The sequence below is a fragment of the Mycobacterium sp. Soil_C_30 genome (assembly GCF_057656995.1).
In genome coordinates, this window is sequence record NZ_JBDGJH010000017.1 from 1 (window position 1) to 113843 (window position 113843).

The 113843-nt window shown below is 67.4% G+C and carries 107 protein-coding genes and 1 pseudogene (1 of these 108 running past the window's edge); 57 read left to right on the forward strand and 51 right to left on the reverse strand.

Features of this window, described 5'->3' with window-relative positions; genetic code table 11:
• Positions 1–105 precede the first annotated feature (105 nt).
• Positions 106–1119, reverse strand: coding sequence for an oxygenase MpaB family protein (locus AC3A6P_RS25545; RefSeq protein ID WP_487694780.1), 1014 nt, complete (start codon positions 1117–1119; stop codon positions 106–108).
• Between the two features lie 61 nt (positions 1120–1180).
• Between AC3A6P_RS25545 and AC3A6P_RS25550 the strand changes: the two genes are divergently transcribed.
• Together AC3A6P_RS25550 and AC3A6P_RS25555 are read left to right on the forward strand one after the other, a co-directional pair.
• The gene (locus AC3A6P_RS25550; protein ID WP_487694781.1) at positions 1181–1792 is read left to right on the forward strand and encodes a TetR/AcrR family transcriptional regulator; all 612 of its coding nucleotides are present in this window, start codon (positions 1181–1183) and stop codon (positions 1790–1792) included.
• Positions 1793–1847: 55 nt separating this feature from the next.
• On the forward strand, positions 1848–3155 hold the full coding sequence (locus AC3A6P_RS25555; protein WP_487694975.1) for an adenylate/guanylate cyclase domain-containing protein: 1308 nt from the start codon (positions 1848–1850) through the stop codon (positions 3153–3155).
• Here AC3A6P_RS25555 and AC3A6P_RS25560 read toward each other — a convergent pair.
• The 5 genes from AC3A6P_RS25560 to macS form a co-directional block, all read right to left on the reverse strand.
• Positions 3102–3899 (reverse strand): nitrilase-related carbon-nitrogen hydrolase, encoded by a 798-nt coding sequence (locus AC3A6P_RS25560; RefSeq protein WP_487694783.1) that lies wholly within the window; start codon positions 3897–3899, stop codon positions 3102–3104. The genes AC3A6P_RS25555 and AC3A6P_RS25560 overlap by 54 nt on opposite strands.
• A 94-nt stretch (positions 3900–3993) precedes the next feature.
• On the reverse strand, positions 3994–4497 hold the full coding sequence (locus AC3A6P_RS25565) for a Dps family protein (protein WP_487694784.1): 504 nt from the start codon (positions 4495–4497) through the stop codon (positions 3994–3996).
• A 169-nt stretch (positions 4498–4666) separates the two neighbouring features.
• Positions 4667–6448, reverse strand: a complete 1782-nt coding sequence (locus AC3A6P_RS25570) for a DUF2339 domain-containing protein (protein WP_487694786.1) — start codon at positions 6446–6448, stop codon at positions 4667–4669.
• Between the two features lie 44 nt (positions 6449–6492).
• A complete protein-coding gene (locus AC3A6P_RS25575; protein WP_487694977.1) occupies positions 6493–7125 on the reverse strand; it encodes a response regulator in 633 nt (210 codons plus the stop codon).
• 34 nt (positions 7126–7159) lie between these two features.
• Positions 7160–8275, reverse strand: a complete 1116-nt coding sequence (gene macS / locus AC3A6P_RS25580; RefSeq protein WP_487694787.1) for a MacS family sensor histidine kinase — start codon at positions 8273–8275, stop codon at positions 7160–7162.
• Between the two features lie 42 nt (positions 8276–8317).
• On the opposite strand from macS, the gene AC3A6P_RS25585 reads away from it, so the two are divergent.
• Positions 8318–9574 (forward strand): alpha/beta hydrolase fold domain-containing protein, encoded by a 1257-nt coding sequence (locus AC3A6P_RS25585; protein ID WP_487694788.1) that lies wholly within the window; start codon positions 8318–8320, stop codon positions 9572–9574.
• Here AC3A6P_RS25585 and stpK7 read toward each other — a convergent pair.
• From stpK7 to AC3A6P_RS25605, 4 genes are all read right to left on the reverse strand, one after another.
• Positions 9555–11279 (reverse strand): serine/threonine protein kinase StpK7, encoded by a 1725-nt coding sequence (stpK7, locus tag AC3A6P_RS25590; protein ID WP_487694979.1) that lies wholly within the window; start codon positions 11277–11279, stop codon positions 9555–9557. The two genes, AC3A6P_RS25585 and stpK7, sit on opposite strands and share 20 nt — an antisense overlap.
• A gap of 139 nt (positions 11280–11418) precedes the next feature.
• Entirely contained in the window at positions 11419–12171 is a 753-nt protein-coding gene (locus AC3A6P_RS25595; RefSeq protein WP_487694981.1) for an amino acid ABC transporter ATP-binding protein, read from the reverse strand.
• A 38-nt stretch (positions 12172–12209) separates the two neighbouring features.
• Positions 12210–13154: an amino acid ABC transporter permease gene (locus AC3A6P_RS25600; protein ID WP_487694789.1), complete on the reverse strand. Its 945-nt coding sequence runs from the start codon at positions 13152–13154 to the stop codon at positions 12210–12212.
• A 3-nt stretch (positions 13155–13157) separates the two neighbouring features.
• Positions 13158–14033, reverse strand: coding sequence for an ABC transporter substrate-binding protein (locus AC3A6P_RS25605; RefSeq protein ID WP_487694791.1), 876 nt, complete (start codon positions 14031–14033; stop codon positions 13158–13160).
• Positions 14034–14296: 263 nt separating this feature from the next.
• On the opposite strand from AC3A6P_RS25605, the gene AC3A6P_RS25610 reads away from it, so the two are divergent.
• The 12 genes from AC3A6P_RS25610 to AC3A6P_RS25665 all read left to right on the forward strand — a co-directional run bounded on the left by AC3A6P_RS25610 (position 14297) and on the right by AC3A6P_RS25665 (position 27801).
• Positions 14297–14875 (forward strand): HdeD family acid-resistance protein, encoded by a 579-nt coding sequence (locus tag AC3A6P_RS25610; protein WP_487694792.1) that lies wholly within the window; start codon positions 14297–14299, stop codon positions 14873–14875.
• A gap of 121 nt (positions 14876–14996) precedes the next feature.
• Positions 14997–16469, forward strand: coding sequence for a cytochrome ubiquinol oxidase subunit I (locus AC3A6P_RS25615; RefSeq protein ID WP_487694794.1), 1473 nt, complete (start codon positions 14997–14999; stop codon positions 16467–16469).
• Between the two features lie 14 nt (positions 16470–16483).
• On the forward strand, positions 16484–17539 hold the full coding sequence (gene cydB, locus AC3A6P_RS25620; protein ID WP_487694795.1) for a cytochrome d ubiquinol oxidase subunit II: 1056 nt from the start codon (positions 16484–16486) through the stop codon (positions 17537–17539).
• 47 nt (positions 17540–17586) lie between these two features.
• Positions 17587–19206: a thiol reductant ABC exporter subunit CydD gene (gene cydD, locus AC3A6P_RS25625; protein WP_487694983.1), complete on the forward strand. Its 1620-nt coding sequence runs from the start codon at positions 17587–17589 to the stop codon at positions 19204–19206.
• A gap of 45 nt (positions 19207–19251) precedes the next feature.
• Positions 19252–20907 (forward strand): thiol reductant ABC exporter subunit CydC, encoded by a 1656-nt coding sequence (cydC, locus tag AC3A6P_RS25630; RefSeq protein ID WP_487694796.1) that lies wholly within the window; start codon positions 19252–19254, stop codon positions 20905–20907.
• Between the two features lie 51 nt (positions 20908–20958).
• Complete coding sequence (locus AC3A6P_RS25635) at positions 20959–21564, forward strand: DUF4190 domain-containing protein (RefSeq protein ID WP_487694797.1); 606 nt, start codon at positions 20959–20961, stop codon at positions 21562–21564.
• A gap of 267 nt (positions 21565–21831) precedes the next feature.
• A complete protein-coding gene (locus AC3A6P_RS25640; RefSeq protein ID WP_487694984.1) occupies positions 21832–22956 on the forward strand; it encodes an ABC transporter ATP-binding protein in 1125 nt (374 codons plus the stop codon).
• A 65-nt stretch (positions 22957–23021) separates the two neighbouring features.
• Positions 23022–24224, forward strand: a complete 1203-nt coding sequence (locus AC3A6P_RS25645) for a polyamine ABC transporter substrate-binding protein (RefSeq protein ID WP_487694798.1) — start codon at positions 23022–23024, stop codon at positions 24222–24224.
• 2 nt (positions 24225–24226) lie between these two features.
• Positions 24227–25102, forward strand: a complete 876-nt coding sequence (locus tag AC3A6P_RS25650; RefSeq protein WP_487694800.1) for an ABC transporter permease — start codon at positions 24227–24229, stop codon at positions 25100–25102.
• 13 nt (positions 25103–25115) lie between these two features.
• On the forward strand, positions 25116–25982 hold the full coding sequence (locus tag AC3A6P_RS25655) for an ABC transporter permease (RefSeq protein WP_487694802.1): 867 nt from the start codon (positions 25116–25118) through the stop codon (positions 25980–25982).
• Positions 25983–26003: 21 nt separating this feature from the next.
• A complete protein-coding gene (locus AC3A6P_RS25660) occupies positions 26004–26870 on the forward strand; it encodes a DMT family transporter (RefSeq protein WP_487694804.1) in 867 nt (288 codons plus the stop codon).
• A gap of 100 nt (positions 26871–26970) precedes the next feature.
• Positions 26971–27801 (forward strand): DUF1206 domain-containing protein, encoded by an 831-nt coding sequence (locus AC3A6P_RS25665; protein WP_487694805.1) that lies wholly within the window; start codon positions 26971–26973, stop codon positions 27799–27801.
• Positions 27802–27817: 16 nt separating this feature from the next.
• Here the strand turns inward: AC3A6P_RS25665 and AC3A6P_RS25670 are convergent, their stop codons facing one another.
• Both AC3A6P_RS25670 and AC3A6P_RS25675 read right to left on the reverse strand, forming a co-directional pair.
• On the reverse strand, positions 27818–28597 hold the full coding sequence (locus tag AC3A6P_RS25670) for a nuclear transport factor 2 family protein (RefSeq protein ID WP_487694806.1): 780 nt from the start codon (positions 28595–28597) through the stop codon (positions 27818–27820).
• Positions 28594–29157 carry an isochorismatase family protein gene (locus AC3A6P_RS25675; protein ID WP_487694808.1) on the reverse strand — a complete coding sequence of 188 codons (564 nt, stop codon included), beginning with the start codon at positions 29155–29157 and terminating at the stop codon, positions 28594–28596. Before AC3A6P_RS25675 ends, AC3A6P_RS25670 begins: the two co-directional genes overlap by 4 nt.
• A 55-nt stretch (positions 29158–29212) precedes the next feature.
• On the opposite strand from AC3A6P_RS25675, the gene AC3A6P_RS25680 reads away from it, so the two are divergent.
• The 4 genes from AC3A6P_RS25680 (at position 29213) to mmpH (ending at position 35324) form a co-directional block, all read left to right on the forward strand.
• Positions 29213–32116 (forward strand): aminotransferase, encoded by a 2904-nt coding sequence (locus tag AC3A6P_RS25680; RefSeq protein ID WP_487694810.1) that lies wholly within the window; start codon positions 29213–29215, stop codon positions 32114–32116.
• 155 nt (positions 32117–32271) lie between these two features.
• A complete protein-coding gene (gene manT / locus AC3A6P_RS25685; protein ID WP_487694812.1) occupies positions 32272–33510 on the forward strand; it encodes an MMP alpha-(1->4)-mannosyltransferase in 1239 nt (412 codons plus the stop codon).
• Entirely contained in the window at positions 33504–34247 is a 744-nt protein-coding gene (locus AC3A6P_RS25690) for a class I SAM-dependent methyltransferase (RefSeq protein ID WP_487694813.1), read from the forward strand. The genes manT and AC3A6P_RS25690 overlap by 7 nt, the downstream gene beginning before the upstream one ends.
• Before the next feature lie 30 nt (positions 34248–34277).
• Positions 34278–35324: an MMP endo-(1,4)-3-O-methyl-alpha-D-mannosidase gene (gene mmpH, locus AC3A6P_RS25695; protein WP_487694814.1), complete on the forward strand. Its 1047-nt coding sequence runs from the start codon at positions 34278–34280 to the stop codon at positions 35322–35324.
• On the opposite strand, the gene AC3A6P_RS25700 is transcribed toward mmpH, so the two are convergent.
• On the reverse strand, positions 35311–36003 hold the full coding sequence (locus AC3A6P_RS25700; protein WP_487694816.1) for a class I SAM-dependent methyltransferase: 693 nt from the start codon (positions 36001–36003) through the stop codon (positions 35311–35313). The genes mmpH and AC3A6P_RS25700 overlap by 14 nt on opposite strands.
• Positions 36004–36086: 83 nt before the next feature.
• On the opposite strand from AC3A6P_RS25700, the gene AC3A6P_RS25705 reads away from it, so the two are divergent.
• The 4 genes from AC3A6P_RS25705 (at position 36087) to AC3A6P_RS25720 (ending at position 38969) form a co-directional block, all read left to right on the forward strand.
• Positions 36087–36659 (forward strand): TetR/AcrR family transcriptional regulator, encoded by a 573-nt coding sequence (locus AC3A6P_RS25705; protein ID WP_487694818.1) that lies wholly within the window; start codon positions 36087–36089, stop codon positions 36657–36659.
• Between the two features lie 42 nt (positions 36660–36701).
• Positions 36702–37211, forward strand: a complete 510-nt coding sequence (locus AC3A6P_RS25710; RefSeq protein ID WP_487694820.1) for a DUF6328 family protein — start codon at positions 36702–36704, stop codon at positions 37209–37211.
• A 43-nt stretch (positions 37212–37254) separates the two neighbouring features.
• On the forward strand, positions 37255–38211 hold the full coding sequence (locus AC3A6P_RS25715) for a DoxX family protein (protein WP_487694821.1): 957 nt from the start codon (positions 37255–37257) through the stop codon (positions 38209–38211).
• 107 nt (positions 38212–38318) lie between these two features.
• Complete coding sequence (locus tag AC3A6P_RS25720) at positions 38319–38969, forward strand: RDD family protein (RefSeq protein WP_487694822.1); 651 nt, start codon at positions 38319–38321, stop codon at positions 38967–38969.
• Between the two features lie 57 nt (positions 38970–39026).
• On the opposite strand, the gene AC3A6P_RS25725 is transcribed toward AC3A6P_RS25720, so the two are convergent.
• Both AC3A6P_RS25725 and AC3A6P_RS25730 read right to left on the reverse strand, forming a co-directional pair.
• Positions 39027–40424 carry a GntP family permease gene (locus AC3A6P_RS25725; RefSeq protein WP_487694823.1) on the reverse strand — a complete coding sequence of 466 codons (1398 nt, stop codon included), beginning with the start codon at positions 40422–40424 and terminating at the stop codon, positions 39027–39029.
• The gene (locus tag AC3A6P_RS25730; RefSeq protein ID WP_487694825.1) at positions 40425–40922 is read right to left on the reverse strand and encodes a gluconokinase; all 498 of its coding nucleotides are present in this window, start codon (positions 40920–40922) and stop codon (positions 40425–40427) included.
• A 127-nt stretch (positions 40923–41049) separates the two neighbouring features.
• Here AC3A6P_RS25730 and AC3A6P_RS25735 point away from each other — a divergent pair, with 127 nt between their 5' ends.
• The gene (locus AC3A6P_RS25735) at positions 41050–41751 is read left to right on the forward strand and encodes a FadR/GntR family transcriptional regulator (RefSeq protein ID WP_487694826.1); all 702 of its coding nucleotides are present in this window, start codon (positions 41050–41052) and stop codon (positions 41749–41751) included.
• Here AC3A6P_RS25735 and AC3A6P_RS25740 read toward each other — a convergent pair.
• Positions 41738–42247, reverse strand: coding sequence for a DUF4333 domain-containing protein (locus AC3A6P_RS25740; protein WP_487694827.1), 510 nt, complete (start codon positions 42245–42247; stop codon positions 41738–41740). The genes AC3A6P_RS25735 and AC3A6P_RS25740 overlap by 14 nt on opposite strands.
• Positions 42248–42339: 92 nt before the next feature.
• Here AC3A6P_RS25740 and AC3A6P_RS25745 point away from each other — a divergent pair, with 92 nt between their 5' ends.
• Both AC3A6P_RS25745 and AC3A6P_RS25750 read left to right on the forward strand, forming a co-directional pair.
• Entirely contained in the window at positions 42340–43236 is an 897-nt protein-coding gene (locus AC3A6P_RS25745; protein WP_487694829.1) for an SCO6745 family protein, read from the forward strand.
• Between the two features lie 55 nt (positions 43237–43291).
• Positions 43292–44116, forward strand: a complete 825-nt coding sequence (locus tag AC3A6P_RS25750; RefSeq protein ID WP_487694830.1) for an alpha/beta fold hydrolase — start codon at positions 43292–43294, stop codon at positions 44114–44116.
• Here the strand turns inward: AC3A6P_RS25750 and AC3A6P_RS25755 are convergent.
• The 3 genes and pseudogenes from AC3A6P_RS25755 to AC3A6P_RS25765 all read right to left on the reverse strand — a co-directional run bounded on the left by AC3A6P_RS25755 (position 44117) and on the right by AC3A6P_RS25765 (position 49676).
• A pseudogene (locus AC3A6P_RS25755) lies at positions 44117–46092 on the reverse strand (DUF7064 domain-containing protein).
• A gap of 63 nt (positions 46093–46155) precedes the next feature.
• Positions 46156–48108, reverse strand: a complete 1953-nt coding sequence (locus AC3A6P_RS25760) for a primary-amine oxidase (protein WP_487694831.1) — start codon at positions 48106–48108, stop codon at positions 46156–46158.
• Positions 48109–48170: 62 nt separating this feature from the next.
• Positions 48171–49676, reverse strand: coding sequence for a carboxylesterase/lipase family protein (locus AC3A6P_RS25765; RefSeq protein WP_487694832.1), 1506 nt, complete (start codon positions 49674–49676; stop codon positions 48171–48173).
• A gap of 78 nt (positions 49677–49754) precedes the next feature.
• On the opposite strand from AC3A6P_RS25765, the gene AC3A6P_RS25770 reads away from it, so the two are divergent.
• Complete coding sequence (locus tag AC3A6P_RS25770; RefSeq protein ID WP_487694834.1) at positions 49755–50450, forward strand: hypothetical protein; 696 nt, start codon at positions 49755–49757, stop codon at positions 50448–50450.
• A gap of 3 nt (positions 50451–50453) precedes the next feature.
• On the opposite strand, the gene AC3A6P_RS25775 is transcribed toward AC3A6P_RS25770, so the two are convergent.
• The 3 genes from AC3A6P_RS25775 to AC3A6P_RS25785 all read right to left on the reverse strand — a co-directional run bounded on the left by AC3A6P_RS25775 (position 50454) and on the right by AC3A6P_RS25785 (position 53621).
• Entirely contained in the window at positions 50454–51548 is a 1095-nt protein-coding gene (locus AC3A6P_RS25775; RefSeq protein WP_487694836.1) for an LLM class flavin-dependent oxidoreductase, read from the reverse strand.
• Positions 51549–51624: 76 nt separating this feature from the next.
• Positions 51625–52326 (reverse strand): hypothetical protein, encoded by a 702-nt coding sequence (locus AC3A6P_RS25780; RefSeq protein ID WP_487694837.1) that lies wholly within the window; start codon positions 52324–52326, stop codon positions 51625–51627.
• Positions 52327–52397: 71 nt separating this feature from the next.
• A complete protein-coding gene (locus tag AC3A6P_RS25785; RefSeq protein ID WP_487694838.1) occupies positions 52398–53621 on the reverse strand; it encodes an alpha/beta hydrolase in 1224 nt (407 codons plus the stop codon).
• A 72-nt stretch (positions 53622–53693) separates the two neighbouring features.
• Here AC3A6P_RS25785 and AC3A6P_RS25790 point away from each other — a divergent pair, with 72 nt between their 5' ends.
• Positions 53694–55052: an 8-oxoguanine deaminase gene (locus tag AC3A6P_RS25790; protein WP_487694839.1), complete on the forward strand. Its 1359-nt coding sequence runs from the start codon at positions 53694–53696 to the stop codon at positions 55050–55052.
• Positions 55053–55058: 6 nt separating this feature from the next.
• Here AC3A6P_RS25790 and AC3A6P_RS25795 read toward each other — a convergent pair whose 3' ends face one another.
• Positions 55059–55394, reverse strand: a complete 336-nt coding sequence (locus tag AC3A6P_RS25795; protein ID WP_487694841.1) for a hypothetical protein — start codon at positions 55392–55394, stop codon at positions 55059–55061.
• Between the two features lie 140 nt (positions 55395–55534).
• On the opposite strand from AC3A6P_RS25795, the gene AC3A6P_RS25800 reads away from it, so the two are divergent.
• Positions 55535–55870 carry an RNA polymerase-binding protein RbpA gene (locus AC3A6P_RS25800; RefSeq protein WP_487694842.1) on the forward strand — a complete coding sequence of 112 codons (336 nt, stop codon included), beginning with the start codon at positions 55535–55537 and terminating at the stop codon, positions 55868–55870.
• Between the two features lie 7 nt (positions 55871–55877).
• On the opposite strand, the gene AC3A6P_RS25805 is transcribed toward AC3A6P_RS25800, so the two are convergent.
• From AC3A6P_RS25805 to AC3A6P_RS25830, 6 genes are all read right to left on the reverse strand, one after another.
• Positions 55878–56639, reverse strand: a complete 762-nt coding sequence (locus AC3A6P_RS25805; RefSeq protein WP_487694844.1) for a polyprenol monophosphomannose synthase — start codon at positions 56637–56639, stop codon at positions 55878–55880.
• Positions 56636–58276 carry an apolipoprotein N-acyltransferase gene (gene lnt, locus AC3A6P_RS25810; protein ID WP_487694846.1) on the reverse strand — a complete coding sequence of 547 codons (1641 nt, stop codon included), beginning with the start codon at positions 58274–58276 and terminating at the stop codon, positions 56636–56638. Before lnt ends, AC3A6P_RS25805 begins: the two co-directional genes overlap by 4 nt.
• The gene (locus AC3A6P_RS25815) at positions 58269–59810 is read right to left on the reverse strand and encodes an amidohydrolase (protein ID WP_487694986.1); all 1542 of its coding nucleotides are present in this window, start codon (positions 59808–59810) and stop codon (positions 58269–58271) included. The genes lnt and AC3A6P_RS25815 overlap by 8 nt, the downstream gene beginning before the upstream one ends.
• 73 nt (positions 59811–59883) lie before the next feature.
• The gene (locus tag AC3A6P_RS25820; RefSeq protein ID WP_487694848.1) at positions 59884–60363 is read right to left on the reverse strand and encodes an FxsA family protein; all 480 of its coding nucleotides are present in this window, start codon (positions 60361–60363) and stop codon (positions 59884–59886) included.
• A 37-nt stretch (positions 60364–60400) separates the two neighbouring features.
• A complete protein-coding gene (locus AC3A6P_RS25825) occupies positions 60401–60787 on the reverse strand; it encodes a PPOX class F420-dependent oxidoreductase (RefSeq protein WP_487694850.1) in 387 nt (128 codons plus the stop codon).
• On the reverse strand, positions 60780–61169 hold the full coding sequence (locus AC3A6P_RS25830) for a PPOX class F420-dependent oxidoreductase (protein WP_487694852.1): 390 nt from the start codon (positions 61167–61169) through the stop codon (positions 60780–60782). The genes AC3A6P_RS25825 and AC3A6P_RS25830 overlap by 8 nt, the downstream gene beginning before the upstream one ends.
• Before the next feature lie 48 nt (positions 61170–61217).
• On the opposite strand from AC3A6P_RS25830, the gene AC3A6P_RS25835 reads away from it, so the two are divergent.
• The 3 genes from AC3A6P_RS25835 to AC3A6P_RS25845 all read left to right on the forward strand — a co-directional run bounded on the left by AC3A6P_RS25835 (position 61218) and on the right by AC3A6P_RS25845 (position 65001).
• The gene (locus AC3A6P_RS25835; RefSeq protein WP_487694854.1) at positions 61218–62036 is read left to right on the forward strand and encodes a helix-turn-helix domain-containing protein; all 819 of its coding nucleotides are present in this window, start codon (positions 61218–61220) and stop codon (positions 62034–62036) included.
• A gap of 10 nt (positions 62037–62046) precedes the next feature.
• Positions 62047–62439 carry a VOC family protein gene (locus AC3A6P_RS25840; RefSeq protein WP_487694856.1) on the forward strand — a complete coding sequence of 131 codons (393 nt, stop codon included), beginning with the start codon at positions 62047–62049 and terminating at the stop codon, positions 62437–62439.
• A gap of 420 nt (positions 62440–62859) precedes the next feature.
• Complete coding sequence (locus AC3A6P_RS25845) at positions 62860–65001, forward strand: HNH endonuclease signature motif containing protein (RefSeq protein WP_487694858.1); 2142 nt, start codon at positions 62860–62862, stop codon at positions 64999–65001.
• 92 nt (positions 65002–65093) lie between these two features.
• Here the strand turns inward: AC3A6P_RS25845 and AC3A6P_RS25850 are convergent, their stop codons facing one another.
• On the reverse strand, positions 65094–65936 hold the full coding sequence (locus AC3A6P_RS25850; protein ID WP_487694860.1) for an IclR family transcriptional regulator: 843 nt from the start codon (positions 65934–65936) through the stop codon (positions 65094–65096).
• A gap of 170 nt (positions 65937–66106) precedes the next feature.
• Between AC3A6P_RS25850 and AC3A6P_RS25855 the strand changes: the two genes are divergently transcribed.
• From AC3A6P_RS25855 to cobG, 13 genes are all read left to right on the forward strand, one after another.
• Complete coding sequence (locus AC3A6P_RS25855) at positions 66107–67327, forward strand: CaiB/BaiF CoA transferase family protein (protein WP_487694862.1); 1221 nt, start codon at positions 66107–66109, stop codon at positions 67325–67327.
• Positions 67324–68106, forward strand: coding sequence for an enoyl-CoA hydratase-related protein (locus AC3A6P_RS25860; protein ID WP_487694864.1), 783 nt, complete (start codon positions 67324–67326; stop codon positions 68104–68106). Before AC3A6P_RS25855 ends, AC3A6P_RS25860 begins: the two co-directional genes overlap by 4 nt.
• Positions 68103–68555 carry a PaaI family thioesterase gene (locus AC3A6P_RS25865; RefSeq protein ID WP_487694866.1) on the forward strand — a complete coding sequence of 151 codons (453 nt, stop codon included), beginning with the start codon at positions 68103–68105 and terminating at the stop codon, positions 68553–68555. Before AC3A6P_RS25860 ends, AC3A6P_RS25865 begins: the two co-directional genes overlap by 4 nt.
• A gap of 39 nt (positions 68556–68594) precedes the next feature.
• Positions 68595–69575 (forward strand): Bug family tripartite tricarboxylate transporter substrate binding protein, encoded by a 981-nt coding sequence (locus AC3A6P_RS25870; protein WP_487694867.1) that lies wholly within the window; start codon positions 68595–68597, stop codon positions 69573–69575.
• Positions 69572–70144 (forward strand): tripartite tricarboxylate transporter TctB family protein, encoded by a 573-nt coding sequence (locus AC3A6P_RS25875; RefSeq protein ID WP_487694868.1) that lies wholly within the window; start codon positions 69572–69574, stop codon positions 70142–70144. The genes AC3A6P_RS25870 and AC3A6P_RS25875 overlap by 4 nt, the downstream gene beginning before the upstream one ends.
• Before the next feature lie 9 nt (positions 70145–70153).
• Positions 70154–71716, forward strand: a complete 1563-nt coding sequence (locus AC3A6P_RS25880; protein ID WP_487694869.1) for a tripartite tricarboxylate transporter permease — start codon at positions 70154–70156, stop codon at positions 71714–71716.
• Positions 71716–72873 (forward strand): CaiB/BaiF CoA transferase family protein, encoded by a 1158-nt coding sequence (locus tag AC3A6P_RS25885; protein WP_487694870.1) that lies wholly within the window; start codon positions 71716–71718, stop codon positions 72871–72873. Before AC3A6P_RS25880 ends, AC3A6P_RS25885 begins: the two co-directional genes overlap by 1 nt.
• Positions 72873–74087, forward strand: coding sequence for an L-2-hydroxyglutarate oxidase (gene lhgO / locus AC3A6P_RS25890; protein ID WP_487694871.1), 1215 nt, complete (start codon positions 72873–72875; stop codon positions 74085–74087). Before AC3A6P_RS25885 ends, lhgO begins: the two co-directional genes overlap by 1 nt.
• 3 nt (positions 74088–74090) lie before the next feature.
• A complete protein-coding gene (locus AC3A6P_RS25895; RefSeq protein ID WP_487694873.1) occupies positions 74091–74981 on the forward strand; it encodes a dihydrodipicolinate synthase family protein in 891 nt (296 codons plus the stop codon).
• A gap of 17 nt (positions 74982–74998) precedes the next feature.
• Positions 74999–75787: an SDR family oxidoreductase gene (locus tag AC3A6P_RS25900; protein WP_487694874.1), complete on the forward strand. Its 789-nt coding sequence runs from the start codon at positions 74999–75001 to the stop codon at positions 75785–75787.
• 24 nt (positions 75788–75811) lie between these two features.
• Entirely contained in the window at positions 75812–76657 is an 846-nt protein-coding gene (locus tag AC3A6P_RS25905) for a fumarylacetoacetate hydrolase family protein (protein WP_487694875.1), read from the forward strand.
• Between the two features lie 82 nt (positions 76658–76739).
• Entirely contained in the window at positions 76740–77654 is a 915-nt protein-coding gene (locus AC3A6P_RS25910) for a TauD/TfdA dioxygenase family protein (RefSeq protein WP_487694876.1), read from the forward strand.
• Between the two features lie 16 nt (positions 77655–77670).
• Positions 77671–78783 (forward strand): precorrin-3B synthase, encoded by a 1113-nt coding sequence (gene cobG, locus AC3A6P_RS25915; RefSeq protein ID WP_487694877.1) that lies wholly within the window; start codon positions 77671–77673, stop codon positions 78781–78783.
• Here cobG and AC3A6P_RS25920 read toward each other — a convergent pair.
• Both AC3A6P_RS25920 and AC3A6P_RS25925 read right to left on the reverse strand, forming a co-directional pair.
• Positions 78768–79715, reverse strand: coding sequence for a ketopantoate reductase family protein (locus tag AC3A6P_RS25920; RefSeq protein ID WP_487694879.1), 948 nt, complete (start codon positions 79713–79715; stop codon positions 78768–78770). The two genes, cobG and AC3A6P_RS25920, sit on opposite strands and share 16 nt — an antisense overlap.
• On the reverse strand, positions 79712–80248 hold the full coding sequence (locus AC3A6P_RS25925) for a DUF302 domain-containing protein (protein ID WP_487694881.1): 537 nt from the start codon (positions 80246–80248) through the stop codon (positions 79712–79714). Before AC3A6P_RS25925 ends, AC3A6P_RS25920 begins: the two co-directional genes overlap by 4 nt.
• Positions 80249–80341: 93 nt before the next feature.
• Between AC3A6P_RS25925 and AC3A6P_RS25930 the strand changes: the two genes are divergently transcribed.
• On the forward strand, positions 80342–80857 hold the full coding sequence (locus AC3A6P_RS25930; protein WP_487694882.1) for a winged helix-turn-helix transcriptional regulator: 516 nt from the start codon (positions 80342–80344) through the stop codon (positions 80855–80857).
• On the opposite strand, the gene cbiE is transcribed toward AC3A6P_RS25930, so the two are convergent.
• Both cbiE and dprE2 read right to left on the reverse strand, forming a co-directional pair.
• Complete coding sequence (gene cbiE, locus AC3A6P_RS25935; RefSeq protein WP_487694884.1) at positions 80829–82037, reverse strand: precorrin-6y C5,15-methyltransferase (decarboxylating) subunit CbiE; 1209 nt, start codon at positions 82035–82037, stop codon at positions 80829–80831. The genes AC3A6P_RS25930 and cbiE overlap by 29 nt on opposite strands.
• Positions 82034–82777: a decaprenylphospho-beta-D-erythro-pentofuranosid-2-ulose 2-reductase gene (gene dprE2 / locus AC3A6P_RS25940; RefSeq protein ID WP_487694886.1), complete on the reverse strand. Its 744-nt coding sequence runs from the start codon at positions 82775–82777 to the stop codon at positions 82034–82036. The genes cbiE and dprE2 overlap by 4 nt, the downstream gene beginning before the upstream one ends.
• A gap of 29 nt (positions 82778–82806) precedes the next feature.
• Between dprE2 and AC3A6P_RS25945 the strand changes: the two genes are divergently transcribed.
• The 3 genes from AC3A6P_RS25945 to AC3A6P_RS25955 all read left to right on the forward strand — a co-directional run bounded on the left by AC3A6P_RS25945 (position 82807) and on the right by AC3A6P_RS25955 (position 84893).
• Complete coding sequence (locus tag AC3A6P_RS25945; RefSeq protein ID WP_487694887.1) at positions 82807–83229, forward strand: F420-dependent biliverdin reductase; 423 nt, start codon at positions 82807–82809, stop codon at positions 83227–83229.
• A 109-nt stretch (positions 83230–83338) separates the two neighbouring features.
• The gene (locus tag AC3A6P_RS25950) at positions 83339–83899 is read left to right on the forward strand and encodes a hypothetical protein (RefSeq protein ID WP_487694888.1); all 561 of its coding nucleotides are present in this window, start codon (positions 83339–83341) and stop codon (positions 83897–83899) included.
• 10 nt (positions 83900–83909) lie between these two features.
• Positions 83910–84893, forward strand: coding sequence for an NAD(P)H-quinone oxidoreductase (locus AC3A6P_RS25955; RefSeq protein WP_487694889.1), 984 nt, complete (start codon positions 83910–83912; stop codon positions 84891–84893).
• Here the strand turns inward: AC3A6P_RS25955 and AC3A6P_RS25960 are convergent.
• Genes AC3A6P_RS25960 through AC3A6P_RS25970 form a run of 3 tightly spaced genes read right to left on the reverse strand, consistent with a single transcriptional unit; the run spans position 84890 to position 89282 of the window.
• A complete protein-coding gene (locus AC3A6P_RS25960; RefSeq protein WP_487694890.1) occupies positions 84890–86020 on the reverse strand; it encodes a M24 family metallopeptidase in 1131 nt (376 codons plus the stop codon). The genes AC3A6P_RS25955 and AC3A6P_RS25960 overlap by 4 nt on opposite strands.
• Complete coding sequence (locus AC3A6P_RS25965) at positions 86017–88860, reverse strand: MMPL/RND family transporter (protein ID WP_487694891.1); 2844 nt, start codon at positions 88858–88860, stop codon at positions 86017–86019. Before AC3A6P_RS25965 ends, AC3A6P_RS25960 begins: the two co-directional genes overlap by 4 nt.
• Positions 88860–89282, reverse strand: coding sequence for an MmpS family transport accessory protein (locus AC3A6P_RS25970; RefSeq protein ID WP_487694892.1), 423 nt, complete (start codon positions 89280–89282; stop codon positions 88860–88862). Before AC3A6P_RS25970 ends, AC3A6P_RS25965 begins: the two co-directional genes overlap by 1 nt.
• 148 nt (positions 89283–89430) lie before the next feature.
• Between AC3A6P_RS25970 and AC3A6P_RS25975 the strand changes: the two genes are divergently transcribed.
• The gene (locus tag AC3A6P_RS25975) at positions 89431–90393 is read left to right on the forward strand and encodes a 5'-3' exonuclease (protein ID WP_487694894.1); all 963 of its coding nucleotides are present in this window, start codon (positions 89431–89433) and stop codon (positions 90391–90393) included.
• A 5-nt stretch (positions 90394–90398) separates the two neighbouring features.
• On the opposite strand, the gene AC3A6P_RS25980 is transcribed toward AC3A6P_RS25975, so the two are convergent.
• The 7 genes from AC3A6P_RS25980 to pafA form a co-directional block, all read right to left on the reverse strand.
• Entirely contained in the window at positions 90399–91262 is an 864-nt protein-coding gene (locus AC3A6P_RS25980; RefSeq protein ID WP_487694895.1) for a DUF4333 domain-containing protein, read from the reverse strand.
• Between the two features lie 90 nt (positions 91263–91352).
• The gene (locus AC3A6P_RS25985; protein ID WP_487694897.1) at positions 91353–94133 is read right to left on the reverse strand and encodes a DEAD/DEAH box helicase; all 2781 of its coding nucleotides are present in this window, start codon (positions 94131–94133) and stop codon (positions 91353–91355) included.
• The gene (gene tatC, locus AC3A6P_RS25990) at positions 94120–95052 is read right to left on the reverse strand and encodes a twin-arginine translocase subunit TatC (RefSeq protein ID WP_487694899.1); all 933 of its coding nucleotides are present in this window, start codon (positions 95050–95052) and stop codon (positions 94120–94122) included. The genes AC3A6P_RS25985 and tatC overlap by 14 nt, the downstream gene beginning before the upstream one ends.
• A gap of 77 nt (positions 95053–95129) precedes the next feature.
• Positions 95130–95399, reverse strand: a complete 270-nt coding sequence (gene tatA, locus AC3A6P_RS25995; protein WP_487694900.1) for a Sec-independent protein translocase subunit TatA — start codon at positions 95397–95399, stop codon at positions 95130–95132.
• Between the two features lie 41 nt (positions 95400–95440).
• A complete protein-coding gene (locus AC3A6P_RS26000) occupies positions 95441–96418 on the reverse strand; it encodes a helix-turn-helix transcriptional regulator (protein ID WP_487694901.1) in 978 nt (325 codons plus the stop codon).
• Positions 96415–97395 (reverse strand): helix-turn-helix transcriptional regulator, encoded by a 981-nt coding sequence (locus AC3A6P_RS26005; RefSeq protein WP_487694987.1) that lies wholly within the window; start codon positions 97393–97395, stop codon positions 96415–96417. Before AC3A6P_RS26005 ends, AC3A6P_RS26000 begins: the two co-directional genes overlap by 4 nt.
• Positions 97396–97456: 61 nt before the next feature.
• Complete coding sequence (pafA, locus tag AC3A6P_RS26010) at positions 97457–98815, reverse strand: Pup--protein ligase (RefSeq protein WP_487694902.1); 1359 nt, start codon at positions 98813–98815, stop codon at positions 97457–97459.
• 119 nt (positions 98816–98934) lie between these two features.
• Between pafA and AC3A6P_RS26015 the strand changes: the two genes are divergently transcribed.
• The 3 genes from AC3A6P_RS26015 (at position 98935) to AC3A6P_RS26025 (ending at position 102864) form a co-directional block, all read left to right on the forward strand.
• Positions 98935–100695 (forward strand): alpha/beta hydrolase, encoded by a 1761-nt coding sequence (locus AC3A6P_RS26015; RefSeq protein WP_487694903.1) that lies wholly within the window; start codon positions 98935–98937, stop codon positions 100693–100695.
• A gap of 33 nt (positions 100696–100728) precedes the next feature.
• Positions 100729–101724, forward strand: coding sequence for an AraC family transcriptional regulator (locus tag AC3A6P_RS26020; RefSeq protein ID WP_487694904.1), 996 nt, complete (start codon positions 100729–100731; stop codon positions 101722–101724).
• A gap of 126 nt (positions 101725–101850) precedes the next feature.
• A complete protein-coding gene (locus AC3A6P_RS26025; protein ID WP_487694906.1) occupies positions 101851–102864 on the forward strand; it encodes a PE-PPE domain-containing protein in 1014 nt (337 codons plus the stop codon).
• A gap of 4 nt (positions 102865–102868) precedes the next feature.
• Here AC3A6P_RS26025 and prcA read toward each other — a convergent pair whose 3' ends face one another.
• The 4 genes from prcA to dop form a co-directional block, all read right to left on the reverse strand.
• Positions 102869–103585 (reverse strand): proteasome subunit alpha, encoded by a 717-nt coding sequence (prcA, locus tag AC3A6P_RS26030; RefSeq protein ID WP_487694907.1) that lies wholly within the window; start codon positions 103583–103585, stop codon positions 102869–102871.
• Positions 103582–104445: a proteasome subunit beta gene (prcB, locus tag AC3A6P_RS26035; protein WP_487694908.1), complete on the reverse strand. Its 864-nt coding sequence runs from the start codon at positions 104443–104445 to the stop codon at positions 103582–103584. Before prcB ends, prcA begins: the two co-directional genes overlap by 4 nt.
• Complete coding sequence (locus tag AC3A6P_RS26040) at positions 104442–104636, reverse strand: ubiquitin-like protein Pup (RefSeq protein WP_487694910.1); 195 nt, start codon at positions 104634–104636, stop codon at positions 104442–104444. Before AC3A6P_RS26040 ends, prcB begins: the two co-directional genes overlap by 4 nt.
• A gap of 77 nt (positions 104637–104713) precedes the next feature.
• A complete protein-coding gene (dop, locus tag AC3A6P_RS26045; RefSeq protein ID WP_487694912.1) occupies positions 104714–106210 on the reverse strand; it encodes a depupylase/deamidase Dop in 1497 nt (498 codons plus the stop codon).
• A 115-nt stretch (positions 106211–106325) separates the two neighbouring features.
• On the opposite strand from dop, the gene AC3A6P_RS26050 reads away from it, so the two are divergent.
• The 4 genes from AC3A6P_RS26050 to AC3A6P_RS26065 are packed head-to-tail and all read left to right on the forward strand — an operon-like array spanning position 106326 to position 111281.
• On the forward strand, positions 106326–107558 hold the full coding sequence (locus AC3A6P_RS26050; RefSeq protein ID WP_487694914.1) for a metal-dependent hydrolase family protein: 1233 nt from the start codon (positions 106326–106328) through the stop codon (positions 107556–107558).
• Entirely contained in the window at positions 107558–108697 is a 1140-nt protein-coding gene (locus AC3A6P_RS26055; RefSeq protein ID WP_487694915.1) for a hypothetical protein, read from the forward strand. The genes AC3A6P_RS26050 and AC3A6P_RS26055 overlap by 1 nt, the downstream gene beginning before the upstream one ends.
• 6 nt (positions 108698–108703) lie before the next feature.
• Positions 108704–109852 (forward strand): hypothetical protein, encoded by a 1149-nt coding sequence (locus tag AC3A6P_RS26060; protein ID WP_487694916.1) that lies wholly within the window; start codon positions 108704–108706, stop codon positions 109850–109852.
• A gap of 34 nt (positions 109853–109886) precedes the next feature.
• Positions 109887–111281, forward strand: a complete 1395-nt coding sequence (locus tag AC3A6P_RS26065; RefSeq protein ID WP_487694917.1) for an HNH endonuclease signature motif containing protein — start codon at positions 109887–109889, stop codon at positions 111279–111281.
• A 10-nt stretch (positions 111282–111291) separates the two neighbouring features.
• Here AC3A6P_RS26065 and arr read toward each other — a convergent pair whose 3' ends face one another.
• From arr to arc, 3 genes are all read right to left on the reverse strand, one after another.
• On the reverse strand, positions 111292–111711 hold the full coding sequence (arr, locus tag AC3A6P_RS26070) for an NAD(+)--rifampin ADP-ribosyltransferase (protein WP_487694919.1): 420 nt from the start codon (positions 111709–111711) through the stop codon (positions 111292–111294).
• 69 nt (positions 111712–111780) lie between these two features.
• Positions 111781–111987: a zinc-ribbon domain-containing protein gene (locus tag AC3A6P_RS26075; RefSeq protein WP_487694920.1), complete on the reverse strand. Its 207-nt coding sequence runs from the start codon at positions 111985–111987 to the stop codon at positions 111781–111783.
• Between the two features lie 146 nt (positions 111988–112133).
• On the reverse strand, positions 112134–113843 hold the 3' portion of the coding sequence (arc, locus tag AC3A6P_RS26080) for a proteasome ATPase (RefSeq protein ID WP_487694921.1). Its footprint extends 117 nt past the window's final position; the window shows 1710 of its 1827 coding nt (coding positions 118–1827); its start codon lies off the right edge, out of view; the stop codon is at positions 112134–112136.

A 113843-nucleotide genomic window follows, 5' to 3' on the forward strand; every position in this document is an offset into this window, starting at 1 on the left:
CACATCAAAACCGAACGCGCCTACAACGCCACCCAACGCGCCCTCGAACAAGAACACGGACGAAGCAGACCACCGCCACGTGATCCGTTCTAGATCCCTTGCGGGTCAAGCCATCTGTTCAGCTGTGGCCCGCGAGCGTTCCGGATCGCTGCCGAGTACATAGGTCGGCGAGGTCGGATCAGTGCGCGCGCCCTTGACGCGCTTCTTGGCCGCCCGGAACTCCGGCAGCGGCCCCATGGTTGCGTGGATGCCGTTGATCACCGACCAGACGGCGGCCTGACGGGCCAGTCGCTCAACGGGATTGGGGGCGCGGTGCATCACCATGGCCGCCGCCCAGCTGGGCAGGGTGTCGCGGATGGCCCAGTCGATGAGTTCACTGCCGGGTGGGCCGAAGTCGGCGCCGTCGATATTGGGCCCGGTGGACATCGCCATGCCATAGGTGATGGCCAACTTCGGCAGATAGGAGTGCAGGCATTCCAGAGTCTGCGCCTTCGTCTCCGGCAGGTCGGTACCCCCCAGGGCGTGGCCCACCTTGACGAACTCACGGTAGTACCGGTCTATCTTCTTGCCGCGCAGGGGGTTCGGATGGTAGTACTCGTGCGCGGTGGCTATCCCCCACACCACCGTCGCATAGTTCCACCGCAACCACTCGGGATCGTCGGCGTCGTAAGCAAGCCCATCGGGACGGGTGCCCTTGACGGTGTGATGCATGGCGCGGACAGTCTTCGCCAATCTTTCGGCGGTCGCGGTGGATCCGTATGCGGTGCCGATGAAGAACGACAGGGAGTGGCCGAGCCTGACCGCGGCCCCCTCGGGATCGATGCGGCCCGTGGCCACCCCGTCGGCGTCACGCTCAGGAATACGGGAATGGTCGACACCCATCCAGAAGATCGACGGGTCGAACCGCTCGATGTAGGCGGCGCACTGCAACCCGAACACCAGCGCAGGCATATGCGAATGGACATGCCAGACCGCGCTGCCGGGACCGAACCATCCGGGGTCGCCGGCCGGCTCGGCGAAGTCGAGACCGCGGAAGTAGCGTCCGCGGATCTCATCGTCGTAGAACCGGAGGAAGCGCTGCTGGATTAGCTGGTGCGGCAACGGTGGCAGGAGCTGCATACGGCCGAGATTACCTTCTGGATACACCTGTGGCCAGACTTTCTGTAGCTAGGATGTACCGGTGTCAAGCCCCACCAGGTGGGCGGGAGTTCCGCTGACCGACCGCCGCATCGAGCGCCGAGGTCTACTCGTCGCCGCGGCCTTTGCCTTGTTCGGCGACGAAGGCGAGAGCGCAGTCTCGGTTCGCTCGGTGTGCCGGGAGTGCTCACTGAACACCCGGTATTTCTACGAGAGCTTCGCCGATACCGATGAGCTGCTCGGCGCCGTCTATGACGGGGTTGCGGCGGCTCTGGCCGGTGAGGTGGAGTCGGCGACCAGATCGGTCACCGAGGCCGGCGGCACGGATGTGGACCGGCTACGTGCCGGGGTCCGCGCGGTGTTGGGCTTCAGCTCCGCCGACCCCCGCCGCGGCCGCGTGCTGTTCACCGAGGCGCGCGCCAATCCAGTGCTGGCCGCCCGACGCTCGGTCGCTCAGGAGAATCTGCGCCAGCTGGTCCTCAGCGAACGTAAACACAGCCATCCGGGTGATGACAACACCGCGACTTTGGTGGCCGCGGCGCTCTACACCGGCGCCATGAGCGAACTCGCGCAACAGTGGCTGTCAGGCAACCTCGGCGATGACCTCGACGCCGTCGTCGAACACACCGTCCGAATGGTCACCGCAAGCGCCTGACCTTCGGTCCAAGTCGCTGCTCACCGGCACCCCAGCGGGATACGCTGCAGCCGTGGTGACAGCGCGCGATGCTGCGGCCTCGGCCCTGGCCGACGGCCGGTTCCGACAGGACAATCCTTGCGTGCCGGTGCGCGGCGCCCATTACGCCGACAGCGCTGCACGGCGGTTCCGCGTCCTGAAGATCACCACCTGGATCGCTGCTGTGGTCAGCGCCGGCTTCGGTGTCTGGCAGATGGTGAGCGGCTACGGCATGTGGCAGATCGGTCTGATCAACATCGTGACGGGATTCGCCTTCGTCATGATCCCGCTGTTGCGTCCGCTGGGCGATCTGGTGGCACCGCTGACGTTCATCGTCGTCGCCTACGGCTCCATCTTCTTCATCACGTGGAACATCGGCACCGGCTCAGGCCTGCAGTTCTACTACCTGGTGGCGGCGTCGGTGCTGGTGTTGGTCCTCGGTGTCGAACGAATCGGGTTGGCCGGTGCGCTGGCCGGACTCGGCGCACTGCTGGCGGTGCTGCTGGAGATCCTGGTGCCCGACAACGTCGACAATCAACCGCTGTGGCCGTTGACGGTCGGCTTCGTGACATCGGTGGTGTCCTCGTGTGTGATGGCGTTCGCCACCGTGTGGTACGCATTGCGGGAGATCGCCCGCGCCGAAGCCGCCATGGAGATGGAATACGAACGCTCCGAACGCCTGCTGGCCAACATGCTGCCGGCCAGTATCGCCGAGCGCCTCAAAGATCCCGATCGGTCGGCTATCGCTGACCGCTACGACGACGCGTCGATCCTGTTCGCCGACATCGCCGGCTTCACCGAACGCGCCAGTGACATTCCCCCGTGCGACCTCGTCGCCTTCCTCGACCGCATCTACACCGAATTCGACGTGCTGGTCGATCAGCACGGCCTGGAGAAGATCAAGACCACCGGTGACTCGTACATGGTCGTGGCCGGCGTCCCGGAGCCTCGCGCCGATCACGTGCACGCGCTGGCCGATCTCGCGCTCGACATGGCCTCGGCCGCAGCGGGTCTCACCGATCCACTCGGCCGCGCGGTGCCGATGCGCATGGGTTTGGCGATGGGCCCGGTGGTGGCCGGCGTGGTGGGCTCACGCCGGTTCTTCTACGACGTGTGGGGCGACGCCGTGAACGTCGCCTCACGGATGGAGACCACCGACCAGGCAGGCCGGATCCAGGTGCCCCAGAACGTATATGAACGGCTGAAGAACGATTTCGTACTCGAGGAGCGCGGCAACGTCACCGTGAAAGGCAAGGGCACCATGCACACGTGGTACCTGGTGAGCCGACGCTCAGTACAGGTCGAGTCGCCGGTCGGCAAGGAGATCCACGTATTCGGTCAGTGACTTGTCGTGCGTGACCGAAAGATCGATGTCCGCCAGCGCCATACCGGCCTCGGGTCCGGCGGCCGCCACCACCCAGCCGTGTGGGTCGACGATCGCGGTGCCTGCAGTCCACGGTTGCCCCCGCTCCACCCCGCACCGATCGCAGGCGGCGACGGCGACCTTGTTGGTGCGGGCTGTCGACATCGCGGTGATCACCTCGCCGGGACGTTCACCGTCCGGCCGCGGGAACAGCGGCCAGTTGACCGGCGCGACAATGAGTTCCGCGCCATCGGTGACGGCGCGACGGGTGAGTTCGGGGAACTCCAGGTCGTAGCAGACCATGACGGCGATCAGGCCGTGACGGGTCTTGACGACCGGGGGCAGCGCTGCGCCGGGCGTGAAGATCAGTTTCTCGCGGTCCCACAGATGGGTCTTGCGGTAGCAGGCGAGCACCCCACTGCCGTCGACGACGAGGGCGCTGTTGTAGAGCACACCGCCCTCTCCCGCCTCGCAGAAACCGACCACGGCCACTGAATCACCGGCGGCGGCAAACCAGCCCGCGAATTGCGGAGACGACGACGGCAGCGCCAGCGAGCGGGCCTCGTCGGCGTCGGCGAACATGTAACCCGAGGTCGCGAGCTCGGGTGCCACCACGACGTCCGCACCGGCCGCCACGGCCTCACCGATTTTCGCTTCGATCGCCGCGATGTTGCCTTCGAGGTCACCGAAGGCGGGTGAGAACTGACAGCAGGCGATAATCGTCATGCGGCCAACTTAGGCCAGACATGCCCGTACGGCCCGCCTGGCGAGAGAAGTTTCCAGGCGAGCCGTACGGCCCCTCTCGAACAAGTTCCTGCGGTTAGACCTTGCGGTTCTCCGACTTGATCAGCCACGCCAGCTTCTCGAGCCCGTCGATGAGCTGATGCAGGATGTCCGCCGTGCTGGGGTCCTGCGCGTCCACGGCGTCGTGTACCTCGCGCATCGTGGCGACCGCGGCGTAGATCCGGGTGGTGATGAGGTCCACCACTTCGGTGGTGTTGTGCTCGAAAGCCGGGAACTCCGGCAGCGACGTCGTGGCGGCCACGGTGTCCGACCGGCCATCGGCCACGCCGTCGAGCGTGCGAATGCGCTCGGCGATGGTGTCACTGCCTTCGCGGGCGAAATCCACCAGTTCGTCGAGCTGCAGGTGCAGATCGCGGAAGTTGGTGCCGACGACGTTCCAGTGCGCCTGCTTACCTTGCAGGTGCAGCTCGATCAGGTCGACGAGCACCTTCTGCAGATTTCCGTAGAACTCTTCGGTGGGCACGAAGCCTTGGATGTCATTGGCTTCGCGACGGTTGGTCTTGGTTGCTGCGGCGGTCATGATTCACGCCCTTTCTTCTCGGTCCGGACAACGGCGTCCGCAAGTGGTCAACAGTTGGCGGTAAACCCCGCTCGAGGGCTGTCGGGCCGTTTACCTGCCGTGCCGTGGTATTTCCGCTTGCCTGATTAACTTAACGCCGCCCGCCGCAAAATCATGCCCAACATCTTGTCTACTCCGTCACGATTGGTGAGGCATGCCTTTGCTGTGAATCAGCTGAGCCGGTGGCTGCGAGGCTGCGGGCATAGCCGGCCCCCATGGCCAGCAGCACCAGTCCCACCACGATGAACACCACCACCCGGAACATGCCGTCCAGGGTGCCGAGGTCGAACAACAGCAGCTTGACAGTGGCCGCCGCGGTCAATGCCAACCCGGCGGTGATCGGCGCGGTGCGGGCGTCCCGGTCCGCGACCCGTTGTGCGTAGACGAACAGAGCAGCCGCCATTCCGATCCAGCAGATGGTGGCGGCCATGTGCCCAGCCAGGAACCCGCCGGCAGCGCCGCCGACGAGCACACCCACGGTGACGGTGAACGCGGTGACCGCGTAGACCCCCACGGCCAGCGCGGAGGCTCCCGCCACGGGCGCCCACTGCGCGGTCGCACTCCGGGCCAGAGCCACGGCGCAGGCGATCAGCAGCACACTGGCTGCCAGCACGGACACCGCTTCCGACGCCGGCAGGGTGAACGCGCTCGCCAGGTGTTCCGGAGGTACGTAGCTGACGAAGACCAGACCGCCGATTGCGGTGAAACAGACTGCGACACAACGGGACACAGTGCTGTGGCGGCCTGCGACAGCCACCACCAGCGCCACGGCCAGGAAGACCGGGGCTTGCACATGGCCGTCGAAGGCCACGGTGACCGCCACCACCAGTGCCACCGCCGACAACGCGGAGAAGATCGCCGCCACCGAAGGAGTCACCCCGGGCAGGCGGTGGCGCATCAGCACCATGGCGAGCATGGCCGCCGAGATCGCCGCGGCCAGCAGGACTGCGAACACCTGATCCACCGCGACGGCTGCCGACAACGCCGGGAGCACACCTGCTGCGGTGATGAGCGCCATGGCAACCGGACGTGAACTGCCGGGAAGCAGAACCACCGCACCGAGGACGGCCAGCAATGCGGCGACACCGCACGCGCCGCCGAGCAGCCACGGATTCTGGTCGGAGCCGAAGCTTGCCACCAGTAGCGCCAGCAGCGGCGGCACCGTGACGGCCGCGGTACGTGCGGCGTGCATCAACGTCCAGTCCTTGCCCAGCTGCACCGGCAGCGAGGCAGCCGACAGCGCCAGCATGAACCCGATGAGCAACACCGTCACACCGTCGCTGACGATGGGCGCCAGCACCGCAAGAGGCACCAGCACCAGCACCGCCAGATGCTCGGCATCCCAGCGTCGGGCCAGGGTCAGGCCGCCGCCACCGATCAGCGAGGCGATCACCAGGCCCGCCACCGGCGCCACCCAGTGATAGATCGTCGTCACGGCGATGACGTCCATGTAGCCGGCCGCAATACCCGTGGCCGCCAACGCCGTGGCACCGACCCGGCCGCCGGCTTTCCGGTTGAACCAAACGGCGGCGGTCACCAGTGCCGCCGCGAGTGACGCGCCCGCGGCCACCCGTACCGGGGGCGCCAGCAGCCCGGCCTGGGCGGCCAGCACCAGCAGCAGCACCACGCCGATCAATGTGACCGCGACGCCGGCCACCGCGAGGACCTTGCCGATCCAGCCTTCACGGTTGCCGCTGCGCTCGACCGGTAACGGCACCCGAGCCACCGGTGGAGGCCCGGGCAGCGGTGGCGGGGGAACCGGGTAGGGGTAGGGCGGGTAGTGCGGCACCGGCGGCGGTGAAGGGGCCGCCACCGGCAGCGTGCGCTCCAACTCGCTGAGTTGGGCGGCAACGCGGGACAGTTGCTGCGACAGCGCGGCGAATTCTTCCGACAACCGGGCGGGCTGGCTCATGTCCTCTACAGTGACGGCGCCGGACGCTCCCGGCATGAGTAGGACTACTCGTCGAGTCCGTGTTCGATGGCGTAACGGGCCAATTCGACCCGATTGGCCAGATGCAACTTTCGGAACGTGGCCTGGATGTGGTTCTCCACGGTGCGGTGGCTGACCGAGAGCTTGGCGGCGATCTGTTTGGCGGTCAGGCCTTTGGCCACGTGCCGCAGGATCTCGGTCTCGCGCTCGGTGAGCGTGGGTCCGCCGCCGGAGTCCGCGTTCGGGCGGCGGGCGATACGCCGGTACTCCCCCAGGACCAGTCCGGCGAGGCCGGGGGTGAACACGGCCCGCCCGGCCGCGGTGGCCCGGACCGCTTCGGCCAGTTCGGTTCTCGACGCGCTCTTGACGAGATAGCCGCTGGCGCCGGCTTTCACGGCCTGCAGCACATCATCCTGCTCGGCCGACGCCGACAGCACCAGCACCCGCGACCCGGGTGACACCTCGAGCACGCCGGCGGTGGCCGCGGCGCCGTCACCGTCGGCCAGGCTCATGTCCATCAACACCACATCGGGGCGCACCACGGCCGCCCGGCGCCGCGCCGCGGCCACACCGTCGGCGGTCGCCACCACCTCGAAACCGTCCTCGGCGAGGTCGCGGGCCACCGCGTCGCGCCAGATGGGATGGTCGTCGACCACCATGACGGACGGGTTCACGGCACCGGCCGGCTTGTCCTCACCCACGGCGCACCGTCAGCTCCCATTCCGTACCGCCGGCATCCGAGGTCAGTTTGGCGGTGCCCGACAAGGCTTGCAGGCGTCCGACGATGGATTTCGAGATGCCCACCCGACCCTCGGCCACGGCCTGCTCGAGCCGGCCCGCAGCGATGCCCACACCGTCGTCACGAACGCTCACCGTCACCTCATCCCCCAGATCCTCGACGAGAACGTAGGCGCACGCCTGTGGGCCCGCATGAGCGGTCACGTTGTCCAGCGCGTTACCCACCGCGGCCGTGAGCTCGTCGGCGACCGCGGCCTCGAGCAGCACCGGGGTGGCCGGCACGCTGACCACCACCCGGTCGCCGGCCCGACGCCGCAGCGCCACCCGCAGGTCCACGGAACCGGGCTCGGGATCAGCATTCTCGGCGCTCACCAGACGCCGTAGGGCGCGTTCCTGCTCGCCGGCAAGGTCCGCCAATTCCGCAGCAGCGCCGCCGATTTCGCGGCCACGCTTGGCCACCAGCGCGAGCACCTGGATGACACCGTCGTGCACCTGGCGGGCCAGCCGTTCGCGTTCGGCGACGGCCGCGGAGATCCGGGTGGCCCGCTCCAGCTCGGCGTGGGCGCGCTGCGCCGTCTGCGCGGCCATGCCCACCGCCAACCCGACGGCAAGCTCGATCACCATGGTGGCGTTGCGCGCGAGGTCGATGCTGACAACCCCTTTGAGGAACGCGTACACCGCCATCATCGTGATACCGGCGAGCATTCCACGGACGGGGCCGAACAGGATGGCCGCCGAGATGGTGGCATTCGTGGCCCACAACGTCGTCGGCCACGACTGGTTGTCGGCGATCCACTGCGCCGACGCCACCATTTCGGTGGACAGGATCAGCGCGCACACCACCGCCAGTTCGCTGAGCACCCACACCGGTCGCCTGCCGAAGCCTTGCAGATAGGCCACCGCACACGCCGACGTCCAGACCGTCAAGACGCCGAACAACACCCAGCCCAACGCGGGACGCTCGAACTCGGCATTGCTGACCACCTGGAAGCCGGCGGCATAGATGTAGCTCAGCAGCCGGAACACCTGGGCGGCGCGCCACAGGGGGCCGCAGGGATCCCGGTCCGGCATGTGCTCAGCATAGGGCGCACCGCGCCGGGGTATGAATAGCCGGTGACGTTGGTGAAGCGATTCGTGGCGCTGCTGTTGTCCCTGTTCATCGCGGTCGTCACCGCCAACGGGTATCGGCCGCTGACCAAGCGCGGGTACCTGTCGCTGTACGCGTTCGGCTTCGGCGTGGTCACTTCCGAGTTGCCGCTGCAGATCCTGGCCGGGCACGCCGCGGCGTTCCTCCCGGTGTCGCGCGGTCTGGGCCGGCGCACCGGGGCGGTGGCCTGGATCCTTGCTGTGGCGTCCTGGCTCGGTTTGGCCAACCTGTACCGGGTCGGCCGCGCCGCCGACGCGCCGCTCACGGCGGCATTGGATGCCGGCCTGGGGGCAGACCGCCGGCGAGACTCCACGGGATTGTGGGAGGAACCGGTGCGGGGTGGGGCCACCGCCAAGAAACCCGGGGTGGTGCGCATGCTGCGGATCTACCAGGACTACGCCCATGACAGCGATATCCCCTACGGCGAGTACGGCCGCCGCAACACCCTGGACATCTGGCGTCGCCCCGACCTGCCACGCCACGGCCGCGCACCGGTGCTTCTGCAGGTGCACGGCGGCGCGTGGATGCTGGGAAGCAAACGCGGACAAGCACATCCACTGCTGAGCCACCTGACGGAGCTGGGCTGGGTCTGCGTGTCGATCAACTACCGGCTCAGCCCGCGCTCCACCTGGCCCGACCACATCGTCGACGTCAAACGCGCCATCGCGTGGACCAAGGACCACATCTTCGAATACGGCGGCGACCCCGACTTCCTGGCCATCACCGGTGGGTCGGCCGGCGGTCACCTGAGCTCGCTGGCCGCTCTGAGCGGCAATGACCCACAGTTCCAGCCGGGCTTCGAGGACGTGGACACCCGGGTGCAGGCCGCCGTGCCGTTCTACGGCGTGTACGACTTCACCCGCACCGACAACTCGTTGCACCCCTTTCTGATTCCGCTGCTGCAACGCCGGGTGATGAAACAGCGACGCAGGGAATCACGGGAACTGTTCGACCTCAGCTCGCCGATCAACCACATCACCGCGCAGGCTCCGCCGTTCTTCGTGCTGCACGGTACGAACGACTCCCTGATCCCGGTGCAGCAAGCCCGGCGCTTCACCGCCAGGCTGCGCGAGGTCAGCACCGAGCCGGTGGTGTACGCCGAACTGCCGTTGGCGCAGCACGCTTTCGACATCTTCGGCTCACCGCGCGCGGCCCACGCGGCCGTCGCGGTGGAGCATTTCCTCGCCGAGACCTACACCCGGGCTACTTCGGCGCACCGTTGATCATCGGCTCGTCGATCATGCCTTTCTCGACGCCCCACATGGTGGCCACGGTGCGGTATTCGCCGGTGGCCATGACGTGTTCGAGTGCCTGGCGCAGGGATTCGGCCAGCGGTGAACCTTTCTCGACCGGCCAGCCGTAGGGCGCGGAGTCGAACACCTCCCCCGCTGCTTCCAGGGCACCGCCGCTGAGTTTGACGGCGAAGCCGGTCACCGGCGAGTCGGCCGACATGGCGTCCACCGCACCGGACATCAGCGCGTTGGTGACATCGTCCTGGCTGGTGTAGACCACCTTCTCGATGGGTGGGCGGCCCGCGGCAACGCAGCTGTCGCTCTTGGCGGGAATCTCGTCGGTCTCCTGGATGGTCCCGAATGCCACGCCGACCCGTGCTCCGCAGGCGTTGGCGGGATCGACCGCCGACCCCGAACGTTGCGCCCAGAGTGTGCCGGCTTCGAAATAGGTGACGAAGTCCACCGACTCCTCGCGGGCGACCGTGTCGGTGACCGAGGACATTCCGAGGTCGAAGGCGCCGGACTGCACCGAGGGCATGATCGTCTCGAACGCGGTCTCGCGATAGTCGGGCGTCAGCCCGAGCACCCGGGCCACCGCGTTCATCAGATCGATGTCGAAACCGACCAGCTCTCCGTAGGCGTCGCGGAATTCGTTGGGCGCGTAGGGCACATTGACGCCGATCACCAACCGACCCGACTCGCGGATGTCGGCGGGAACTCCTGCCGCGATCGCCGGCACCGCACCCGGGCCGACCGCACCGGGCGGCGCGGTGCTCTCGGCAATGCTCGCCGAGCGGGTACCGTCCTGCTGACCACGGACCTGCCAGGCGATCAGCGCGGAGACCGCGACGAGTGCCACGCTGACCCCGACGACGACGAACACCTTGCGCCGCGGCCGTGGTCCCGTACGCACCGGGGCACGGTGCCGTGCGACTGTCGGCGTGCTCAGCGCCCGGCGTGCCGCGGCGGCGAGTTCGGCGCCGGTCTGATACCGCCTGGCCGGCTCCTTGGCCATGCCCTTGGCGATCACCGCGTCGAACGCGGCCAGCGTGCGGTCGGTGTCCGACGGTCGCGGTGGCGGGGTCACCATGTGCCCGGCGATCTGCTGCTCGAGGCTGTCGTCGGGATAGGGCCGGCTCCCGGTGAGACATTCGTAGAGCACACACGTCAGGGCGTAGACATCCGAACGGGGATCGGCCTGTCCGCCGCTGAACCGCTCCGGCGCCATGTAGGCCAGCGTCCCGAGAGTGCTTCCGGCTGTGGTCAATCCGGGATCGCTGGCGGTACGCGCGAGCCCGAAATCGATGAGGTAGACGAATTCCCGCTCGGAGATCAGGATGTTGGACGGTTTGACGTCGCGGTGCACCAGTCCGGCCGCGTGCGCGCCGTCGAGGGCCGAGGCCACTTGTTCGACGACGGTGACCGCGAGTTCCGGCCGGAGGGGACGCCGGCGTTCGGAGAGGATGGCGCCGAGGTTGAGTCCCTCGATGAGTCGCATGTCCAGGTAGAGCCGACCGTCGATCTCACCGTAACTGTGGATGGGCACCACGTGCGGGTCGTTGACACCGGCGGCCGCCTGCGATTCCCGGCGGAACCGCTGCTGGAACACGGTGTCCTCGGCCAGATGTGGGGGCAGGACCTTCAGCGCGACGATCCGGTTGGTGCGGGTGTCGTGCGCCCGGTAGACCTCGCCCATGCCGCCGCGGCCCAACAGCTCCAAGAGCTGGTAATGCCCGAAAGGCCCGAGTGGCCCGTCGCCGTTTGTGCCAGCACTGTGAGCATCCACCGTCGAAACTCCTGGCCAGAGAGCTTGCCCCCGCTTGGGTCGCTTGAGGTTACATCACCTTGGACAGGAACGCTTTGGTTCGTTCATGCTGCGGATTGCTCAGGACTTCGCGGGGCTTGCCCGATTCCACGATCACACCGGCGTCCATGAACACCAGCTGGTCGGCGACCTCACGGGCGAAGCCCATCTCGTGGGTCACCACCACCATGGTCATACCTTCGGACGCCAGCTTCTTCATCACGCCCAGCACCTCGCCGACGAGTTCGGGGTCCAGAGCCGAGGTGGGCTCGTCGAACAGCATGAGCTTGGGGCTCATCGCCAACGCGCGGGCGATCGCCACCCGCTGTTGCTGACCACCGGAGAGCTGCGCGGGATAGGCGTCCGCCTTGGCCGACAACCCCACCTGGTCGAGCAGGTCCCTGGCCCGGCTCAGCGCGGCGTCCTTCTTCATGCCCTTGACCTGGATCGGCGCCTCGACGATGTTCTCCAGGGCGGTGCGATGCGGGAAGAGGTTGAAATGCTGGAAGACCATGCCGATGTCGCGACGCTGCTTGGCGGCATCCCGTGGTGACATCTCGTGCAGTTTGCCGCCACGTTCGCGGTACCCGATCAGATCGCCGTCGACGTACAGCCGCCCGGCGTTGACCTGTTCCAGGTGGTTGATGCAGCGCAGGAACGTGGACTTGCCTGAGCCCGACGGCCCGACGAGCACCAGCACCTGACCGCGCTGGACCTCCAGGGTGACCCCTTTGAGCACTTTGAGCGCGCCGAAGTCCTTGCATACCTTTTCGGCTCGCACCATGGGTTGCACCGACCCGGACACGTTGTCTGTCACAGTCGTCATGGGTGCTGCGACTCCCCCATCTGCGCCTTGGCCAGCGCTTCGAGTTGCTTGGTGGTGAGCTTGCGCGACGCCCCGCGCGAGAAGTACTTCTCGAGGTAGTACTGGCCGACCATCAGGATGCTGGTGACCACCAGGTACCAGGTCGCCGCCACCAGTAGCAGCGGCACGGGTTCGAAAATCCGCGCGGCGATCTCACGTGAGGTGATGCCGTAGAGATCCAATGCGAACGGCACGGCGGTGACCAGTGAGGTGGTCTTCAGCATGCTGATGACCTCGTTGCCGGTGGGCGGGATGATCACCCGCATCGCCTGCGGCAACACGGTGCGGCGCATGGCAAGACCCCAGGACATGCCCAGCGCCGTCGAGGCCTCCAACTGGCCCTCGGGCACGGAACTGATTCCGGCGCGGATGATCTCGGCCATGTAAGCGGCCTCGTTGAGCGCCAGGCCGATGATCGCCAATGCGAACGGGAACGACAGCGCCTGCAGGTTGAAGTGCAGCAGCGACGGCCCGAACGGAACCCCCAACTGGATGTTCTGGTAGATGGTCGGCAGCAGACCCCAGAACACCAACTGCACGTACACCGGGGTGCCGCGGAAGATCCACAGGTAGATCCACGCGACGTAGCGGAACACCGGGTTGGGTGACAGACGCATGACCGCCAGCAGGATGCCGAGCAGGATGGCGATCACCATCGAATAGATGGTCAGCTGCAGCGTGTTCACCACGCCGATGGTCAGCACCCGTTCGTTGAACAGGTACTCCAGATAGGTGGACCAGCCGTAGGCCGGGTTGGTGGCCGCCCCGTAGAGGAACAGCGCCACCAGGATGAGGATGACGGCCGCCGCCACCCACCGCCACGGGTGCCGCAACGGTACGGCGTCGATGGCGGCAGGACCGGAGGACGGCGACTGGGTAGGCGACGGCGCGTCAACACTCATGGATCAGCTGATCGCGCCGTTGATCACGGGCTTGTCGATCATCCCGGCCTCGACGCCCCACTCGGTGGAGATCCTTTCGTACTCACCGTTCTCGATGAGGTGCTCCAGGGCCTGCTGCAGCGACTGCGCCAGCGCCGACCCCTTGGCCACCGGCCAGCCGTACGGCGCGGCGTCGAAGATCTCGCCGGCCGGTTCCAGCTTGCCGTCACTCTGCTTGATGGCGTAGGCCGTGACCGGGGAGTCGGCGGACATCGCGTCGGCCTGGCCCAGCACGACGGCGTTGGTGGCCGCGTCCTGACCGTCGAAGGGGGTGATCTGGATGGCCGGCTGGCCGGCGTCGGTGCACGCCTTGCTCTTGGCGGGCAGCTCGTCGGTCTCCTGGTAGGTGGTGGCCTGTACCGCAACCTTCTTGCCGCAGGCGTTGTTCGGATCGATTCCCGCGCCCGGTTTCTGCGCCCACTGAGTACCCGCGGAGAAGTACGTGACGAAGTCGACGGTCTGCTCGCGCTCCTTGGTGTCGGTGAACGACGACATGCCGACGTTGAAGGTACCGCCCTGGATCGAGGGGATGATCTTGGCGAAATCGGATTCGCGGTACTCGGCGGTCAGCCCGAGGGTGGAGGCGATGGCGTTCATCAGATCGACGTCGAAACCGACGATCTTGCCGCTCTCGTCCTTGAATTCGTTGGGCGCGTAAGGGATGTTCACGCCGATGATCAGCTTGCCGGAAGCCTTGATGTCCTCGGGGACGGTGTTGGCGATCTCCTCGACCGCACCCGACGCACCACCCTCGGCGGGGGTGGTTTCGTCGGCGTTGCTGCCGCTGTCGGTGCCTGCCGCACATCCCGACAGGGCGATGGCGCCCGATACCGCGAACATCGCCGCGGTGTACCACCAACGCGAGCGTCTCCGACAGTTCTCGTTTCCAGCTTCCACGTTCCTCTTCTTTCTGCATCGGGCCGCCAAGAGTCGGTCAGGACCGCCGACGACCATAACGACCGTGAACCCAGCGCGCAGTGCCGGTAACCGAACATTAACCACCGCGTGGACGGGACAGAAGCACATTGCCGGTTCTCAGACCCGTTCTGGTCTGATCCGTACATCGTTCTGTGACTGTCGAAATCATCGATTGAACAGCGTCGTTGTGCCACACTGCGCCCATGGGAACCACTACTGCTCCAAGCCTGTTGCCGCATTTGTGGAAGTCCACACTTGTCTCAGGTGTGCTCGCGGTGCTTCTCGGCATCGCCATCGTGGCCTGGCCCGGGATCTCGATCCTGATCGCCGCCATCTTCTTCGGGGCCTATCTCCTGGTCACCGGTATCGCTCAGATAGTCCTGGCGTTCAGCCTCAACGCCCCCACCGGCAGCAAGATCCTGCTGGGGATCAGCGGCCTGGCCGCGGTGGTCCTGGGCGTGCTCTGCTTCCTGAGCCTGGCGGACTCCATTCTGCTGCTCGCGATTTGGATCGGAGTCGGCTTCATCTTCCGTGGTGTGGCCACCACCGCTTCGGCGATCAGTGACAAGACGCTGCCCGGCCGTGGGCTGGAGATCTTCTTCGGGATCGTCTCCCTGATCGCCGGCATCGTGATGATGGTGATGCCCTTCGAGTCGCTGGCGACCCTGGCGCTGGTGGTCGGGATCTGGCTGATCGTCACCGGCGTGTTCGAGATCGTGATGGCTTTCGGCATCCGGAAAGAATCCAAAGCCCCCGCGGTGTAGCCCGAAGGTCCCTTGTCGGGGAGATCACTGCGGTGCGAGTCTCGAAGTGCTGGTCGGACGACCACGCGACTACTACAGTGTGTCGTAGTAAAGACGCCTCGCAGCCCCGGGAGAAGTGCACATGGACGCCCTCGACGTATCGCGATGGCAGTTCGGGATCACGACGGTCTACCACTTCATCTTCGTCCCGCTGACCATCGGTCTGGCCCCGCTGATCGCGGTCATGCAGACCGTCTGGGTGGTCACCGGTCGCCCTGAGTGGTACCGGCTGACGCGGTTCTTCGGGAAGCTGTTCCTGATCAACTTCGCCATCGGGGTGGCCACCGGCATCGTCCAGGAATTCCAGTTCGGGATGAACTGGAGTGAGTACTCCCGCTTCGTCGGCGACGTCTTCGGCGCCCCGCTGGCCATGGAAGGCCTGGTGGCCTTCTTCTTCGAATCCACGTTCATCGGGCTGTGGATCTTCGGCTGGACGCGGCTGCCCCGCCTGGTGCACCTGGCGTGCATCTGGATCGTGGCGATCGCGGTCAACCTGTCGGCCTTCTTCATCATCAGCGCCAACTCCTTCATGCAGCACCCCGTCGGCGCCCGTTTCAACCCCGAGACCGGCCGCGCGGAACTCGAGAGCATCGTGGCGTTGTTCACCAACAACACCGGTATCGCCGCGTTCTGGCATGCCGTGGCCGGGGCGTTCCTGACGGCCGGGACGTTCGTCGCGTGCGTGTGTGCCTGGTGGATGGTGCGCAACTCCCGCACGGCCCAGGACGCCGACGTCACGGTCCCCGAGTCACACACCATGTACCGGCCCGCCACCATCCTCGGCTGCTGGGTGGCGCTGATCTCGGCCGCGGCGCTGTTCTTCACCGGCGACATCCAGGGCAAGCTGATGTTCGAACAGCAGCCCATGAAAATGGCGTCGGCGGAATCGTTGTGTCACACCGAAACCGATCCTGATTTCTCGATCCTGACGGTGGGCACCCACAACAACTGCGACAGCGTCATGCACCTGATCGAGGTGCCGTACGTGTTGCCGTTCCTGGCCGAGAGCAAGTTCAGCGGCGTCACGCTGCAGGGTGTCGAAGACCTGCAGCAACAGGCCGAAGAGAAGTTCGGCCCCGGGAACTACCGGCCCAACCTGTTCGTCACCTACTGGTCGTTCCGCGCGATGATCGGCCTGCTGGCGGTGCCGGTGCTGTTCGCACTCGCCGCGCTGTGGCTGACCCGGGGCGGCCGGACCACCGACCAGCGGTGGCTGTCCACCCTGGCCCTCGTCACGCTGCCCACACCGTTCCTGGCCAACAGCGCCGGCTGGATCTTCACCGAGATGGGCCGCCAGCCCTGGGTGGTGGTACCGAACATCGACGGGGATCCCTTGTTGCACCTGACCGTTCAAGACGGCGTATCAGGACACTCGGCGACCATGGTGTGGATCGGACTGATCAGCCTCACCCTCACCTATGCGGTGCTGGCGGTCATCTGGTTCTACCTGCTGCGCCGCTACATCGTCGCCGGGCCACAGGAACACGACTCCGAGCCGGCGCCACCCAAACCACCGGGCGATGACGAAGTAGCGCCCCTGTCGTTCGCTTACTGACCAGAGAGACGACCATGGGACTTCAAGAGATCTGGTTCATCCTCGTCGGCGTGCTGTTCCTCGGCTTCTTCATCCTCGAGGGTTTCGACTTCGGTGTCGGCATGCTCATGGAGCCGCTGTCACGCTTCGGCCGGGGCGCACACACCGCCGAACTGGTGGACAAACGCCGCCGCGCCGTGCTGAACACCATCGGGCCGGTATGGGACGGCAACGAGGTGTGGCTGATCACCGCGGGCGGCGCCATGTTCGCCGCCTTCCCAGGCTGGTACGCCACCGTGTTCTCGGGGCTGTTCCTGCCGCTGCTGGCGATCCTGGTGTCGATGATCCTGCGCATCGTGGCCATCGAGTGGCGCGGCAAGATCGACGACCCGACGTGGCGCAAGCGGGCCGACCTCGGTATCGCCATCGGCTCCTGGGTTCCGGCGGTGCTGTGGGGGGTGGCATTCGCAGCGCTGGTGCAAGGACTGCCGGTCGACGCCGACGCGCAGATCCACCTGAGCTTCACCGCCTTGATCAACCCGTACACGCTGCTGGGCGGGCTGGCCACGGGCGGGCTGTTCCTGTTGCACGGCGCGGCGTTCCTGGCGTTGAAGACCGAGGGCGACATCCGCGATGACGCACTGCACGTGGCCCGGCTGTTGACCTGGCCGGTGACCGGGTTGGTGGCGGTCTTCGGCATCTGGACCCAGTTCGCCCACGGCAAGACCTGGACGTGGGCGGTGCTGGCGCTGGCCGTCATCGCGCAGCTGGCCGCAGTCGCGTTGCTGCACAAGGGAACCCGGGACGGCTGGGCTTTCGTCTCGACCACGCTCGTGGTGTTCGCGGTGATCGTGCTCCTGTTCGGTGCGCTGTATCCGAATCTGGTGCCCTCCACGCTGAACCCGGAGTGGAGCCTGACGATCTACAACGCGTCGTCGACTCCGTACACCCTGAAAGTGATGACCTGGGCGGCCGCGATCTTCGCTCCCCTGGTGATCATCTACCAGGCCTGGACCTACTGGGTCTTCCGGCAGCGGGTCTCGACCGACCGGATCCCTGACCCCATCGGGCTGTCGGGACAGACCCACTGACCACCACCACGAGCGCGACCACCAGCCGGGCACCGCTGGATCCGCGGCTGCTGCGGGCCTCCCCTGCGGTCCGGCGATTCCTGGCCGCCACCGTGAGTTGCGGTGTGGTGATCGCCGGTTGCACGCTCGGTTCGGTGGTCCTGCTGGCTCACATCGTGGCTGGGATCATCACCGATCCGGCCGCGCGGACCCTGATGCAGTGGGCGCCGGAACTGCTGCTGCTGGCCGGACTCTGGGGCCTGCGTACCGCGGCGCAGTGGATGCAGGCGCGACTCAGCCAGCGCGGCGCCACCGGCGCCATCGCCGATCTCAGCGGGCAGGTGCTGCAGGCGGTCACCGCCGGTGATCCGCGAACGCTCGCCGAGCGCCGAGACGATGCCGCCACCGTCGTGTTGCGCGGACTCGACGGACTGCGCCCGTATTTCACGGCGTACCTGCCCGTGCTGGTCCTCGCGGTGATCCTCACCCCGGCGGCCGTACTGCTGATGGCGATGTTCGACCTGCAGGCCACCGCCATCGTGTTGGTGGCGCTGCCACTGATCCCGATCTTCATGGTGTTGATCGGGCTGGCCACCGCCGAGCGTTCCGCGGCCGCGCTGGAAGCCATGACCACACTGCAGGCCCGGATGCTGGACCTGATCGCCGGCATCCCGACTCTGCGGGCCCTCGGCCGGGCGCGCGGTCCGGCCGGCCGGATCGCCGAACTGTCTGCCGCTCACCGCCGTTCGGCGATGGCAACGCTGCGTATCGCCTTCCTGTCCTCGCTGGTGCTCGAACTGCTCGCCACCCTCGGGGTGGCGCTCGTGGCGGTCAGCGTCGGATTGCGGCTGGTCTACGGAGATCTGAGCCTCACCACCGGGCTGACCGTTCTGCTCCTGGCGCCCGAGGTGTTCTGGCCGCTGCGCCGTGTCGGTGTCGAGTTCCACGCCGCACAGGACGGTAAGGCCGCCGCCGACCGGGCTTTCGCACTCATCGACGACGCCCCCGCACGTCCCGTCGGCTCGCGCACCGTCCAGGCGCGCGGTGCCCCGATCCGGATCCGGGCCTTGTCGGTGCCGAGCCGCTCGGGGTACGCACCGGACGGGCTGGACGCCGATCTGGAACCGGGCCGGGTGACGGTGCTGACCGGACCCAACGGCGCGGGCAAGTCCACCACCGTACAGGTGATCGCGGGACTGACGCCGGCCGCCGCCGGCGCGGTCACGGTGGCAGGCGTGGAGGTCGCCGAGCTGGAGCCGCGGGCCTGGTGGGCGCAACTGAGCTGGCTGCCTCAACGCCCCGTGCTGGTCCCGGGCACCGTCGCCGACAACCTGACCCTGTTCGGTCCGCTGCGCGACCTCGAAGCAGCCTGCGCCGCATCGGGATTCGACCGGGTGCTGGCCGAGCTGCCCGCCGGGGCGGACACGGTCCTCGGCCGTGGCGGGGTGGGTCTGTCGCTGGGGCAACGTCAGCGCCTGGGCCTGGCCCGTGCACTCGGCTCCCCCGCACCGGTGTTGCTGCTCGACGAGCCCACCGCGCATCTGGACGCCGCCACCGAAGCCGCGGTACTGCGGGCTCTAGCCGCCCGGGCGCGGGAGGGAGCCACCGTCGTCGTGGTGGGGCATCGCGCTCCGGTGCTCGCGATCGCCGACCGGATAGTGAGGGTGGGTCAACGTGTCTCGGTCTAGCCTCGTGACGTGGTGTGGTCTAGCCTCGTGACGTGGTGTGACAGTGTGCGGTCCGACCCGCTGGTGCAGGCGCTGCCCCTGCTGCGGCCCCGTCTGCCGCGACTGCTGCTGGCCATCCTGTGCGGTGTGCTGTCCCTGGGTAGCGCCTTGGCTCTGGCCGCCGTGTCCGCATGGCTGATCACGCGGGCCTGGCAGATGCCACCGATCCTGGACTTGAGCGTTGCCGTCGTCGCGGTGCGGGCCTTCGGCATCTCACGCGGTGTCCTGCACTACTGCGAGCGACTGGCCTCACACGACACCGCGCTGCGGGCAGCAGGCTCGGCGCGCACGCGGATCTACCGTGCCCTGGCCGACGGACCGGTCGACACGGTGGCGCGCCTGGACGGCGGCGAACTGGCCGGGCGGGTGGGTTCCGATGTCGACGACTTCTCCGATGTGCTGGTGCGGGCGGTGCTACCGATCGCGGTGGCGGCCGTGCTGTCGGTGGCCGCGGTGGTGGCGATCGCGCTGATCTCACCGGCGGCGGCCGCGGTGCTGGCGGTCTGCCTGCTGGTCGCCGGGGTGCTCGCGCCGTGGCTGTCGGCCCGCGGCGCAGCGGCTCAGGAGGCGGCGGCACGCGACCTGCACGCTCAGCGCGATGTGGCGGCCATGCTCGCCCTGGACCACGCGGCCGAGTTGCGGGTTGCCGGCCGCTTGCCGTCGGTGATCGCCGAATCCCAGCAGCGGCAGCGTGATTGGGGCTCGGCCCTGGACCTGGCGGCGCGGCCGGCGGCTCTGGGCGCGGCCGTTCCCACCCTGGCCATCGGGGTGAGCGTGCTGGGCGCGGTGGTGGCCGGTCTCGGGATCGCCCCGGCCGTGGCGCCGACCACCCTGGCCATCCTGATGCTGCTGCCGTTGTCCTCGTTCGAGGCCACCACCGCACTGCCGGCCGCCGCCACTGCGCTGTCCCGTTCGCGCATCGCCGCGCGCCGGCTGCTCGGGCTCACCGGCGCGCGCACAACGGCACCCGTGGGCCAGGCCTCGCGCCCGGCCGATATGACGCTACGTGCCATCGACGTGGTCGCGGGGTACACCCCAGACACTGCGGCCACGCCGGTGAGCCTGGAGCTGCGGCCCGGTAGCCGGCTGGTGGTGCGGGGCCCCAGCGGATCCGGGAAGACCACATTGCTGATGACGCTCGCGGGCTTGCTGCCACCGGTGCGCGGCAGGGTCGACATCGGAGGGACGCCCATCTCGGAGCTCGATGAGGCCGAATTACGCTCGGCGGTGGCGTTTTTCGCCGAGGACGCGCATGTGTTCGCCACCACTGTCCGTGACAACCTGCTGGTGGTGCGTGGCGACTGCACCGATGCCGAATTGCACAGCGCCTTGGCTGATGTCGGACTGAGCCGGTGGCTTGAATCGCTGCCCGCGGGCTTGGACACCGTGCTCGAGGGTGGGGCCGCGGCGCTGTCCGCCGGGCAGCGGCGACGGCTCCTGCTGGCGCGTGTGCTGCTGTGCCGGGCGGCGATTGTTCTGCTCGACGAACCCACCGAGCACCTTGACATTTCGGACGCCGACGAACTGTTGCACGCGCTGTTGCGCACCGAGCACGGGTTGCTGGCGCCCGACCGAACCGTCGTGGTGGCCACCCATCACCTGCCGCGGGACTTCGCGAACTCCTTTGCCTGTCCGTCACTGTCCATCAACCCCGACGGGTAACGTTGCTTATCGTCGGTGGCCCGCACACGAACCTGATCCGGAGTACGAGTAATGACTGAACCGCCCGAGTCCCCGAAGCCCGACACTCCGTATCAGGGCAATACACCGGGTCAGGGCAACCCTTATCCGGGCAATACACCGGGCTATCCGCCTCCGCCGTCCGGCCCGTACCAAGGCGGGTATCCGCCACCACCGCCGCAGCCCTACTCAACGGGCTATCCCGGTTACCCCGGCTATCCGGGGTACGAGGGCGGCGGATACGGCCAACCGCCCGTCGCGCCGAAGAACGGACTCGGGATCGCCGCTCTGGTCGTGGGGATCCTGTCGCTCCCGGCGGTGCTGACCGTCTTCGGTGGCTTCGTGCTCGGTCTGGTGGCCATCGTTCTCGGATTCATCGGCTACCGGCGCGCCAAGAAGGGTGAGGCCACCAACGGCGGCATCGCCATCGCCGGCATCGTGATCGGTCTGCTCGGCATCGTCTTGAACGCGGCGCTCATCGCATTCGGGGTCTGGGGCTTCCTCCAAGTGGGCGGCGGCGATTATTTCGACTGCATGCAGCAAGCGGGCAATGACACGTCCGCCCAGTTGGAGTGCGAGGACGAGTTCCGCGGCAACCTGGAGAACCGCTTCAGCGTCACCCTCACACCCACCCCCTGAAACCTGCGCGGCGGCGACGACCGCGACGCTTCGACGGCCCTCTGACGAGCGATTCCATCGCAAAATGGAAAATTTCCCACGGAATCGGTTGCGAGGGCGCGAAGGATGGGTGAAGGTTTATTGACAGTTGCGATCACGTCGGTCAGAACCCTGCCCTCGTGAGAAGCAGTGCAGTAAACAGGAGGACTTGTTCTGAGCAACACCGGCGCACAAGCCACAGAACACCGGGCACCACAGCACGGCGGCGCTTCCGCAGGCGGTCCCGTCATCGAGATCGATCACGTCACGAAACGCTTCTCCGACTACGTCGCGGTCGCGGATGCCGACTTCTCGATCGGCGCGGGTGAATTCTTCTCCATGCTCGGCCCGTCGGGGTGCGGCAAGACCACCACGCTGCGGATGATCGCCGGCTTCGAGACGCCGACCGAGGGCGCGATCCGCCTCGAAGGCGCCGACGTGTCCCGGGTTGCGCCCCACAAGCGCAACGTCAACACGGTGTTCCAGCACTACGCACTGTTCCCGCACATGAGTGTGTGGGACAACGTGGCCTACGGACCACGCAGCATGCGCAAGGACAAAGCGGAGGTGAAACGCCGCGTCGACGAACTGCTCGAGGTGGTGCGCCTCACCGACTTCGCCCAGCGTCGCCCGAGCCAGCTGTCCGGCGGTCAGCAGCAGCGTGTCGCGCTGGCCCGGGCCCTGGTCAACTACCCCAGTGCCCTGCTGCTCGACGAGCCACTCGGCGCCCTGGACCTCAAGCTGCGCCACGTCATGCAGTTCGAGCTCAAGCGCATCCAGCGGGAAGTGGGCATCACGTTCGTCTACGTGACGCACGATCAGGAGGAAGCGCTGACGATGAGTGACCGCATCGCGGTCATGAACGCGGGCAACGTCGAGCAGATCGGCACTCCCACCGAGATCTACGACCGGCCGGCCACGGTGTTCGTCGCCGGCTTCATCGGCCAGGCCAACCTCTGGCACGGTACGCAGCTGGGCACCTCGGGCGATCTGGTCGACCTGTCCGTGCTCGGCACCACCCTCAAGGCCCGGCCGGGCGACACCACCATCGAAAACGGTGGCCAGGCCACGCTCATGGTCCGTCCCGAACGCGTCCGCGTGTCGACCACCGAGCTCACCGCCACCGACCAGACCGTCGCCTCGGTGCGCGCCTCTGTCGTCGATCTGACCTTCCAGGGGCCCGTCGTCCGGCTGTCGCTGCAGGCTTCCGACGGGTCACCGATCGTCGCGCACGTCGGCCCCGAACAGAACCTGCCCCTGCTGCGGCCCGGCGACGAGGTACACGTCGGGTGGGCATCGGATGCCTCGCTGGTGCTGCCCGCCGCCGACATCCCCACCACCGAAGATCTCGAGGAAATGCTCGACGACTCGTAACGCGCCCACCGACTGCGCCCGACCATCCGGCCCGCTCCCCCTCATCGCGAAAGGCACACGCCGCCATGGCCAGAACTCCTGACATCGACCCCGCTCTACTGTCCCGTCTTGCCGCCAACCGCACCTCCCGTCGCCGCTTCCTCGGCGGCAGCGCCGCCGCCGCGGCCGGGCTCGCACTTGGCGGATCCTTCCTCGCCGCGTGTGGCGGCAGCGATTCCGGTGGCGGCGCCAGCAGTGCCACCGCCGTACCCGATGACGGTTCGCCGGCCACCGGCACACTGCGGATCTCGAACTGGCCGCTGTACATGGCCGACGGTTTCGTCGCCGCCTTCCAGACCGCGACCGGCCTGACCGTCGACTACAAAGAAGACCTCAACGACAACGAGGAGTGGTTCGCCAAGGTCAAGGAGCCGCTCTCGCGCAAGCAGGACATCGGCGCCGATCTGGCGGTGCCCACCAACTTCATGGCGGCCCGCCTCAACGGACTGGGCTGGGTCAACGAGATCAACCACGATCGCGTCACCAACTTCGCCAACCTGCGCCAAGACCTGATGGACGCCCCCGACGACCCGGGCCGCAAGTTCAGCGCGCCTTACATGTCCGGTCTGGTCGGGCTGGCATACAACCGGGCGGCCACCGGCCGCGACATCACCTCCATCGACGATCTGTGGGATCCCGCGTTCAAAGGGCGGGTCAGCATGTTCTCCGATCTGCGCGACGGAATCGGCATGATCATGCTGTCGCAGGGCAGCGACATCGGGAACCCGAGCATCGAGACCGTGCAGAAGGCGGTCGATCTGGTGCGTGAACAGCGCGACGCCGGCCAGATCCGCCGGTTCACCGGCAACGACTACGCCGACGACCTGGCGGCGGGCAACATCGCCATAGCGCAGGCCTATTCGGGTGACGTGGTGCAGCTGCAGGCCGACAACCCTGATCTGCAGTTCATCGTTCCCGAGTCGGGTGCGGTCAACTTCGTCGACACCATGGTGCTGCCGTACACCACGCAGAACCAGAAGGCCGCCGAGGAGTGGATCAACTACATCTACGACCGGGTGAACTACGCCAAGTTGGTGTCGTTCGTGCAGTACGTGCCGGTGCTGTCGGACATGACCGACGAGCTCGCCAAGATCGACCCGGAGGCGGCGGCCAACCCGTTGATCAACCCGTCGCCGGAGACCCTCGCCAACGTGAAGTCGTGGGCGTCGCTCACCGATGAGCAGACCCAGGAATTCAACACCGCGTACGCCGCCGTCACCGGAGGCTGACCGTGGCCGGCATAGCTTCCAGCAGCCGGCAGCGCAGCAAGATCGCACCGTATCTGATGATCCTGCCTGGGCTGGCTTACCTCGGGCTGTTCTTCGTGGTGCCGTTCATCTCGCTGGCCCGCACGTCGTTGTCCAGTACCGGTGGGTCGGTGTTCATGCCGACGCTGACGTTCTCGTGGGACTTCGGGAACTACTCGGAGGCCTTCAGCGCCTACACCGACCAGATCATGCGGTCATTCACCTACGCGCTCGCCGCCACGGTGATCTGTCTGGTGCTGGCGTTCCCGCTGGCCTACGTGATCGCGTTCAAGGCGGGCCGGTACAAGAACCTGCTGCTGGGTCTGGTGATCCTGCCGTTCTTCGTGACGTTCCTGATCCGCACCATCGCGTGGAAGACGATCCTGGCCGACGACGGCTGGGTGGTGGACGTCTTCGGCGCCATCGGATTGCTGCCCAGCGAGGGCCGGCTGTTGTCGACCAGCTGGGCCGTGGTCGGCGGACTGGCCTACAACTGGATCATCTTCATGATCCTGCCGCTGTACGTGAGCCTGGAGAAGATCGATCCGCGACTGCTGGAGGCCTCGAAGGACCTGTACTCGACGAACCGCCGCACCTTCACCAAAGTGATCATGCCGCTGGCACTTCCGGGTGTTCTGGCCGGCAGCATGCTGGTGTTCATTCCGTCGGTCGGGGACTTCATCAACGCCGAGTACCTGGGCAGTACGCAGACCACCATGATCGGCAACGTGATTCAGCAGCAGTTCCTGGTGGTCAAGGACTACCCAGCCGCTGCCGCGCTGTCGATGTTGTTGATGGGACTGATCCTGGTGGGTGTGCTGATGTACACCAAGGCGCTGGGTACGGAGGATCTGGTATGAGTGGGGCGCTCTCATGACACTGCAGGACCGGATCGCCGCCGCCAACGTCGATGTCGCGGACAAGGCCGCGGAGAACCAGCCGGGATTCTTCGCCCGCCTCAAGGTGGGCGACATCGCCTTGCGGGTCATCGCAGGTTTGGTGCTGCTGTATCTGTTCGTGCCGATCGCGGTCATCGTGGCGTTCTCGTTCAACAACCCGCAGGGCAAGTTCAACTACACCTGGCAGGGTTTCACCCTCGCCAACTGGGCGGACCCCTTCAAGTACCCGGCATTGACTTCCGCGCTGAAGATGAGCCTCAACGTGGCGGCGGTGTCCACCGCGATTGCACTGGTGCTGGGCACCCTGCTCGCGATCGCCCTTGTGCGACAACGTTTCCGGGGTGACCGCCTGGTGGACGGCTTCCTGGTGCTGCCACTGACCGCTCCCGAAGTGGTGATGGGCGCTTCGCTGCTGGTGCTGTTCCTCGACCTGGGATGGCCGGCCGGCTACACCACGATCGTCATCGCCCACATCGCGTTCCAGGTCAGCTTCATCGCAATGACCGTGCGCGCTCGTGTGCGCGGTTTCGACTGGACGCTCGAAGACGCATCGATGGATCTCGGCGCCAGCCCGACGCGAACGTTCTTCAAGGTGACGCTGCCGCTGATCGTCCCGGGCATCGTCGCGGCGGCCATGTTGTCGTTCGCGCTGTCTCTCGACGACTTCATCATCACCTACTTCGTCAGTGGTTCGACCGTCACCTACCCGCTGTATGTGAACGCCGCCGTGAAAGCCGCTGTGCCACCCCAGATCAACGTGCTGGCCACCGCGATCCTGGTGATCAGCCTGCTGTTGATCGGCATCGGAACGCTATACCGCCGCAAACGAATCGACACCTAGACACCCACTAGGGTGACACCCATGCGGGTTGCACCCGAACGCCTGGCGGTGTTGGCCGCCGCCACCACCGTTGTGCTGTGGGCCTCGTCCTTCGTGGTGATCAGAGCGGCGGGTGCCGAACTCTCCCCGGGCGCCATGGCCTTCACCCGCCTGCTCGTGGGCACCACGGCGCTGCTGCTGGTGGCGGCCCACTACCGGCGGCCGGTGCCCCGGGACCGTACCGGCCTGGCCCTGGTGCTCGGCTACGGCGTGCTGTGGTTCGCGGCGTACACGGTTCTGTTGAACTGGGCCGAACAACATCTCGACGCCGGTACCGCGGCGTTGCTGGTGAACTTCGCGCCCATCATCGTCGCGGTGTTCGCCGGATTGTTCCTCGGTGAGGGTTTTCCCCGTGCCCGCGTGGTCGGCATCCTGATCGCCTTCGCCGGAATCGTGTTGATCGCACTCGGCGGGTCGGGCGGCGGTACCAACGATCGCCTCGGTATCACCCTCGGACTGGTGACCGCGGTGCTGTACGCGGCCAGTGTGCTCATGCAAAAGGTGGCGCTGCGCTCCGTCGACGCCGTGACGGCCACCTGGGTGGGCTGCGCCGCCGGTCTGGTGGCCACCACACCGTTTGCGCCGCAAGCCTTGCGCGAACTCGCCGATGCGCCGGCGTCGGCGATCCTGGGCGTGGTGTTCCTCGGCCTCGGCCCCACCGCTGTCGCCTTCTTGACGTGGGCGTACGCGCTCACCCGCACCGATGCCGGCGCCTTGGCGGCCACCACTTTGGCGGTCCCGGCGATCGCCATCGGATTGTCGTGGCTGTTCCTGTCGGAGGTTCCGACGTGGCTGGGTTTCGTCGGCGGCGCGTTGGCGCTGCTCGGAGTCGCGATTACCCGGCGGTGACCCTACGCTCGGCCCGCTCTCCCCGGACTCGTCCCTCGCCGCATCGGCGACCGAGCGGTGACCGGTTTGTCGCACCCCCTGTCCGGGTACCGAAATTGACATGACCGACAACCGGGTTCACGGTGCGGTGGACCGAGCCACCAGTACCAACGCTTTCGAATACGCCGCCCGTGCCGGGTACGTCACCAGCGGGGTCCTGCACCTGCTGGTCGCCTACATCGTCGTGCGGCTGGCCATCGGCGGTGGAGGTGGGGCCAGCCAGAACGCCGACCAATCGGGTGCGCTGGCCACCCTGGCGTCCAGCGGTGGCGGCGCGTTCACACTCTGGGTCGCGGCCATCGGCCTGTTCGGTTTGGCTGCCTGGCGGCTGGCCGAGACGGTGGTGGGCTCGCACCCCAATGAACCCACCGACAGCGACAAGGGCGCCAAGAAACAATTCAAACGGGTCAAATCGCTGTCCCTGGCGATCGTCTACTGCGGACTCGCCCTGTCGGCCATCCGGTTCGCCACGGGCAGCGGACAGTCCAGCGGTCAGCAGAACGCGGGGATGTCCGCCCAGCTGATGCAATCGACCTGGGGCAAAGCACTTCTCATCGTGGTGGGACTCGTGGTCATCGGTGTCGGTGGCTACCACGTGTACAAGGGCTTTTCCGAGAAATTCCTCCACGACCTGAAGGTCTCCGGCGGTTCGGTCATCACACCGATGGGCAAGGTGGGCTACATCGCCAAGGGCGGTGTGCTCGCGGGTGCGGGCCTGCTGGTCATCGTCGCGACGCTGAACGCCGACCCCGCCAAGGCCTCCGGAATCGACGCCGCGGTCAAGACGCTGGGCCAGGCGCCGTTCGGCAAGTTCCTGCTGATCGCCGCCGCCCTCGGTATCGCCGCTTACGGCGCTTACTGTTTCGTGATGGCGCGGTTCGCCCGGATGTGATCGTGGCCGGGTCCGCTCACGCGAAGCAGCGGACCGTCCACGGGTCGGTGCCGATCAGCAACACCACCGGGCCGTCGAGACTGCGCAGCGACACCGCCGTCGTCGCTCCCGCCGTGATCCGGGCCGCCAACCGTGCGCCCCGGACCCGGACGCCCAAGGCATCCACACTCAGCGGATCATGCTCCCCGAGCGTGACCCTGGCGCCCGCCCCGAGCATCCGGCGCCCGGTCAGCTGGTCACCACCCGTCAACGCGGCCAACAGCGCGTCCACCGCCGCCCGTCGCCGTCGCGCAGGCCGATAGAGCCCCGTCAGGAATCCCGCCGCGCCACCGAGGTGCTGATTGGACAACAGCGACCGGGTGAGCCCCAACGCCACCGGCACCGCCGGCAGCCCGCGGCGGGCGAACTGCCACAGCATCGGCGGCAGCTCCCAGAATGCCTGCAACTCGGCGATTTTGAGTTCGCCGGAAACGTCCCGCAGGACGTAGCGCAGGATCGCGGGCACCGCCATCGTCACACCCGGGCCCATCCGAACCTCCAGTGTCACATCCCGGATGACGGTGCTGCCGCTGACGATGTCCTCATTCACGTCGAAGACGATGTCGCGCGGTTTGATGAAGGTGTCGTAGAACCTGCCGATGGCGTCACGACCGACGTGAGGTGTCGAGCCCACCGGGTCCTCGACGCATGCGTCGGCGGTGAACAGCCCGACCCAGCCCGGCCGGTCGTGCCGGGCCGCCGCCTGCGGAGACTGCTCGACCGCGGCCAGCAGATCGGCGTCGGTATGCGACGTCACGCCGTGGCGCCGACGATCTCGACACCGGCGGCCCGCAGATCCTCGACAGCTTGTGCCGTCGAATCCGGGGCCACGCCTGCGGTCAGGTCCAGCAACACGCGGGTACTGAATCCCGCCTTGGCCGCGTCGGCCGCGGTGGCACGCACACAGTAGTCCGTGGCGATTCCCACCACGTCCACCTCGTCGACGCCACGGCTGCGCAACCAGTCCGCCAGTGTGGTCTGCGTGTCGTCCGCGCCCTCGAAACCGCTGTAGGCCGCGGCGTAGTGGCCCTTGCGGAACACCGCCTCCACGGTGGCGGTGACGAGGTCGGGATGGAACTGCGCGCCCGGAGATTCCGCGACACAGTGCCGCGGCCAGGACACCCGGTAGTCCGGGGTCTCGGAGAAATGCTCACCCGGGTCGATGTGGAAATCCTGGGTGGCGACCACGTGATCGAAACCGTGCGAACCGGCCAGCCGTTCACTGATTGCCCGGGCCACGGCGGCACCGCCTTCGACGGCCAAGGACCCGCCCTCGCAGAAGTCGTTCTGGACATCGACGATGATCAGCGCGCGCATGTCTCCACCGTATCGGGACGTACAGTGAAACCGCATAATTCGCCGAAGGAGCCTCATGACGACGTTCGATTTCTTCCAGGCCTCCGAACTGCCCGTCCCCGATGTCACTGCCGCCGACGCAGCCGAGATCGCACGCAGGCACTTCGGCATCGAGGCGTCGGCGACACCGCTGGGCAGCCAGCAGGATGCGAATTTCCTGCTGCTCGGCGCCGACGGCGACCGGCCGCTCGGAGTGCTCAAGGTGGCCAACCCCGCATTCACCCGGCTGGAGATCGAGGCGCAGGATGCCGCCGCGGAGTTCATCGCCGCCCGCGAACCATCCGTGCGCACCGCCCGGAACATCGGCACCGGCGACTCCCCCGTCGCGGACGTGGGTACCGAATCCGCGCTGTCCGCCAGGATCATCGACTTCCTGGCCGGCGGCACCCTCAGCGGCGACCGCTACGTGTCACCGGCCCGGTGGGCGGCCCTGGGCACCTTGGCCGGACGGGTCAGCCGGGCGCTGGCCGAATTCGACCACCCCGGCGTGGACCGGGTGCTGCAGTGGGATCTCCAGCACGCCGACCGCACCGTGGCGCTGTTGGCGCCGTATGTGTCCGACACCGGGCGGCGCACCCTCATCGAACGTGAAGCCGCGCAGGCCTGGCGCACGGTCGCCGAGCTGGCCGGCGCGCTGCCGGTGCAGGTGATTCACGGCGATCTCACCGACGACAACGTGGTGTGTGCGGTGGACGCGCAGCAGCTGCCCGACGGGGTGATCGACCTCGGGGACCTCACCCGGTCGTGGGCCGTCGCAGAACTCGCGGTGGCGGCGTCGTCGGTGCTACGGCACGCCGGTGGTGAGCCCGCGGCGGTTCTGCCCTTGATCGCCTCGTTCCACCAGCAGCGGCCGTTGAGCCGCCCGGAGATCACCGCACTGTGGCCGCTGGTGGTGCTGCGGGCGGCCACACTGGTGGTCAGCGGTAATCAGCAGGCCGCAATAGATCGCGAGAACGACTATGCGACAAGCGCTCTCGATGACGAGTGGCGAATCTTCGAGCGTGCGGTGTCAGTGCCCACAGCGGTGATGACGGAGCTGATCGCCGATGCGCTGGGCAACGGCAGGCCGGCGTCGACCCCCGGTGTCCCGGTGTTCGCCGGCGGTGCCGCACACGTGTTGGATCTGTCCACCGAGTCCGACGAGCTCGACAGCGGGCGATGGTTGCACACCGGCGTCGAGGATCAGCTGGCCCAGGCTGCCATCAACGCCGGCGCGGCGGTGGTGGCCACCAGCCACGGGCAGCCACGCCTCACCAGATCCGTTGCACTGAGCAGTGATTCACCAGCCACGGTACCCACCGGCATCGACGTCTGGGTGGCCGGCGACATGACGCTGACCGCACCGTGGACGGGTCTGGTGTCCGGGGTGGGCACCCACGAAGTGACCTTCGCCGGCGAGGAAGGTGTCCTGCACGTGCGCGGCGCCTCCCTGCACACCTCGGTGGACACCGGGCACGCGGTACCGGCAGGGGCGCCGCTGGCGCAGGTCGGCCCAGGCCGGTTGTGGGTGCAGATCACCACCGAGAACTCGGTGCCGGTACCGGCATTCGTGCGGCCCGAGTACGCACCGGGCTGGCTGGCGCTGACCCGCGATCCCGCCGCCCTGGTGGGAACGCAGACCGCTGCCGTCGGCGAGGACAGCGCGGGGTTGCTCGCCCGCCGCGGCCGCTGGTTCGCGTCGGTGCAGGAGCAGTACTACAGCGATCCCCCGCGCATCGAACGGGGCTGGCGTGAGTACCTGCAGGACACCGAGGGACGCAGCTACCTCGACATGGTGAACAACGTGACCAGCATCGGGCACGGCCACCCGGAGCTGGCCGATGCGATCAGCAGGCAGTGGCGCCGGCTCAACACCAACTCGCGGTTCAATTACCGTGCGGTGGTGGAGTTCTCGGAACGGCTGGCCGCCACACTGCCCGACCCGCTGGACACCGTGTTCCTGGTGAACTCCGGGTCCGAAGCGGTGGACCTGGCGCTGCGACTGGCGTTCACCACCACCGGCCGCCAGGATGTGGTGGCCGTCGCCGAGGCCTACCACGGCTGGACCTACGCCACCGACGCCGTCTCCACCTCCGTCGCCGACAATCCGAACGCCTTGACCACCCGGCCCGATTGGGTCCACACGGTGCCGTCACCCAACAGTTTTCGCGGCCGCTACCGCGGCGCCGAGGCGAGCCGGTACGCCCCCGAGGCCAAGGCGATCATCGAGAAGCTGACCGCTGACGGTCATCCGCCTGCGGCGTTCATCGCCGAGCCCTTCTACGGCAACGCCGGCGGGGTGGCCTTGCCCGAGGGTTACCTCGAGACCGTGTACGCCGCGGTCCGTGCCGCGGGTGGGCTGGCGATCGCCGATGAGGTGCAGGTGGGCTACGGCCGCCTGGGCGGCTGGTTCTGGGGCTTCCAGCAGCAGGGTGTGCTACCCGACATCGTCACCGTGGCCAAGGCGATGGGCAACGGCCAGCCGCTGGGCGCGGTGATCACCAGCAAGGCGATCGCCGATGCCTACCGCAACGAGGGGTACTTCTTCTCCTCGGCGGGCGGCAGCCCGGTGTCCAGCGTCGTCGGACTGACCGTTCTGAACGTCATCCAGCGCGACGGACTGCAGCAGAACGCCTGGACCGTCGGCGAGCACCTGAAGACCAGGCTCGCGGAGTTGGCCGACCGGCACCCGCTCATCGGCGCCGTCCACGGCAGTGGGCTGTACATGGGCGTCGAGTTGGTGCGCGATCGACAGACCCTGGAACCGGCGGTGACCGAGACCGCGGCGATCTGCGAGCGGATGCGCGAACTCGGGGTCATCGTCCAACCCACCGGCGATCACCAGAACGTGCTGAAGATGAAGCCGCCCATGTGCCTGAGCGTCGCGTCGGCCGACTTCTTCGTCGACATGCTGGACCGGGTTCTGCGCACCGGGTGGTAAAACCGCAGGCCAGCGCCGTTGCCCTAGACCGCGGCGGGGGTAGTGCGTTGCGCCGGTTAGCTATGCGAATTAAGGTCCAGACACATGTCCAGACACAGCAGCGTGATCTCGTTCACCCCTACACCGCCGCAGCCGGTCGGGTATAGGTGAAAGGCATGCGAATCGCCCTGCTGTCCTATCGCAGCAAGACGCACTGTGGTGGCCAGGGTGTCTACGTGCGCCACCTGAGCCGCGGCCTGGTCGAGCTGGGTCATCACGTCGAGGTGTTCTCCGGTCAGCCGTATCCGGACGGCCTGGATCCACGCGTGCGTCTGTGCAAGGTGCCCAGCCTGGATCTGTACCGGGAGCCGGACCCGTTCCGGGTACCCCGCCCCAGCGAGATCCGCAGCTCGATCGATCTCCTCGAACTGGGCACCATGTGGACCGCGGGTTTTCCGGAGCCGCGTACCTTCGGCCTGCGTGCGGCCCGGCTGCTGGCCGAGCGTCGCGCCGACTTCGACGTGGTGCACGACAACCAGAGCCTGGGCACCGGTCTGCGCAAGATCGCCGCGTCGGGCCTGCCGGTGGTCGCCACGGTGCACCACCCCATCACCCGCGACCGGGTGCTCGATCTCGCGGCGGCGCGGTGGTGGCGCAAGCCGCTGGTGCACCGCTGGTACGGGTTCGCCGAGATGCAGAAGAGGGTGGCCAGGACGATCCCCGACCTGCTGACGGTGTCCACCACCTCGGCCACCGATATCGCCGCCGACTTCGGTGTGAGCCCCGATCAGCTGCACGTCGTACCGCTCGGTGTGGACACGGCGATCTTCTCCCCGTCAGAGGCGCCCAGAGTGCCCGGCCGCATCATCGCGATCGCCAGTGCCGATGTCCCGCTCAAAGGCGTGTCCAATCTGCTGCAGGCCGTCGCCAAGCTTCGCACGGAACGTGATGTCGAGTTGCAGTTGGTGGCGCGCCTGGAGAGCAAGGGTCCCACCGAGAAGCTGATCGCCGAGCTCGGCATCTCCGATATCGTGCACATCTCCAGCGGCCTCACCGACGCCGAACTGGCGAACTTACTGGCGTCCGCTGAAATAGCCTGTATCCCTTCCCTTTACGAGGGTTTCTCGCTTCCCGCGGTGGAGGCCATGGCCAGCGGCACCCCGATCGTCGCCAGCCGGGCGGGCGCGTTACCCGAAGTGCTCGGCACCGACGGGTCCGCGGCGGTGCTGGTGCAGCCGGGCAACGTCGAAGAGCTCACCAAGAGCCTGGGCGACCTGCTGGACTCCCCGGCCGAACTGCACCGGATGGGTATCGCCGGCCGGCGTCGCGCCGTCGAGATCTACAGCTGGGAATCCGTTGCCGCGCAGACGGTCACGGTGTACCGCCGCGCGATCGATCGGAACGCCGCATGCTGACCGTCGACTTCGACCGGCTGGGTATCGGGGCCGGCACCAAGGTGATCGACGTCGGCGCCGGAGCGGGCAGGCACAGTTTCGAGGCGTATCGGCGCGGAGCCGACGTGATCGCCTTCGATCAGGACAAGGAAGAGCTGGAGAACGTCACCACGATGTTCGAGGCCATGGCCGAGGCCGGCGAGGTGCCTGACACCGCGCGCGCCGAGGCGGTGGCCGGTGACGCGCTGGCGCTGCCGTACGCCGACGCCACCTTCGACGTGGTGATCGCCTCGGAGATCCTCGAGCATGTTCCGGCCGACGAGGCCGCCATCGCCGAGCTGGTCCGGGTGCTCAAACCCGGTGGCAAGCTCGCGGTGACCGTGCCCCGCTGGCTTCCGGAACGGTTGTGCTGGCTGCTGTCCGACGAGTACCACGCCAACGAAGGCGGCCACATCCGCATCTACAAGGCTGACGAGCTTCGCGGAAAGGTCACCGCGCGCGGGTTGCGGTTCACCCATTCACACCACGCGCACGCGCTGCACTCGCCCTACTGGTGGATCAAATGTGCTGTCGGGGTGGAGAAGACCAAGCACCCGGCGGTGACGGCCTACCATCGGCTGCTGGTATGGGACATGATGTCCGCTCCGACGCTGACCCGCACCGCCGAAGCGGCGCTGAACCCGCTGATCGGCAAGAGCGTCGCGCTTTACTTCGACAAACCCGCCAACGAACACCACGCCACGGACGAGGGCCGGTGACCGGCGGTGCGGCGCGCTGAGATTCCCTCCGTGGCCGGTGTACTGACCGCATCGCAGTGCCTGGCCACGGCCGAGTCGATAGCCCGGGCGCAAGAGCACTCAGGGGCCATCCCGTGGTCGCCTTTCGGGCACACCGACCCGTGGGACCACGTCGAGTGCGCAATGGCGTTGACGGTGGCCGGCCTGCTCGAACCGGCCCGGGCCGCCTACGAGTGGTGCCGCCGCGAGCAGCGCGCCGACGGCTCCTGGCCCCTGCAGTTCCGGGCCGGGGTCATCGAGGACGCCAACAGCGACAGCAACTTCTGCGCCTACATCGCCACCGGGGTCTGGCATTACGTGCTGGTCACCGGCGACGATGTATTCGCCGAGCGGATGTGGCCGGTGGTGCGCAACGCGATCGATTTTGTCATCGGGCTGCAGCTCGACGGCGGTGAGATCTGTTGGGCGTGCGGACCGTCCGGCCGGATCGAGGAAGCTCTGGTGACCGGCTGTGCCAGCATCTACCAGAGCATGCGGTGCGCGCTGGCGCTGGCCAACTACGTCGGCGAACCACAACCGGAATGGGAGGTGTCCTGCGGCCAACTGGGACACGCGATCGTCGCGCATCCCGGGTCGTTCACCGAGAAACCCCACCACTCGATGGACTGGTACTACCCCATCCTCGGCGGCGCGTTGCGCGGGCCGGGCGCCGAGGAACGTATCGCCGAGCGATGGTCCGATTTTGTGGTCGACGGCCTCGGCATCCGCTGCGTGGATGACCGGCCCTGGGTGACCGGCGCCGAGACATGCGAGCTCGTCCTGGCTTTGGACGCCATGGGGGAATCCGACCGCGCCCTGGAGCAGTTCGCGAACATGCAGCACCTACGCGAGCGGGACGGGTCGTACTGGACCGGGCTGGTGTATGCCGACGGTAAACGCTGGCCGGTGGAACGAACCACGTGGACCGGTGCCGCGGTGGTACTGGCCGCCGATGCACTCTCCCGCACCACCGCGGGCAACGGCATCTTCCGTGGTGAGGACCTGCCCCGCGGACTGGAAGCCGACTTCAGCTGCGAATGTGTTGTCAGCGAGCGCTGAGCGCGCCCCCGACCTCTCCGGCCACCCGTTCGAGCACCCGTAGCGACTTCATGGCCGAGACCTCGCGGAACTGCTCGGTCTCCAATGCCCGGCGATAGATCTGGTAGGGCGCCTGCCCACCGTCCTCGGGGTTGGGAAAGACGTCGTGGATCAGCAACGCTCCGCCGACGCTGACCCATGGCGCCCACCCGTCGAAGTCGCGATGCGCGGCCTCCTCGGTGTGCCCGCCGTCGATGAACAGCAGGTTCAGCGGCGTCCGCCAGTGCCTGGCCACCACCGGCGATTTGCCCACCACTGCAATCACGTTGTCCGGCAACGCCATCGCATCGAGAGTGTGCCGGAAGGTGGGCAAGGTGTCGAACAGGCCGGTGTGGCTGTCGACCATGCTGGTGTCGTGGTACTCCCATCCCGGCTGGTGTTCCTCCGAGCCGTGGTGGTGGTCGATGGTGTACACCACGCCGTCAGTGGTCAGCGCTGCCGCACCGAGCAGCACGGTGGACTTCCCGCAGTAGGTTCCGATCTCGACGCCTACGCCGCCGTCCAGGTAGGCGCACGCCGCCTCGTACAGCGCCCGGCCCTCGTCGGCGGGCATGAACCCCGTCACCTCGTTCGCGAGAGCGAACAGACGGTCAGTTTGCTGGGAGCGCAGTTCCGCGGGGGTGGTGTCGGTCTGTGACATGCAGGCAACCTAACCCGTCGGCAGGGCCGATGGCCAGCGCGCATCCTTGCCGGGCCGAAGTCGTTGTAGTAGCGTCCGGACATGTGTCCGATCCGGTAGCTCGGGAAGCCACCCGGCGTCGGCTCACGGCCAAACAGGCCGATACGGTCGATCGGCTGGGCCGGGCCGCGGTGGAGGTGTTGAGCCGTGAAGGGTTCTCCGGTCTGACCATCCGGATGGTGGCGGCCGAGGCCGGTGTCGGTGCCGCCACGGCGTACACCTACTTCTCCTCGAAGGAACATCTGGTCGCGGAGGTGTTCTGGCGCCGACTGGCCGGCAGCCCGGCACCACCCAACGAGTCCCCCGATCCGACGGTTCGGGTGATCGCCGTGCTGCGCCACATCGCACTGCTGTTGGCCGACGAACCCGAGCTGGCGGGCGCGGTGACCAACGCCTTGCTCGGCAAGGACCCCGATGTGGAACACCTGCGCCTGCGAATCGGGATGGAGATCCACAAACGGCTGTCCACGGCGCTCGGGCCCGAGGGTGATGCAGGTGTCATCGACACGCTGGAGTTGTTGTACGCCGGGGCGTTGGTAAGGGCGGGGATGGGGTACGCGTCCTATCAGCAGATCGCCGACCTGTTGGAGAGATCTGCGCGCCTGGTGTTGGCCTGATGTGGCGCTGCGAGCCCGCCTGAGGTGCAAAGATCTACAGCTATGGCCGAGCAGCCCCTTCGCGAGAAGCACTGGGATGAGCCTGAGCGCGACGAGACCGAAACCGAACGGCTGGACCGCAATTGGGCGAGTCTGGTGCAGGAGCTGCGCGTGGTCCAGACCGGCGTGCAACTGCTCACCGGCCTGCTGCTGACATTGCCTTTTCACGACGGCTTCGAGGAACTCGCCACCGACCTGCGGATCGTCTACCTGGTGACGGTGGCGTGCTCGATCATCAGCACGGTGCTGTTGGCCAGCCCGGTGGCGATGCACCGGCTGCTGTTCCGGCGGCACCGTCTCGAGCAATTGGTGAACGCAGCCCATCGGACCACCTATGTGGGACTGATGTTCCTCGGCGTCTCACTGGTGGGTGTCGTGGTGGTCGTTTTCGGCGCCGTCGCCGGTGACATCGCCGGATTGATCGCCGGTGCCACCGCGCTCGCCGCATTCGTCCTCTTCTGGGTGATCGTGCCGCTGACAATGCGCAATAAACCCAGGTCAAAGCCCTCCTGAGAGGGCTTGTTTGCACCCCCGTCAAGCGGGGAACACCCGCGTCATGTTGCTACGTCGAGTCGCCCGTCCCCTGCTGTCCGCCGCTTTCATCGGCCAAGGAATCGAAGCGCTGCGCAGCCCGAAACCCGCAGCCGACGCCGCCCGCCCCACCCTCGAAGGCCTGCAGAAGCTGCCAGAACCGGTGGGCCCCAACGTTCCCCGCGACGCAGAGACTTTCGCCAAGATCACCGCTGCGGTTCAGATCGGCGGTGGCATCTTGTTGGCCACCGGTAAGGTGCCGCGACTCGCCTCCGCCGCGTTGGCCGCGACGGTCATCCCGGCCAACCTCGGCTCCCACATGTTCTGGTCCGAGACCGACCCGGAGCTCAAGACCCAGAAGCGCCGCGATTTCCTCGTCGACATGAGCCTGCTCGGCGGTCTCATCATCGCCTCCGCTGACACCGCCGGAAAGCCGTCTCTGGGCTGGCGGAGTCGCCGGGCCGCAGGGAAAGTGGCCGCCGCGCTGCCCGTCGGTGCGGCCGGCGGAAACGCCCTGATCGACAGTGAGCTCGCCGAGAAGGTCGGCAAGAACGTCCACGAGGGTCTGCACGTCGGCGCTGAACGCGGCCGGGAACTGGCCAGTGTCGCCGCCGAGAAGAGCGCTCCCCTGTTGGACGCTGCACACAAGCGCGGAGCCGAGTGGGCCGAGATCGCCCGCGACCGCGGGTCGGAGTGGGCGCATGTGGCGCGCGAGCGGGGTGCCGAACTGGCCGAGATCGCCCGGGAACGCGGCGTGGAACTGGCCGACGTGGCCCGCGACCGCGGAGGCGACTTCGCCGACGTCGCCCGCGACCGCGGAGCGGTGTTGGCCGAGGTGGCCCGCGACCGAGGCGTGGAGTTGGCCGAGGTGGCCCGTGACCGCGGGGGCGAGCTCGCCCACACCGCGTTGAGCCAGAGCGAGGACCTGTCGCGGAAGGCACGCAAGCAGGCCCGCAAGCAGGCCAAGGCACTTCGGCGCTAGTCCCGGCACGATAGATCGGCTTCTGCTCGCTGTGCGGCCAATGCCGCACAGCGAGCGGTGGGCGCGGTAAGTTCGAAGCGTCCACGACTGCGATCAGGAGCCGACCGATGACTTCGGGTGAATACCCCAACAATCCGGACCCCCACTATCCGCCGCCTCCGCCCGGCGGCTACCCGCCGCCTCCGCCGCCGCAGCAATACGGCCCCTCGGGCTCGTACCCGCCGCCTCCTCCCCCGCCCCAATACGGTGGCCCCCAGTACGGCGCTCCTCAATACGGCAGCCCGCAGTACGGCACTCCGGGCGGTTATCCGCCCCCGCAGTACGGCCCTGCCGGTGGAGCGGAACCCGGCAGCCTCGGAATCCGGTTCGCCGCCCGGTTCATCGACGGCATCATCGTCGGCATCGTCGCGTTCATCCTGGCGTTCGCCTTCGGCGCCATGGACAACATCTTGGTCACCGGCCTGTTCTCCGGTGTGCTGACCTTCGCCTACTTCGTGGGGTTCGAGGTCACGCAGGGATGGACGCCCGCCAAGAAGATGCTCGGCCTGTCGGTGCGCGGCCCCGGCGGCGCTCCCAAGCCGGACGTCAAGCAGTCCGCGATCCGCAACTCGTTCACGCTGTTGTCGGTGATCCCCTACATCGGTGGTCTGCTCGGTTTCATCGCCTACATCGTCATTGCGGTGACCATCAACGGCAGCCCCACCAAACAGGGCAAGCACGACGAACTCGCCGGTGGCACGCAGGTCGTCAAGGGCTGACCTGGTTTTCACGACAATGGCCCCCGCGCGAGCGGGGGCCATTGTCGTGTCGGGGGTTTAGAAGACGAGATCCAGCAACAGCACCACCACCAGGCCGGTGACCGACAGGATCGTCTCCATGATCGACCAGGTCTTGATCGTCTGGCCGACGCTGAGCCGGAAGTACTGGTTGACCAACCAGAACCCGGCATCGTTGACGTGGGAGAAGAACACCGACCCGGCGCCGATGGCGAGCACCACCAGCGAGACCTGCGTGGGAGGCAGGCCCTCGACCAGGCCGAGAACCAGCGAGGACGCGGTGATGGTGGCGACGGTGGCGGAGCCGGTGGCGAGGCGGATCAGCACCGCCAGCGTCCAGGCCAGGATCAGCACCGAGATGCTGGTGTCTTCGGCCCACCGCGCCAGCAGGGTGCCGATACCGCTGTCGACGAGTACCTGCTTGAAGCCGCCGCCGGCGGCGACGATCAGGATGATGCCGGCGACCGGGGGCAGTCCGGATTCGACACACTTGGTGATGGCCGCACGGTCCATACCCGCGCCGCGGCCCAGGGTGAACATGCCGACGATCACGGCGATCAGCAGCGCCACCACCGGGGTGCCGAGGCCGTCGAGGATGACACGAAGCCAGTTGCCTTCCTCCAGGAAGATGTCGGCGAGCGACTTGCCCATCATCAGCACCACGGGCAGCAGTACCGAGAACAAGGTGATGGCGAACGCCGGCCTGCGCTGGTCTTCGCGTTCGTCGGCGTCGAAGGTGTCCGGTGCGCCCACGACAACCCACTTGCCCGCGAGCTTGCCGAACAGCGGCCCGGCGACCACGATCGTCGGAATGGCAACTGCCACACCGAGAGCCAGGGTGATACCGAGGTCAGCGCCCAACAGGTCGACAGCCGTGAGCGGCCCGGGGTGCGGCGGCACGAACCCGTGCATGGCGGAAAGGCCTGCGAGCGCAGGGATTCCGACCGTGATGAGCGACAGTCCGGAGCGGCGCGCCACCAGGTAGATGACGGGCATCACCAGCACCAGGCCGATCTCGAAGAACATCGGCAGACCGATGATCGCGCCCACCAGCGCCATCGCCCACGGCAACGCTCGGGGCGAGGCGTGCCCGACGATGGTGTCGACGATCTCGTCGGCCCCACCCGAGTCGGCCAGCAGCTTCGCGAACATCGCGCCCAAGGCGATCAGGATGCCCACTCCGGCTGCCGTGGTGCCGAAGCCGCTAGTGAACGAACTCAGCACCGTGGTCAGGTTCTCACCGGCGACGAAGCCGACGGTCAGACCACCGAAGATCAAAGCCAGGAACGGATGCAGCTTGACGAGGGTGATCAACACGACGATTACCGCGATGCCGGCGAGGAACGCCAGGATCAACTGCGGCCCGGAGGCCACCGGCTCGGCGAGCTCGGGCGCCTCCTGCGCCGCCAGCACGGCGAGGGTGTTCGCACCGTTCATCTAGCTCTCCCGTCCGGTCAGCGAAATGTACTCGTCAACAATGGAATCGATGTTCTGCGCGACGTCGATGGTGACCCCGGTCTCGTCGTCGGACAGCGGCTCGAGCGTCTCGAACTGCGACGCCAGCAGGGACGCCGGCATGAAGTGGCCGGGCCGGCTCGCCTGCCTGCGACCGATCACCTCGGTGGTACCGGCCAGATGCAGGAACTCGGTTGTGGGGCAGTGCTTCCGCAGCTGGTCGCGATAGCGGTGCTTGAGCGCCGAACAGCTCATCACCCCGCCGTCGGGATGCTCGGCGAGCCACTGCCCGATGGCTTCCAGCCACGGATGACGGTCCTCGTCGGTGAGCGCGTGGCCTGCGCTCATCTTGTCGATGTTGGCCTGCGGATGGAAGTCGTCCGCGTCGGCGAACGGTACCCGCAGCCGCTGCGCCAGCGCTGCTCCGACCGTTGATTTCCCCGACCCGGACACGCCCATCACGACGATCGGTGCGCCCATGTCTCTCCACCTACCCTGTTGAGCTCTGTGTCACACAGGATGCCCCAATGATCTGACTATTACAAGCCCCGAGACTCAAGAACCTGCTTTAACCACACCAGGGTGCTCGTATGACAGGATGTATCAGGTGACCGGGCAGTCATCCGTCGGCGAATTGCACGCCACACTGCTCGATGCCCTCGGCACCGGCGTCGTGTCTGGACGGTTGCGCGCCGGGAGCGTGCTGACACTCGATGCCGTGAGCGCCGAGCACGGGGTCTCACGCAGCGTCGCCCGTGAAGCCGTCCGGGTTCTCGAGGCGATGGGCATGGTGGCTTCCCGGCGGCGGGTGGGCATCACCATCCAGCCCGCCGAGAAGTGGAACGTCTTCGATCCGCAGGTGATCCGCTGGAGGCTCGCCGCCGGCGACCGCGCAGCACAACTGGTCTCGCTGTCGGAATTACGCGGGGGGTTCGAACCGGCCGCCGCGGCCCTGGCGGCCCGGCGCGCAGATCCCCACCAGTGCCGGATCCTGGCCGCCGCGGTCTCCGACATGGTGGTTCACGGGCGCTCCGGCGACCTCGAGGCATACCTGTTGGCGGACAAGGTGTTTCATCGCACGCTTCTGGAAGCCAGCGGCAACGAGATGTTCCGGGCACTCAACGACGTGGTGGCCGAGGTGCTGACCGGCCGCACCCATCACCACCTGATGCCGGAACGGCCGAACACCGACGCCATCGCCCTGCACGACGAAGTGGCACGGGCGATCCGGCTGCGCGACGAGGCGGCCGCCGAAGCCGCGATGCGCGCGATCATCGACGAGGCCACCGCTGCCGTCAGACCTGATTGACCTCGAAGTTCATCAGCAGTCCCTCCACCGTCGTCACCGTGACGACCGTGTCCAGCGGCTCACCGTCGAGTTGCATCGAGCACTTGGTCTCGTTGCCCTGCTCGCCCTGCAGACCGCCGTCGCAGGTCACGCCCGTCACCTCGCCCCCGGCACTCTCGGTGACCAGGTTGGCGACCGACTTCTCCAGCTGGGCCTGCGACAGCGCCGGCGTCATCTCGTAGCTGACGGTGGTGTCCTCCACCTTCGTCACCTCCACGATGGGTTCGATGGCGTTGGTCTCACTGAGCACCACCTCGCAGGTGGTGGTCTTGCCGACCACCCCTTCGAGGTCGGCGCTGCAGGTGACCGACTCCGGCTTCTGGTCCGCCTCCTCGAGCCGCTGCGTGATGTCGTTCTGCAGATCCGCTTTGCCGACCACCGGCGTGCTGGAACTGCAACCCACTGCTGCTGCGCATACCAAAACCGCAGTTGAAGCCGCCTTTATCAAGGTGCGCATGATGACCTCCCGAAGTTGCCAAGCCGGGACGGAGTCCCGCCTGCGGTGGCAACATAACAGGGATCCGCCGTCGCCGGTGTTTAACTGCAATGGTGAGTCGATCACCTGAGCTGGCGCGCCGCTTTTTCGACCGCTTCGAACCGGTGCACGCGGTCACCTACTTCGCCCCCGAGGCCCGCCGAGCGCTGGACGCGCTGGGGTTCCGTGGGTTCTGGATGAGCTATTTCGCGGCCCGGTCGGCCCCGCTGAGCTCGGGTACCGCGGGGCCGTCGCCCGAGCTGGTGACCGCGACCTTCTACAACTTCTCCGCGCAACGGGTGAGGCGGGCCCTGCCCGCCGCCTGGGCGCACGCGACTCCACAGGAGGCACTCCGGGCCCGGGCGGATGGCGCCGTGGCGGCATTGCGCCGGTACGGGATCGGCGATGACGAGTTGGTGGTCACCGCAGCCGGATTGGCGGCGAAAGCTGCGCGTAGTGCCCCGCTCGATGGACGCCCGCTTTTTGCGGCCAACGCCGCGCTCCCCTGGCCCGACGAACCCCTGGCCGCGCTCTGGCACGCCACCACCCTGCTGCGCGAGCACCGCGGCGACGGGCACGTCGCGGTGCTGACCGCGGCCGGGATCAATGGCCGGGAAGCCAATGTCCTGCACTGTGCGGCCGGCGCGGTCAGCGAGGAGTTCATACGCCGGGCCCGCGATTACGACGACGACGAGTGGACGGGTTGTTGTGCCACCCTCGCCGAGCGCGGGTTGATGTGCGACGGCGCGATCACCGAGGCGGGCCGCCGCCTCAAGCACCAGCTCGAGAACGCCACCGACACAGCGGCCTTGAGCGCGCTGCGGGGGCTCGACGACGCGGAGGTGAACGCGCTCTTCGAAGCACTGACCCCGCTGACCCGCGCGGTCGTCGCGGCCGGTGATGTCCCGGAGTCGACGCCCATGGGCATGCGCCGTCACGAGCTGGACGACAACAGCGCACACCTGAGCTGAATCCGGCGTAGGTTGAGCGCGAGCCAGAGTTGATTTCAGCGAAAGAGACCACCTGATGCCCACCATCACCACCACCGACGGTGTCGAGATCTTCTACAAGGACTGGGGAACGGGCCAGCCCATCGTCTTCAGTCACGGCTGGCCGCTGTCGGCCGACGACTGGGACACCCAGCTGCTGTTCTTCTTGTCCAAGGGTTACCGGGTGATCGCTCATGACCGGCGCGGGCACGGCCGCTCGACCCAGGTCGCCGACGGCCACGACATGGACCACTACGCCGACGATCTCAAGGCGGTGGTCGACCATCTGGATCTGCAGGACGCCATCCACGTGGGGCATTCCACCGGCGGCGGTGAGGTGGTGCATTACCTGGCCCGCCACGGCCAGGACCGCGCCGCCAAAGCCGCACTGTTGTGCGCCGTGCCGCCGCTGATGGTCAAGACCGACGCCAACCCCGAGGGCCTGCCCAAGGAGGTCTTCGATGATCTGCAGGCGCAACTGGCCGCCAACCGGTCGGAGTTCTATCGTGCGTTACCGTCGGGCCCCTTCTACGGATTCAACCGGCCGGGCGCCACATCGTCCGAGGCCGTCATCGAGAACTGGTGGCGCCAGGGCATGATGGGCGGCGCCAAGGCGCACTACGACGGCATCGTCGCCTTCTCACAGACCGATTTCACCGAGGACCTGAAAAAGATCACCATCCCGGTGCTCGTCGTGCACAGCGAAGACGACCAGATCGTGCCGTATGTGGCGTCGGGACCGAAGTCAGCCGAGCTGCTGGCCAACGCCACACTCAAGACGTACAAGGACCTGCCGCACGGTCTGCCGACCACCCACGCCGACGAGCTCAATCCTGTTCTGCTGGAGTTCTTCCAGTCCTGATCACTGGATCCGGTTGCACTCGAACCAGCCGACGCCGCGGCGGCCGTCACCGGTGGTGACGGCCGCCCAGGCGCGCGGGAAATGACTCACCCGGCCGTCGGCAGCCGCCAGCAGCACCGGGGCCTGACCCACCGCCCGGGCGTCGAGGACCACGGAGTCCAGGGTGAGCTCGGCGCTGACCGGTAAGTTGTTGTCGCCGAACACTTCTCGTGCTGTCACCGTCTGCAGCTCGGTCACAGCGCCGTCGAGTTGCGAGTAGCCGACGCCCATCTGCGGTAAGCCGGGGATTCGCAGGTCGACACCGTGCAGGTGGGTGCCGTCGTCGAGGTGTACCGCGCTCCACACCCACTCCATGCCCCACCAGTCGCGCGGACCCCAGGAGTGGTCCCGCTGGCCTGGCACCTGATCGAGCACGTAGCTGCGCCCGCCTGCGGTGACGGTTCCCGTCACCGCGCAGGGAATCTCGTAGCGGGAGGCGATCCGGTACTGATACGGCGTGCCCTGCGTCGTCCACACCAGCTCGAACGCCGCATCGACATCGTGGCCGGACTCGCCACGCAGCAGCGCGGCCGGGTCGTCGTGAGCCTGTCCGCGTCCGCGCACCGTCACCGCGTAGCTGTGCAGCGGAACCGTTGCGCCGTGGGTCAATTCGATGTTCTCGGCGTGGACCCGAGCGGGGTCCGACGGCAGCGGTGCGTCGAAATCCGACACCGCCACGGTCGGCATCTCCGGTCCGCACAGCAGCGCCTGGACCCAGCATCGGTTCTCGTTGGGTATCAGGCCCAGCCGGATCCAGCCACCCACCGACTGCTCGGCATCGACGAAGTCGAAGTACCAGCTCTCGTTCCACAGCGCTTCGTCGCCGCGGAGATGAGCGCCTTCGTCATCGGGGGACGGTTGCAGCGGCTGTTCGCTCACAACACGGCCAACGCGTCGGTGTCCAGCACGTGTGCACAATGCCGGTCGAGCATCGTCAGGAACATCTCGTCGCCGCGTTCGGTGCGGACAACCAGCATCGACGACACGATCGCCATCATCACGCCGAAGAAGCTCTGCCGCCGCACCCCGTCGCGCACCGCGTCGAAGCTCAACACCGGATCGGCACCGAGTGCGCCGTGGTAGGCCCGCAGCAAAGCGTCGTGCTGTTCACGGCGCACCGCGACGGGCAGTGCGCATCCCAGGAAATAGGCGAGGTCGGTCAGCGCCGGTCCCCAGGTGACGGTCTGCCAGTCCACCACCGTGACGGCCCGGGCGGCACCGGCCTGACCGAACAGCATGTTGTCCAGCCGGTAGTCGCCGTGCACCAGTCCCTGCGGCCGCTCGGGTGCACCCTCGGCGGTCAGGTAATCGTCGAAACCGGCCACCAGACGGTCACAGACCAGTCGCTGTTCGTCTGTCATGGACTGGCCGTAACGGTCGGTGAACGCGGCGTACAACCCACTGAGCAGCTCGGCGCTCACCGGAGCTTCCCGGTTCAGCCAGTCGGCCCCCGCCAGCGTGGGGTCACCGAGCAGCGGAGCGTGCAGGCGGCCCAGTTCGGACACCGCCAGTAGCGCCTGTTCTGTTGTGGCACCCCGGATTTCGTCACCGACCACGGCGGGAGCCGCGTCTCCGAGCACCAGGTCGAACACCCCGGTGGCCGAGTCGATGGCGGCGTGGAAGCACGGCGCCACGGGACCTGCTCCCCCGGCCGCCAGCCGGGGTGCGATGTCGGTGTAGAACCGCACCTCGCGCTCATAGAGCCCCAGCGCGAGCCCGGTCTGGCGGCTGGTGGGGTCCGCGGCGGCGACCTTGAGCACCACCGATGCCGGGCCGGCACCGCCACTGGCGTAGTCGAGGGTGACGCGGTAGCACTCGCTCATCTGGCCGGTGCCGATCCGCTCGAGAGCGAAAGCGCGCACCGGGTGCTGGAGTACGTCGGTGAGCCACGCGGCGGTCAGATCGGAGGGACGCTCGACAACGGTGTCAGTTCGCACCGCACCAAGGTAGGACACCGATGCGGCGCCGCACGGCGTTTTCGGCCGATTTGTTGACGCGTGTCAATTGGGCCCGTGGCAGTGTGAGGGCGGGCTCGCGGGCACGTCGAGCGAGGGATTGCGGTCGAAGAACCCGTACGGTTTGAGCCAGAACGACACCACGTCCGCCGGCATGATGGGCCAGTCCTCGGGCCTGGTGATGTGGTGGATACCGAACACGTACCACAGCACCACATCGGTGTTCTCGATCGACCGGTTGGCCCGGGTCCAGGCACCCAGTCCCGTGTCGGTGGTCGACTGGTTCACGAATTCGCCTGCCGGCCAACGCTCGTCGGGATGGTTCGGGGTGACCCACAGAGTGTGGCCGATCACCGTGGCGCGCTGGAACACCGGAGAATCCGGGTCGAACATCGGCGGGATGGCGCCGGTGGGGACCAGCTTGTAGGACGGGTGCGTGCCCAGCCCGTTGACGACGTTGGTGTTGACCACCTTCCACGCCCGCTGGGTGGCGAAGTTGAGATCCTGGATCGCCTGCCGCTCGGTGCGCAGTGGCACGTTGCGCTGCACCACCGACAAGCCGTAGGGATTCTCCGGGCTCATCGGTTCGGCGTAGGACTCCGACATGTAGACGGTGTTGTCGCTGCCGTCGACGTCGAGATCCAGCCGGGCCACCAGGAAATGCTGATGGAACGGCGCGTAGGTGCGTTCGTCGACCAGGGTGCCGTTGGGGTGGGGCCTCCCGGCCGCGAACGGGGTGGTCACCATGATCCCGGTGGCGCGGACCTCGCACTCGATGTTGCCGTCCTGGTACAGCCGCCAATAGATCAGGTACTCGTAGTTGGCGACGGTGACGTGACTGGAAATGGTGAGCCGCCGCATGCGGCGCACCTCGGCACCGGCGGTGTCGACATGCTTCCACAGCACGGCATTGTCTTCCTCGTGGATGCAGATCGCGTTGGAGATGGTGTACGGCTGGCCCTGCGAGTTGTGCAATGTGGCGTCCAGGTACCGGATTTCGCCCAGGCAGTCGCATCCGAGCTCCAGCGACGTGGTCATGAAACCCAGACCCCACTCGCCGATGTCGAACGCGGTGCGGCGGTAGTGATCCACCGACGGGTCACGGTAGGGCACCATCATCTCGGCGAACGACAGCCGGTGCGCCACCGACCTGTCCCGGCCGCCGTCGCGATACTTCAAGGCGTGCAGCGTCATGCCTTCGCGATGGTTGAAACCCACTCGCAGCGACCAGTTCTGCCACGTCAGCAGATTTCCCGACAGGGTGAACGACGGGCCTTCGGGCTGGGTGATGTCCAGCGGTTTCACGGGGTCCCGCTGCCAGGTGGCGCGAATGCGGTCCGGAATGTGCTTGGGCACATACTCACCCATGGTCTTGGGCGGTGCACCGCCCCCGGTGAAGGGATCGTCGTCCTCGATGCGCAGCAACTCCATGGTGTTGAGGTCGATGACGCAGTGCAACCCGCTGACCGCGGTGGCATAAGGATTGGTGCCCGGCGCGCTGCGCAGCCAGGTGTCCGACCAGCCGATGCGCCGGTCACGGTATTCCGGCGGCGCGACAGCGGCCCCGTAGGTCCAGGTGTCCATGAACACCAGATCCATATCGGTGATGCCCCGCTTGGCCAGCGCGGCGATCACGTCCGGGTGCGCGCGCAGCATCGCATCGCACTCATGGAACTCGTCGACGGTGAAGTTGGCCTGGACGCCGGGCACATGCTGATGAGATTCCACCCGGTCGTCGGTCAGCGACACCACGCTGCGATAGGTCGCGTTGCTGCCCCGGTCCAGGCACAGCACCAGGGCCTTGCGGGCCGGTCGTGTCCCACCGCCGTCGAACTCGGCCAGCTCGGCCTTACCGGGTTCCAGCATCTCGATGCAGTTGATCCGCCAGCCCTCACCCACGTTGCACTCGCGCCGCAAAATCGCCGAAACCGCGATGAACTCGTCTGCAGACAGCGGATCCAGTGGGTGATCAGAGGATGGGCGCAGGGATTCGCTCATGAGCAGTTACGCAATCACATCGTCGACTGCGGCGCAGGACATCAGCGACAACTCGACGCTTCTCAACGCGCCAGGGAGAACCCCGACCATGCGGTGCGTCGATCCTGGTCCGGATCGAGTTCGACGCGTGTGTGCCGGTCGAACACCAGCACCGCCCGTTCGTCGTGGTGGTAGGCGGGCCAGTCGTCTCCCGGAACACCGGTTCGGCTGAACGCACGCCAGCGGGTCTGGACCTCGCGAGTCACCCGGGCCGCCGAACGTTGGTCCCCCGCGGCGGTCAGCAGGGAACCCAACCGGGTGCGGTAGACGTCGAACACGGCGAGCAGCTCGGTGGCGTGGGTGGCGCCCATGCCGGACCACTTCAGGGTGCGCGGCGCATAGTCGTAGCGGTACAGGTAGGTGGGCGCGTGGGTGCTGTGCGCCTCGGCGATCTCCCAGGCCGCCGACGCGAAGGCGAAATCACCACCGAGGCGTATGCAGGCATCCGGCCGCGGATAGTCGGGGTAAGCCGCGGTGATACGCGCCCGCGCGTCCGGTCCCGCCTCGGCCAGCAAGGCCTCGATCATGGGTTCGGTGGTGGGCAGCAGCTTGAGGAACCGGGTGAACAGCCGGGCCTCGTCGGCGTTGCTGCCCACGATCAGCGGCACCCGATGTGCCTCACCGCGCCGCATCGCCTCCAGCGGCTCGGTCGGCAGATAGTCGTCGCCGTAGGTGGGACCCACCGGGAAGGCGCCGAACATCTCGTCGGTCCCCAGGGCGAGCAGCTGGTCGGTCGCAGTGACCAGGTCGGCGGCCTGGGCGGTGCGCAAGACGCGCGCGGCGTCGGCCCTGTCGGCGCCGATCAGTGTCGCGAAACGATCCGCGATGGCGGCGGCCTGCTCGGTCGAGGAGGACATGCCTGCGGCGGGACTCTCCGAAATGACCTGATGGAACAGCCCTTTGGCGGCGGGAACCGCGAGCAGGGTGGCCACCGCGTGGGCCCCTGCGCTCTCCCCGAAAATCGTCACGTTGTCCGCGTCACCACCGAAGACGGCGATGTTGTCGCGCACCCACTGCAGCGCCAGCACCAGATCACGCAGGAACAGGTTGGAGTCGATCGGGAATTCCGGGGTGCCCAGTGACGACAGATCCAGACAGCCGAGCGCCCCCAGGCGGTAGTTCACCGAGACGTAGACGCAGCCGCGGCGGGCCAGTTTCACCCCGTCGTAGATCGGGGTGGCCGAACTGCCCAGGATGTAACCGCCCCCATGGACGAACACCATGACCGGTAGCGGCTCGTCCGCCGGCTTGTCCGGTGCCACGACGTTGAGCGTCAGGCAGTCCTCACCCATCGTCTGATAGCGGCCGAGGCCCGTGAGCGTGTACTTGCGTTGCTGCGGAGCGCAATTGGCGAAGCCGTGGCAATAGCGCACTCCCCGCCACGGCTCGGGCTGCTGCGGCGCCCGCAGCCGCAGTGGCCCCACCGGAGGGCGGGCGTACGGAATGGAGCGCCAACGGTTCACGCCGTTGCGGGTGAACCCCTCGACGGCACCGCTCGAGACGGTGGCGCGGACGGTGTGCTCGTGCATAACCCCGACGGTAGCGGACAGGTGTCCAGCAGATCGGGTTGACCGAGATCGCGTGTCCCGGCAGCTACGGTGGCTGACATGCGGATGGTTGTCGCGATCGCTGCGTCGGTGCTGATTGCGGGCTGCTCGGGCGCCGGCGAAGAACAGTCCGGCGGCTCCGGCGCCTCCACGTCATCCTCGCCGAGCCCCAGTTCAGCGGCGGTTTCGACGCCCCGCACCACCACCTCACCCAGCCCGACTGGCCCGCCCCCCGCGGACGCACCGGTGGCCGCGGTGATCTCGTGGGTGCAGGCCGGTTCCCCGGCTGACCTGGCCGGATTCCACAGCGCGACACGCGACGGCACGACCACCGACCTCGGTGAGGGTGTGGCCTTCGTCACGCCCTCGGGTAAGACCCAGTGCCGCACCGACGCGACGATGACCGGCGGCGCGCTGGCCTGCCTGGTGGAACTCGCCGAACCGCCCGCCCAGCCGGACGAGGTGGCCGGGCAGTGGATCGGCAACTGGGTCGACTTCGACGGCGGTGCGGCACAGGTGGGCTCGGTACATGGCGACCCCGGCCCGTTCACCGTCGGCACCGGACCCGAGCTGCCCTACGGCAGCTCCCTGAGGTTCGGCGACTACCAGTGCCGCACCGATCCGGTGGCGTTGTTCTGCGTCAACTTCGCCCGTCAGACCGCCGTGCAGATGTCCGATGCCGGTGTGGTGCCGTTCGGCTGCCTGGAGCAGGTGCCGCCGCCGGCTGACGCCGGCGTCCGCTACGAGTGCGGCTAGCGTCTAGGCCAGCACACCCTTGTTGCGCAGGATCGGCAGCACACCTTCGGCGAACCAGTACGCCTCTTCCAGGTGCGGATACCCGGAGAGGATGAACTCGTCGAAACCCAATGAGTGGTACTCCCAGATCAGGTTGGCCACTTCCTGGTGGCTGCCCACCAGGGCGGTGCCCGCGCCGCCGCGAACCAGACCCACCCCGGCCCACAGGTTGGGATAGATCTCCAACCGGTCGAGCCGACCGCCGTGCAGCGCGGTCATCCGGCGCTGCCCCTCGGACTCCGAGTTGCTGTGCAGCGCGGTAGCTTTGGCGATCTGTTCCGGGGTGAGCCGGCGTACCAGCTCGTCGGCAACAGCCCACGCGGCCTCGGAGGTGTCGCGGCTGATGGTGTGCAGCCGGATCCCGAACCGGACATCGCGACCGCGGGCGGTGGCCAGTGCACGCACCTTGGCGATCTTCTCGGCGGCCGCCTGCGGCGGTTCACCCCAGGTGAGGTACACATCGACGTGCTGGGCGGCGATCGGCAACGCCGCTGGTGAGGAACCGCCGAAATAGATCTCCGGCAACGGGTCGGGCGGTTCGGATACCCGCGCGTCGGCGACGGTGTAGTAGCGCCCGGTGTAGTCCACCGACTCCTGGGTCCAGGTGGCTCGGACGATGTCGAGGAACTCGCCTGTGCGGGCGTAACGTTCGTCGTGGGACAGCCAGTCACCGAACCGGCGCTGCTCGCTGTCGTCGCCGCCGCTCACGATGTTGAGCAGCACCCTGCCGTCGGAGAACCGTTGCAGCGTCGCGGCCTGCTGCGCGGCCAGCGTCGGCGGCACCAGGCCGGGCCGGAAGGCCACCAGGAATTTGAGGCGTTCGGTCTCGGCCAGCAACGCCGACGCGGTGAGCCAGGCGTCCTCACACCAGGTTCCCGTGGGGGTGAGCACGCCCTCGTAGCCGAGCCGGTCTGCCGCCCGGGCGATTTCAGCGAGGTAACGCCGTGTCGGCGGGCGGTAGCCGTCGGGGACCACTCGTTCCGATGAGGCATGGGAGGAACCGACGATCGACCGGCTGTCCCCGCTGGTGGGCAGGAACCAGAAGAACTTGGCGGGCACGGTATCCGGTTCTACCGGGTGCGGCCCCAGCCTCACCAGGGTTGCGCTCCTGGTGAGGCAAAGGGCCGCTTGCCGTTCAGTCCTTGGTGAAGCTGGTGTCACCGGTGACGAGTTCGGCGACCACCGGCTGGCCGTTGATGGTGGTGCGCAGCCCGTCGAGGGTCAGCTGCGGGGCCGGCGCCAGCTGCCGGGCGTTGCGGACCCGTTCCCGGAACTCCTCCCCCTGCAGGTCGAAGACCGTCTTGTCATCGTCCTTCGGGGTGAACTGCACGCCAGTGGAGGTGTCATCCGGCCGGACCACCCAGGAGGCGCGGACGCCGCCGAGCTCGGCGGTGTACATCCCGGCCGGGTCGGCCACCTGCGGTGCGGAGAACGCGTAGGTGACGCCGTTCATCGTCAGGTCACCGACGACATCGGCGCCGTTGTACTCCGCGGCCAAGGTGTCCTTGAACTTGCCGGTGATGTCCAGGGCACCATCGTCCTGGGTGCCGAAGAACCAGGCCTCGTCCTTGCTGCCGTCGCAGGCGTAGGCCACCACCTTCTCACCGCTGACCGCGACGCCGAGAGTCATGGTTCCGCCGTCGGCCATCGGCATGTCGGCGATGTAACGGGCGGCCTGCGGGAACGGTTGGGCGGCGGCCACGCTGGTGCTCGAGGTGGGCGCGGCAGTGGTGGTGGAAGTGGCTTCCGTGGAGGAGCCGCCCGAACATGCCGGCACGGTGCCCAGCGCCACCATCGCGGTGGTGCCGATCAGCAGGGTACGGAGGTGTTTTCTCATGTCCACCAGCATGGTCGCCGTGGGACGGGGTTACATGGAGATAGCGTGGAGATTCGGTGGAGATCCCCGGCTCACGACCCCAGGAAGGCCGCCACCTCGTCGCGGAACACCCGCCACGCGGGCTCGTCAGAGGTCAGCAGATGATTCTTGCTGTCGAGAGCCACCAGACGCGCATCGGGAATCAATGCCGCCAGCTCCTGGCCGGACTGCATCGGCACCCGATGATCCTCACGGGAATGCAGGATCAAGGTCGGGCACTGCACGTCGCGGGCCTGCTCGCGCACATCGATGGTGGCGAACTGCTCCAGGAACCGCACCGCGTTCTCCGGTGAGGTGGTGCGCCGCTGCAGCTGATCGAAGGCCGCCCAGTCAGCACGGCTGCCGTCGGGCAGGAACTGCGCGGCGAACACCTGACGAAAAGCCGGGTCGTCTTTACCCCAGCCCACCCGGGCCAGATCGAGATCCAAAGCGGCGGCGCGCTTTTCCTGCTCGCCCACCGCCCGCACCGCTCGGCCCCGGGCATATGCGCCACACAGCACCAGCTTGGTCACCCGCTCGGGATGCTTGGCCGCATACGCCACCGCCACCGCACCCCCCTGCGACACACCCAGAAGCGGAAACTGTTGCAGGTCAAGTGCTTCGACCACGGATTCGAGATCGGCCACCCAATCGTCGAAGGTGAACGCGCCCGCCTCCCAGTCCGAGAGACCACAACCGCGCTCGTCGTAACGAATGAAGGTATGCGCCTGCGACAGGTCGCGGACCCAGTGACACCACACCGGGCTCTCGATGTCGTAGCCGAGGTGGGTCATCCAGTTGGCCGCCCGCACCAGCGGCTGGCCCTGCCCGGCCACCGCATAGGCCAACCGGATGCCGTCGGCGGCCCGGGTGAAGGCGATGGTCTGCCTGGGCAACGGCGGCGCCGGCTCGGGTTCGGTGGCGGGTGCCTGCGGTGCGTCAGCGACCGCACCGATGAACTGGTAACCGCGGCCGCGGACGGTGCGGATGTAGCGCTGGTGTTCGCCGTCGTCGCCCAGCGCCCGGCGTGCAGCCTTGATCCGGCTGGTCAACGCGGCCTCACCGACGAACCGTCCGCCCCAGACGGTGTCGAACAGTTCCTCCTTGGTGACCAGGCGGTCCCGGTTGGTCACCAGCTGGGTCAACACGTCGAACACCTGCGGTTCGATCCGGATCACAGATCCTTTGCCCCGCAGTTCGTATCGCGCGGTGTCGAGTTCGAAATCGTCGAATCGCCACACCTCACCGGCTGGGCGGGGTCGCGGCGGAACGCTCATGAAAAGTCATGGTAACCATGTCCCGGGGTCCTCAGGAGGTGCTCGTGGCACCGCAACGCGGGAGGATGAATCATGCCCACCCACGTGATCACCGATTGCGCCATCGCGACGATCGATTCCGCCGGCACCGAATACCCGCTCGGTCATGTCGTGATCCGAGACGGGGTGATCGTCGAGGTCGGCAGCGGTTCGGCGCCGTACGTCGCCGATGCCGACGTGATCGACGGACGCGGCTGCCTGGCCACGCCCGGTCTGGTCAACACCCACCATCACCTCAATCAGTGGATCACTCGCGGCTACGCGCAGGACGGCACCCTGTTCGAGTGGCTGACCACGCTGTATCCACTGTGGGCAGGTATCGATCAGGATCTCGAATTCGCCTCTGCCAGCGCAGCTTTGGGAATGCTGGCGCTCACCGGCTGCACCACGTCGATGGACCACAACTACGTTTTCCCCCACCAAGGCGGTGACGTGTTGGCCGCTGAGGTGGCCGCGGCCGCCCGGATCGGGCTGCGTTTCCACCCCACCCGCGGATCGATGGACCTCGGCGCGTCCTCGGGTGGGCTGCCACCGGACTCCGTGGTCGAGGACATCGACACCATCCTGGCGGCCTGTGCGCAGGCCGTCGCCGACCACCACGACCCCGGCTTCGACTCCCGGGTTCGGATTGCGCTCGCGCCGTGTTCGCCGTTCTCGGTGACCGGCGAGTTGATGCGACAGTCCGCCGACCTCGCCCGGGAACTTGGCGTGCGGTTGCACACCCATCTCGCGGAGACCGTCGACGAAGAGCAGTTCTGCCTCGAGACGTTCGGCGCCCGACCGGTCGACTACGTCGAATCGCTGGGCTGGCTCGGCGACGACGTGTGGCTGGCACATTGTGTGCACCTGTCCACGGGTGACATCGCGAAGTTAGCCGCAGCCGGGACGGGGGTGGCGCACTGTCCGAGCAGCAACGGCCGGCTCGGGTCCGGCATCGCCCCGATCCCGGAGCTGCTGGCGGCCGGGGTGCCCGTCGGGCTGGGCGTGGATGGGGTGGCGTCCAACGAGCACGGCGGGCTGGCCACCGAACTCCGCGAGGCCCTGCTGGCGGCGCGGTTCCGGCTCGGCCCGCTGGCGTTGAGCGCCCGGCAAAGTCTGCAGATGGGCACCATGGGCGGCGCCCGGTGCCTGGGGCGTGATGCGGAACTGGGATCGCTGGAGAAAGGCAAGCTCGCCGATATCGCGCTGTGGGACCTGACGGGTCTGGGCCACGCGGATATCGAGGACCCGGTGTGCGCGCTGGTCTTCGGCCCGCCCGCGCCCCTGCGCCGGTTGCTGGTCGGCGGTCAGACAGTGGTCAGCGACGGTGCGCTGCGCAACGCCGATCCGGCGACGCTGGCCGGTGAGGCGCGCGCGGCCGCTCGGGCATTGCGCCGGCGCGCCGGCCTCTGAGGCGGGTCACCGCCAGCCGTCGGCAGCTTTGGCCGCCTGCACCAGCGCGTCGCACAACTCCCGCAATTCGGCGCCGTCGGCGCCTTCGTCGACGGCAGTCGCCACGTCTTCGGCGGCGCAGCGCACCTGGAACACCCGGTCGGACAGTTGAGCCGCTTCGTCGGCGGACAACACCACGGCGTCCTCGGGCACCGCAGACCCCTTGACCAGGGCGCGCTGTTCGTACGCGCGCTGGCGGCATGACTGTCTGCAGTACTGCCTGCGCCGCCCCAGGCCGGCGTCGGGAACCTCGCGGCCACACCACCGGCACGGCTGCTGACGCCGTCTACTCTGCGGGCTCACGACCCAGAACTGTAGACGCGCTTTGGCGGCACGTGCCGGATCACGGGTATTCTGGACAGTCGCGTCGCCAGACAGGGAACTGCCATGGGCGCTGATGCGTTGATAGACGCGGAACATTTGTGCTTAAGGAGTTGACGACGATGGCTGATCGTGTCCTGCGAGGTAGTCGCCTCGGAGCTGTGAGCTACGAGACCGACCGCAACCATGATTTGGCGCCGCGTCAGATCGCGCGGTACCGCACCGACAACGGCGAGGTGTTCGACGTTCCGTTCGCCGACGACGCCGAGATTCCCGGCACCTGGCCCTGCAAGAACGGCATGGAGGGCACGCTGATCGACGGCGATGTGCCCGAGCCCAAGAAGGTCAAGCCGCCGCGTACCCACTGGGACATGCTGCTGGAGCGCCGTTCGGTCGAGGAACTCGAGGAGCTCCTCAAGGAGCGCCTCGACATCATCAAGACCAAACGCCGGGGCTGAGCCCCGGCTAGCGAACCACGCCGCGAGCGCGGTCGAGGCGTCCACCCAGACCCCACTGGGCCACCTTGACCAGCGCTTCGCGGATGTTCGACCCACTCATCTTCGATACCCCGAGTTCGCGCTCGGTGAAGGTGATGGGCACTTCCACCACCCGGAAGCCGCTGTTGATGGCGCGCCAGGTGAGGTCGATCTGGAAGCAGTAGCCCTTTGAATCCACCGCGGCCAGGTCGATCTTCTCCAACACCTCGCGGCGGTAAGCGCGATAGCCCGCGGTGATGTCGTGGATACCGACGCCGAGCAGCACCCGCGAATAGGTGTTGGCGGTCTTGGACAGCACCAGCCGCCTGGTCGGCCAGTTGCGCACCGTGCCGCCGGGCACGTACCGCGATCCGATCGCCAGATCCGCGCCCGCATCCACGGCGTCGAGCAGGCGATGCAACTGCTCGGGCGCATGGCTGCCGTCGGCGTCCATCTCCACCAGGACCGAGTACTGACGGTTCAGCCCCCACGCGAACCCGGCCAGGTAGGCCGCACCGAGTCCGTCTTTGACCGTGCGGTGCATGACGTGCACCCGGTCGGGGTCGGCCAGGGCCAGTTCGTCGGCCAGTTGGCCCGTACCGTCCGGGCTGCCGTCGTCGACGACCAACACATGGACGTCCGGCTGGGCAGAGTGGATGCGCCCGACGATGAGTGGGAGGTTCTCCAACTCGTTGTAGGTGGGGACGATCACCAAGGTGCGCTGGCTGGGCTGTTCGCCGGGGATGGTCATGAAGCTCCTGGGGTGGCCACATCGGACGGGGCCGACATTGCAGTCGGACGCAATAACCCTCCATTGTGCCGCACCCGCAGCCATGCTCCTGCCACCACAGCACCCACCCCCAGCGCGACCAGCACCAACAGCACAACAGGTCCCCATTGGGTGGCCGGCGTGATCACGGTTTTCAGCCGCACCGGCATGTCCAGCACCGCGGGCTGGAACCACTCGGTGCGCGCGAGTTCGCGGCCGTCGGGAGCGATCACCGCGCTGATTCCCGTGGTTCCGGCGACCACCACGTAGCGATCGTGTTCGACGGCCCGGGCCCGGGAGAAGGCGAGCTGCTGTTCACTCATCGCCTGGTCGAAGGTCGCGTTGTTGGTGGGCACGGCAAGAACCTGCGCACCGTTGAGAACGGACTCCCGGGCGGCCCTGTCGAAGATCACCTCCCAGCATGTGGTGATGCCGATGGGCACGCCGGCCGCATGCACCACACCATTGCCGTCGCCGGGCACGAAGTAACCGGCCCGAGAGGCGTAGGACGACAGCTTGGCGAAGAAACCCCGCCACGGCAGGTACTCACCGAAGGGCTGGATGATCTTCTTGTCGTGCCGCTCCCCCGGGCCGTCCACCGGATCCCACACGATGACGGTGTTGAGTGCTGCGGGGTTGTCCCGCGTGCTGCCGGGGTGCGCCACCACCCCGCCCACCAAGATGGGCGCGCCGATGGCCTCGGCAGCCATCGTGATCTGCTCGCCGGCATCGGCGTTGGCCAGCGGATCGATATCGGAGGAGTTCTCCGGCCACACCACGAACTGCGGCTGCGGCCGCCGCCCGGCGCGCACGTCCTCGGCCAGCCGCAGCGTCTCCTTGACGTGATTGTCGAGAACCGCGCGCCGCTGGGCGTTGAAGTCCAGGCCCAGGCGCGGCACATTGCCCTGGATCGCGGCGACCGTCACCACCGGCTCGCTGTCGGAGCCGGTGCCGGATTGCCGGACCCCAGGATGTACGACGGCAGTGGCCAGCAGCACCGCGGCGATGCACAGGCCCGGTAGTACCACCGCGGGCGGCCGGTCCGCCTCCGCGGAGGACCGGCGCCACCAGGCGATGACCTCGACCCCGATGGCCACCGCTGAGGCCGCGATGAGCACCACCGCAAAGGACACCAGTGGCACACCGCCGAGCCGCGTCAACGGTAACAGCGGCCCGTTGGTCTGGCTGAAACCCAGCACACCCCAAGGGAACCCGCCGAACGGCACTGAGTTCTTGGCCCACTCCTGCACCATCCACACCGCCGCCAGCCACAACGGCCAGCCCGGCAGTCGCCGCACCGCGACAGCCAACAACCCGAACAATCCCGGGAACAACGCACAGACCAACGACAGGGCCACCCAGGGCGCCGCCCCGACCAGACCGCTGATCCATGGCAGCAACGGCAGATAGAACGCTGAGCCCGCCACGAATCCGTAACCGAAACCGCCTGCGGCCGTGGTGGCCTCGTCACGCAGCACGACGATCAACAGCGCGGCGCCCAGGGTCGCCGCCCACCACCAGCCGAGCGGCGGGAAACTGGCGCAGAGCAGCAGACCCGCCGCGATGGCCGCAGCCAGGCGCAGCGCGCGCAGTTTCAGCCAGTCCAGCGCTCTAGTCATTGCCCTGGCCGTAGATGACGCGGCCACGGTGCACGGTCTGCACACAACGGGGAGTGGGGCGACCAGGTGCCAGCGAGGGCAGCGCGGGCACGCGGGAGCGGGGGTCGGTGGACCACCGTTGCACCGAATCGGCCGGCGCCGCCACTTCCAGGTCATCGGCGGCCCACACGGCGTACGAGGCAGGTGCGCCCGCGGCCAGGGTGCCGGTCACGCCGTCGCGGACACCGCCGGCACGCCAGCCGCCGCGGGTGGCGGCCGAGAACGCGGCGCGGGCCGAGACGGCGGACCCCTCGCTCTGATGGGTGGTGGCGGCGCGGACGGTCGCCCACGGATCCATTCCGGTGACCGGGCTGTCCGAACCGAAGGCGAGTGGCACGCCCGCCGATGCTAACAGCGCGAACGGGTTGAGCTTTTTCGCGCGTTCAGCACCGAGTCGTCGGGCGTACATACCGTCCGTGCCACCCCACAGCGCGTCGAAATTGGGTTGCACGCTGGCGATCACGCCCCAGGCTCCGAGCTTGGCCGTCTGTTCCCTGCTGACCATCTCCAGGTGTTCCAGCCGATGTCCGCAGCGCGCGACGGCGGGCACTCCGAGGTCGCCCACCACGCGTTCGAGTGCGTCGACCACGGAGGTGACGGCCGCGTCGCCGATCACGTGAAAACCGGCGGTCACACCGGCTTCCGTGCACGCCCGCACGTGGGCCTCGATGGCGTCGGCGTCCAGATAGGTGCGTCCGCAGTGCGCGGCGTCGGCGTACGGCTGGGACAGGGCGGCGGTCCGGGAGCCGAGCGCGCCGTCGACGAACAGGTCGCCCGCCAGGCCCCGCGCACCGGTGGTCTCCTGGAGCTCGCGGGCGCGTGCCGCGGAGTCGACAGCCTCGCCCCAGTACCCGACGATGTCGACGCCGTGGTCGGTGGCGCGCAGCTGCTGCCAGTCGTCGAGGCCGCCGATCTGGGGGCCGGCGCATTCGTGGACGGCGACGATCCCGGATGCGGCGAACGCGTCCAGTGCGGCGCTGCGGGCCTGCTGTCGTTGCCGGTCGTTGAGCTGGGCCCGGGCCTCGGCTCGCACCAGGTGGTGCGCATCGGCACTGAGCGGGCCGGTCTCGTCGAAACCGTCGGCGCTGCGCAACCCGGCCGCACGGTTGCGCAGCGCAGTGGAGGCCAGCGCGGAGTGCACATCGATACGCGACAGGTAGGCGGGCCGGGCGCCGACGGCGGCGTCGATCTCCGCGGTGCTGGGAGCACCCGGCTGCGGCCAGGTGGAGTCGTCCCAGCCGTGTCCCCAGATGATGCCCTCGGGTGCTGCGGCGGCATGGTCGGCCAGCAGTCTGAGGCAGTGTTCACGGGAAGTCGCGGCGCGCAGATCCAATGCGCTCAGCAGCAGTCCGGTCGACGTGACGTGCACGTGACTGTCGACAAAAGCGGGGGCGACGAAGGCGCCGCCCAGGTCGACGATGTCGGCGTCGGGAAACTGGGTACGCGCCACGTCGTCGCTTCCCAGCCAGGCGATGGTCTCGCCACGTACCGCCATCGCGGTCGCGTCAGGGTGCGTCGGACTGTGGATCCGCCCGTTGAGCAGCAGCTGCGTCACGCAGACACGCTACCTACTCCGGTTTGCGCTCCAGGGGTCGGTCGACCGGGACGTCGTCGTGCACATCGATGACCTCGCCGTCGATGTACTGACCGCGACCTCTGGTGCGGCCCGGAGCGCCGCCGAGGTTGACGAAGGTGACCTGGCGGGCGATGCCGCGGGCGGCCACCAGACCGGCCAGCGGCCGCATCGCGGCGCGAGTGGGCGGAGCGAGCATCAGCAGACCCACCACCGTCGTGACCATGCCGGGGATGAAGACCAACACCGAACCGAGCGCCACCAGGGCACTGTCGGTGATGGTGCCCTGCGGGTCTTTCATGCCCTGCTGCAACTTGGCGAGTTGGCGGCGCAGCTGCGAACCGGCCAGAGCGATACCCAGCAAGAACGTGCCGATCAGCGCCAGCAGGGTCCAGCCGAAGCCGATGGTCGCCGTCAGCCCGACGATGACCGCCATCTCGACGATGACGTAAAGCAGAAAGAACCGCATCACCATGTACCGACCAACGAGCGAGACCCCGCGAGGGTTCCGGTCACGGCGCGGGTTCGACCTCGATGGCGCTGTGCACCTTGTTGATGCCACCGCGCACCAAGGCCTGCGGAATCCACCACCAGGCGTGATACCAGTAGCGCTTGGTCACCTTGTCGAACACCCGCCGCGTCTCGGTTTGCGGCAGATTGCGGGCAACGGCCTCGACGGGCTCGCCTTTCGGTTTGCCCAGCGCACTGCTTCTCTGGATGGTGACACGCGGAGTGTTCTTGATCCGCTTGGTCTTCCAGGAACCGTCATCGGTGATGATGACGAGCTTGTCACCCTCGGGGACACCCCAGACTGCGGTGGGCTTGGGCCGGCCGTCTTTGGTGAAGGTGGTCAACAGCAGGTACTTCGCGTTGGCGACATCGCTGAAGGTGTCAGGCACTGTCCACTGCTCTCAGTTCGAGTCCCACGTTGTTCTTCATCCCCCCGCGCAGCTTCGAGACGAAGTTGAACGTCTTGCCGAGCAGTCCATACCTCTTTCCAAGGGCGTCGTAAACCTCAGCGGTGCGCGACGGGTCGAGGATGGTGGCGATGGCCTCCACGGGCTCACCTTTCGGATTACCGCTACGGTCGCACTTGGCGATGGTGACCCGCGGGGTGTTGCGGATTCGCTTGACCTTCCAGGACTTCGCCTGCGTGATCACCAGCAGGCCGCCATCCGACGGGGCGGCCCAGATGGCGGTGGGCTTGGGCCGACCGTCCTTGGTGAACGTGGTCAGCAAGATGTACTCGGATGTCGCGACTTCGCTGAAGGTGACTGCCATGGGCATCAATGTAATGGGATCAGGTGACAAGCGATCTACGCTGGACAGGTGGGCGTCACCTTCGCCACCGGTTCACCGCACCACTCGCTGCGGTCGGTGGTGCTGCGGTACGAGGGTTACACGGAGAAAGCGCGCCATCCGGTGGTGTTCCGCGAATTGCCGTGCAGCTTCGTGCCGATCATCGTCGACCTCGATGAGGGCTGGACCGTCACTCACTCTGGTAGGTCCGCGAGTCGACTGGGTTCGTTCATCGGCGGGATCACCGAGGAGCCGGTGTGGGTCCGACATGACGGGAGCGCCAGCTGCCTCCAGATCAACCTGACCGCCATCGGCGCACGCCAGTTGCTCGGGATGCCGATGCACGAACTGGCGAACCGCACCATCGCCCTCGACGACGTGATGGGGCGTGGTGGGCAGCAGCTGGTCGATCGGATCGGGTCGGCGCCGGACTGGCCCAGCCGTTTCGCCGTGGTGGATCAGATGCTGCGGGCACGGTTCGCTGAGGTGGCCGAGGTCGACGCCGGCCTAACGTGGTCGCTGCAGCGGATCGCCAGCACTGCGGGCAATGCTTCGATCGGCGGGCTGGCAGCCGAATTGGGGTGGAGCCACCGGCGTCTGATCGCACGCTATCGCGACGCGGTGGGTCTGCCGCCCAAGACTGTGGCACGGATCGTCCGCTTCGAATCGCTGACCGCCCGGCTCACCCACCCTGGCCACATCGGCTGGGCTCAATTGGCCGCTGACTGCGGTTTCTTCGACCAGGCCCACTTGTCGCGTGAGGTGCGCGAACTGACGGGCCAGACACCGACCGAGCTGCGGGCGTCGCTGGTCAATTTTGTCCAAGACGACGCGGGCGTGCCGTCCTAGCGTCTGGGACATGAAACTCAATGGTGCTGTTCCGATCGTTCCTTACCGCAACCCGCGCGCGGCCATCCAATGGCTGGAGAAGGCATTCGGCGCTACCCCCACGCTGGTGGTGCCGCCCGAAGAAGATCAGCCGTTGATCCACGCCGAGGTGGCGGTGGGAACCGGGCTGGTGATGGTCGACGACGCCGAACGCACCGACAGTCCGTTCGCACTGCCGGGACCGGTGGTGGTCTACGTGGTGGTCGACGATCCAGATGCTTTGCACGCCAAGGCTTCTGATGCCGGCGCTGAGATCATCATGCCGCCCACCGACCAGGACTACGGGTCTCGCGAGTTCGCCGCTCGCGATCCGCACGGCAATGTGTGGAGCTTCGGGACCTACCGGCCGAGTTCGGGTGATTGACGAGCGCCGTCCGCGAATTGACCGGGCGTCTCGCGAGAAGGAGCTTTCTGAGCTGGGCCTCGTCGCCGGCCCTCCATGATGGGTACCTTGTGTCGTGCGGTCGGGGGTGCCGGTGATGACCCCGGCCTCCCAGATCAGGCTGTCACAGCTGTTGGAGCAAAGGTTCATTTCCTTCGCGAGCGGATCAAAGCCAGTGCGGCCAACCCTCACCGAGGCTGACGACCTTGATGTGGTGCCCAGCAGGCGACCCGCCCCCGCCGGACATGCTTGTTGAAGCGGGGGAACACGGTCGTTGCCTTGCGTCAAGACCCGCGCGTCGGGGCTGTGGATGAAGTGCTGACTGTGGATAAGTAGGCGTTGGCGCTGGTGGATTGCCTTGTGGCGCATGTCTTGTCGGTGGGCGTGGGTAGTGTCGAATGTATGTTCGAAGAGCTGATCGATCCGACCACTTGCGGGGATTTGTCTCCCGCGGCGATGGTTGATGCCATCGGCGCTTTCCACCGGGCTGAGGCCACCATGGTCGCGCACAAGTGGACGATGATCGCCCGCCTGCTGGCCCACCACAAAGACCACGCCGCCGCCGAGGAGAAAACCTGGGCCTACGACGAATGGAACGCGGTGCGGGATCAGGTGGGCCCGGTGATGCGGCTGAGCGCACGGCGGGCCTCCACCCAGATGCGGCTGGCCGAAGGACTGGCCCGGTCCCCGAAGGTCGCGGCGTTGTTGGCGGCCGGGGTGATCAACACCCGGGTGGCCGAAACCCTGATCTACCGCACCGAGCTGCTGCTGCCGTCGGTGCAGGCCACCGTCGATGCCGAGCTCGCCGCCCACGCGGGCGGCTACACGCTGCTCTCTGACGATGACCTGGTGCTGGTCGTGGATGCGATCATCGAAGAACACGATCCCGATGCGGTGCGGCGCTACCGTGAGGCCGCCCAAGGCTGTGATGTCGGGTTCGGTAAACGCGATGACGCTACCGGCACCGCGTCGCTATATGGGCGGATCTCCGCGGCTGATGCGGAGTTGGGGATGCGGGTGCTGGATGCGCTGGCCGCCACCGTCTGCAGCAACGATCCCCGCAGCAAGGGTGAGCTGCGGGCGGCCGCGCAAGGGGCGGTCTACGCCCGGCGGGATCGGTTGGTGTGCCAGTGCGGTGCCGGCGACTGTGTGGCCGCGACGCTGCCGTCGGCGGTGCCCACGGCGGTGATTCATGTGCTGGCCGAACAAGGCGCCCTCGAACATGTGCTGGCCCAGATCGACGCCATGCGCCAATCTTCGTCCGGGGACCCGAACGTGGTGGCGCCGGCCATCGACTACGAGGTGCTGGCCCGCGAGGCCGCCGCCGCCGAAGCCACCCGCATCCCCACCCCACCCACGCCACCACCGTGGGAAAACAACACCCCCACAACCGAACCCGAACCCGAGTCGGAGACTGAGGCCGAGGCCGAGGCCGAGGCCGAACCGACGGTCGGCGGTGAACCCGACTGGTCACATTGGTTCACCACCTCACCCGGTGACGACGACGGGGAGGAGCCACTCTGGGCGCCTACCACCCCACCCCCGCTAGAGGCGCCTGACAAGACAGACAGCGCCGGCGACGACATCGACGAGGACGCTCACCGCATCAACGAGACAGACGAGGCCGACGACGCCGTCGGCGAAACCGAGACCGTCACCGTGGACGAGAGCGACAACGGAGATCACCGCGCCGGCGACACCGGTACCGCCGACGTCCACAACGAAGGCACCGGCAGCCAGGACGGGGACGAGGGCGAGTCGCCGGGGGGCGCCGGCAGTGCCCCGCCACCCCCACCCGGACCCACCACCCCCGACACCGGCGGCGGAACCACCGCAGCCACCCCCGACGCTGCGGCCGACCGGGTGAACGACGCTGCCTCCGAGCAGGTCTCGACCCAGGATCTGCCGCAGACACCGGCCGCGCACACTCCACCACGACGGCCGCGCCCTGCAGTCACCCTCGGTGGCACCCTCATCCCACTCGACCAACTCGCCGCCATGCTCCGCGACGGCGCCACCGTCACCGCACTCCCGATCCCGCCCGCGGCACCCGCCCGCGGCTACAAGTTCACCGGCAAAGCCCGCGAGTTCATCCAATGCCGGGACATGCGATGTCGGTTCCCGGGCTGCACCCGCAAAGCCGAATACGCCGACATCGACCACACCGTCCCGCACGGCGACGGCGGACCCACCCATCCCTCCAACGGCAAGGTGTTGTGTCGAGAACATCACCTCGCCAAGACCTTCGGTGAAGGCTGGTGTGACGAGCAATTGCCGAACGGCGACGTCCGCTGGACCGCACCCACCGGTCACACCTACATCACGCAACCGACGAGCAGACTGCTGTTCCCCGACTGGAATTCCACCACCGCCACCCTGCCACCCCCGACACCCACAAGACGCCGCACAGCGCACCCGGGCATCACCATGCCCACCCGCAAACGCACCCGCGACCAAGACCGCCAACAACACATCAACGCCGAACGCGAACACAACGCGCTACAACGTGCGCTGGGCAAACCCACACGCAGATCACCATGGTAAAGACCTCACCACACCGCGAGCACCTGCGGCCGGGAACGTAACCCCATGAGCGATCGTGGGTTTCGCGTGCATTTGGCGCCGAAGGCTTGTGGTCAGCCGAGTCTGATGTCAGGCACCAACGCGTGCACGCCGTCGGCGGTGGCACCCAAGGCCGTCGACAGATCCCAGGCGACCTGACGCACCCTGGCGCCCAGGTGATCTTCACGATCGGAGGTCATGCGAGCCTCGGGCACCGAGGCACCCAGAGCGCCGACCACCCGCTGCGTGTGATCGAAAATCGGTGCGGCCACCGCACTTATGCCGACAGTGCGTTGCCCGCGGGACTGGATGTAGCCGCGCATCCGGCCGGCGCGGAGTTCACGCTGTATCTCGGCGGGATCAACAGTGGTCTTGGTGGTCACCGCATCGATGGCACCGTCGAGGTGGCGCGGCCACTCATCTTCGGGAATCGCACACAGAATGGCCTTGCCGGGACCGCCGTACACCAATCGAATGGGTACGCCGATATCGGTGTAGGTACGCCGCAACTCCTGATGGCTCTCGACCTGCGCGGCCACGATGCGCTGCCCGGAGGCAAGCAACTCGTGCAAACCGATGGTCTCGTCGAATTCGTCGCGCAGATCGGTCATGAACGGTAGAGCGGCCTCGCGGAGGCTACGCGGCATCGCGCCGGAATTCGCCAGCTGCAGCAGCAACGGACCCAACCCGTAGCGCTTGGTTCCGGTCTGCCGGACAAGGTGATTGGCCTGCATCGCCGTCAGGAGCCGGTGCACCGTGCTCGTCGACAGCCCCGTCGACCGCGACAACTCACTGATCCCGAGTTCGGGCTTTCGCCCATCGAAGCACCGCAGAATCGCCACGGCCCGGTCGATCGACTGCACGCCGTTTCGCCGCGGCGAGTCCTTTTCCTTTTCCGCCCCGTCCACGTCGCCCATCTTCTCCCTTTCGTTCAGAGACCGAACAGGGGGCCGACCACGACACGTGACCCACATTGCATGTCGGTATTGACGTGATGGCGCTCACTGCATAGCCTTTCCGTATTGCGTGAAGCGTATCCCACAAAGCGGGAAATGCACAACGAAGAACACCCAACGGGAAGGACCACATGCGACCCCTCACCGGCTTCCGAGTTCTCGATCTGACGAGATTCCTCTCGGGCCCCTACTGCACGATGGTGCTGGCCGAACTCGGCGCCGACGTCATCAAGATCGAGCAACCGGGCACCGGCGACGACTCGCGGCGGATGGCGCCGAAGGTCAACGGCGAGAGCTACCCGTTCGCGATGCCCAACCGCAGCAAGCGCTCGGTGGCGCTGGACCTGAAGTCACCCCGGGGCAAGGAACTGTTCCTCGAGTTGGCGGCCAGCGCGGACTTGATCATCGAGAACTTCCGGCCCGGCGTCACCAAACGCCTCGGCATCGACTACGACAGTGCGCGCGCGATCCGTGACGACATCCTGTACTGCTCGATCAGCGGCTTCGGTCAAACCGGGCCCTACCGCGACCGCCCGGGCTTCGACATCATGGCGCAGGGCATCGGCGGGTTCCTGCGGATGACCGGCCAGCCCGATGGCAAGCCCACCAAGGTCGGCATCGCGATCAACGACATCGCCGCCGGCGCCACTGCCATCTACTCGATCCTGGCCGCGGAGTTGAACCGCAGGCAGACCGGCAAGGGCCAGTACATCGACATCGGCCTGGTGGATGCGGGCCTGGCCTGGACGGTGTGGGAGTCCGGGGCGTATTTCGGCAGCGGCGAGCAGCCGGCTCAGACCGGAACCCGGCATCGCCGGTCGACGCCGTACCAGGCGTACCGGACCGCCGACGGTTACGTCACCATCGGGGCCAACACCGAACGGCTGTGGCAGCGGCTGATCAACGACGTCCTCAAACGACCCGATTGGGCAGACGATCCCCGCTTCATCGACTTGGATGCACGCATGGCCCATATCGACGACCTCGAAGTCGAGATCGAGGCCATCACCACCACGCTGCCCACCAACGACTGGGTGGACCGCCTCGATGTCGCCGGCGTTCCCGGCGGCCCGGTGCTCACTTACCAAGAGACACTGGAGGATCCGCATGTGCTGGCCCGCGGCATGGTGGCCGAGGTGGACCACCCGATCATCGGTCCGATGAAGACCATCGCCCCGCCGACGCGGTTCTCCGATCTCGAATTCGACGTCCGCTCACCGGCGCCCTGGCTCGGCCAGCACACCGCCTCCGTCCTCACCGAACTCGGTGTGGACGCCGACGAAATCGACCGACTCTTCACCGAAGGCATCTTGTTCGACGCACACGCCGAGCTCCAGGAAGGACACAAATGAGCGACCACATTCTGGTGGATCGCGATGAAGCCATCGCGACCGTCATCCTCAACAAACCCGACAGTCACAACGCCATCTCCCAGGGAATGTACCGGCGCCTCCCCGAGGTGTTCGATGAACTGGACTCCGACCCCTCGGTGAAGGTGGTCGTCCTCCGCGGCGCCGGCTCCAAGAGCTTCGCCTCGGGCGCCGACATCAGCGAGTTCGAGCAGGTCCGGGGAAACAGCGCGTCGGCCAAGGCCTACAACGAGGACGTCGCGTCCACCGAGCATGCGCTGGAACGCTTTTCCAAGCCGTTGATCGCCATGGTGCACGGCTACTGCATCGGCGGCGGCTGCGGCCTGGCACTGGCCTGCGACATCCGTTTCGCCGACGAGCGGTCCCGGTTCGGCATCACCCCGGCCAAGCTCGGGCTGGTCTACAGCCTGGAATCAACCAAGCGACTGATCGACACAGTGGGCCCGTCGCGGGCCAAGTGGATCCTGTTCTCCGGGCAGCACGTCATGGCCGAGGACGCCCTTCGGCTGGGGTTGATCGACGAACTGATCCCCAGCGAGGAGTTGGAGAAGCACACCTACGAGTTCGCGCGTCTGGTCACCACCCGCGCGCAGTTCAGCGTCCGGTCCTCGAAGCGGATCGTGAACCTGGTGCTGGGCGGGCAGGTCGACGACGACGAGGTGACGATCGACATTCGCAACTCGTCCTTCGACACCGAGGATTACGCCGAGGGTGTGCGATCGTTCCTGGAAAAGCGGCCGCCGAGGTTCACCTGGTCATGACCACCATCGATCCAGGACGCCGGCTCACCGATCCGGTCGAGGCCGCGCAATTCGCCGCCGAGACCTCCGAATCGGCGTTCGGCCGGTACTTCCTCATCCAGTTCCTCGGGTTGTCGATCGACTACCTCGACGAGGACAAGTCGTGCACCGTCCGGCTGCCGTTCGCCCACCATCTGTGCAACGCCGGCGGCGGCATCCACGGCGGAGTGCTGACCACCGTGCTCGATATCTCGATGGGCCACGCGTGCCAGAAGTACCTCTCGGCAGGCTCGACCATCGACATGTCGGTGCGCTTCATGCGACCCGTGCGCACCGACAGCGTGTGCACCGGCCGCATCCTGCACGGCGGCCGACGGATCGTCCAACTCGAATCGCGGCTCTACGACGACTCCGGACGCCTGGCCGCACTGGCCACCGGTTCGTGGTTCCGCCACGACGCAAAAAGCTGAAAACCAAACCCCATCAACGTGACTCAACGAGGAGACATCATGCGACTGAGAATCGCTCTGGCTGCGGCGGTATCCGCTGTGGCGCTCGTGGTACCGGCCTGTAGCGGCGGGTCCACCAACACCGGCTCCGCCGAGGACTACCCGTCGGAGACGCTCGACTGGACCGTCGCCTTCGGTCCCGGCGGCGGCAACGACCTGATGGCCCGCCAACTGGTGAAGATCATCCAGGAAGGCGGCCTCTACCCCAACGACATCGCCGTCGAGAACCGCGAAGGCGGCAGCGGCGCCACTGGCTGGGGCTACCTGCTGTCGCAGAAGGGCAACCCCTACAACGTCTCGACCACGTCGGGCTCGTTCCTCACCACTCCCCTGCAGGCCGACCCGGGCTGGACCTACGAGAGCTTCACCCACGTGGGTCTGCTGGCCACCGACGACGCACTGCTTCTGGTCAACGGCAGCAACAACATCGAGACCTATGAAGACTGGGTCGACTACGCCAAGAACAAGGGAACCGTGGTGGTCGGCGGAATCGGCACCGTCAACGTCGATTTCATCCTGCAGTCGCTGATTGCCGAGCACGCCGGCTACGAGATCGAGTACGTGCCCTACAACGAAGAGGGCCAGGTCCAGACCTCGCTGCTCTCCGGTGCGCTCGACGCGATGATCTCCAACCCCGGATCCATTTTGGGTCAGGTCGAATCCGGTGACATGCAGCCAGTGCTGTTCACCGGCAACGAGCGCCTCGAAGCGCTGCCGGACGTGCCGACCGGTGAGGAGAAGGGCATCACCGATCTGCCGTCCATGCCGCGCGGGCTGATCCTGCCGCCCGAAGTGCCCGACTACGCCACGGACTGGTGGATCAAGACCATGCAGGAAGTGGTCAAGTCAGAGGAATGGCAGACCTTCCTGGCCGACAACTACCTCACCGAGGACCTCAAGTGGGGCGACGACTTCACCAAGTACCTCGAAGAGACCACCAACGAATTCGAAGAGACGCTCAAGGAGCAGGGGGCGCTGTGACCACAACATCTCATGCGGCCACCTCCGGCCCGGTGCCGGCAATGAGCGTGGCCGCCGCGAAGCCGAAGCGGGAGGTGAACTGGCCGAAGCTGGCTTTCCTCGGCATCATCCTCCTGGCGTTCGCGTTCTACACCGAACAGGCCATGGGCATGGAGTGGCGCACGGCGGCCGGTCGGATCGGCCCCGGCTTCTTCCCCCGCATCCTCGGCGGTGTCGCCATCGCGGTGACCGTCCTGGCGCTGATCACCGAAGTCCTGGCCAAACCGAAGGAGAAGAAAGAGGTCGACGCGGTGGAGGCGGCCGAGGAAGCCGCCGAACCTGATCTGGGCCGCCACCCGGTCACGCTGGCCGCGTTCGTCGTCGCCGCCGCGGTGTTCGTCGGCCTGTTCGGCGTGCTGGGCGCCGCGCTGGCCGGCATCCTGTTCCTCGCGGCGACGCTGTGGTTCCTGGATCCCGAACATCGCATCCGCTCGGTGATCATCGCGGTGGCCGTCCCCGTCCTTCTCTACCTCGCCTTCCAGACCGGACTCAATGTCGGTCTGCCACAGGGCATTCTGCCGATCGGCTAAGGAACTTTCATGGGTCAATTGTTGGATGGGATCTACGCGATCCTGACGCTGCAGAACCTGCTTCTGCTCGCCGGCGGTGTGCTCATCGGCATGGTGGTCGGCGTGATCCCCGGTGTGGGACCGTCGGCCGGCCTGGCGATCCTGTTGCCGGTCACCTTCGGACTGGATCCCACCGGAGCCATCGTGATGCTGGCCGCGGTCTACTACGGCTCGATGTACGGCGGCACCATCACCTCCGTGCTGATCAACACTCCGGGTGAATCCGCGACCGTGGCAAGCACATTCGACGGGTATCCGCTGGCCAAGCAGGGGCGGGCCGGGCCCGCTCTGGTGATGGCGGCCATCGCCTCGTTCGTCGCGGGCACCATCGGCGCGGTCCTGCTGTCGTTCGCCGCACCGATCACCGCGGAGTTCGCCAAGACCTTCGGGCCGCCGGAGTACTTCCTCATCGTGATGGCCGGCCTGCTGACCGTCATCGTGATCCTCAAGGGCAACAAACTCCTCGGGGCACTGTCGGCGCTCATCGGTTTCGCGATCGGCACCGTCGGCATCGACATCGGTGGCGGAGAGCAGCGCTACACCTTCGGGTCGGTCAACCTGATCAACGGCATCGACTTCATCCCGGTGGCCATCGGCCTGTTCGCCGTCGGTGAAGTGCTGCACACGCTGTGGCGTGGCGGGCACCTGGAGAAGCTGGACTTCTTCGGAGTCTCCGCACGCAGTCGCGGATTCTGGCCCAACAAGAAGGATTTCAAGGAGTCCACCGGCCCGGCCCTGCGCGGTTCGTTCCTCGGATTCGGGGTGGGCGTCACACCCGGCGCCGGCGCCACCATCGCCTCGCTGATGGCCTACAACGTCGAGAAGTCGGTATCCAAGACACCGGAGAAGTTCGGCAAGGGTGCCATGCCCGGTCTGGTGGGCCCGGAAGCCGCCAACAACGCGGCCTCCTCGGGCGCCATGGTGCCGCTGCTGACACTCGGCATCCCCGGCGGCGGTGCCACCGCGGTGCTGCTCGGCGGCTTCCTGATGTGGGGCCTGCAGCCCGGTCCGCTGCTGATGACGCAGAACCCGGAGTTCGCCTGGGGCCTGATCGCCAGCATGTTCCTGGGTAACATCATGCTGCTGCTGGTCAACGTGTTCTGCATCCCCGGTTTCGCGAGCATCGCCCGCGTGCCGTTCCGGGTGCTGGGCCCGATTGTCCTGCTGCTGTGTGTGCTGGGCACCTTCGCGGTCAACAAGAGCCTGCTCGACGTCCAGATCATGCTGGTGTGCGGTGTTCTCGGGTTCTTCATGCGGATCTACGGATTGTCTCCCGCAGCCCTGGTGATCGCGCTGGTTCTCGGCCCGCTGGCCGAAGAGACGCTGCGCCAGACCATGGTGATCTCCGGTGGCAGCCTGGGTGTGTTCGTGGAGCGCGGCACCTCGGTGGGCATCCTGTGCTTCATCGTGTTCCTGTTCCTGATCCCGGTCATCAAGACACCGCTGAGAAACGCGACAAACAGTGCGCTGCAGATGATCTCGTACAAGAAGCGGGCCCAAGCCGCAGCCGAGAAAGAGAAGGAGTCCGTCTGATGAGCAGAAGACCGCTGGCCGACGTTCGCGTGGTCGACCTCAGCCGGGCGCTCGCCGGACCGTACGCCACCATGATGCTCGCCGATGCCGGCGCCGACGTGGTGAAGGTGGAACCACCCGGCGGTGACGACAGCCGCGGCTGGCTGCCCTATGTCGAGCGCGACGGCCACCGCGAGTCGGCGTACTTCATGAGCGCCAACCGCAACAAGCGGTCGGTGGTGTTGGACCTGAAGTCCGACGACGGCGCCGACAAGCTGCGCTGGCTGGTCAGCCAGGCCGACGTTCTGGTGGAGAACTACCGGCCGGGGGTACTGGACCGGCTCGGTTTGGGACTCGAGCAGCTGCGCGAGCTCAATCCGCGGCTGATCACCCTGTCGATCACCGGCTTCGGTAGCGGTGGCAAAGACGGCAAACGGCCCGGCTTCGACCAGATCGTGCAGGCCGAAGGCGGTCTGATGACGCTGACCGGTCAACCGGGCAGCCCGCCGAACCGGGTGGGCCTGCCGATCGCCGACATCCTGGCCGGCATGTTCGGTGCTTTCGGTGTGGTGACCGCGCTGCGCGACCGCGAGAACACCGGTCGTGGCCAGCACATCGACACCTCGCTGTTGGCCGCCGTCGTGGGTGTGCACGTTTTCCACGGCGTCGGCTGGCTGGCCGCCGGTGTCGAGCCGGTGATGACCGGCAACCGGCATCCGTCGATCGCGCCGTACGGTGTGTTCGGTTGTGGCGACGCAGATATCGTCATCGCCGTCGGCTCGGAGTCGCTGTGGAAGCGGTTCGCCCCGATCGTGGGCCTGGACCCCGACCGCGCCGATATCGCCACCAACATCGACCGGGTGGCCCGGGCCGAGGCGCTGCAGAAGGAAATCGACGACCTGCTGGCCGACCGCTCCGCCGACGAGGTGCTCGCCGCCCTCGACGCCGCGGGTGTGCCGGCGGGCCGCATCCGCACCATCCCCGAGGTGTATGACTGGCAGCACGTCCGTGATTCGATGGTGTTGACGTTGCCGCATCCGACGCTGGGCGATCTGGACGTGCCCGGTTCCCCGCTGAACCTGTCGGAACATCGCGAGCCGCGCCGCGAGGCACCTCCGGGTCTGGGTGCACACCAGGACGAGGTCTTTTCTGAATACGCTCATGCACAGGGGTTTTGATGACCAGTAATCGGGTGGCCGTCGTCGGTGGCGGAATTGTCGGGATCGCGATCGCCCGCGAGATCCTCAACCGTCATCCCGACGCCGAAGTGACCGTCTTCGAGAAGGAGGACCGCCTCGCCGCACACCAGACCGGACGCAACAGCGGCGTCGTGCACGCCGGGCTCTATTACGTACCGGGTTCGGCCAAGGCACTGCTGTGCCGTCGCGGTGTCGGGCTGCTCGAGGAGTTCTGCGCCGAGCGCGACATCCCCAACATCGCCTGCGGCAAGGTGCTGGTGGCGCTCAACGAGGTGGAACGCGGCCGGCTTGCCGACATCGAGGAGCGGGCGATCGCCAACGGCGTTCCGGGGATCCGCACCATCGGGCCCGACGAACTCCGTGAGATCGAGCCCCACGTCCGCGGTGTGGCCGCTCTGCATTCGCCGTCCACCTCGATCGTCGACTACGCCCAGGTGACCCAGGCGCTGGCGGTGGACGCCTCGGCAGCGGGCGCCAAGATCCTGCTCGGGCATGAAGTCATCGGGCTGCGCCCCGCCGGTTCGGAGGTGGTGGTGACCGCCCGCACCGACGGTGGCACCTCGGAGAACGCGTTCGACCAGGTGGTGGCGTGCGGCGGTCTGCAAAGTGACCGGCTGGCCGAATTGGCCGGCGACGGACCCGATCCGGTGATCATGCCGTTCCGCGGCGAGTACTGGGCGCTCAAACCCGAGAAGCGGCACCTGGTCAACGGCCTGGTGTATCCGGTGCCCGATCCGCGGTATCCGTTCCTCGGTGTGCACGTCACGCCACGGGTCGACGGGCAGGTGCACATCGGGCCCAATGCGGTGCTGGCGCTGGCCCGGGAGGGCTACAACTGGCGTACCGTTTCGCCCAAGGACCTCGCCGGAGTGGCCCGCACGCCGGCGTTCTGGCGTTTCGCTAAAGTGCACTGGCGCACCGGAATCCGTGAGATGTACGGATCGCTGAGCAAGAAGCGGTTCGTCGCGGCGGCCCGCGCGTACGTCCCGGACATCGAGGACGACGACGTGGTGCCCGGTCCCGCCGGTATCCGCGCCCAGGCGCTCGACGCCGACGGCGGCCTGGTCGACGATTTCCGGATCAGCATCCGGGACCGGATCGTCGTGCTGCGCAATGCCCCGTCCCCGGCGGCCACCTCAGCGCTGGCCATCGCCGAGCACGTTGTCTCCACCATCGACGCATCGGAGATCTGAGACGTGAGCGCTTTGTTTCCCGGTCTGTGGGGCGTGCTGGCCACCCCGTTCGACGACGGGCTCGCCGTTGACCTGGAGTCGTTCCGGAGTGAACTGAGATCGTTCGCGGCCGACGGCTGCGACGGTGTGGTGGCGCTCGGGGTGTTCGGTGAGGCGGCGTCGTTGAGCGACGAGGAAGCCGACGCGGTGGCACGCACGGTGGCAGGAGACTCGGATCTGCCGTTCGTGCTGGGGTTGTCCGAACGTGACCCCGACGGCGTTGTGCGGCAGGCGCAACGACTGCTGGCGGTGACTTCGCGGCCGCCGGTGGCCCTGATGGCGCAGATTCCCGACGCCAACCCTGCGGTGGCCGCCGAATCGTTGCGGCGCCTGTATGACGCGACGGGGGTGGGCATCCTGATCCAGGACTATCCGGTGGTGTCCGGGGTGTCGGTGTCCGACGAGCAGGTGGTGGCGCTGGTCCAGGCCTGCCCATTCGCGGTGGGCGTGAAAGCCGAGACGCCGCCGACGTCGGTCGCCATCGCCCACCTCGCCCCGCGCGTCGGCGTGCCGGTGTTCGGCGGCCTGGGCGGGGTGGGTCTGCTCGACGAACTGGCGGCAGGCTCGGCGGGTGCGATGACGGGCTTCAGCCATCCGGCGGTACTGGCGGCAGTGCTGCGCGCCTACCGCGACGGTGGATTCGTCGCCGCCCGTGAGGTTTTCGCGCCATGGCTGCCACTGGCCAATTTCGAAGGCCAACTCAAGGTGGGCTTGGCGATCCGTAAGGAGGTGCTGCGCCGCCGCGGTGTCATCGCCTCGAGCCGGGTCCGTAAACCCGCCCGCACATTACCGGCGTCGCTGGTGCCGATGCTCGACCAGCACCTGGCCACCCTGCCCACCTACGCAGCCCGATAGAGAGAGAACAGCCAAACATGGATCTCGGTATCACCGGACGGACCGCCCTGGTGCTCGGCGCCAGCGGCGGCCTCGGCTCCGCCATCGCGGAGCGGCTGGCTCAGGAAGGCGCCCAGGTGGCGGTGGCCGGCCGGTCCAGTGAGGGATTGGCCGCCACCGTCTCTCGCGTCGAAGCAGGAGGCGGCAAGGCCCTACCCGTGGTGTGGGATCTCGGCGACCTCGACCGGGTGGACGCCGTGGTGTCCACGGTGGAACAAGAACTCGGTGGCGTCGACATCCTGGTGAACAACACCGGCGGCCCGCCCCCTACCCCGGTGGCCGGCCAGGACACCGCGACATGGCGGACCAGTTTCGAACAGATGATCCTGTCCGTCATCGCGCTCACCGACCGGGTGATTCCCGGTATGCGCGAACGTCATTGGGGCCGCGTCCTGACGTCGACGTCGTCGGGGGCCCTGACCCCCATCCCCAACCTGGGCCTGTCCAACACCCTGCGCGCGAGCCTGCACGCGTGGTCGAAGACACTGGCCGAGGAGGTCGGAAAGGACGGCATCACCAGCAATGTGATCGTGCCCGGCCGTATCGCCACCGACCGCACCCGCTTCCTCGACGAGAAGCGGGCCGGCCGGGAGAACCGCAGCATCGAGGAGGTGGCCCGCGACAGCGCGGCCACCATGGCGTTGGGCCGGTACGGCCGTCCCGACGAGTACGCCGATGTCGCTGCCTTCCTGTGCAGCGACCGTGCCTCCTACATCACCGGGTCCGTCGTCCGCGTCGACGGCGGACTGATCCGCAGCATCGTCTGAACACACACTCACCCAAGGAGTTTCATGCGTCTCCGTACTGTGGAGGTGGCCGGACAACCGACCGCCTGCATCTCGTTGCCCGACGGCCGCCTCGCCCGGGTCGATCAGGTCCTGGCCGGTGGCCCCAGCGATTTGATGTCGCTGTTGGAAACCGGCCGGATCGGCGAGTTGGCCACCGCTGTGAACGCCGGCGTCGACGACAGCCACTGCGTCGACCCGAATGCACCGGTCCTGGCACCGTGGCGCAGCCCGCGCAAGATCTTCGGCATCGGGTTGAACTACGGCGCACATGCCGGCGACCTCGGCGAGACCGCGCCCCGCACCACGCCCGCGTCGTTCCTCAAAGGTGACCACACCATCGTCGGCCCCGGCGAACCGATCGTCGTTCCCCCGAACATCGGAAAGGTCACTGCCGAAGCCGAACTCGGGTTGGTGATCGGGCGTACCTGCTACCAGGTGGGCGTCGAGGAGGCGATGGAGTACGTAGCGGGTGTGGTGCCGGTCCTGGACCAGACCGCCGAGGGCATCCTGCTGGAGAACCCGCGCTACCTGACCCGGGTGAAGAACTATCCGACGTTCTTCTCGTTCGGGCCCGACCTGATCACCCTCGATGAATTGCTGTCGCACGGCCCGCTGGAAGACTTGCAGGTCAGCACCATTCACAACGGCGCCGTGCACCGCAAGGACACGGTGTCCGGGATGACCTTCTCCCCCGCCGAACTGCTCAGCTTCCACAGCCAGGTGATGCCGTTCTACCCCGGCGACATCCTGTCCACCGGCACGCCGGGTGCGGTGGGCATCGTGCCCGGTGACACCGTGCGCTGCGAGCTGGGCGACGGGCTGGCCGAGCTCACCAACCCGGTGGCGTGAAGGCAGGTTGTGAGCACGGTGAGTTTTAATCTCGCACAGCCAAAAGGTGTACGAGCCGCCCGTTCGGCCGAGAATCGACTGCATGGCTCTGGACATCAAGAAACTCGGTGCGCACATCGGCGCTCAGATCGACGGCATCACCCTTTCGGGTGACCTGGACGCCGACACCGTGGCCGCGGTCAACGCGGCGCTGCTCGAGCACAAGGTGATCTTTTTCCGCGATCAGCATCACCTGGACAACGACGGTCAGCTGGCGTTCGCGCGACTGCTCGGCACCCCCACCATCGCTCATCCGACCGTGACCTCACGCGGCCACCAGGTACTTCCCATCGATTCGCGTTACGACAAAGCCAACAGCTGGCACACCGACGTCACCTTCGTCGACCGCATTCCCAAAGCGTCCCTGCTGCGGGCGGTCACCCTGCCCGAGTACGGCGGCACCACGGTGTGGGCCAACACCGAAACCGCCTACGAGCAACTGCCCACCCCGCTGCGGGCCCTGGCGGAGAACCTCTGGGCCGTGCACACCAACCAGTACGACTACGCCGCCGAACACCCCTCCGACATCGACGAGACGGTGCCCGACTCCACCCGCGAGTACCGCGAGGAGTTCGAATCCACCTACTTCGAGACCGAGCATCCGGTGGTCCGGGTACATCCCGAGACCGGGCGCCGGGTGCTGGTGCTGGGCCACTTCGTGAAGCGGTTCGTCGGCCTGGGCTCGGCCGAGTCGCGGGCGCTGTTCGATCTGCTCCAGGCGCGGGTCACCCGGTTGGAGAACACGGTGCGGTGGAACTGGCGGCTCGGCGACCTCGCCATCTGGGACAACCGCGCCACCCAGCACTACGCGGTCTCCGACTACGACGACCAGTACCGCAGGCTGAACCGGGTCACGCTGTCCGGTGATGTGCCCGTCGACGTCTTCGGTCAGCCCAGCCGGGTCGTCGCCGGTGACGCGTCGCACTACTCGCCGATTCTGCAGGCGGTTCCTGCCTGACCTTTATCGTGGACGGGTGGCCCGAGAACGTGAGCAGGACGCCTGCCCAGGCGCCCTCCAGGAGCACCAGGCCGCCGACGGCGCCCTGATCCGGATCCGGCTGCCCGGCGGCATGCTTCACGCCGGTCAGCTGGAAGCTCTGGCGCACGCCGCGGCTGAACACGGCTCGGCGGCTCTGGAGCTGACCTCACGCGGCAGCGTGCAGCTGCGTGGTATCGCCGACACCGCACCGGTGGCCGCCGCCGTGTCCGAGGCGGGCCTGCTGCCGTCACCCACCCACGAGCGGGTGCGCAATATCGTGGCCTCGCCACTGTCGGGGCGCATCGGGGGCCTGCTCGACGTGCGGGCGTGGGTCAGCGAGCTCGATGCCGCTGTCTGCGCCGACCCGGCGCTGGCCGGACTGCCCGGGCGGTTCTGGTTCAGCCTCGACGACGGCAGCGCTGACGTGTCCGGGCTGCACGCCGATGTCGGCGCCCACGTCCTCGACGAGCAGACCGTCGCTTTGCTGCTGTCGGGCACCGACACCGGGGTGCGGCTGCGCCCCGAGCAGGTGATCCGCACCCTCATCACGGTGGCGCGCCGGTTCGTCGAGATCAGGGAAAACAGTTGGCGGGTCAGTGAATTGGCCGATACCGGGGAGCTGCTGCGGGGTTTGGCCGTCGACGCCGAACCCGGCCGGAGCTGGCCCGCACAGACCAAGGGCCCCATCGGGTGGCTCGAGCAGCGTGACGGCCGGATCGCACTCGGCGCGGGCGTGCCGCTCGGGGTGTTGCCGTCGCGGACCGCGGAGTACCTGGCGGCCATTTCCGCACCGATCGTGATCACGCCGTGGCGCTCGCTGCTGGTGTGTGACCTGTCCGAGGAGATCGCGGACGTCTCGCTGCGCGTGCTCGCGCCACAAGGGCTGGTGTTCGACGCGAACTCGCCGTGGCTGGATGTCAGCGCGTGTGTGGGCAGCCCAGGCTGTGAACGCTCCGCCGCCGACGTGCGTGCCGATGCGACCGCGGCCGTCGAGTCGGGCGAGTTGGGCAGTGGACACCACCACTACGTGGGCTGTGAACGGGCCTGCGGCAGCCCGTCGACCGGACAGGTGCTGGTGGCCACCGGCGACGGTTACCGCACCCGCTGATCGGGTGCTCCCGCGAAGCCGGTCCGGCAGTCGGAGAAGCTGCCCCGTCCGATCCGGCTGTTGTGCACTTCGAGGCCCACCACGGCAGCGGTCAGCACCGGGGTGTCGATGCCGTGCCGCTCGGCCCGCTGCGCCAGCTCGCGCACCACAGCGACCTCGACGGAGCGACCGGCCATCAGGTCGCGGTACATCGACGGCCCGAAACGCGAGGCCGGATCGGTGAGTGTGTCGCGCAACGCTGCCGGAATGTCCGGCCCACCGTCGGCTGCGGCGACAGCGCCGACCTCGCGCAGAATCCGCTCGGCGACGGCAGGACCGCCCGGCGCGGACACGACGTCGCCGATGGCGCCGCGCGCCAGGCACGTGAGCACCGCGGTGGAGGTGATGAACATGAACTTCACCCACAGCGCGTCTCGGATGTGGTCGACCACGCCGACGTCCACACCGGGGACCGTGAACTCGGATACCAACGGCGACAACGACTCCGGCGGTGCATCGTCGAGCGTTCCGAGCTGCAGCTCGACACCGGGGCTGATGACGTCGACGATCCCGTCCGACGCCAGCGATGTCGCCATCCGAGCGGCGGCACCTACCGTACGGACGTCACCGAAAGCCTGGGTGAGACAGTCGATATGCCGCAGGCCGTTGGTCAACGCCAGCACGCGCGTGTGCTCTGCCACCGCGGGCATGATGTCGCCGATGGTGTCGGCGACGGCATCGCTGCGCACCGCGAGCACCACGATGTCGAACGGGAAGCGAAGCTGGTCGCGGGTGAGCGACGGGATCTGCACACCGGTGACGGTGGATCCGTCCCGCAGTGCGACGCCGCGGGTGGTGTCGCGCACCAGCAGCGTCACATCACGACCGCCGGCGCTCAACAGCGCGGCAAGGTATCCGCCGGTGGCACCCGCCCCGACGACCAGGGTTCTCATGCCGGCTGACCGGCGAAACCGTCTGCGGCGTCCACGCCGAGCGCCCGCAGTAGCGCGACCACTTTGGCGTCGAGGCCACGACCTACCGCGGTGATGTCGTCATGACCGAGGCTGCCGAAGGCATCGCTGGGCCGGTCCATACTCCAGACCGCGTTCCCGGCGTCATCGCTGTACACCAGCACCCGCAGTGGTGCGTACAGCAGCGCGTGCGGATCGTGGCGGAACATGCTCTCGGCAATGACGTGATTGCCCAACAGGTACTCCACAGCTCTGGTCCGATGTCCGGCCAGGGCCAACAGAGGCGACGCGTCGATCGTCGCGTACACCATCAGTTGATGCGGTGCCATCTCCGCCACCGCCGCCTCCACATCGGGCCAGGAACCGCCCACGTCGGCGATGCACTGGAACGGGCCGGGATCGAAGGCCGGCGCTGCCCGCTCGAAAGCGGCCCGGAATTCGTCGTAGGGAATTCCCGTCGCGATATCAACCCGGGTCATGACGTGGTCGGTGGTGGTGATTTCGGCAGCGTCCATGGTGCACCTCCAATGTCATGGTTCAGTGAATGAACCACCTCATGGCCAGAATATGGTTCAGTCAATGAACCCGCAAGGTGTCACAATGGAGATGTGGCTCTCCCCCGCGAATACACCACCGAGAACTGCCCGATCGCCCGGTCACTGGAGATCGTCGGCGAGCGGTGGACGCTGCTGATCCTGCGTGACGCGTTCTACGGCGTGCGCCGGTTCAGCGACTTCCAGGTTCACCTGGGAATCCCCAAAGCCGTGCTGTCTCAGCGCCTTTCCCGGCTGACGCAGGAGGAAGTACTGACCTCCGAGGACGGGGAGTATGCGCTCACCGACAAGGGCCTGGCGCTGTGGCCGGTGCTCGACGCGCTGGGCAACTGGGGTGGCCGGCACTACCTGGGTGCCGACTACCGCCGCGCGTTCGAGCACGTCGACTGCGGTGGACGCGTGGTTGGCGGCGTGTGCAAGGAGTGCGGGGAACGCCCCCAGGTCGCCGACCTGATCACGGTGGCACCCCGAAAAACGCGGGTGCGCCGCGACGACCCGGTGAGTATCGCTTTGCAGCAACCACACCGGATGCTCGAGCCGGTCAGGGTTTCTGCACCACCCACTGAGTGATCGGCACTTCGGTGCGCCAGCGGGTGGTGTCGCCTTCCGAGTGCTGAAAACGACGCAGCCGTCCGCCGAGGCGGGAGTGCAACGACAAGAGTGCGACCTCACCTGCGGTGGTGTCGGCGTTGGCGACCAGCCTGCCGCCGGACCGCAGATTCTCGAAGCTCCTGGTCAGCAGTATGTACCCGACGGCGCCGCCGTCGACGAAGATCGCCGTCGGTCTCTGCACGCCGTCGACGCCACTTTCACTCAGGATCGCCTCCCTGAACGCTCGGGGCGCCTCGCCGCGCACTTCGATGTCGACGCCGTGCCTGAGGGCGTTGTCGATGATCCGCTGCCGGCGCACCTCATCCTTCTCGAAGGCAATGGCCTGACACCGTGGCGCGCCACGACACCATTCGATCGCCATGCTGCCGGCGCCGGCACCGACGTCCCACAGCAACTCGCCGGGTTTCGGCGCCAGAGCGGCCACGGTGATGGCGCGGATGGACTGGGTGCTGATGTGCCCGTCGTGGTCATAGGCGTCACTGGGCAGAACAGTGAACTGCCGGTCATCGGGCAGGTAGCGCACGGCGACGACGTTGAGATCGTCGACGTCACCCGGAGGGTCGGCGGCCCACGCCCGCGCCGTGGTGGTGCGGCACCGCTCGGAAACACCTCCGAGTTGCTCCAGAACACTGAATTCCGAATCACCGCGCCCGGTTTCGACCAGTAACTCCGCCAGCGCGGTGGGGCTCGCGCCATCGCGGGACAGCACGATCGCCTGCCCGCCACGTCGCACCGCGACACGCGGGCCCGCCAACCCCATGTTGATGACCTCGGTGCTCTGGACGTCCCATGCCAACCGGGCGCAGGCCAACGTCACCGACGACACATGCGGCAGCACCGTCACACGATCCCGGCCGAAGAAACGCATCGAGGTGGCACCGATACCGCACAGCATCGGGTCGCCGCTGGCCAGGATGTGCACATCGCCGGGTGCGTCATCGCGGATCCAGCCGAGCGATTCCGTGAAGGGCTCTCCCCATGTCCGGCGTTCCCCCGGCACCGTGTCGTCGAGCAGATCCAACTCTCGCCGTGCACCGAAAACGACCGTCGCCCCCGCCAGCTCGGTGCGTGAGGTTTGGCCGAGCCCGGCCATCCCGTCGGCCCCGATACCGAGGATCACCACCCGCCTGGTGCTCATCTGGGCATCCTGCGCCAGACCGACTGCGGCAGCAACCGCATCACGAAGGCCAGCACCGCCAAGGAGCCCGGCACCCACACCGACCGCTTGCCTTTCGCCAGAGCGCGAGCGGCCGCTTCGGCCACTTGCGGCGGCGTGCTGGACAGCGGCGCAGGATCCATCCCCTCGGTCATCCGGCCGATCACGAACCCGGGCCGCACGATCAGCAGGTGCACCCCACTGCCGTGCAGCGCGTCGGCCAGCCCTCCTGCGAACCCGTCGAGTCCCGCCTTCGCCGAGCCGTACACGTAGTTGGCCCGGCGCACCCGGTTACCGGCGATCGAGGAGAACACCACGATCCGCCCACGGGCGGCGGCCCGCATCCGGTCGGCAAGGTGGGTCAGCAGACTCACCTGGGCCACGTAGTCGGTGTGCACGATGGCCACCGCATGGTCGGCGTCGGTCTCCGCGCGGGCCTGATCACCGAGGATGCCGAACGCCACCACCGCGGTGCCGATGGGTCCGTGCTCGGCGACGATCTCGTCGAGGATGCGGCGGTGGCTACCGAGATCGTCGGCGTCGAACGCCAACACGTGCACGGACTGCGCGCCTGCCGCCGTCAGCGCGGACACCTGCGCATCCAGAACGTGACCACCGCGGGTGGTCAGCACCACGGCGTTTCCGCGTGCCAACCGCAGCGCGAGCTCGGTACCGATCTCGCTGCGTCCCCCGAAAATCACCACCACACCCGTGTCCTCCACACCAGCGATTATGTCCTGCGCTAGCGTGGGTGCCGATGGCGAACGCAACGACCCGGCTGACCAACGACGCGCTGGCTTTTCTGACCGAGCGCCACCTCGCCATGCTGACCACATTGCGGGCCGACGGCTCCCCGCATGTGGTAGCGGTCGGATTCACCTTCGACCCCAAAACCCACATCGCCCGCGTCATCACCTCCGGTGGCACCCAGAAGGCGGTCAACGCCGAACGCGGTGGTGTGGCGGTACTGAGCCAGGTCGACGGCGCTCGCTGGCTGTCGTTGGAGGGCCGGGCCAGCGTGCTCACCGACGCCGAATCGGTGCGCGATGCCGAACTGCGCTACGCCCAGCGCTACCGCACCCCGCGGGTCAACCCACGCCGAGTGGTCATCGAGGTTCACATCGAACGCGTGCTGGGCAGCTCCGACCTGCTGGACCGCTCGGGTGGGGGCTAGCACCACTTCTTGAGTGCCGCTAGCGGCGTAGCAGCGCCGTTGTCTGCACGGCACCATCGACTGCGCAAGGCCACACCGCACCCGAGGCCACTTCACCAAGGAGCAGTCGATGACCACCAGAGTTCGCGAAGATCTGATTCTCTCCCATGCCGAATTCACCGCGGACGTAGAAGTTCGTTTCAAGGATGTGGACATCGCCGACTGGCTGAAAACCCTTCCCACACACGAATATCAGCGCTGCGCGCCCGGAGATCACAAGGCGGCCGGCTACACGACGGACGACGACGGGACCCCGATGTCGATCAACGTGGAGATGATCGGTACCGGTCTGGTGGTACAGCAGTACCGCTTCGAGGTCGCCGATCCGCACTACTGCAAGATGGTCTCCCTCTCCGATGTGTTGACACCCCACGGGTGGACGTCGACACAGGTGGTCTGGGAACTGAAGATGGAGCGGCTCGACGGCGAGCACTGCCGTTACACCAACACCGTGACGTCGCACCCCACCGAGCACTTCCTCGATTTCATCGGCCGGCACGGCCAGACATTCGAGGAGGCCGCCGCGGCGCGGCAGGACGCATCGGGGCGCCACTGCGCCGTCGAGACGCCCCTGTACGCCGAAAGCATTGCCCGACGGGCGATCTCACATTCCGCCTCCAGCGCCGCCTGAAGGGCTGATGATGTCCTCTGCAGTTCTGTTCGACCATCCCGGTGAGCCAGAGGTCTTGCGCTGGAGTCCGGTCGATCCGCTGGTGCCCGGCCCCGAGGAGGTGGTGATCAGCGTGCACGCGGCCGGTGTCAACAACGCCGACCTGCTGCAGCGTCGCGGCCGTTATCCGGTGCCTGCGGGTGCACCGCGACCGCTGGGGCTGGAGTGCGCCGGCATCATCACGGCAACGGGAGCCGATGTCAGCGCCTGGTCACCGGGTGATCGGGTGTGCGCCCTGCTCGACGGCGGGGGCTACGCAGACGAGGTCGCGGTGCTCGCCACGCAGGTGATGCCCGTTCCCGCCGGGTTGACGCTGCTCGAGGCCGCGGCGATACCGGAAGTGGCGTGCACGGTGTATTCGAATCTCGGTATGGTCGCCGGACTCACCGCAGGCCAGAACGTCTTGATCCACGGCGCCGGCGGCGGTATCGGTTCCTTCGCCATCCAGTGGGCCAAAGCCATTGGGGCACGGGTCATCACGACGGCGGGCAGCGACGAGAAGACCCGGGTCGGGCGGGAGTTGGGCGCGCAGACGGCGATCAACTACCGCACGGAGGATTTTGTCGCTGCGACGCTGGCCGCCACCGACGGCCGCGGCGTTGATGCGATCCTGGACGTGGTGGGTTCGGATTACCTGTGGCGCAACGTCAAATGCCTGGCCGCCGACGGCCATCTGGTGATCATCGGCGGCTCCACCACGCCGGCTCTGTTGGATCTGGGTCTGCTGATGTCGAAACGGGCCAGTGTCACGGCCACCATGCTGCGGGCGCGACCGGCCGGCCAGAAAGCAGACATCGTCGCCCGGGTCAGGAGCGAGGTCCTACCGCTCTACGAGGCCGGAGCGCTGCGGGTACCGGTGGACACGGTGGTCCCACTGGCCGAGGCATGGCGCGCCCATCAGCTGCTGGAGTCCAAGAAGACCGTGGGCAAGGTGATTCTCGACAACCGCCCCTAACCTTCGACGGGCACCACGATCAGATCGTGCGGTCGGGTGTTGAGGGGTTCGGCGCCGTCGGCGGTGACGATCACGATGTCCTCGATGCGGGCACCCCATTTACCCGGGAAGTAGATCCCGGGTTCCACGCTGAACGCCATGCCCGGCTCCAGCGGAAGGCCGTTGCCCGCGACGATGTATGGCTCTTCGTGTACCGACAGCCCGATTCCGTGGCCGGTGCGGTGTACGAAGTACCCGGCCAGCCCAGCCTCGGCCAGCTCGTCGCGGGCCGCGGCGTCCACCTGTTCGGCCGTGACACCGGGGCGCACCGCGTCCACGGCTTTGCGCTGCGCGCGCTGCAGGACCGAATATTGTTGAGCGACTTCCGGATTGGGTTCCCCGAGGCTGTAGGTGCGGGTGGAGTCGGAGTTGTAGCCGGGCTCGTACGGTCCACCGATGTCGACGACGACGATGTCGCCGGCCTGCAGTTCGCGGTCGGAGACCTCGTGGTGCGGGTCGGCGCCGTTCGGGCCGGAGCCGACGATGATGAACGCCGCGGCCGAGTGCCCTTCGGCCAGAATGGCTTTCTCGATGTCGGCGGCGACGTCGGCTTCGGTGCGGCCCGGCACCAGGAACTCCGGTACGCGGGCATGGACCCGGTCGATCGCCGCACCCGCTTTGCGCAGGGCGTCGATCTCGCTCGCGTCCTTGATCATCCGCTGCGCGCGAAGGACATCGGTGGCCAGTACCGGTACCACGCCGAACTTCTCGGCCAGCGGCAGCAGGTGCAGCGCGGGCATGGCGTCGGTGACCGCGACCTTCACGGGAGCCTCGCCCAAGACCTCCGCCACCAGCGCGTACGGATCGTCACCGTCCACCCAGTCGCGCACCGCAAGCCCGAGCTCGACGACGGCGGATTCCTTGAGTGAGGCCAGCTCCATCCGGGGCACCACCACCGTCGGCTCCCCCGCCGCCGGAATCACCAGCGCGGTCAGCCGCTCGAACGTCTCGGCGCGCGAACCCGCCAGGTAGCGCAGGTCATAGCCCGGCGTGATCACCAGGCCGGCCAGCCCGGCCTGGCCCGCGGCCGCCGCGGCGGCCTGCAACCGGTCGGAGTAGACGGTGGATGCGAAGCGACTGGAGCTCATCCAGTCAGGCTAGCTTGCCGCTCCCGCGCCGGTCTGGTCGGAGGATTGAGTGGCCACCAGAACCAGCGGCCCAGCAGCGCGGCGATCGACGGCACCATGAACGAGCGCACCACGAAGGTGTCGAACAACAGGCCGATGCCGATCATCGTGCCCATCTGGCCGATGGTCTTGAGATCGCTGACCACCAGCGACGCCATGGTGAACGCGAACACCACACCGGCGATCGTGACGACGCTGCCGGTACCGCCCATGGCGCGGATGATGCCCGTCTTCAACCCGCCCGGTATCTCCTCTTTGAACCGGGCCACCATCATCAGGTTGTAGTCGGCACCGACCGCCAGCAGCACGATCACCGCCATCGGTACCACCATCCAGTGCAGTGGCAGCCCGATGATGTACTGCCACAACACCACTGAGAGTCCGAACGAGGCACCCAGCGACGTCAGCACCGTTCCGACGATCACCATCGCCGCGACCAGGCTCTTGGTCACCAACAGCATGATGGCGAAGATCAGGCACACCGAGGCGATCCCGGCGATCAACAGGTCGTACTTGGAGCCCTCGGACAGGTCCTTGTAGGTGGCGGCCATGCCGCCCAAGGACACCCGGGCGTCCTCCAGAGGGGTGCCCTTGATGGCCTCGATCGCGGCGACCTTGATGGGTTCCACCCGGGACAGTCCCTCGGGGGTGGCGGGATCGCCGCGATGCGAGATGATCATCCGCACCGATTTGCCGTCCGGGGAGACGAACAGGTCCATCGCGCGCCGGAAGTCGGGATTGTCGAAGACCTCGGGCGGCAGGTAGAACGAGTCATCGTTCTTGGCCGCGTCGAAGGCCTTGCCCATCTCGGTGGCGCCCTCGCCGGCCTCGTCCATGGCCGAGTACATGCCGTACATGGTCTGGTGCATGGTCAGCATCATGTGCTGCATGTTCTCCATGGTGGAGATCATGGGCGGGAACTGCGCCAGCATCTCCGGCATCAGCGCGTTCATGTCGGTGAAGCCGAGCACCATCCGGTCCATCTGATCGGTGATCACGCTGATCCCGTCCAGGCTGTCGAAAACCGAACGCAGCGACCAGCACAACGGGATGTTGTAGCAGTGCGGTTCCCAGTAGAAGTAATTGCGGATGGGCCGGAAGAAGTCGTCGAAATTGGCCATGGTGTCGCGCAGTTCCTTGGCCGTGTCCTGCAGATCGTTGACGTCGATGAGCATGTCGGTGGTGATCCCGGACATGCGCGTCATGATGCTCTGCATGTTCTTCATGATCTGGATGGTGTTGCCCAGATCCTCGGCCTGAGCCTTCATCTCGTCGAGCCGGTCGAACATGAACTCCATGTTCTGGGCCATGCCGACGCCCTGCATGCTGATCATGAACGGAATCGAGGTGTTCTCGATCGGCGTGCCCTGCGGCCGGGTGGGGGCCTGCACCCGTGAGATCCCCTGCACCGCGAACACGGCCTTGGCCACCTTGTCGAGCACCAGGAAGTCCGCCGAGTTGCGTAGATCGTGGTCGGCCTCGATCAACAGGATGTCGGGGTTCATCCGGGCGGCCGAGAAATGCTCGTCGGCGGCGAGATAGCCCTCGTTGGAGGGAATGTCCTGCGGAATGAACTGCTTGTCGTCGTAGCTGGGCTGGTAGAACGGCAGCGCCGCCAAACCGACCAGGGCCACGGCCAGCGAGGCCAGCAGGATCGGCACCGGCCAGCGCACCACGGAGGTGCCGATGCGGCGCCAGAACCGGATTCGCATGGCCCGCTTGGGTTCCAACAGACCGAACCGGCTGGCAATGGTGATGACGGCCGGGCCCAGGGTCAGCGCGACGGAGACCGCGACCAGCATGCCCACCGCACATGGGATACCGAGACTCTGGAAGTACGGCATCCGGGTCAGGCTCAGGCAGAACGCCGCACCGGCGATGGTCAGCGCGGAACCCGCAATGACATGGGCGGTACCGCGGAACATCTCGTAGTACGCGGCTTCGGGGTCGGCGCCGGCCGCGCGCGCCTCTTGGTAGCGCCCCACCAGGAACACCACGTAATCGGTTCCCGCCGCGATCGCCATCGCCACCACGAGGTTCACCGCGAACGTCGACAATCCGATGACCTGGAAATGGCCCAGCGTCGCGACCGCACCGCTGGCCGCCGCGAGCTGGATTCCGACGACGACGAGCCCGATCACCACGGTGACAATGGAGCGGTAGAAGAACAGCAGCAGCACGATGATGACCGAGAAGGTCACCACGGTGATCAGCAGGACGGTGCGTTCGCCGGCGTGGTTCAGGTCGGCCTGCAACGCGGCGGGCCCGGTGACGTGGACGGTGACCCCGGCCGGTGGCGGGACGGCTTCGACGGCGGCGCGCACCGCGTCGACGGACTCGTTGGCCAGCGTCTCGCCCATGTTGCCCGCGAGGAACAACTGCACGTACGCGGCGCGGCCGTCGGTGCTCTGCGCGCCGGATTCGGTCAGCGGGTCGCCCCAGAAGTCCTGGACGTTCTGGACGTGAGCGGTGTCGGCCCGCAAGCGCTCGATCAGTCCGTCGTAGTACTCGTGGGCATCCTCACCGAGGGGTTCGGTGCCCTCGAGGACTATCAGGGCGATGCTGTCGGAGTTGGACTCCTCGAACACCTTGCCCATCTGGGTCATCGCCTGCAGCGACGGCGCGTCAGTGGGGTTCAGCGGCACCGAGTTCTGGGCGGCCACCGTTTCCAGCGGTGGGATCAGCACCGCGACGGCCGCGACCAGCGCCACCCAGCCGATCACGATCGGGACGGCCAGGCGCCTGATCCAGCGTGCCAGCGCCGTGGGTTCGGCGTTCACATTCTGCTGCGCTCGACGCATCAGGTGGACTTCGCCAGGCAGTAGACGTAGGCGCTCACAGCGCTGGTGCTCCGCTCATCGTGAACCTTGCCGTCAGAGGTGATGCGGCAGCCGATGTAGTCGGAGCTGCCCTGGGCGACGATGTTGGCCGCCATGGACGGCGCGTTGGTCTCGAGCTCGATCGACCAGGGCAGCGTCGCGCCGTCGACCTGCACCGGTTCGCCGTCCGGGTCCAGATAGTTGATGTCGGCGGTGGCGCCGGGGTTTCCGAACACCTCGTAGGTGACCCGTTTGGGGTCGGAGTTGGTGCCGGCATCGACCATGCTGCCGGCGTACGTCGGTAACTGTTCTGAGCCGAAGATCCCCCGTACCCGTGACACGGTGAATCCTCCGAGAGCGAGAACCACCACCAACACCAGCGGCAGCCACACGCGTTTGAGCACGGTGACGATCGCAGTTCCCTTCTCCGAGGACTCGAGCCGCTGGGCCGGGTTGAGTGTGAAGCAAGGCTAACCTATGGAACCCGCCGAGTGGCACTTCTACTGACCAGAACCGTAGATGGCGTCCGAACCCGGCTGGCAGGATGAGCGCGTGCCCGCCACTTCCTCTCCGGTCCTGTTGCTCGACGGCGCCAGCATGTGGTTCCGCTCCTTCTTCGGGGTGCCCTCCTCGATCAAGGCCCCGGACGGCCGCCCGGTCAACGCGGTGCGCGGATTCCTCGACGCGATAGCCACCCTGGTGACCCAGCAGCGGCCGGGACGGTTGGTGGTGTGCCTGGATCTGGACTGGCGGCCGCAATGGCGGGTGGACCTCATCCCGTCCTACAAGGCGCACCGCGTCGAGCAGGAAAACCCGGACGGCACACCGGATGTCGAAGAGGTTCCCGATGAGCTGACCCCGCAGGTCGAGATGATCATGGAACTGCTCGACGCGTTCGGGATCGCCACCGCGGGGGCGCCGGGGTTCGAAGCCGACGACGTGCTGGGCACGCTGGCTGCCCGCGAACGTCGCGATCCGGTGGTGGTGGTCAGCGGCGACCGCGATCTGCTGCAGGTGGTCACCGACGAGCCGGTGCCGGTGCGGGTGCTCTATCTCGGCCAGGGGCTGGCCAAGGCGGTGCTGTGGGGTCCGAAAGAGGTGGCGGACAAGTACGCGCTGCCCGCCGAACGCGCCGGTGCGGCCTACGCGGAGCTGGCGGTGCTGCGCGGGGACCCCTCCGACGGACTGCCCGGCGTTGCGGGCATCGGTGAGAAGACCGCGGCGACACTGCTGGCACAGCACAAGTCCCTCGACGGCATTCTCAGTGCCGCCGAAGACCCGAAATCGTCTGTGCCGAAAGGTGTTCGGACCAAGCTGAAGGCGGCTGCCGACTATCTGGAGGTGGCCGGGACCGTGGTGCGGGTGGCCACCGACGCACCCGTCACGCTGTCCACCGACACGGATGCGCTGCCGCTGGCCGCCGCACATCCCCGCAAGGTGGCCGACCTCGCGAAGGCGTACGGGGTCAGTTCGTCGATCGGCCGGCTACAGCAGGCGCTGGACCAGCTGGACTAGCGGGATCAGCGGGGCCGGCCGACCTCATAGGTGCCGTTGTCGTCCTGGAACGTCACCGTCACCTGGCGCTTGGTTCCGTCGATGCTCACCTCGCAGTCGAAGGTGTCGCCCTTTTTCACCGTCGGGCTCTCGCCGCCGTTGCAGGTGACGTCCTCGACATTGGTGGCGCCGTAGCCATTGGCCTCATCGGTGAGGATCTGCTGCACACCCTCCTGAGCCTTGGTCACATCGAGTTTGGTGGTGACGAAGAAGCCCGGCTTCCAGAAGCCGAGTACCAGGACGACGGCCACGATGATGGCGCCGAGCACGCCCAGGATGGTGCCGACCGCGGCCATCGACTTCTTCGAACCCTCGTCACCGGGCTGCTGACCGTAGGGATACTGCCCGGGCTGGCCGTACTGCGGTTGCCCCGGCTGACCGTACTGGGGCTGGCCGGGCTGACCGTACTGCGGCTGTTGGCCCGGGTAGCCGTACTGCGGCTGCTGCCCGGGCTGGCCGTACTGGCCGGGCTGCCCGTACTGCGGGTAGGCGCCGGGCTGAGGGTAACCGGGCTGGCCCTGCGTCGGGTACTGCTGCGGGTTGTATCCCGAGGTCTGGCCGCTGGCCGGCGACTGATACGGCGAATACTGCTGCTGCGGAGGCGGATACGCCGGCGGCTGCCAGCTGGGCGCCTGCTGGGTGGGCTGAACCGACTGCCCGCCGCTGGGCGGCTGCCACGCGGGAGTGGCCGTGGTGGGCTGTTCGTTCGACGGCTGCTGCCAATGCGGGGCGTCGCCGGTGGGCTGGTCGGACGAACCACTGGAGGGCTGATCCTGACCTTGCTGCCCCTGCCAGGGCTGCGTCGGATCGGTTCCCTGAGGTCCGGTCATCGTCTCTCCTCATCCTCTTCCACTGGCGCTCGACATAGCCATCCGCCAGGCGCTCGGCTTGCCGCATCCAACCGTATCGCTGGCAACACCCTACCCGCCATCAACAGCCACGACGCCGCGCCGCACGTCGTTGATCGCACGTTTTGCCGCGGTTCGCAGCGCGGGTTCACGGGCGGCGTTACGCACCTGGTCCAAAAGGTCGAGGACCTGCCGGCACCACCGCACGAAATCGCCCGCAGACAAGGTCGTACCTGCGGCGGCCTCATCGGAAGCCGCCAGCGCCGAGGACAGGTCACCGGTGGTGGCCCAGCGGTACATCGTGTTGACGAAGCCCTCGTCGGGCTCCCGCGACGGCGCGATCCGGTGCCGGTTCTCGTCGGCGCGCAGCTGCCCGGACAATCGGCGGGTCTGTGCCAGCGCGCGCCGCACCCCCGCGCTGGACACCTCGTACGCCCGTGCCGTGGGACCGTCACCTCCACGGGTCTCGAACACCACCGCGGACAACACCGCGGCCAGTTCGGCCGGCGCCAGACCGTCCCACGCCCCGGTGCGCAGACACTCGGCGACCAGCAGGTCGCTCTCGCTGTAGATCCGGGCCAGCAACCGGCCGTCCTCGGTGACGTTCAGATCGGCAGCGTCGGTGCCGGTTTCTGTGATGAAACCGCGTTCGGTGAGCAGCCCGACGATCCGGTCGAAGGTCAGCGCCAGGGAATTCGTGGCAACGCCGATCTTCTTCTGCAGCAGCGCGTTGTCCCGCTCGACCCGCAGATACCGCTCGGCGACCCGTGTCCTGGCTTCGCGATCGCCGGCACCGTGTGACGGGTGCTGCCGCATCCGTTCCCGCAACTCGATCAGCTCGGGGTCGACATCACGTTCCTGAGCGGCCTGGCCGCGGCCTCGTTTCCCGCCGGGGATCACCAACCCCTCGGCCGCCGAGCGCAACGCCGACGCCAGGTCACGACGGACCCTCGGCTGCCGGTGCTCGACGCGCTTGGGCAACGCCATGGTGCCGATCGGACCGGGACCGCCGGCGTAGTCGGCCGACGAGATGCGACCGGCCCACCGATGTTCGGTGAGCACCAGCGGCCGGGGTTCGTCGCTGTCCTTGTCGGATTCCAGCACCACCGCCAGACCACCATGCCGCCCGGTGATCGTGATGATGTCGCCGCGGCGCAACGAGGCCAGGGCGTCGCTGGCGGCCCGGCGGCGCTGCAGCCGCGAGGACCTGGCCTGCGCGCGCTCCTTTTCGGAGATCTGACCGCGGAGCCGGACGTAGTCGAGCATCGGCGCGTCGCGACCACCGAGTTCGGCAGCGATCTCGTCGAGCATGCGTTCGCCGCGTTCGACACCGCGCACCAGACCGACCACCGACCTGTCCGCCTGGTACTGCGCAAAGGACTTCTCGAGGAGCCGACGGGCCTGCTCGGGCCCCATCTGCTGCACCAGGTTGATGGTCATGTTGTACGACGGCGCGAACGAACTCCGCAGCGGGAAGGTGCGGGTGGACGCCAGGCCGGCTACCTCGGCGGGTTCCACCTCCGGGGTCCACACCACCACCGCGTGGCCCTCCACGTCGATACCGCGGCGGCCGGCGCGCCCGGTCAGCTGGGTGTACTCCCCCGGTGTCAGCGGCGCGTGCTGCTCACCGTTGAACTTGACCAGCTTCTCCAGCACCACCGTGCGGGCCGGCATGTTGATGCCCAACGCCAGCGTCTCGGTGGCGAACACCGCCTTGACCAGGCCGGCGGTGAACAACTCCTCCACGGTGTGCCGGAAGATCGGCAGCATCCCGGCATGGTGGGCGGCCAGACCACGCAGCAGGCCTTCCCGCCACTCGTAGTACTCCAGGACGGCCAGGTCGGCGTCGGGCAGGTCACCGCAGCGCCGGTCGATGACCTCGGCGATGCGCGCCCTGTCCTCGTCGGTGGTCAGCCGCAGCGACGAACGCAGGCATTGTTTGACCGCGGCATCACAACCGGCCCGCGAGAACACGAAGGTGATGGCGGGCAGCAGGCCTTCGCGGTCCAGCGTGGCGATGACATCGGGCCGGCTCGGCGGGCGGAAGAAGCTGGGCCGGCCCCGGTCCCGGTCGCGGGGCGAGCGACCACGGCCGCGGGGCTGCCAATCGGTGAGCCGCTCGGCTTCGCGCCGATGGGCGATGTGGCGGACCAGCTCCGGATCGACCAGCAGGCGCTGCTGATTCACCTCGGGCCGGTGCTTGTCGAGGTCGAACAGGTCGAACAGCCGCTTGCCCACCAACATGTGCTGCCACAGCGGCACGGGACGGTGCTCGTCGACGATCACCGTGGTGTCGCCGCGCACGGTCTGGATCCAGCCGCCGAACTCCTCGGCGTTGCTCACCGTCGCCGACAGGCTGACCAGCCGCACCTCGTCAGGCAGGTGCAGGATCACCTCTTCCCAGACCGCGCCGCGCATCCGGTCTGCCAGGAAGTGCACCTCGTCCATTACCACGTACGAAAGACCCTGCAGCGCATGAGAATTCGCATACAGCATGTTGCGCAACACTTCGGTGGTCATCACGACGATGGGCGCGTCGGCGTTGATCGACACGTCGCCGGTCAGCAGCCCGATGCGTTCCGGACCGTAGCGGCGCACCAGGTCGGTGTGTTTCTGGTTGCTCAGCGCTTTGATCGGTGTGGTGTAGAAGCATTTCCGGCCCGCCGCCAACGCCAGGTGGACGGCGAACTCACCGACCACCGTCTTGCCGGCACCGGTGGGGGCGCACACCAGCACGCCGTGACCGTTCTCCAGAGCCACGCACGCACGCTGTTGGAAACCGTCGAGCGGAAAAGGCAGTTCCGCGCTGAATTTCGCCAGTTCGCCGGGCGTGGCCACCTCAGGTGATGTCATCGTGGGCGGGCACCGGGGTGGGCGCCTCGACGGGGCTCGGTGTTCCGATGGTGGACGCTTCGTCGTCGGCCAGCTCTTCTCGGGCCTCCCGTTTGGCCTTGCGTTTGTCGTGGATGCGGCCGATCTGGATGGCGAACTCCATCAACAGCGTCAGCGACAGCCCCAGCGCCAGCATCGAGAACGGGTCCGAACCGGGCGTGGCGAACGCCGCGAAGATGAACACCGCCATGATCAGCCCGCGCCGCCACGCCTTCAGTTTCTCGTACGGCAGCACACCGACCAGGTTGAGCATGATGATCAGCAACGGAAACTCGAAACCCACACCGAACACCAGCAGCAGGTTGATCAGGAAGCTGAAGTACTGGTCACCGGAGAGCGCGGTCACCTGCACGTCGCTGCCGACGGTCAGCAGGAAGGCCAACGCCTTCGACAGCACCAGGTAGGCCAGCAGTGCGCCACCGATGAACAGCACCGCGGCCGACACCACGAACCCGACGGCGAACCGGCGTTCCTTGGCGTACAACCCCGGCGTGATGAAACCCCACAACTGGTAGAACCACACCGGGCAGGCGAGCACGATGCCGGCCAGCAGCGCGACCTTCAACCGCAGCATGAACTGGTCGAACGGCGCCGTCGCCAGCAGCCGGCACCCGCCGTCGGGGGTGATCTCGGCGCGCGCCGACGCCGGCAGCGCACAATACGGGCCGCGTAACCACTCACCCAGGCTGTCCAAGCCGAACAGACCGTGGCTGTACCACCAGAACCCGAAGATGGTGGTGACCACCACCGCGGCAGCCGAGATCAGCATCCGGGTACGCAACTCCCGGATGTGGTCGACCAACGACATCGTGCCGTCGGGGTTCGTCTTGGCGCGACGTCGACGAGGGTCGAGCCGTTTGAACACGCCGGGGGTCTTCACAGTCTCAAGCTTTTCGCGTCGTCAAGACACGGTCAGCCAGCCGCACCCGAGGGTGGGCTGGCTGGTGTCCGCAGTGGTCAGGCGGGGCGGGCGTCGGTGGGGCTCGGAGCCGGGGCAGGCTGCGGGGTGTCCACCCGCTCGGACTGCACCACAGTCGGCGTCACCGTCGGAGGCTGCGGCGTCACCGTCGGCTGCTCCTTGTCGTTCTGAAGTTCCTTGACCTCGGACTTGAAGATGCGCATCGACTTGCCCAACGAGCGAGCCGCATCCGGCAGCCGCTTCGCGCCGAACAAGAGCACGAACACCGCGATCAAGATGATCCAGTGCCAGGGTTGCAGAGCACCCACTTCGGTTACCTCCAGATTGTTCGGGCCGTGCGCTTGCGATGCTACCCCGCTGCCGCGTATGCGCCCAGTGCGGCGACCGCGGCGTCACGCACCTGCGTCGCCAATTCCGCTGGCGCCAGGACGGTCACCACGTCCCCGAGACCCAGCACCAGCCGCGTCATCCACTCCGGGCTGCCATAGGTCATCTCGGCCTCGAAATGACCGTCGGGCAACTCCCGGATCGAGCGCAGCGGGTAGTACTCGAACATCCACGACGCTGCCGGTGCGATCCGCAGTGTCGCCGACTGCAGGCTCGGATCCAGCGTCGAGTCCGCGTCGGAGCTGAACAGCGAGGTGTCCGGCGGGTTCTGCAGCACCGGCTCCGGCGGCGCCGACCGCTCCTCCAGAGCGGTGGCGTCGACGATCCGGTCGAAGCGGAACAACCGCACCCCTTCGGCTTCGCGGGACCACGCCTCCAGGTAACTGTGGTCCCCCACCAGCAGGATCCGGATCGGGTCGACCAGCCGGCTCGACAGCGTGTCCCGCGAGGCCGAGTAATACTCGATGACCAGAGCTCTCTCCCTGCGCACCGCCTCGCGGACGGTCGCGGCAGCACGGCTCTCCGCGGGTGCGGGTTCCGCCTCGGCCGATACGCCGTGCGACACCGCTCCGGCCGCCGACTCGATCTTGGCGATGGCGCTGCGGGCCGCCTCGGGATCCACCACACCCGGCACATCGGCCAGCGCGCGCAACGCCACCAGCAGGCCGGTGGCCTCCGGGGAAGTCAGCCGCAGCGGTTGGTCGATGCCGGCCGAGAACGTCACTTCGATGGTGTCCTCGCCGGGGAAGGCGAAGTCGATCAGGTCGCCCGGGCCGTAACCGGGCAGGCCGCACATCCACAGCTGGTTGATGTCGTCACGCAGTTGTTTGGTGGTCACGCCGAGATCGCTGGCCGCTTCGGCGAAAGTGATCCGCGGGTTGGCCTGGAAGTACGGGACCATGTTGAGCAGCCGGACCAGCCGGGTCGACACGTTGCTCATGGGCGATCCGCTCCTGCTAGGGGCACTTGCGCTTTCAGTCGTTCGATCACGTCCTCGCGCAGCCACGCCGGCTCCAGCACCACCGCGTCGGGGCCGTAACCGGCGACATCGCGGGCCAATCGGTCCCGCCACCCGATGTCGAGTTCGACGATCTCCCCGGCGCGGCCCCCGAGTGTGTGCGGCCCGACCGCGGTTCCGGCGCGGCGCAACGCGGTGGCGCGGCCGTCGGCCACCCACACCCGGGCCAGCAGGCCGCTGGGCGCCTCACCGACCACCTGGGTGACGATGGCGCGCAGATCGATTCCGTCGGGTTTGGTCACCGCGCCCTCCGGGCCGACGGCCTTGACGTCATCTCCGATGCGGGACAGCCGGAAGGTACGGGTGGCGTTGCGGTCACGGTCATGGCCGACCAGGTACCACCGCCGGTTGACGGTGACCACACCCCACGGCTCGACGGTACGCACGGTGTAGGGGTCGGTGCGCGACGCCCGGTGCGGAAACTGAACGGCGCGACCCGAATTGGTCGCGGCCAACAGCACGCCGAGCACGTCCTCGGAGCCCCGCAAACCGGGCAGTCCAGCGGCGCTGGAAATGGCGACGCCGGCGGCCGTCTCCGGTTCCACGGCCACCCCCGCCGCGCGCAGTTTCAGCAGTGCGCCCTGGGTGGCGGTTGCGAGTTCCGGTGACTCCCACAGCTGGGTGGCCACCGCGACCGCGGCCGCCTCGTCGGCGGTCAGCTCGATATCGGGCAGCGCGTAGGCATCCCGGTTGATCCGGTACCCCTCGGTGGGGTCGAACGATGACACCCGACCGGTCTCCAGTGGGATGCCCAGGTCGCGCAGTTCGTTCTTGTCGCGTTCGAACATCCTCGAGAACGCCTCGTCACTGGGGCTGTCGCTGTACCCGGCGACGCTGCGGCGGATCCGCTCCGCGGTGATGTAACCGTTAGTCGACAGCAGCGCGATGACGAGGTTCATCAGGCGTTCGACTTTGGAGATCCCCACGGATGAGACCTTAGAGGTCTGCCGCGCGCCAGGCTTACATCGACGCGATCAGCCGTTTGACCCGTTCGTCGACGGCCCGGAACGGGTCCTTGCACAGCACCGTGCGCTGCGCCTGGTCGTTGAGCTTGAGGTGCACCCAGTCGACGGTGAAATCGCGACCGGCCTCCTGCGCGGCGCTGATGAACTCACCGCGCAGCTTGGCGCGCGTGGTCTGCGGCGGCGTCTCGACGGCTTCTTCGATCTCCTCGTCGGTGGTGATCCGGGCCGCCAGACCCTTGCGCTGCAGCAGGTCGAACACCCCACGACCACGCTTGATGTCGTGGTAGGCCAGGTCGAGCTGGCTGATCTTCGGGTCGGACAGGTCCATGTTGTAGCGGTCCTGGTAGCGCTGGAACAGCTTGCGCTTGATCACCCAGTCGATCTCGGTGTCGACCTTGGCGAAATCCTGGCTCTCCACCGCGTCGAGTTGACGGCCCCACAGGTCGACCACCTGCTCGATCTGCGGGTTGGGTTCGCGGGTCTGCAGGTGCTCGACGGCGCGGGCGTAGTACTCGCGCTGGATGTCCAGGGCACTGGCCTGCCGACCACCGGCCAGCCGCACCGGGCGCCGGCCGGTGAGGTCGTGGCTGACCTCGCGGATGGCGCGGATGGGATTGTCCAGGGAGAAGTCGCGGAACGGCACCCCGGCCTCGATCATCTCGAGCACCAGCGCGGCGGTGCCCACCTTGAGCATGGTGGTGGACTCGCTCATGTTGGAGTCACCGACGATGACGTGCAGCCGGCGGTACTTCTCGGCGTCGGCGTGCGGCTCGTCGCGGGTGTTGATGATGGGCCTGCTGCGGGTGGTGGCGCTGGAGACACCCTCCCAGATGTGCTCGGCGCGCTGACTCAGGCAGAACGTGGCGGCCTTCGGCGTCTGCAGCACCTTGCCGGCACCGCAGATCAGCTGGCGGGTGACCAGGAACGGCAGCAGCACATCGGAGATGCGGGAGAATTCGCCGGCGCGCACGATCAGGTAGTTCTCGTGGCAGCCGTAGGAGTTGCCCGCCGAGTCGGTGTTGTTCTTGAACAGGTAGATGTCGCCGCCGATGCCTTCGTCGGCCAGGCGCTGTTCGGCGTCGATCAGCAGGTCCTCGAGCACCCGTTCACCTGCACGGTCATGGGTGACGAGCTGGATCAGGCTGTCACATTCGGCGGTGGCGTACTCCGGGTGGCTGCCCACGTCCAGGTAGAGGCGCGCGCCATTGCGGAGGAAGACGTTGGAACTGCGGCCCCACGACACCACCCGGCGGAACAGGTAGCGGGCCACCTCGTCCGGCGAGAGCCGCCGGTGGCCGTGAAAGGTGCAGGTAACACCGAATTCGGTCTCGATACCCATGATTCGTCGCTGCACGTCTTCGAGCGTACAAGCTGGTCGGTCACGGTGGTGGGCAAGCACGCCGTAACGGTTCGGTCGACGCGTCCTGTGGATGAGTGTCGACCTGCCCTCCGGTCGCGGTGCCACCATGCGCCATGCCGGAAAGACCGTCGGTTTCGCAGGCCCGCGCATGGCAGCCTGAGACGCTCGCCGACCTTGCCGATGCGTGGGATCACGCCGCAGGCGGGGTGCAGATCCACCTGGATCAGGTGGCCCGCACAGCGCTCGGCACGACGGAGTTCTGGTCGGGGTCGGCGGCCGAGGAAGCCCGTGCCCGCGTCGAGGAAATCACAGCGCCGGGCCGCCGGGCCGCGCGCGCCTTGATCGCCGCGGCCGCGGCCGCCCGCGACGGTGCGCGGCAGATCGGGCAGGCCCGCCGCGATGCGCTGCACATCGCCGACAGCGCCGCCGCCGAAGGTTACGGCGTGGCCGAGGACGGGGTGGTGACGGCTCCGGCGGCTGCGCCGGAGCTACTGCGGCTGCTGTGCGGCGGGGCGGAGACGGTGGCGGCAGAGATGATGGCCACGCGCGCAACCGAACTCACCCGGGAACTGGTGACAGCGCTGCATCGCCTCGGCGCTGCCGACCGCGAGACCGCACGCGAGATCGACGTGGCGTTCACCCACGGTCCCCCGCCGGCGGCCACGGTGCCGGCCGGCGCCTGGACCATGACACCGCGCGAGATCGTAGGAGCGTGGTCCGGGATGAGCCAGGACCGGATCGCCGAACAGTTGGCGTCCATGCCCGCAGCGCAGCGCGAGCAGCTGGTCATCGATGCGCCACGAGAAGTGGGCAACACCGACGGTGTGCCGTGGCCGATGCGGATGGCGGCCAACCGGATCAACGTCGCGGACGCCATCCTCGAGCAACGCCGGATCGTGGACATACCCGCCGAAGACAAGGTACGCCGGATGTTCGCCGCCGGACTGGGACTCGACGACGGCAGTGCCGAACGGCTGTGGCTGGCCGCCCATGCCGACCCCGCCGTGCGGGCGGCGATCGTGGCCACCCACGACCGGGAAGCGGCGGCCCGCATCGACTTCTACGAGGGGCTGCTGGCCGATGTGCCCGATCCCACGAACCGCGACGGCGCCGAGGTACCCCGTCAGCTCATCGCCTTCGACCCCGACCGCGCGTCCTTCGTGGAACTCACCGGCGATCTGAGCACGGCCACCAGTGTGGGCGTGGTGGTTCCGGGTCTGAACACCACCATCGCGGGATCGGCAGCCGATACCGAGACCTCACGGCGGTTCGTCGCGGCCGGCGGCGGTGACGTCGCGATGCTCACCTATTTGGGTGGACCGTTCCCCACGGGCGCCTGGGCCGCCGGGGTGATCGACGCCGGAAAGCCCACATATGCCCTGGACATGGCCCCACGACTGGTGGCGTTCAGTGAGGATGTCCACCGGGCGGTGGCGGCCGCCGGCCGAGACATCCCGGTGACCTATATCGGGCATTCTTACGGCGGGTCGATCCTGGGTACGGCTGAGCAGTTGGGCCTGACCGCCGATCGCACCGTCTACGTCGCTGCCGCCGGCGCGGGTATCGGTGTCGACGGCCCCGACGACTGGCACAACCGCAACCCCGAGGTGCAACGGTTCTCGATGACCGCACCCGGGGATTGGATCGAGGCGGTACAAGGACTTCCGCTGAGCCCACACGGCGCCGATCCCGACACCATGCCTGGTGTGGTGCGCCTCGACACCGGCTATCGCCTCGACGGCAGCCCGATGGCCGGGCCCGCCGCGCACAGCGCCGTGATCAACGAACCGTCGGATGCGTGGCACAACATCCTGGCGGTGATCACCGGCGACTGGAAAGCACTGGATGTCAAAGGGGTCAATCTGCCGCGCTGACCGGCGCCGTTGCCGGGTGATAACTTCACGACCGTGGGGGGCCGCACCGTCGCTATCCAGTTCGTGCGCGCCGCGCTGGACCTGGCCCGCGCGGGTGGGTACGACGCGCGAGAGGCGCTGGAGATCGCCGCCATCCCGGCGGAACTGGTGAGCGCCGACGCGGCCCGGGTGACCGAAGCGCAGGCGGCGCGCCTTGTCCAGGCGCTGTGGGACATTTCGGATGACGAGTTGGTGGGCGCCGGCCCGAAACCCGTTCCGCGCGGCACCTTTCGCATGATGACCCTGGGTCTGATCCATTCCCCGACACTGGGCGACGCGCTCCGGCGCCTGGCCGAATTCGTGGGTATCGGAATGGGTTTCGAGGTCGGGCTCGTCGAGATCGAGGGTGGTGCCCGGCTGGTGCTCGGGGGGCGGGCCCACCCCCACCTCAGCCAACCCGTCGCGGCTATATTCCTGGCGGTGGTGCACCGCTTCGCCGGCTGGCTGATCGGCGAGCACATCGAACTGAGCAGTATCCGACTGCCCGGACCCGGTCCAGCCGAATCAGCGGAGTACCAATCGGTTTACGGCGTGGCGCCGGAGTTCGGCGCCGAGACGGCGGCACTCACCTTCGATGAGCGGTACCTGTGTTCGGCGGTGGTCCAGAGCGAAGACACCCTGCGCGAGTTGATCCGAGAATCGCCCAGTGCTCTGCTGTTTCGTCAGCACTACCGTTCGAGCGCCGCCAGCCGGGTCCGCAGGATCCTGGAGCACAGCAGCACACCGGGAGCCGTCTCCCTGCAGACCGCCGCCAAACTGCTGACCGTCAGCACCCCGCACCTGCGGCGGCTGCTGCACGACGAGGGCACCTCGTTCCGCCGGCTCAAAGAGGACGTGCTGCGGGACGAGGCGGTGGCCAGCCTGGTGGGTGGGCGCGAGACCGTCGACGCCCTGTCCGAACGCCTCGGGTTCTCCGAGCCCAGCGCGTTCCGTCGGGCGTTTCGCCGGTGGACCGGCAGCCCGCCCAGCTCGTACCGCGGCGGCCAATGAGCGGTTGGGTCACAAAACCTGAGCGCTAACGTCCTCTTCTTGCGCTGCACCCGACCTTAGAGTCGGCGTGAAAGGTCGCGGCGGTCCGCCAACCAGGCTGCCGCACAACACATTCAGGAGATGCCGATGTCCGCTGCCGCAACCGTCCTGGCCACCGCGTTGGTTTTCAGCCCGGTCAGCGCTCCCCCGACACCCACCTACTTCTTGGGCGGCACGGATTTCTCCGGCACCGGGACCGTCACCGACGGTGACATCAACTGGCTGCTGGACGGCTACCTCACCGGCGCCCAGAACGTCACCTATCCCCGCGCCTACACCCACATGGACGCCTCCATCGACGTCGGCGCCGACGCGATCGTCGACATCCTCGGCAATGCTGACGGCCCGGTGCGCATTGCCGGTGTATCGCAGGGCGCGCTCGCGATCGCCGACGCCAAACGCGCGCTCATGGCGCTCGACGAGCAGGACCGACCAGCAGCCGACGACGTGGTGTTCGTGGCCGTCGGCGACCCCAGCTCGGCCACCGGCATCGGCGGCAGGCTGCCGGGACTGCACGTCCCGTTCATCGGCGTGACGTTCCTGCCCGCACCGGACACACCGTACGACACCATCATCGTCACTCGTGAGTACGACGGCCTGGCCGATTTCCCGGACCGTCCGCTGAATCTCATCGCCACGCTCAACGCGCTGGCCGGGATCGTCTACGTGCACCCCATCTCCTACGGACCCGACGCCGATCTCTCGGCGATACCGGACCGGGACGTCACCGAGACGGTCAACAGCCTAGGCGGGACCACCACGTCGTACTTCATTCAGAACGACCGCCTTCCGCTGCTGCAACCGTTGCGAGACCTCAACGTCGACGAGCGGATCGTGTCGGCCATCGAGCAGCCGCTCAAACAGATCGTGGACGCGGGTTATTCGCGTAACGACGCTCCGGCGGCCGAGGCGAACTCCGACGAGGACGACGTTGAGCGGACAGTGAAGAAGCGCGCCGGGGAACGCAAGGCCGAGCGCAATTCCACCTCGGATGCCACCCAGAAGCGATCGCGCTCCGACGAGCACAACGACCGGCCCTCGAAGCGGGCGCGCGCCGACAAGTCAGCCGACAAGCCCGACCACAAGGCCGAAGCGGCCTGACCGACTACTCGGCGGATTCCGCCTGCGGCAGAAGCGCATCGAGCGCGGCCCCGGTGATGCGGCGGAACGCACGCCGGGGTCGGTTCACGTCCAGGATCGCCACCTCGAGGGTGGACGGACCGAGGGTGCGCTGCTCACCGTTGGCGCCGCTGGCCTGCAGCGCGTTGACGGCGATGTTCACCGCGTCGCCCAGGCTGGCGTTCTCGGCGTAGGAGTCCTTGAGCGCGGTGGCGATGGGTTCGGTGGTACCGCCCATCACGACGAAATGCGGTTCGTCGGCGATGGATCCGTCATACGTGATGCGGTACAGCTCGGGCGCCTTGGTCTCACCGTAGTGCGCCACCTCGGCGACACACAGTTCCACCTCATAGGGCTTGGCCTGCTCGGTGAAGATGGTGCCCAGCGTCTGGGCGTACACGTTCGCCAGCTGGCGGCCGGTGACATCGCGGCGGTCGTAGGCGTAGCCGCGGGTGTCGGCGAACTGGATGCCACCGCGACGCAGATTGTCGAACTCGTTGAACCGGCCCACGGCGGCGAAGCCCACCCGGTCGTAGAGCTCGCTGACCTTCTGCAGCGAGCGCGACGGGTTCTCGGCGACGAACAGCACACCGTCGGCGTAGGCCAGCACCACAACACTGCGACCGCGAGAGATGCCTTTACGGGCGAGCTCACTGCGCTCACGCATCGCCTGTTCGGGCGAGATGAAATACGGGAAACTCATGAAACTGGGGCCTCACCGGCGTCGGGTCCGAAAGTGTCTGTGCGGGAACGGCTTGCGATCACTTCGCGAGCCAGTTCGGCTATCCGCGCCTCGGTGATCTCCTCGGCCCCTTCGGCACCGATGGTCACCGCGGTGGGATAGATGCCCCGCACCAGATCCGGTCCGCCGGTGGCGGAGTCGTCGTCGGCGGCGTCGTAGAGCGCTTCGACCGCCACCCGCAAAGCCGATTCGGCGTCGGTGACACGCGAGTACAGCTTCTTGATGGACGACTTGGCGAAGATCGAGCCCGAGCCCACCGACTGGTAGCCCTCTTCCTCGAAATTCCAGCCACCCGCGGCGTCGAACGACACGATGCGCCCGGCGCCCGCCGGGTCCGGGTCGTCGACGTCGAAGCCCACCAGCAGCGGTAGCGCCACGAAGCCCTGCAGAGCGGCCCCGAGGTTGCCGCGGACCATGATGGCCAGGCGGTTCACCTTGCCGGCAAACGTCAGCGGCACACCTTCGAGCTTTTCGTAGTGCTCCAGCTCCACCGCGTACAGCCGGGCGAACTCCACGGCAATGGCCGCTGTGCCCGCGATGCCGGTGGCCGTGTAGTCGTCGGTGACATACACCTTCTGCACATCGCGGCTGGCGATCATGTGGCCCTGGGTGGCGCGCCGATCACCGGCGATCAGCACCCCACCGGGGTACTTCAGGGCGACGATCGTGGTCCCGTGCGGCAGATCAGCACCGCTGCCAACCGGTTGGACACCGCCCGTCGGCAACAACTGCGGCGCTTCGCGGCGCAGATGGTCAGAAAAGGACGAGAGATCGGAGATGGGGGAACTGGTATTCAAGCGGTTGTTGAACTGCCAGGTCACTGGCCGCCCTTTTGGACGTATGCGCGGACGAAGTCCTCGGCGTTCTCCTCCAGGACGTCGTCTATCTCGTCCAGCAGGTCGTCGGTTTCCTCGGCCAGCTTCTCGCGACGCTCCTGGCCCGCGGCCGTGCTGCCGGTGGAATCGTCGTCATCGCCGCCGCCACCGCCACGCTTGGTCTGCTCCTGAGCCATCGCTGCCTCCTCTAACTAGGTTCCTCCACAGTACCGGTCAGCGCCCGGATTGCCGGGCATCCCGGATCACCGTGAAATCAATTTGTCAGCTGCTCCACCAGCTCCACGGCTGAGTTCACCGAGTCCAGCAGCGCACCGACGTGGGCCTTGCTACCGCGCAGCGGCTCCAGCGTGGGGATCCGGACCAGCGAATCGCCGCCCAGATCGAAGATCACCGAATCCCAGCTGGCCGCCGCGATGTCGGCGCCGAAGCGGCGCAGGCACTCGCCGCGGAAATACGCGCGGGTGTCCGTCGGCGGGTTGTCCACGGCGTCGAGGACCTGCTGCTCGGTGACCAGCCGCTGCATCGACCCGCGGGCGACGAGGCGGTTGTAGAGCCCCTTGTCCAGGCGCACATCGGAGTACTGCAGGTCCACCAGGTGCAGCCGCGGCGCCGACCAGGCCAGGTTCTCGCGGTTGCGGAACCCCTCCAGCAGCCTCAGCTTGGCCGGCCAGTCGAGCAGGTCCGCACACTCCATCGGGTCACGTTCCAGCAGATCGAGCACATTGGCCCACGTCTCCACCACGTGCGAGGCACGCGGGTCAGGGTCGCGGCTGTCCACCAGCTTGGCCACCCGATCCAGGTAGATGCGTTGCAGCGCAAGCGCTGTCAGCTCCCGGCCGTCGGCCAGGGCGACGGTGGCCCGCAGACTGGGATCGCGGCTGATGACGTGCACCGCGTGCACGGGGCGGGCCAGCGCCAGATCAGAGAGGTCGATCCCCTCTTCGATCAGGTCGAGCACCAGGCTCGAGGTACCGACCTTGAGGTAGGTGGACGTCTCGGCCAGGTTCGCATCGCCGATGATCACGTGCAGACGGCGGTACTTGTCGGCGTCGGCATGCGGCTCGTCGCGGGTGTTGATGATGCCGCGCTTGAGGGTGGTCTCCAGGCCGACTTCGACCTCGATGTAGTCGGCGCGCTGAGACAGCTGGAAACCGGGCTCGTCGCCCGACGGGCCGATACCCACCCGGCCCGAGCCGGTGACAACCTGGCGCGACACCAGGAACGGGGTGAAACCGGCGATCACCGCCGAGAAGGGGGTCTGGCGGCTCATCAGGTAGTTCTCGTGGGTGCCGTAGGAAGCACCCTTGCCGTCCACGTTGTTCTTGTAGAGCTGCAGTTTGGCGGCCCCCGGCACGCTCGCGACGTGGCGGGCGGCGGCTTCCATCACCCGCTCGCCGGCCTTGTCCCAGATGACGGCGTCCATCGGGTCGGTGACCTCGGGTGCGGAGTACTCCGGGTGCGCGTGGTCGACGTACAGGCGGGCGCCGTTGGTGAGGATCATGTTGGCCGCGCCCACCTCGTCGGCGTCGACCACCGGCGGCGGGCCGGAGGCCCGGCTCAGGTCGAATCCGCGGGCGTCACGCAGCGGCGACTCCACCTCATAGTCCCAGCGGGTGCGCTTGGCGCGCTGGATTCCGGCGGCGGCCGCATACGCCAGCACCGCCTGCGTCGACGTGAGGATCGGATTGGCCGTTGGGTCGGACGGCGACGAGATGCCGTACTCGACCTCGGTTCCGATGATCCTTTGCATGGGACCAGCCTAGGGCCGGTCGACGAGCCCGAGGTACGAGGGGGAGGAAGGGCCGGCCCCAAAGCACCCGAGGGGCCTACTCGTGCGGCGATTGTGTGGTGCAGTTACGGACGTTATGACCACGTACCTGTTGCACAACATGACACTCATCGACGGCTCCGGCGCCGACCCGGTGCCGCAGGCCGCGGTGCTCGTGAAGGACGGTCGGATCGGCTGGGCCGGGGCCGAGTCCACCTACACCTCGGCGGAGCCCGTCACCCGGGTTGATCTCGGCGGCCACACCGTGTGCCCCGGGTTCTTCGATTGCCACGTGCACTTCGCACTGCCCGGTGCCGGCGGCTCACCACTGGAGCATGCCCTCAAGCCGCCCTCGTACGAGCTGTTCCGTCTGCTCGAGCGACTGCGGGTGACGCTGCACAACGGGGTGACCACCGCCCGTGACCTGATGGGCATCGACCCCGGCGTGCGGGAGGCGGTGGCCGACGGGCTCATCGAAGGACCGCGGCTGCTGGTGGCGATCAACATGCTGTCGCAGACGGCCGGGCACGCGGACCTCCATCTGCCGTCAGGTCTCGATCTGGGCCCGCTGATCGGCGCCCGCCTCGTGGATTCGGTGGATGCGGCCCGGCTTCGTGCCCGCGAACTCATCCGGGCCGGCGCCGACGTGATCAAGGTGGCTTCCAGCGGCGGTGTCTCCTCCCCCAACGACGATCCGTCCTGGCTGGGTATGCGCCGCGAGGTGATCGCCGCGATCGTCGAAGAGGGGCAGAACCTCGGCGGCCGGCCGGTGGCCGCCCACGCCATCGGCTACGCCGGCATCCGCGCGGCGGTGGAAGCCGGGGTGCACAGCATCGAGCACGGTTACGAAATCGATGACGAACTGCGCGCCCAGATGGTGGCGCAGGGCACCTTCCTGGTGCCGACCCTGCTGGAGACCATGACGCCGGTGACGGCGTCCCCTCAGGGTGCCGCCAAGAGCGCCAAATGGCACGCTCTGGCCCATGATTCGTTGGCTGCGTCGGTGGCGGCCGGCGTTCGCGTGGCGGTGGGCACCGATGCCGGACTCTCACCTGCCCACGGCACCAACCTCGCCGAGCTGGGACTGTTGGTGCGGTTCGGCGGGCTCACCCCGATGCAGGCGATCGTGGCGGGCACCAGCGCCTCCGCCGAACTATGCGGTGTCGCCGACCGGTTGGGCACGGTTGCCGCGGGCAAGCTCGCCGATCTGGTTGTGACGCGCGGTGATCCACTCCAGGACATCGACTCCCTCGGCACGCCGGAGAACATCCTGTTGGTGATCAAAGACGGCCGGCCGGCCAGCAACCGCGGCGGATTCACGGTGCCCTGATGACAGACAACCCTGAGCGGGTGGCCGCCGAGAGTTGGTTTCTGCGGCATGGCCTGCCGGCGGTGCTTCGCCCGGGCTCGCTGGTACGCCGGGTGTGGCCGCGTTCGGCGCCGGCGCTGAGCGGCTTCGCGGTGCTCATGGCCAATTCGGTACTGGTGGTCGCGGTCACGGGGCAACACACCATCGACATCGATGGCGCGCCCACCCGCACCGAATGGTTTGTCCTGGGACTGCTGCTGATCGTGGTGCCGGTGGCCGCCCTGGTGGGATGGCTGGTCTCGCGGCTGGACTTTCGCTGGCGCACCGTCGCGTCGGGCCTGTCGATCCTGGTGATCTATGCCGGCGCGTTCTTCGGTGGAGTGAGCGCACACGAACCGGTCAACATCATCGGTGACACCATCGTCGTCGCCCTGATATTGGTCTGTACCGCAACAGGAGTCGGTGCCATCCTGGCGTGGTCGGCCCGGGTGACGATGGAGAACCTGGCGTCGGTGGGCAGCCTGTTCGTCCGGGCTCTACCGGTGGTGCTGCTGACCGTCCTGGTGTTCTTCAACTCCTATGTGTGGGTGATGGCGTCGACGGTCAGTCGGCCACGCCTGTGGTTGGCGCTGCTGTTCCTGTTCGCCGTCGCGGCGGTGTTCCTGGTGTCCAGCACGATGGAGCGGGTGCGGCCCATCCTCGACCCGAACGCCAAGAAAGCCGAGGACGCCGCCAGCCTGGTCGGCACCCCGTTCGAGGACATGCCGGACCGGCCGCGGCGGGTGCCGCTGTCGCGTGCCGAACGGTTGAATGTCGGCTTCGTCCTGGCCCTGAGCCAGATCGTGCAGGTGCTGACGGTGTCGATCGTGACGGCGCTGATCTTCTTCACCCTCGGGTTGATCCTGTTGAGCCCGGAACTGCTGGCCGCGTGGACACGCAACGGGACCTCGGACGGGCAGTTCCTGGGCATGACGATCCCGGCACCGGATGCGCTGATCCAGACCGCGATGTTCCTGGGCGCCTTGACGTTCATGTACATCAGCGCCCGTGCAGTGGCCGATGCCGATCAGCGCAGCCGCTTTCTGGACCCGCTGGTCGAAGACCTGCGGCTGACGATGGTGGCTCGCGACCGCTACCGGACGTTCACCGCGGAGCGCTGACACAATATGGCCGTGGCCGACATGCAGCGCGTGCACGACTGGTTCCTGCACCGGGGGCTGCCGTTGGTGCTGACCCGGCGGGTGCGCTCGCACGCGCTGATCGAGCGGTCGGCCCCCGCCGTGGCCGGGGTGGGCGCCCTGACCGCGGCCGCGATGGCGCTGGCGCGCTGGACGGGCGACGACCCGGACTACGGGTACATCGTGCGGCTGGGCATCATCGCGGTGCTGCTGATCGCGGCGCCGTTCGTGTTGAATGTGCTGCACCAGCGCGACACTGCCGCCTCTGAGCGGGGCAGGCGCACAGCCGCGCTGCTCGTCATGGCCATGTTCGTGGTGGTGATGCCGGTGACCGTCGACGGCTGGTCGGCCGCGGCGGTGGCTGAAGCGCCGGTGTTCCTGCTGGTGACACTGCTGACGATCTGGCTGACCTACCTGGGATTCGGGTCGATTGCGTTGTGGGCCTTCCGGTTCGCCTCCGTTCAGCTGGGTGCCCTGGGGAACCTGATGAGCCGCGCGCTGCCGGTGCTGATGCTGACCGTGGTGGTGTACTTCACCGGCGAACTGTGGCAGCTCGCGGCCCGCATGAGCCGCGAGAGACTTTGGCAGACAGTCGGATTCCTGGCGATCATCGCACTTCTGTTCATGGTCACCACGATTCGTGACGAGGTGCGCGCCTTGCGCGAGGACCGCTCCGAGCAGTCCGACCCGGCCGCGCTGTTGGTGGATACGCCGTTGGCGGACCTGTCCGGCCGTTCCGAGCGCACCCCACTGTCGGTGGCCGAGCAGATCAACGTCGTCGCCGTCATGGTGGTGTCCCAGGCGATCCAGGTGGTGTTCTTCACCGCCGGGATCTTCGCGTTCTTCCTGGCGCTGGGCATCATCGCCGTCCCCGATGACGTGACGGTGCTGTGGTCGTCGCAGGAGAGCTGCCCGGTAGGCGAGCCACCCTGTGCGGGAACGTGGTTCGGCGTCCACGTGCCGGTTCCCCAGACCGTGGTGCACACGTCGCTGTTCGTGTCCGTGTTGTCCGGGCTGTACTTCACCGTGAGCACCTCGGTGGATCCCCTGTATCGGCAACGGTTCTTCGATCCGCTGATCGCCGACGTGGCGGTCAGCCTGGCCGGCCGCGACGCGTATCTGACCTTGGAGCGCTAGGTTTTTTGTCGTACCCTTCTGCTTTGATGGTGGCATGTCCTCGACCGCAACATCTTTCGCCGCTCCGGAGGTGTCACCCAAGGAGCGGCTCGATGTGTTGTTCGAGGAGTTTGCAGAGTTGGCCGGACAGCGCAATGCGATCGACAGCCGCATCGTGGAGATCATCGCCGAGATCGACCGTGACGGACTGGCCGGTATGACCGGCGCCAAATCCATACCAGCACTGGTGGCCTGGAAACTCGGGGTCTCACCGCGCAACGCCGACATCTTCACCACCATCGCGCAACGTCTCGCCGAATTCCCCCGCTGCACGGCCATGCTGCGGCAAGGCCGGGTGTCACTGGATCAAATGGGGGTCATCGCCGAGCGCGCCGCCAACGGCTCCGATGAGCACTACGCCCAACTGATCCCCTACGCCACCGTCGAACAACTCCGCCATGCGGTGAACCTGGAATCCAAACCCACACCCACCCTCGAACCGCAACCCGAGCCAGAACCGGAGTACCAACCCGAGCCCTGGGAATCACAGCCCGCGCCCTGGGAATTGACAGCGGGATCGACGTCCGAGCCCCCGCCCGAACCGCCGCCCGAACCGGGACCCGGGCCTGAGTCGCGACCGGAACCGCCACGCCGGCAACCCAAGCGGTCCATCACCCACACCAGCGACGACCAGTCGGTCACCTGGCACATCACCTTGCCCCACCATGAAGCCGCAGAATTCCAGGCCGCCCTGGACTCCCACCGCGACGCCCTGGTCGCCGACTGGAAACGCGACCACGCCACCGGCACCTCCAACACCACCCCACCGTTCCCCACCCCGGTCGACGGATTCATGAGCCTGGTGCACGCCGGGTGGGACGCCGACGTCGCCGCCCGCCCACACGGACACCGCACCACCGTCGTCGTGCACCTCGACGTCAAAACCCGCGCCGCCGCCCTGCATCTGGGGCCGCTGCTGTCCGACGATGACCGCCGCTACCTGCTCTGCGACGCCACCTGCGAAGTCTGGTTCGAACGCGACGGCCACCCCCTCGGCGCCGGGCGGGAAACCCGCACCATCAGCCGCCGGCTACGCCGGGCTCTGGAACACCGCGACCGCGGCACCTGCGTGGTCCCCGGCTGCGGAGCCACCCGCGGATTGCACGCTCATCACCTCATCCATTGGGAGGACGGCGGCCCCACCGAACCATCGAATCTGGTGTTGGTCTGCCCTTTCCACCACCGCGCCCACCACCGCGGCCGCATCACGCTCACCGGCCCCGCCCACCAGCTCGTCGTCACCGACGCCGCCGGCCGACAACTCACCAACGCATCCCTGGCCCGACCACCCACCACACAGCCACCCAATGTTCCACCGTGCCCCGGCCCCACCGGGGAACGCGCCCAATGGTGGTGGTACACCCCATTCCAACCACCAGCAGCCAGCTGATTGCTGCACGCTAGTCGTAGATGACGGCGAGCCCCCGGCGCTCGAGGTCGGCCAATCCGTCACGCATGGCTGCGAGTTGTTCCGGGGTGTGCCCCACCCAGTCGGTGATTTCGCCGACGATGCGCACCGGTTCGCGCGTGCGGTAAGAGCGCGTCGGATTGCCCGGGAGTTTCTTGTCCGTCACGTTGGGGTCGTCCTCCACGGCGCCTTCCGGCTCGACGATGTAGATCCGTCCGCGTCCCTCACCGACAGCCAACTCGGCGCCCCATACCGCGGCATCGAGGGTCTGTGTGATGTAGACGTGGTTCATGATGCGTTCCGGGTCGTAGTTGGATCGCCGGCCGGGTATCAGAAAATCGCCCACCGCGAGATCCGCTTTGGTGCCGTGCAGATACGCGCCCGACTCGTGCACCTCAAAAGGTCTGGTCATGCCGGCGATTGTGCAACCTGAACGCGGTCTTGCCGCAAGCCCCCGGGTCTGGCTTACAGTGAGAATGGGTCACACAGCGGTGGCGGCCCCACAGATGCCGCACACTTCGAATTCCTGGCGCTTCCACCGCGCGACCGGCACGAAGAACACGCTGAACTGTTTGAACTCCCTGACCCGTTGCCACTGGGTGGTGTTGTGGCACCGCGGGCAGGTACGCACCTCCCCCGCGCCCAGGAGCTTCTGTTTGGTGCCGTAGCCGAAGAGGAAGAAGAACACCACTCCAGAGTAGGGACCGCCGCGTCGACGAAGTCAGGTGCGCTCCGGCGACAACACAGGTGATCACTGTCGGCCACGGAAAGTTTCTGTGCCACAACACAATCAGGCCAACAGCTGTCGCTGTTGGCCTGATCGGTTGTCGGTGCCTACAGGTACTGGCCCAGGTTGCTCTCGGTGTCGATCGCCCGCGACGCACTCGAGCTCTTGCCGGTGACCAGGGTGCGGATGTAGACGATCCGCTCACCCTTCTTGCCCGAGATCCGCGCCCAGTCATCGGGGTTGGTGGTGTTGGGCAGGTCCTCGTTCTCGGCGAACTCGTCGACGATCGAGTCGAGCAGGTGCTGGATCCGCAGACCAGGCTGACCGGTCTCCAGCACCGACTTGATCGCGTTCTTCTTGGCGCGGTCGACGACGTTCTGGATCATGGCGCCGGAGTTGAAGTCCTTGAAGTACATGACTTCCTTGTCACCGTTGGCGTAGGTGACCTCCAGGAACCGGTTGTCGTCGATCTCGGCGTACATCCGGTCGACGACCTTCTCGATCATCGCTTTGATGGTCAGCGAGCGGTCGCCGCTGAACTCGGCGAGATCGTCGTCGTTGATCGGCAACTCGTCGGTCAGGTACTTGCTGAAGATGTCCTGCGCCGACTCGGCGTCGGGCCGTTCGATCTTGATCTTGACGTCCAGGCGGCCGGGCCGCAGGATCGCCGGGTCGATCATGTCCTCGCGGTTGGACGCGCCGATCACGATGACGTTCTCCAGGCCTTCCACACCGTCGATCTCACTCAGCAGCTGCGGGACCACGGTGGTCTCGACATCGGAGCTGACGCCAGTGCCGCGGGTGCGGAAAATCGAGTCCATCTCGTCGAAGAAGACGATCACCGGGGTGCCCTCGGACGCCTTCTCACGAGCCCGCTGGAAGATCAGCCGGATGTGCCGCTCGGTTTCGCCGACGAACTTGTTCAGCAGCTCCGGGCCCTTGATGTTGAGGAAGTAGGACTTCGCCTCACGGGCGTCATCCCCGCGCACCTCGGCCATCTTCTTGGCCAGCGAGTTGGCCACCGCCTTGGCGATGAGCGTCTTACCGCACCCGGGCGGGCCGTACAGCAGCACACCCTTGGGCGGCCGCAGCGCGTACTCGCGGTACAGGTCCTTGTGCAGGAACGGCAGCTCCACGGCGTCGCGGATCTGCTCGATCTGCCGGGTCAGGCCACCGATGTCGTGGTAGCTGACGTCGGGCACCTCTTCGAGCACCAGGTCCTCGACCTCGGCCTTGGGGATGCGCTCGAACGCATAACCGGCTTTGGTGTCGACCAGCAGCGAGTCACCGGGGCGCAGCTTGCGGGGACGCAGATCCAGCTCAGCCTCCGACAGGGTGGCCGCGATCTCTTCCGGCAGATCGTCGGGCGCGATCAACGGCTCGGCGAGCCACACGATGCGTTCCTCGTCGGCGTGACCGACCACCAGGGCACGGGTACCGTCGGCCAGGATCTCGCGCAGAGTGCTGATCTCACCGACGGCCTCGAACGTGCCGGCCTCCACGACGGTGAGCGCCTCGTTGAGCCGGACCGTCTGGCCCTGCTTGAGCGACGCCACCTCGATATTGGGCGAACACGTCAGGCGCATCTTGCGGCCGGAGGTGAAGACATCCACGGTGTCGTCCTCGTGGGTGTTCAACAGCACGCCGTAACCGCTCGGCGGCTGCCCGAGCCGGTCCACCTCCTCGCGCAGCGCGAGAAGCTGTTGGCGAGCCTCCTTGAGTGTTTCCATCAGCTTGGCGTTCCGTGCCGCCAGCGAGTCGATACGGGCCTCCAGCTGATGGACGTCGCGGGCGGTTCGCGCACCGCCCTGACCACC

What these genes read in the sequence shown, in the direction of transcription:
- AC3A6P_RS25605 (WP_487694791.1), bottom strand. Translation starts at nt 14,033, where the DNA reads ATGTTCGCGGTATCGGGCGCCATCGCCCTGTCGGGATGTGCGGCAGGC.
- AC3A6P_RS25690 (WP_487694813.1), top strand. Translation starts at nt 33,504, where the DNA reads ATGCTGACCGTCGACTTCGACCGGCTGGGTATCGGGGCCGGCACCAAG.
- AC3A6P_RS25760 (WP_487694831.1), bottom strand. Translation starts at nt 48,108, where the DNA reads ATGAGCGAATCCCTGCGCCCATCCTCTGATCACCCACTGGATCCGCTG.
- AC3A6P_RS26005 (WP_487694987.1), bottom strand. Translation starts at nt 97,395, where the DNA reads ATGAACCTCGTCATCGCGCTGCTGTCGACTAACGGTTACATCACCGCG.
- AC3A6P_RS26050 (WP_487694914.1), top strand. Translation starts at nt 106,326, where the DNA reads ATGACCACGTACCTGTTGCACAACATGACACTCATCGACGGCTCCGGC.
- lnt (WP_487694846.1), bottom strand. Translation starts at nt 58,276, where the DNA reads ATGACTAGAGCGCTGGACTGGCTGAAACTGCGCGCGCTGCGCCTGGCT.
- AC3A6P_RS26055 (WP_487694915.1), top strand. Translation starts at nt 107,558, where the DNA reads ATGACAGACAACCCTGAGCGGGTGGCCGCCGAGAGTTGGTTTCTGCGG.
- AC3A6P_RS25980 (WP_487694895.1), bottom strand. Translation starts at nt 91,262, where the DNA reads ATGACCGGACCTCAGGGAACCGATCCGACGCAGCCCTGGCAGGGGCAG.
- AC3A6P_RS25885 (WP_487694870.1), top strand. Translation starts at nt 71,716, where the DNA reads ATGAGCAGAAGACCGCTGGCCGACGTTCGCGTGGTCGACCTCAGCCGG.
- lhgO (WP_487694871.1), top strand. Translation starts at nt 72,873, where the DNA reads ATGACCAGTAATCGGGTGGCCGTCGTCGGTGGCGGAATTGTCGGGATC.
- AC3A6P_RS25635 (WP_487694797.1), top strand. Translation starts at nt 20,959, where the DNA reads ATGACTGAACCGCCCGAGTCCCCGAAGCCCGACACTCCGTATCAGGGC.
- AC3A6P_RS25815 (WP_487694986.1), bottom strand. Translation starts at nt 59,810, where the DNA reads ATGGCGGTACGTGGCGAGACCATCGCCTGGCTGGGAAGCGACGACGTG.
- dop (WP_487694912.1), bottom strand. Translation starts at nt 106,210, where the DNA reads ATGCAAAGGATCATCGGAACCGAGGTCGAGTACGGCATCTCGTCGCCG.
- AC3A6P_RS25880 (WP_487694869.1), top strand. Translation starts at nt 70,154, where the DNA reads ATGGGTCAATTGTTGGATGGGATCTACGCGATCCTGACGCTGCAGAAC.
- AC3A6P_RS25855 (WP_487694862.1), top strand. Translation starts at nt 66,107, where the DNA reads ATGCGACCCCTCACCGGCTTCCGAGTTCTCGATCTGACGAGATTCCTC.
- AC3A6P_RS25985 (WP_487694897.1), bottom strand. Translation starts at nt 94,133, where the DNA reads ATGACATCACCTGAGGTGGCCACGCCCGGCGAACTGGCGAAATTCAGC.
- AC3A6P_RS25645 (WP_487694798.1), top strand. Translation starts at nt 23,022, where the DNA reads ATGGCCAGAACTCCTGACATCGACCCCGCTCTACTGTCCCGTCTTGCC.
- AC3A6P_RS25955 (WP_487694889.1), top strand. Translation starts at nt 83,910, where the DNA reads ATGTCCTCTGCAGTTCTGTTCGACCATCCCGGTGAGCCAGAGGTCTTG.
- AC3A6P_RS25780 (WP_487694837.1), bottom strand. Translation starts at nt 52,326, where the DNA reads ATGAGAAAACACCTCCGTACCCTGCTGATCGGCACCACCGCGATGGTG.
- AC3A6P_RS25730 (WP_487694825.1), bottom strand. Translation starts at nt 40,922, where the DNA reads ATGGGCGCACCGATCGTCGTGATGGGCGTGTCCGGGTCGGGGAAATCA.
- AC3A6P_RS25870 (WP_487694867.1), top strand. Translation starts at nt 68,595, where the DNA reads ATGCGACTGAGAATCGCTCTGGCTGCGGCGGTATCCGCTGTGGCGCTC.
- AC3A6P_RS25830 (WP_487694852.1), bottom strand. Translation starts at nt 61,169, where the DNA reads ATGGCAGTCACCTTCAGCGAAGTCGCGACATCCGAGTACATCTTGCTG.
- AC3A6P_RS25655 (WP_487694802.1), top strand. Translation starts at nt 25,116, where the DNA reads ATGACACTGCAGGACCGGATCGCCGCCGCCAACGTCGATGTCGCGGAC.
- AC3A6P_RS25820 (WP_487694848.1), bottom strand. Translation starts at nt 60,363, where the DNA reads ATGGTGATGCGGTTCTTTCTGCTTTACGTCATCGTCGAGATGGCGGTC.
- AC3A6P_RS26000 (WP_487694901.1), bottom strand. Translation starts at nt 96,418, where the DNA reads ATGAGCAACGTGTCGACCCGGCTGGTCCGGCTGCTCAACATGGTCCCG.
- stpK7 (WP_487694979.1), bottom strand. Translation starts at nt 11,279, where the DNA reads ATGGGCGAGGTCTACCGGGCGCACGACACCCGCACCAACCGGATCGTC.
- AC3A6P_RS25860 (WP_487694864.1), top strand. Translation starts at nt 67,324, where the DNA reads ATGAGCGACCACATTCTGGTGGATCGCGATGAAGCCATCGCGACCGTC.
- cbiE (WP_487694884.1), bottom strand. Translation starts at nt 82,037, where the DNA reads ATGAGCACCAGGCGGGTGGTGATCCTCGGTATCGGGGCCGACGGGATG.
- AC3A6P_RS25965 (WP_487694891.1), bottom strand. Translation starts at nt 88,860, where the DNA reads ATGCGTCGAGCGCAGCAGAATGTGAACGCCGAACCCACGGCGCTGGCA.
- AC3A6P_RS26060 (WP_487694916.1), top strand. Translation starts at nt 108,704, where the DNA reads ATGGCCGTGGCCGACATGCAGCGCGTGCACGACTGGTTCCTGCACCGG.
- AC3A6P_RS25900 (WP_487694874.1), top strand. Translation starts at nt 74,999, where the DNA reads ATGGATCTCGGTATCACCGGACGGACCGCCCTGGTGCTCGGCGCCAGC.
- AC3A6P_RS25765 (WP_487694832.1), bottom strand. Translation starts at nt 49,676, where the DNA reads ATGCACGAGCACACCGTCCGCGCCACCGTCTCGAGCGGTGCCGTCGAG.
- AC3A6P_RS25725 (WP_487694823.1), bottom strand. Translation starts at nt 40,424, where the DNA reads ATGAACGGTGCGAACACCCTCGCCGTGCTGGCGGCGCAGGAGGCGCCC.
- AC3A6P_RS25960 (WP_487694890.1), bottom strand. Translation starts at nt 86,020, where the DNA reads ATGAGCTCCAGTCGCTTCGCATCCACCGTCTACTCCGACCGGTTGCAG.
- AC3A6P_RS25545 (WP_487694780.1), bottom strand. Translation starts at nt 1,119, where the DNA reads ATGCAGCTCCTGCCACCGTTGCCGCACCAGCTAATCCAGCAGCGCTTC.
- AC3A6P_RS25715 (WP_487694821.1), top strand. Translation starts at nt 37,255, where the DNA reads ATGTTGCTACGTCGAGTCGCCCGTCCCCTGCTGTCCGCCGCTTTCATC.
- AC3A6P_RS25850 (WP_487694860.1), bottom strand. Translation starts at nt 65,936, where the DNA reads ATGGGCGACGTGGACGGGGCGGAAAAGGAAAAGGACTCGCCGCGGCGA.
- AC3A6P_RS25665 (WP_487694805.1), top strand. Translation starts at nt 26,971, where the DNA reads ATGACCGACAACCGGGTTCACGGTGCGGTGGACCGAGCCACCAGTACC.
- macS (WP_487694787.1), bottom strand. Translation starts at nt 8,275, where the DNA reads ATGCCGGACCGGGATCCCTGCGGCCCCCTGTGGCGCGCCGCCCAGGTG.
- AC3A6P_RS26065 (WP_487694917.1), top strand. Translation starts at nt 109,887, where the DNA reads ATGTCCTCGACCGCAACATCTTTCGCCGCTCCGGAGGTGTCACCCAAG.
- AC3A6P_RS25805 (WP_487694844.1), bottom strand. Translation starts at nt 56,639, where the DNA reads ATGACCATCCCCGGCGAACAGCCCAGCCAGCGCACCTTGGTGATCGTC.
- cydB (WP_487694795.1), top strand. Translation starts at nt 16,484, where the DNA reads ATGGGACTTCAAGAGATCTGGTTCATCCTCGTCGGCGTGCTGTTCCTC.
- AC3A6P_RS25660 (WP_487694804.1), top strand. Translation starts at nt 26,004, where the DNA reads ATGCGGGTTGCACCCGAACGCCTGGCGGTGTTGGCCGCCGCCACCACC.
- AC3A6P_RS25920 (WP_487694879.1), bottom strand. Translation starts at nt 79,715, where the DNA reads ATGAGAACCCTGGTCGTCGGGGCGGGTGCCACCGGCGGATACCTTGCC.
- AC3A6P_RS26015 (WP_487694903.1), top strand. Translation starts at nt 98,935, where the DNA reads ATGCCGGAAAGACCGTCGGTTTCGCAGGCCCGCGCATGGCAGCCTGAG.
- manT (WP_487694812.1), top strand. Translation starts at nt 32,272, where the DNA reads ATGCGAATCGCCCTGCTGTCCTATCGCAGCAAGACGCACTGTGGTGGC.
- AC3A6P_RS25615 (WP_487694794.1), top strand. Translation starts at nt 14,997, where the DNA reads ATGGACGCCCTCGACGTATCGCGATGGCAGTTCGGGATCACGACGGTC.
- AC3A6P_RS25710 (WP_487694820.1), top strand. Translation starts at nt 36,702, where the DNA reads ATGGCCGAGCAGCCCCTTCGCGAGAAGCACTGGGATGAGCCTGAGCGC.
- AC3A6P_RS25910 (WP_487694876.1), top strand. Translation starts at nt 76,740, where the DNA reads ATGGCTCTGGACATCAAGAAACTCGGTGCGCACATCGGCGCTCAGATC.
- AC3A6P_RS25840 (WP_487694856.1), top strand. Translation starts at nt 62,047, where the DNA reads ATGAAACTCAATGGTGCTGTTCCGATCGTTCCTTACCGCAACCCGCGC.
- AC3A6P_RS25790 (WP_487694839.1), top strand. Translation starts at nt 53,694, where the DNA reads ATGCCCACCCACGTGATCACCGATTGCGCCATCGCGACGATCGATTCC.
- AC3A6P_RS25560 (WP_487694783.1), bottom strand. Translation starts at nt 3,899, where the DNA reads ATGACGATTATCGCCTGCTGTCAGTTCTCACCCGCCTTCGGTGACCTC.
- AC3A6P_RS25905 (WP_487694875.1), top strand. Translation starts at nt 75,812, where the DNA reads ATGCGTCTCCGTACTGTGGAGGTGGCCGGACAACCGACCGCCTGCATC.
- AC3A6P_RS25675 (WP_487694808.1), bottom strand. Translation starts at nt 29,157, where the DNA reads ATGCGCGCGCTGATCATCGTCGATGTCCAGAACGACTTCTGCGAGGGC.
- AC3A6P_RS25770 (WP_487694834.1), top strand. Translation starts at nt 49,755, where the DNA reads ATGCGGATGGTTGTCGCGATCGCTGCGTCGGTGCTGATTGCGGGCTGC.
- AC3A6P_RS25600 (WP_487694789.1), bottom strand. Translation starts at nt 13,154, where the DNA reads ATGAGTGTTGACGCGCCGTCGCCTACCCAGTCGCCGTCCTCCGGTCCT.
- AC3A6P_RS25950 (WP_487694888.1), top strand. Translation starts at nt 83,339, where the DNA reads ATGACCACCAGAGTTCGCGAAGATCTGATTCTCTCCCATGCCGAATTC.
- AC3A6P_RS25575 (WP_487694977.1), bottom strand. Translation starts at nt 7,125, where the DNA reads ATGGTGGTCGACGACCATCCCATCTGGCGCGACGCGGTGGCCCGCGAC.
- AC3A6P_RS25800 (WP_487694842.1), top strand. Translation starts at nt 55,535, where the DNA reads ATGGCTGATCGTGTCCTGCGAGGTAGTCGCCTCGGAGCTGTGAGCTAC.
- AC3A6P_RS25565 (WP_487694784.1), bottom strand. Translation starts at nt 4,497, where the DNA reads ATGACCGCCGCAGCAACCAAGACCAACCGTCGCGAAGCCAATGACATC.
- AC3A6P_RS26025 (WP_487694906.1), top strand. Translation starts at nt 101,851, where the DNA reads ATGTCCGCTGCCGCAACCGTCCTGGCCACCGCGTTGGTTTTCAGCCCG.
- AC3A6P_RS25700 (WP_487694816.1), bottom strand. Translation starts at nt 36,003, where the DNA reads ATGTCACAGACCGACACCACCCCCGCGGAACTGCGCTCCCAGCAAACT.
- AC3A6P_RS25865 (WP_487694866.1), top strand. Translation starts at nt 68,103, where the DNA reads ATGACCACCATCGATCCAGGACGCCGGCTCACCGATCCGGTCGAGGCC.
- AC3A6P_RS25785 (WP_487694838.1), bottom strand. Translation starts at nt 53,621, where the DNA reads ATGAGCGTTCCGCCGCGACCCCGCCCAGCCGGTGAGGTGTGGCGATTC.
- AC3A6P_RS25845 (WP_487694858.1), top strand. Translation starts at nt 62,860, where the DNA reads ATGTTCGAAGAGCTGATCGATCCGACCACTTGCGGGGATTTGTCTCCC.
- AC3A6P_RS25595 (WP_487694981.1), bottom strand. Translation starts at nt 12,171, where the DNA reads ATGGTGCGAGCCGAAAAGGTATGCAAGGACTTCGGCGCGCTCAAAGTG.
- AC3A6P_RS25570 (WP_487694786.1), bottom strand. Translation starts at nt 6,448, where the DNA reads ATGAGCCAGCCCGCCCGGTTGTCGGAAGAATTCGCCGCGCTGTCGCAG.
- AC3A6P_RS26040 (WP_487694910.1), bottom strand. Translation starts at nt 104,636, where the DNA reads ATGGCTCAGGAGCAGACCAAGCGTGGCGGTGGCGGCGGCGATGACGAC.
- arr (WP_487694919.1), bottom strand. Translation starts at nt 111,711, where the DNA reads ATGACCAGACCTTTTGAGGTGCACGAGTCGGGCGCGTATCTGCACGGC.
- AC3A6P_RS25925 (WP_487694881.1), bottom strand. Translation starts at nt 80,248, where the DNA reads ATGGACGCTGCCGAAATCACCACCACCGACCACGTCATGACCCGGGTT.
- prcA (WP_487694907.1), bottom strand. Translation starts at nt 103,585, where the DNA reads ATGAGTTTCCCGTATTTCATCTCGCCCGAACAGGCGATGCGTGAGCGC.
- AC3A6P_RS25750 (WP_487694830.1), top strand. Translation starts at nt 43,292, where the DNA reads ATGCCCACCATCACCACCACCGACGGTGTCGAGATCTTCTACAAGGAC.
- AC3A6P_RS25680 (WP_487694810.1), top strand. Translation starts at nt 29,213, where the DNA reads ATGACGACGTTCGATTTCTTCCAGGCCTCCGAACTGCCCGTCCCCGAT.
- AC3A6P_RS25740 (WP_487694827.1), bottom strand. Translation starts at nt 42,247, where the DNA reads ATGCGCACCTTGATAAAGGCGGCTTCAACTGCGGTTTTGGTATGCGCA.
- AC3A6P_RS25720 (WP_487694822.1), top strand. Translation starts at nt 38,319, where the DNA reads ATGACTTCGGGTGAATACCCCAACAATCCGGACCCCCACTATCCGCCG.